At 73.5% G+C, this 115,343-nt stretch carries 42 protein-coding genes and 2 pseudogenes (1 of these 44 cut by a window edge); 28 read left to right on the top strand and 16 right to left on the bottom strand.

The window, feature by feature from the left end:
* From ACGFXC_RS17750 to ACGFXC_RS17720, 7 genes and pseudogenes are all read left to right on the top strand, one after another.
* Window positions 1-7,491: the end of a type I polyketide synthase gene (locus ACGFXC_RS17750; RefSeq protein WP_393713709.1), read on the top strand. 10,905 nt of this gene lie to the left of the window's left edge; the window shows 7,491 of its 18,396 coding nt (coding positions 10,906-18,396); its start codon lies off the left edge, out of view; it ends in the stop codon at window positions 7,489-7,491.
* 19 nt (window positions 7,492-7,510) lie between these two features.
* The gene (locus ACGFXC_RS17745) at window positions 7,511-21,838 is read left to right on the top strand and encodes a type I polyketide synthase (protein ID WP_393713707.1); all 14,328 of its coding nucleotides are present in this window, start codon (window positions 7,511-7,513) and stop codon (window positions 21,836-21,838) included.
* Window positions 21,823-31,272 (top strand): annotated as a pseudogene (locus tag ACGFXC_RS17740) (SDR family NAD(P)-dependent oxidoreductase); the annotation flags it as partial. The gene ACGFXC_RS17745 and the pseudogene ACGFXC_RS17740, both read left to right, overlap by 16 nt.
* Window positions 31,246-32,820, top strand: a pseudogene (locus ACGFXC_RS17735) (SDR family oxidoreductase); the annotation flags it as partial. The pseudogenes ACGFXC_RS17740 and ACGFXC_RS17735, both read left to right, overlap by 27 nt.
* Window positions 32,821-32,844: 24 nt before the next feature.
* Window positions 32,845-33,612, top strand: coding sequence for a phosphopantetheine-binding protein (locus tag ACGFXC_RS17730; RefSeq protein ID WP_393713820.1), 768 nt, complete (start codon window positions 32,845-32,847; stop codon window positions 33,610-33,612).
* Window positions 33,613-33,758: 146 nt separating this feature from the next.
* On the top strand, window positions 33,759-47,777 hold the full coding sequence (locus ACGFXC_RS17725; RefSeq protein ID WP_393713705.1) for a type I polyketide synthase: 14,019 nt from the start codon (window positions 33,759-33,761) through the stop codon (window positions 47,775-47,777).
* A gap of 46 nt (window positions 47,778-47,823) precedes the next feature.
* Window positions 47,824-58,686, top strand: a complete 10,863-nt coding sequence (locus ACGFXC_RS17720) for a type I polyketide synthase (RefSeq protein ID WP_393713703.1) — start codon at window positions 47,824-47,826, stop codon at window positions 58,684-58,686.
* A gap of 153 nt (window positions 58,687-58,839) precedes the next feature.
* Here ACGFXC_RS17720 and ACGFXC_RS17715 read toward each other — a convergent pair whose 3' ends face one another.
* From ACGFXC_RS17715 to ACGFXC_RS17705, 3 genes are all read right to left on the bottom strand, one after another.
* Window positions 58,840-60,054, bottom strand: a complete 1,215-nt coding sequence (locus tag ACGFXC_RS17715; protein ID WP_393713701.1) for a cytochrome P450 — start codon at window positions 60,052-60,054, stop codon at window positions 58,840-58,842.
* Window positions 60,055-60,197: 143 nt separating this feature from the next.
* The gene (locus tag ACGFXC_RS17710) at window positions 60,198-65,837 is read right to left on the bottom strand and encodes a type I polyketide synthase (protein WP_393713699.1); all 5,640 of its coding nucleotides are present in this window, start codon (window positions 65,835-65,837) and stop codon (window positions 60,198-60,200) included.
* 45 nt (window positions 65,838-65,882) lie between these two features.
* Entirely contained in the window at window positions 65,883-77,699 is an 11,817-nt protein-coding gene (locus ACGFXC_RS17705; RefSeq protein ID WP_393713697.1) for an SDR family NAD(P)-dependent oxidoreductase, read from the bottom strand.
* Window positions 77,700-77,945: 246 nt separating this feature from the next.
* Here ACGFXC_RS17705 and ACGFXC_RS17700 point away from each other — a divergent pair, with 246 nt between their 5' ends.
* The 12 genes from ACGFXC_RS17700 to ACGFXC_RS17645 all read left to right on the top strand — a co-directional run bounded on the left by ACGFXC_RS17700 (window position 77,946) and on the right by ACGFXC_RS17645 (window position 88,615).
* Window positions 77,946-78,455: a hypothetical protein gene (locus ACGFXC_RS17700; protein ID WP_393713695.1), complete on the top strand. Its 510-nt coding sequence runs from the start codon at window positions 77,946-77,948 to the stop codon at window positions 78,453-78,455.
* Between the two features lie 123 nt (window positions 78,456-78,578).
* Window positions 78,579-79,931 (top strand): crotonyl-CoA carboxylase/reductase, encoded by a 1,353-nt coding sequence (gene ccrA / locus ACGFXC_RS17695; protein ID WP_393713693.1) that lies wholly within the window; start codon window positions 78,579-78,581, stop codon window positions 79,929-79,931.
* Window positions 79,932-80,243: 312 nt separating this feature from the next.
* Window positions 80,244-80,657, top strand: coding sequence for a hypothetical protein (locus ACGFXC_RS17690; protein WP_393713691.1), 414 nt, complete (start codon window positions 80,244-80,246; stop codon window positions 80,655-80,657).
* Between the two features lie 231 nt (window positions 80,658-80,888).
* A complete protein-coding gene (atpB, locus tag ACGFXC_RS17685) occupies window positions 80,889-81,698 on the top strand; it encodes a F0F1 ATP synthase subunit A (protein ID WP_393713689.1) in 810 nt (269 codons plus the stop codon).
* Between the two features lie 66 nt (window positions 81,699-81,764).
* Window positions 81,765-82,013, top strand: coding sequence for a F0F1 ATP synthase subunit C (locus tag ACGFXC_RS17680; RefSeq protein WP_351762174.1), 249 nt, complete (start codon window positions 81,765-81,767; stop codon window positions 82,011-82,013).
* Between the two features lie 41 nt (window positions 82,014-82,054).
* Complete coding sequence (locus ACGFXC_RS17675) at window positions 82,055-82,600, top strand: F0F1 ATP synthase subunit B (RefSeq protein ID WP_351822349.1); 546 nt, start codon at window positions 82,055-82,057, stop codon at window positions 82,598-82,600.
* Window positions 82,597-83,412, top strand: a complete 816-nt coding sequence (locus ACGFXC_RS17670; RefSeq protein WP_393713687.1) for a F0F1 ATP synthase subunit delta — start codon at window positions 82,597-82,599, stop codon at window positions 83,410-83,412. The genes ACGFXC_RS17675 and ACGFXC_RS17670 overlap by 4 nt, the downstream gene beginning before the upstream one ends.
* Window positions 83,413-83,540: 128 nt before the next feature.
* A complete protein-coding gene (gene atpA, locus ACGFXC_RS17665) occupies window positions 83,541-85,136 on the top strand; it encodes a F0F1 ATP synthase subunit alpha (protein WP_393713686.1) in 1,596 nt (531 codons plus the stop codon).
* A gap of 20 nt (window positions 85,137-85,156) precedes the next feature.
* The gene (locus ACGFXC_RS17660; RefSeq protein WP_393713684.1) at window positions 85,157-86,080 is read left to right on the top strand and encodes a F0F1 ATP synthase subunit gamma; all 924 of its coding nucleotides are present in this window, start codon (window positions 85,157-85,159) and stop codon (window positions 86,078-86,080) included.
* Window positions 86,080-87,522, top strand: coding sequence for a F0F1 ATP synthase subunit beta (gene atpD / locus ACGFXC_RS17655; protein ID WP_393713682.1), 1,443 nt, complete (start codon window positions 86,080-86,082; stop codon window positions 87,520-87,522). Before ACGFXC_RS17660 ends, atpD begins: the two co-directional genes overlap by 1 nt.
* A 141-nt stretch (window positions 87,523-87,663) precedes the next feature.
* Complete coding sequence (locus ACGFXC_RS17650; protein ID WP_351822360.1) at window positions 87,664-88,038, top strand: F0F1 ATP synthase subunit epsilon; 375 nt, start codon at window positions 87,664-87,666, stop codon at window positions 88,036-88,038.
* A 130-nt stretch (window positions 88,039-88,168) separates the two neighbouring features.
* Window positions 88,169-88,615 (top strand): DUF2550 domain-containing protein, encoded by a 447-nt coding sequence (locus ACGFXC_RS17645; RefSeq protein WP_393713680.1) that lies wholly within the window; start codon window positions 88,169-88,171, stop codon window positions 88,613-88,615.
* Between the two features lie 86 nt (window positions 88,616-88,701).
* Here the strand turns inward: ACGFXC_RS17645 and ACGFXC_RS17640 are convergent, their stop codons facing one another.
* The 3 genes from ACGFXC_RS17640 to ACGFXC_RS17630 form a co-directional block, all read right to left on the bottom strand.
* A complete protein-coding gene (locus ACGFXC_RS17640) occupies window positions 88,702-90,609 on the bottom strand; it encodes a glycosyl hydrolase family 18 protein (protein WP_393713678.1) in 1,908 nt (635 codons plus the stop codon).
* Between the two features lie 136 nt (window positions 90,610-90,745).
* The gene (locus ACGFXC_RS17635; protein ID WP_393713676.1) at window positions 90,746-91,411 is read right to left on the bottom strand and encodes a response regulator; all 666 of its coding nucleotides are present in this window, start codon (window positions 91,409-91,411) and stop codon (window positions 90,746-90,748) included.
* Window positions 91,408-92,598 (bottom strand): sensor histidine kinase, encoded by a 1,191-nt coding sequence (locus tag ACGFXC_RS17630; RefSeq protein ID WP_393713674.1) that lies wholly within the window; start codon window positions 92,596-92,598, stop codon window positions 91,408-91,410. The genes ACGFXC_RS17635 and ACGFXC_RS17630 overlap by 4 nt, the downstream gene beginning before the upstream one ends.
* A gap of 175 nt (window positions 92,599-92,773) precedes the next feature.
* Between ACGFXC_RS17630 and ACGFXC_RS17625 the strand changes: the two genes are divergently transcribed.
* Window positions 92,774-93,358: a hypothetical protein gene (locus ACGFXC_RS17625; protein ID WP_393713672.1), complete on the top strand. Its 585-nt coding sequence runs from the start codon at window positions 92,774-92,776 to the stop codon at window positions 93,356-93,358.
* On the opposite strand, the gene ACGFXC_RS17620 is transcribed toward ACGFXC_RS17625, so the two are convergent.
* Window positions 93,355-93,927 carry a cob(I)yrinic acid a,c-diamide adenosyltransferase gene (locus ACGFXC_RS17620; protein ID WP_393713670.1) on the bottom strand — a complete coding sequence of 191 codons (573 nt, stop codon included), beginning with the start codon at window positions 93,925-93,927 and terminating at the stop codon, window positions 93,355-93,357. The two genes, ACGFXC_RS17625 and ACGFXC_RS17620, sit on opposite strands and share 4 nt — an antisense overlap.
* Window positions 93,928-94,107: 180 nt before the next feature.
* Here ACGFXC_RS17620 and ACGFXC_RS17615 point away from each other — a divergent pair, with 180 nt between their 5' ends.
* From ACGFXC_RS17615 to ACGFXC_RS17600, 4 genes are all read left to right on the top strand, one after another.
* Window positions 94,108-94,956, top strand: a complete 849-nt coding sequence (locus ACGFXC_RS17615; protein WP_393713668.1) for a 3-hydroxyacyl-CoA dehydrogenase family protein — start codon at window positions 94,108-94,110, stop codon at window positions 94,954-94,956.
* A 158-nt stretch (window positions 94,957-95,114) separates the two neighbouring features.
* Window positions 95,115-95,438: an STAS domain-containing protein gene (locus ACGFXC_RS17610; RefSeq protein WP_125603340.1), complete on the top strand. Its 324-nt coding sequence runs from the start codon at window positions 95,115-95,117 to the stop codon at window positions 95,436-95,438.
* A 107-nt stretch (window positions 95,439-95,545) separates the two neighbouring features.
* Window positions 95,546-96,187: a LysE family translocator gene (locus tag ACGFXC_RS17605; RefSeq protein WP_393713666.1), complete on the top strand. Its 642-nt coding sequence runs from the start codon at window positions 95,546-95,548 to the stop codon at window positions 96,185-96,187.
* Between the two features lie 192 nt (window positions 96,188-96,379).
* Complete coding sequence (locus ACGFXC_RS17600) at window positions 96,380-99,307, top strand: ATP-binding protein (RefSeq protein ID WP_393713664.1); 2,928 nt, start codon at window positions 96,380-96,382, stop codon at window positions 99,305-99,307.
* 118 nt (window positions 99,308-99,425) lie between these two features.
* Here ACGFXC_RS17600 and nucS read toward each other — a convergent pair whose 3' ends face one another.
* A complete protein-coding gene (nucS, locus tag ACGFXC_RS17595; RefSeq protein WP_393713662.1) occupies window positions 99,426-100,097 on the bottom strand; it encodes an endonuclease NucS in 672 nt (223 codons plus the stop codon).
* Between the two features lie 221 nt (window positions 100,098-100,318).
* On the opposite strand from nucS, the gene ACGFXC_RS17590 reads away from it, so the two are divergent.
* Window positions 100,319-100,711, top strand: a complete 393-nt coding sequence (locus tag ACGFXC_RS17590; RefSeq protein ID WP_393713660.1) for an SCO5389 family protein — start codon at window positions 100,319-100,321, stop codon at window positions 100,709-100,711.
* 117 nt (window positions 100,712-100,828) lie between these two features.
* On the opposite strand, the gene ACGFXC_RS17585 is transcribed toward ACGFXC_RS17590, so the two are convergent.
* Window positions 100,829-101,860: an LLM class flavin-dependent oxidoreductase gene (locus ACGFXC_RS17585; protein ID WP_393713658.1), complete on the bottom strand. Its 1,032-nt coding sequence runs from the start codon at window positions 101,858-101,860 to the stop codon at window positions 100,829-100,831.
* Window positions 101,861-102,105: 245 nt separating this feature from the next.
* Between ACGFXC_RS17585 and ACGFXC_RS17580 the strand changes: the two genes are divergently transcribed.
* A complete protein-coding gene (locus ACGFXC_RS17580; protein ID WP_393713656.1) occupies window positions 102,106-102,432 on the top strand; it encodes an ATP/GTP-binding protein in 327 nt (108 codons plus the stop codon).
* Between the two features lie 25 nt (window positions 102,433-102,457).
* On the opposite strand, the gene ACGFXC_RS17575 is transcribed toward ACGFXC_RS17580, so the two are convergent.
* The 7 genes from ACGFXC_RS17575 to mce all read right to left on the bottom strand — a co-directional run bounded on the left by ACGFXC_RS17575 (window position 102,458) and on the right by mce (window position 112,891).
* On the bottom strand, window positions 102,458-103,336 hold the full coding sequence (locus ACGFXC_RS17575; protein ID WP_393713654.1) for an ABC transporter permease: 879 nt from the start codon (window positions 103,334-103,336) through the stop codon (window positions 102,458-102,460).
* Window positions 103,333-104,454 carry an ABC transporter ATP-binding protein gene (locus tag ACGFXC_RS17570; RefSeq protein ID WP_393713652.1) on the bottom strand — a complete coding sequence of 374 codons (1,122 nt, stop codon included), beginning with the start codon at window positions 104,452-104,454 and terminating at the stop codon, window positions 103,333-103,335. The genes ACGFXC_RS17575 and ACGFXC_RS17570 overlap by 4 nt, the downstream gene beginning before the upstream one ends.
* Before the next feature lie 171 nt (window positions 104,455-104,625).
* Window positions 104,626-105,405: an ABC transporter permease subunit gene (locus ACGFXC_RS17565; RefSeq protein ID WP_393713819.1), complete on the bottom strand. Its 780-nt coding sequence runs from the start codon at window positions 105,403-105,405 to the stop codon at window positions 104,626-104,628.
* A 2-nt stretch (window positions 105,406-105,407) separates the two neighbouring features.
* Window positions 105,408-106,403 carry an ATP-binding cassette domain-containing protein gene (locus ACGFXC_RS17560; RefSeq protein ID WP_393713650.1) on the bottom strand — a complete coding sequence of 332 codons (996 nt, stop codon included), beginning with the start codon at window positions 106,401-106,403 and terminating at the stop codon, window positions 105,408-105,410.
* A gap of 88 nt (window positions 106,404-106,491) precedes the next feature.
* On the bottom strand, window positions 106,492-107,430 hold the full coding sequence (locus ACGFXC_RS17555; protein WP_393713648.1) for a cellulose-binding protein: 939 nt from the start codon (window positions 107,428-107,430) through the stop codon (window positions 106,492-106,494).
* A gap of 195 nt (window positions 107,431-107,625) precedes the next feature.
* The gene (gene scy / locus ACGFXC_RS17550) at window positions 107,626-112,281 is read right to left on the bottom strand and encodes a polarized growth protein Scy (RefSeq protein ID WP_393713646.1); all 4,656 of its coding nucleotides are present in this window, start codon (window positions 112,279-112,281) and stop codon (window positions 107,626-107,628) included.
* 181 nt (window positions 112,282-112,462) lie between these two features.
* Window positions 112,463-112,891, bottom strand: a complete 429-nt coding sequence (gene mce, locus ACGFXC_RS17545; protein WP_385002531.1) for a methylmalonyl-CoA epimerase — start codon at window positions 112,889-112,891, stop codon at window positions 112,463-112,465.
* 135 nt (window positions 112,892-113,026) lie between these two features.
* Between mce and ACGFXC_RS17540 the strand changes: the two genes are divergently transcribed.
* Window positions 113,027-114,229, top strand: a complete 1,203-nt coding sequence (locus ACGFXC_RS17540) for an acetyl-CoA C-acetyltransferase (protein ID WP_393713644.1) — start codon at window positions 113,027-113,029, stop codon at window positions 114,227-114,229.
* Window positions 114,230-114,238: 9 nt separating this feature from the next.
* Entirely contained in the window at window positions 114,239-115,201 is a 963-nt protein-coding gene (meaB, locus tag ACGFXC_RS17535; protein WP_393713642.1) for a methylmalonyl Co-A mutase-associated GTPase MeaB, read from the top strand.
* The last annotated feature ends 142 nt before the right edge of the window (window positions 115,202-115,343 follow it).

Raw genomic sequence — 115,343 nt, 5'->3', positions numbered from 1 at the left:
GGCACCGGCGCCCTGGGCGCCCGGGTCGCCCGCTGGCTGGCCCGCGAGGGCGCCGGACACCTCCTGCTGACCAGCAGGCGGGGGATGGCCGCCGACGGTGCGGACGCTCTCGTGGCGGAGCTGCGCGAGCTGGGGGCCGGCGTCACGGTCGCCGCCTGCGACGTCGCCGAACGCGACCGGCTGGCCGAAGCACTGGCCCGCGTGCCGGACGGGTTCCCCGTCACCGCCGTGGTGCACACCGCGGGCGTCAGCCGGGTCGCCGCGCTGGCGGACACCACCGTCGCCCAATGGGCGGACGTCGTGGCCGCCAAGGCCGACGGCGCCCGTCACCTGGACGAGCTGCTGGCCGGCCACGACCTCGACGCCTTCGTGCTGTTCTCCTCCGGCGCCGCCGTCTGGGGCAGCGCCGGACAGGCCGCGTACGCGGCCGCCAACGCCTACGCCGACGCGCTCGCGGCCGACCGCCGCAGGCGCGGCCTCGTCGCCACCTCGGTGGCCTGGGGCAGCTGGGCCGGCGGCGGCATGGTCGACGACGGCCTGGCGCGGGAACTGGCCCGCGGCGGGGTGCGCTCGATGGACCCGGACCGGGCGATCGGCGCGCTCCAGCAGGCGCTCGACCACGACGAAACCGCCCTGACCGTGACCGACATGGACTGGGAGCGCTTCACCGAGACGTTCACCGCGGCCCGGCGGCGGCCCCTGCTCGACGACATCCCGGAGGCGGCCCGTGCCGTCGCCGCCGCACCGCCGGCCGACGGGACCCCGTCCCCGCTCGCCGGGCGGCTCGCGGCCCTGACCGCCACGGAGCGCGACCGCGTCCTGCTGGACCTCGTGCGGACCTCCGCGGGGCTGGCCCTGGGACACGCGGGCGCCGAGGCCGTCGCACCGTCGAAGCCCTTCAAGGACCTCGGCTTCGACTCGCTCACCGCCGTCGACCTGCGCAACCGGCTCGCCACGGCCACCGGGGTCCGACTGCCCGCCACCCTCGTCTTCGACCACCCCACCCCGCTCGCGGCCGCGGCCGAACTGCGGACCCTGCTGCTGGGCGAGGACCGCCCCGCCGGGGAGGTGTCCGCGGCGTCCGCCGCCGCTCCCGAGGGCGACCCCGTGGTGATCGTCGGGATGGCCTGCCGGTTCCCCGGCGGGGCGGACTCGCCCGAAGGCCTGTGGAACCTGGTCGCGGCCGGCAAGGACGGGATCGGAGACTTCCCCACCGACCGCAACTGGGACGTCCCCGCCGACGCGGCGTTCTCCCAGACCGGCGGCTTCCTCCCGGACGCCGCCCGGTTCGACGCGGCCTTCTTCGGGATCTCCCCCCGCGAGGCCCTCGCCATGGACCCCCAGCAGCGCCTGCTGCTGGAGACCTCCTGGGAGGCCCTGGAGCGGACCGGCGTGGACGCCCTGTCCCTGCGCGGCAGCCGCACCGGCGTCTTCGTCGGCGCGGGATCGCACGACTACGGCACCCTGCTCACCTCCATGGAGGGCGGACAGGACTACGCGCTGACCGGGGCCGTCGGCAGCGTGCTCTCCGGCCGGATCGCCTACACGCTGGGCCTGGAGGGCCCGGCCCTGACCGTGGACACGGCCTGCTCCTCCTCGCTGGTGGCCCTCCACCTCGCGGCGCAGTCCCTGCGCAACGGCGAGTGCGAGCTGGCCCTCGCCGGCGGCGTGGCCGTCATGGCCACCCCCCACGCCTTCGACGCGTTCGCCCGGCAGGGCGGACTCGCCCCGGACGGACGCTGCAAGGCCTTCGCGGCCGGTGCCGACGGCACCGGCTGGGGCGAGGGCGTCGGCGTCCTGGTCCTGGCGCGCCTCTCCGAGGCACGCCGCCGCGGCCACGAGGTGCTGGCGGTCGTCCGCGGCTCGGCGGTCAACTCCGACGGCGCCTCCAACGGCCTCAGCGCGCCCAACGGACCCTCGCAGCAGCGGGTGATCCGGCAGGCGCTGGCCGACGCGGACGTCTCCGTCACCGACGTGGACCTGGTGGAGGCGCACGGCACGGGCACCTCGCTGGGCGACCCGATCGAGGCGCAGGCGCTGCTCGCGACCTACGGCCAGGGCCGGCCCGAGGGCCGCCCGCTCTACCTCGGCTCGGTGAAGTCGAACATCGGTCACACCCAGGCCGCCGCGGGCGTGGCCGGCGTGATCAAGTCGGTGCTGGCGCTGCGGCACGGCATGCTGCCGACCACGCTGCACGTGGACGAGCCGACCCCCGAGGTCGACTGGTCGTCGGGCGCGGTGGAGCTGCTGACCGAGGGCCGGGACTGGCCGCGTACGGACGGCCCCCGACGGGCCGGCGTGTCGGCGTTCGGCATCAGCGGCACCAACGCGCACGTGATCCTGGAACAGGCGCCCGCCACCGCGCCGGACCCCCGGCCCGAGCAGGCGCCGCAGCCCTCCGGCCCGGTGCCGTGGACCGTCTCGGCCCGCTCCGCGGACGCGCTGGAGGCCCAGGCCCGGCAGCTGGCCGCGTACGTCGGCGCCGGCGGCCCGCCGGTCGGCGACATCGGCTTCTCCCTGGCGGCGACGCGGGCGCGCCTGGAGCACCGTGCGGTCGTGACGGCCGGGGACCGCGACGGCTTCGCGGCCGCCCTGACGGCGCTCGCCGAGGGCACCTTGGCCCCGGGCGTGGTGCGGGGCGTCGCCGCCGAGGGCGGGACGGCGTTCCTCTTCTCCGGGCAGGGCTCCCAGCGCGAGGGGATGGGCCGGGAGCTGTACGAGGCCTTCCCGGTGTTCGCCTCGGCCTTCGACGAGGTCTGCGCACAGCTTGACCTGCTGCTGGACCGGCCGGTGAAGGAGGTCGTGTTCACCGACGGCGCCGCACTGGCCGAGACCGTCCACACCCAGGCCGGGCTGTTCGCCCTGGAGGTCGCCCTGTCCGCACTCGTGCGCTCCTGGGGCGTGCGGCCGGACGTCCTGCTCGGACACTCGATCGGCGAGCTCACCGCGGCCTACGTGGCCGGGGTGTGGAGCCTGCCGGACGCCTGCCGGATCGTCGCCGCGCGGGGCCGCCTGATGCAGGCGCTGCCCAGGGGCGGCGCGATGCTGGCGGTGCGGGCGGCCGAGGACGAGCTGCCCCGACTGCCGCAGGGCGTATCGGTCGCCGCGGTCAACGGCCCCCGCTCGGTGGTGCTGTCCGGCGACGAGGAGCCGGTGGCCGCCCTGGCCCGCACCTTCGCCGAAGAGGGACGGCGCACCAAGCGCCTGACGGTCAGCCACGCCTTCCACTCGGCACGGATGGAGCCGATGCTCGCCGAGTTCGGCGAGGTGCTGGCCTCGGTGGAGTTCCGCGCGCCGGCCGTCCCCGTCGTGTCGAACCTGACGGGTGCGGTCGCGGGCGCCGAACTGACCACCCCCGGCTACTGGGTCCGGCACGTCCGCGAGGCCGTCCGCTTCGCCGACGGCGTCGCGGCCGCACGCGACGCCGGTACCGGGACGTTCCTGGAACTCGGCCCGGGCGGCGCGCTGACCGCCATGGCGCAGGAGGTCCTCGACGAGGCGGACAGGAGCGCCGCCGTGTGCGTCCCCGTGCTCCGGGCCGACCGGCCCGAGGCCGCCTCGTTCCTGCACGCCCTGGCCACGGTGTCGGTGCACGGCACCGACGTGGACTGGACGTCCGCGTACACCGGATCCGGCGCGCGCACCGTGGACCTGCCGACCTACGCCTTCCAGGGCAGGCACTTCTGGCCGCTGCCCGACCCGCCCGCCGCAGACCTGACGGCGGCCGGTCTGGCCGAGGCCGGCCACCCGCTGCTGACGGCCTGGCTCCCCGCGCCGCAGGGCGACGGGGTGCTGGCCACCGGCCGCCTGTCCCTGCACACGCACCCCTGGCTGGGCGAGCACACCGTACTGGGCACCGTCCTGGTTCCGGGCACCGCCTTCGTCGACCTCGCCTGCTGGGCGGGCGAGCGCGTCGGCAGCGGCGAGCTGCGGGAACTGACGCTGGCCGCGCCGCTGGCGCTGGCCGAGAACGCGGCCGTACGGCTGCGGCTCGTCCTGGAGGCGCCCGACGCCGCCGGCTGCCGCCCGGTCGCCGTGTACACCCAGCCGGACACCGAGGAGGACGGCGTCTGGACGCGGCACGCCGAGGGCCTGCTCGCCCCGGCCGACCCCGCGTTCACCCCGCCCGGCGGCCTCGACGTCTGGCCGCCGGCCGGCGCCGAGCCCGTCGATCTGGCCGGCTTCTACGACGGACTCGTCGAGGCCGGTTTCGACTACGGCCCGCTCTTCCAGGGTCTGCACGGCACGTGGCGGCGCGGCGACGAGGTCTTCGCCGAGGTGCGCCTGCCGGGCGACGGCGGCGACGCCCGCGGCTTCGGCGTCCACCCGGCCCTGCTGGACGCGGCCCTGCACGCGCTGGGGCCGGCCGCCCGGGCCGGGGACGAGCCGGGTTCGGCCCGCCTGCCCTTCTCCTGGGGCGGGGTACGGGTCCACGCGGTCGGCGCCGACCTGCTGCGGGTCCGGCTGCTCCGCGCCGAGGACGGCACCATCACGCTCCACGCCGCCGACGCGGACGGCCACCCGGTCGTCTCCATCGACTCGCTGGTCATGCGGCCCGTCTCCCCGGAGCGGCTGCGGGGCGCGGGGGCGGCACCCCAGGGGGGCGACGCCCTGTTCGCGACGGGCTGGGTACCCCTGGAAGGCCCCCTCACCGCGCCGGAAACGTCCGGCTGCGTCCTGCTCGGCGAACCGCTGGACGGCCCCTGGCGCCATCACCCCGACCTCGCGGCCCTCGCCGCGGCGCTCGCGGACGGCACGCAGGAGCCCGGCCCGGTGCTGGTGCGCTGCCCGCAGGAGAGCACGGACGGAGCCGACGCCGCGGGCGCGGCACACCGCGCCGCCGAGTGGGCCCTCGACCTGCTCCAGCGCTGGCTGTCCGACGACCGGCTGGCCGACAGCCCCCTCGTGATCGCCACCGGCCACGCGGCCGCCGTACCGGCGGCGCCGGCGCCCGTCCGGCTCGCCCACGCGACGGTGTCCGGCCTGGTCCGCTCGGCCCAGACGGAGAACCCCGACCGCATCTTCCTCATCGACTTCGACGACGCCCTGCCGGATCCGGCACACGTCGCCGAGGCGGTGCACCGGGACGAGCCCGAGGTGGCCGTACGGCAGGGGAGGCTCTACGCCCGCCGGCTGACACGTCCCGCCACGGGAACGTCCCTGCCGGTGCCCACCGGCCCCTGGCGGCTGGACAGCACCGGGCGCGGCACGCTGGACAACCTGGCCCTGGTGCCCTGCGACGAGGCCGGGGCCCCGCTCGCCGAGGGCATGGTGCGCATCGCGGTCCGTGCGGCGGGCGTGAACTTCCGGGACGTGCTGATCGCCCTGGACATGTACCCGGGCCGGGCGGAACTCGGTACGGAATGCGCCGGCGTGGTCCTGGAGACGGGGCCCGGCGTGAGCGGCCTGGTGCCGGGCGACCGTGTGATGGGCATGGTCCCCGGGGCCTTCGGACCCACCGCGGTCGCCGACCAACGGGTCCTCGTGCGGATGCCCGGGGGATGGTCCTTCGCATCCGCGGCCGCGACCCCGGTCGCCTTCCTGACCGCCTACTACGGCCTGGTCGACCTGGCCGGGCTGGGCGCCGGCGAGTCCGTGCTCGTCCACGCCGCCGCCGGCGGCGTGGGCATGGCGGCCGTGCAGCTGGCCCGGCACCTGGGCGCCGAGGTGTTCGGCACCGCCGGCGAACCCAAGTGGGAGACCCTGCTCGCCAACGGGCTGGACCGCGCGCACATCGCCTCCTCGCGGACGCTGGACTTCGCCGACAGCTTCCGCTCGGCGACCGGCGGCGCCGGTGTGGACGTCGTACTGAACGCGCTCGCGGGCGAGTTCATCGACGCCTCCCTCGGACTGATGCCGCGCGGCGGCCGCTTCGTGGAGATGGGCAAGACCGATCCGCGCGACCCCGGCCGGATCGCCGACGATCACCCGGGCGTCCGCTACCGGGCCTTCGACCTCGGTGACGCCGGCCCGGACCGCATCGGCGAGATCCTCACCCACCTCGCCGGACTCTTCGACCGCGGAGAGCTCGTACCGCTTCCGGTCACCACCTGGGACGTGCGCGACGCGCAGGACGCCTTCCGGGCACTGAGCCAGGCCGCCATCACCGGCAAGGCGGTACTGACCCTCCCCACCGTCTTCTTCGAGGCGGGCGAGACCGTCCTGATCACCGGTGGCACCGGCACCCTCGGCACCCTGCTGGCCCGGCACCTCGTCGCGGAGCACGGCCTGCGCCACGTGACGCTGGCCGGACGGGGCGGCACGGACACTCCCGCCGTGGAGCGGCTGCGCACCGAACTCGCCGCACTGGGCGCCGGGGTACGGGTCGCGGCCTGCGACGCGGGCGACGAGGAGGCCCTCGGCCGGCTCCTGGACTCGATCACCGCGGAGCACTCCCTGGCCGGTGTCGTGCACGCCGCGGGCGTCACCGACGACGGGGTCGTCTCCGCACTGGACCCGCGGCGGCTGAACGCCGTACTGCACCCGAAGGTGGACGGCGCCTGGAACCTGCACCGTCTCACCGAGCCCCTGGCACCCCGGATGTTCGCCCTGTTCTCGTCTGCGTCGGCCACGCTCGGTGCGGCGGGCCAGGGCAACTACGCGGCCGCCAACGCGTTCCTGGACGCGCTGGCCGAGTACCGGCACGCGCGGGGCCTGCCGGCCACGAGCCTGGCCTGGGGTCTGTGGGGCGTGGCCAGCGGCATGACCGGACGCCTCGACGAGCGCGACCTCCAGCGCATGAGCCGCTCCGGCGTCGCCCCGCTCGGCAGCGAGGAGGGCCTGGCCCTGTTCGACAGCGGCGTGCTCGGCGGGGTCCCGGCCGTCGTCCCCGTCAAGCTCGACCTGGCCGCCCTGCGGGCCCAGCACGCCGACCGGCCCCTGCCGGCCGTGCTGCGCGAACTCGTACGGGTAAGGCGCTCGGCGGCCACCGGCACGGTCACGCGCGTGGTGGGCGGGGCCGCCCCCGCGTCACTGACGGAGAAGCTCGCCCCGCTGTCCCCGGCGGAGCGGCACCGGCTCGTCCTGGACCTGGTGCGCGAGCACACCGCGGCCGTACTGGGCCACGGCTCCGCCGACGAGATCGACTCCGACCAGGCGTTCAAGGCCCTCGGATTCGACTCGCTCACGGCGGTCGAACTCCGCAACCACCTGCGGACGGCCACCTCCCTGACCGTCCCGGCGACCCTGGTGTTCGACCACCCGACACCGGCCGCGCTCACGGAGCACCTGCTCGAACTCGCCGCACCGCCGCGCCACGACCCGGTGCTCCAGGTCATGGGCGAGCTCGAACGCCTCGAAGCGGGCATCGAGGCGATCGGCACCGGCGAAGGCGCCCACGAGGAGGTGGCGGCACGCCTGCGCCGCATCCTGCGCACGCTCGAGGCCGGGTCCGCACCGGCCGCCGCCGACAGCGGGGACTCCTCCCTCGAAACGGCCACCGCGGCAGAAGTGCTCGCGTTCATCGACAGCGAATTCGGCGATCTCGCCTAAGACCATGGAGCTGATCCCAGTGGCGACTGACGACAAGATCGTCGACTATCTCAAGCGGGTCACCGCCGACCTGAAGCGGACCCGGCAGCGCGTGCGGGAACTCGAAGCGGGGGCGTCGGAGCCCATCGCCATCGTCTCGATGGCGTGCCGCTTCCCCGGCGGGATCGCCTCCCCCGAGGAGCTGTGGGAGTTCGTCCGCGCCGGCGGCGACGCGATCGGGGCGTTCCCCGCCGACCGCGGCTGGCGCACCGACCACCTGCGGGGCGACTTCCGCCTGGCGGGCGGCTTCCTCACCGGCGCCGGTGACTTCGACGCCGGGCTGTTCGGCATCTCGCCCCGCGAGGCCCTGGCGATGGACCCGCAGCAGCGGCTGCTGCTGGAGACCGCCTGGGAAGCCCTGGAACGGGCCGGTGTCGACCCCACCTCCAGGCGGGGCACCGAGGGCGGCGTCTTCATCGGCATGGCCGACCAGAAGTACGGCCCGCGCGACAGCGAACTCCTGGACGAGGTCAAGGGGCTCGTCCTGACCGGGACGACCAGCAGCGTCGCCTCCGGCCGCATCTCCTACTCGCTCGGCCTGCAAGGGCCCGCGATCACCATCGACACCGCGTGTTCCTCCTCGCTGGTCGCCCTGCACCTCGCGGTCCGGGCCCTGCGCGCGGGGGAGTGCTCCTTCGCCCTGGTCGGCGCCGCCGCCGTGATGGCCGAGCCCAACCTGTTCGCGGAGATGGCCGAACAGGGCGGCATGGCGGGCGACGGCCGCTGCAAGGCGTTCGCCGCCGCCGCGGACGGCACCGGCTGGGGCGAGGGCGTCGGCATGCTCCTGCTGCAGCCGCTGTCCACCGCGCGCGAGCAGGGCCTGCCCGTCCTGGCGACGATCCGCGGCACCGCCGTCAACCAGGACGGTGCCTCCAACGGCCTGGCCGCACCCAACGGCCCCGCCCAGCGCCGGGTCATCCGCAAGGCGCTCGCGGACGCCCAGCTCAGCGTCGGCCAGGTCGACGCGGTCGAGGCGCACGGCACCGGCACCCGGCTCGGCGACCCCATCGAGGCCCAGGCGCTGCTGGCCACCTACGGCCAGGACCGGGCCGGCGACGAGCCGTTGTGGCTCGGCTCCGTCAAGTCCAACATCGGTCACACCCAGGCCGCCGCCGGCCTCGCCGGTGTGATCAAGATGGTGGAGGCCATGCGGCACGGGGTGCTGCCGCGCACCCTGCACGTGGACGAACCGACCGCGCAGGCCGACTGGCGGGCGGGCGCCGTGCGGCTGCTCACCGACGAACAGGCCTGGCCGCGGACCGGCCGGCCGCGCCGCTCCGCCGTCTCCTCCTTCGGCATCAGCGGCACCAACGCCCACGTCGTCCTCGAACACGAGACGACGGCCGGGGCGCCCGGCCCGGACACCGGCGCCCCGGCCGACGCCTCACCCGCCGCCCCCCTCCCGTGGCTGGTGTCGGCGGCCGACGCCGACGGCCTGCGGGCCCAGGCGCGGCGCCTGCGGCGCCACGCCCGGGAGGACGGTCCGCTGCGGCCCCTGGACATCGCGCATTCCCTGGCCACCTCCCGCGCCCAGCTCACCCACCGCGCCGTCGTCCTCGGCACCGGCCACGAGGAGCTGCTCGCCGGACTGGCCGCGCTCGGTGCCGGCGACGCGCACCCCCGCGTCGTCAGGGGCCGCACCGCGCCGGCCGGCCCGGTCGCCTTCCTCTTCACCGGACAGGGCTCACAGCGCGTCGGCGTCGGACGCGAGCTGTACGACACGTTCCCGGTGTTCGCGCAGGCCTTCGACGAGGTGCGCACCCTGCTCGACCCGCAGCTGGCGTACCCCCTCGCCGACATCCTCGACGGGCGCGTCGAGGACGGCCTGCCCCTGATGCAGCAGACCGGGTACGCCCTCGCCGCGGTCTTCGCCCTGGAGGTCGCGCTGTTCCGGCTCGTCGAACACGCGGGGGTCACCCCCGACTTCGTCCTCGGCCACTCCACGGGCGAACTCGCCGCCGCCCACTGCGCCGGAGTGCTCTCGCTCCAGGACGCCTGCACCCTGGTCGCCGCCCGCGGACGCCTCGTGCAGACCCTGCGCACCGACGGCGCGATGGTCGCCCTGGAGATGTCCGAGGAGGACCTGACCGCCCTCATCGCGGAAGCCGGGGTCGGTGACCGGGTGACCCTCGCGGCGGTCAACGGGCCGCGCGCGGTCGTGCTGTCCGGAGACGCCGAGCCCGTGGAACGGGTGCGGGCCCTCAGTGCCGGACGCGGCCACCAGACCCGCAAGCTGCCGATCAGCCACGCCGCGCACTCCGTCCACATGGAACCGATGCTGGAGCGGCTGCGCGAGGTCGCCGAAGGCCTGGAACACCAGCGTCCCGGCATCCCGCTGGTCTCCAACCTGACGGGCGCGCCCTTCTCCCCGGAGGAGATGAGCTGGCCCGAGTACTGGGTCCGGCAGATCCGCGAGACGGTGCGCTTCCAGGACGGGGTCCGCTGGCTCGGGGCCCAGGGCGTCACCGCCTGCCTGGAACTGGGTCCCGGCGGCGCGCTCACCGCGATGGCCCGTGACTGCCTCCAGGCCGCGGGCCGCGAGATGGCGCTGGTGCCCGCCCTCCAGCACCAGCGGTCCGAGCCCGAAACGTTCCTGACCGCGCTGGCGGAACTGCACGTGCACGGCGTGGGAGTGGACTGGGGCACCGTGCTGACCGCCCGCGGCGCCGCCCGCCCGGCCCGGCTGCCCACGTACGCCTTCCAGCACGAGCGCTACTGGCTGCCCGCCACCCCGGCCGCACCGCGCGCCGCCGAACCGGCCGACGAGGCCGGCCGGCTGCGGTACGGCGTCGGCTGGGCGCCGCACACCGGCTTCGACGCCGGCGCGACGCCGCACGCCCCCTGGCTGGTCGTCGCCCCCGAAGGGGCGGACGGCTCCCGGGTCGCCGAAGCCCTCGGCGAGCCGACGCCGCTGCTGACCTACCGCACGGGCGAGGACACCGCGGCCCTCGCCGAGCGGCTGCGCGCGGCCCTGCCCGGGGGCGGTTCCCCCGGGGGCGTGCTCGCGCTGCCCGCACGGCCGGACACCTCGGCCCTGGAAGCCGCCGTGACACTGCGGCGCGCCATGGCCGAAGCCGGGCTGGACGCTCCGCTGTGGTCGGCCACCCGTGCCGCCGTCAGCGTCGGCACCGAGGCCGTGCCCGGTGCGGCCCAGGCCCCGCTGTGGGGGCTCGGCCGGCTCCCGCACGCCGACGGCGGCGTCGTCGACCTGCCGGCGGACCTGGACGCCCGCTCCCTCCGCCTCCTCGCGGCCGTGCTGGCATCGCCCGGCGACGCCGACGAACTGGCCGTACGCCCCTCGGGGGTGTTCGCCAGGAAGCTGCGGCCCGCGCAGCCGCCCCGGCACCACCGCGAGCGGCACCCCGCCGGAACCGTCCTGGTCACCGGCGACCTGGCCGGAGTGACGCCGCAGCTGCTGGAGACGCTCTCCGAGGGGGGCGAGCACCGCGTCGTGCTGGCGCACCGTCCCGGCGCGCCGCTCCCCGCCGCGCACGAGGACCACCCGTACACGCCCGTCGAGTGGGACCCCACCACCGGTGCGGACCCCCTGACTCCGCTCGGCGTCACCACGGTGGTGCACCTCAGCGGCATCGACCCGGCCGGCCCGTCCACCGTCGACGGCCTCGACCCGGCCGCGCTGGTCCGCGCCGTCGAGGACCGCCTGATCACGGTGACGCGCCTGGAAGAGCTGTTCCGGGACGCCGACCTGGACGCCTTCGTCCTGCTGTCCACCGTCGCCGGTACCTGGGGCGGCACCGAGGACGTCGTGCACACCATCGCCCACGCCGCCCTGGAGTCGCTGGCCGAGCGCCGGGCGCTCGACGGCCGGCCCGCCACCTGCGTCGGCTGGGGCCCGTGGCGGACAGCCGGTGCCGGTGAAACCCCGGCCGTGCCCGGGCTGCTGCCCATGCCCCCCCGGCTGGCGCTGACGGCCCTGGCGCACGCCCTGGACGCGGACGAGGCGGTCTGCGCGGTCGCCGACGTGGACTGGGCCCTGTTCCATCCCGTCCTGACCGGCCGGGGCCCCCGTCCGCTGGTCTCGGACCTCCCCGCGGTCCGGGCCCTGCCCGCGCCCACCACCGCCGGGGCGCCCTCCGCGACCGCCGCCGGCCGCGATCACGACCTGCTGGAGCTGGTGCGCGCCCATGCGGCGGCCGTTCTCGGCCACTCCTGCGGCGACGCCGTCGACCCGCTGCGCCCGTTCCGCGACCTGGGCTTCGAGTCCCTGGCCGCCGTACGGTTCCGGGACGGCATCGCCGCCGAGACCGGGCTGCGGCTGTCCGCCACCCTGGTCTTCGACCACCCCACCCCCGCGGCGGTCGCCGCGTACCTGCGGGCCGAACTCTCCGGCGTACGGCAGGACGAGGAGGAGGTCGCGGCGGTCGCCCGCCACGACGACGACCCCGTGGTCATCGTCGGCATGGCCTGCCGCTACCCCGGGGGCGTGAAGGACCCCGAGGACCTGTGGGACCTCGTCCACTCCGGCCGCGACGGCGTCGGCGACTTCCCCGCCGACCGCGGCTGGGACCTGTCCGCACTGCGCCGCTCCGACCTGTCCATGAAGGGCGGGTTCCTGCCCGACGCCGCGGACTTCGACGCCTCCTTCTTCGGAATATCGCCGCGCGAGGCGCTGGCGATGGACCCCCAGCAGCGCCTGCTGCTGGAGGTCTCCTGGGAGGCGCTGGAGGGCGCGGGCATCGACCCCGCCGCCCTGCGCGGCACCCGGACCGGCGTGTTCGCCGGCGCCGCCGGCTCGGACTACGGCCAGGTGCTGGCCGGAGCCCCCGAGGCGGACGGCTACCTCATGACCGGCACCGCGGCCAGCGTCGTGTCCGGCCGCGTCGCCTACACCCTCGGTCTGCACGGCCCGGCGGTCACCGTCGACACCGCCTGCTCCTCCTCGCTGGTGGCCCTGCACATGGCCGTCGGCGCCCTGCACAAGGGGGAGTGCGACCTCGCCCTCGCCACCGGCGTGTCGGTCATCTCCACCCCGGGCGCGTTCGTGGACTTCGGCCGGCAGAGCGGCCTGGCCGCGGACGGCCGCTGCAAGGCCTTCGCCGCCGCGGCCGACGGCACCAACTGGGCCGAGGGCGTGGGCGTCCTGCTCGTGGAGCGCCTCTCCGACGCCCGCCGCAACGGACACCGCGTCCTCGCCACCGTCCGCGGCAGCGCCATCAACTCCGACGGCGCCTCCAACGGCCTCGCCGCCCCCAGCGGACCGGCCCAGCAGCGGGTGATCCGCCAGGCGCTCGCCGCGGCCGGCCTGTCCGCCGCGGACGTCGACGCCGTGGAAGCCCACGGCACCGGCACCACCCTCGGCGACCCCATCGAGGCGCAGGCCCTGCTGGCCACCTACGGCCGGGACCGCGAGGACGGCCACCCGCTGTGGCTCGGCTCGCTGAAGTCCAACATCGGGCACAGCGGAGCCGCCGCCGGCGTCGGCGGCGTGATCAAGATGGTGCAGGCGCTGCGCCGCGGCGTACTGCCGCGGACGCTGCACGTCGACGAGCCCACCCCCGAGGTGGACTGGTCGGCCGGCGCCGTGGAACTGCTCACCGAGAACCGCGACTGGCCGGACACCGGACGCCTCCGCCGGGCGGGCGTCTCCTCCTTCGGCGTCAGCGGCACCAACGCGCACGTCATCCTGGAGCAGGGACCGCGGGACGCGGACACCGTGACCGCCCCCGCCCCGGCGGGCCCGGGCGCCACCCCCTGGCTGCTGTCCGCCCGTACGCCGGAGGCACTGCGCACCCGGGCCGCGCTGCTGGCCGAGCGGCTGGCCGACCGGGAGGCACCGGTCGGCGCCGTCGGACACGCGCTGCTCACCTCCCGCTCCGGCTTCGAGCACCGCGCCGTGGTCCTCGGCGACGGGTACGAGGAGCTCGCCGCCGGACTGCGGGCGACCGCCGCCGGCGAACCCGCCGACGGCACGGTCACCGGCACGGCCCGCCCCGCCGGCCGCGGCCCCGTCTTCGTCTTCCCGGGGCAGGGCGGACAGTGGCCCGGCATGGCCGCCGAACTCCTCGACACGGCGCCGGCCTTCGCCGCCCGCTGGGCCGAGTGCGAGCGTGCGCTCACCCCGTACACCGGCTTCTCCATCACCGAGACCGTGCGCTCCGGTGCGGCGCTCGACGGGGTCGAGGCCGTCCAGCCCGTGCTGTTCGCCGTGATGGTCTCGCTGGCCGAGCTGTGGCGCTCCCACGGAGTGGTGCCGGCCGCCGTGATCGGCCACTCCCAGGGCGAGATCGCCGCCGCCTGCGTGGCCGGGGCCCTCTCCCTGGACGACGCGGCCCGCGTCGTCGCCCTGCGCGCCAAGGCGCTGTGCGCCCTCGCCGGGCACGGCGGCATGGTGTCGGTCGCCGTCCCGCGCACCGAGATCGAGCAGTGGCTGCCGCGCTGGGAGGGACGCGTGTCCCTCGCGGCCGTCAACGGTCCCTCCGCCATGGTCGTCTCCGGCGAGCCGGAGGCCCTTGAGGAACTGATGGCGCACGCCCGGTCCCAGGACGTACGCGTCCGGCGCATCGACGTGGACTACGCCTCCCACTCGGCGCAGGTGGAGCGCATCGAGGACGAGATCATGGCCGCTCTCGGCCCGGTCCGTCCCGGCGCCGCACCCGTTCCGTTCTTCTCCACCGTCACCGCCCAGTGGCAGGACACCATCGGACTCGACGCCGGCTACTGGTACCGCAACCTGCGCGAGCCGGTGCTGCTGGAGCCGGCCGTCACCGCGCTGGCCGAGCAGGGCCACCACGTGTTCGTGGAGGTCAGCCCGCATCCGGTGCTCGGCGGAGCGCTCGCCGAGACCGCCGAACTGGCGGGCGTCGAACCGGTGGTCACCGGTACGCTGCGCCGCGGCGAGGGCGGCCTGACGCGGATGCGCACCGCCCTGGCCGAACTGTGGACCACCGGTGCGTCCGTCGACTGGGCGCCCGCCTTCGACGGCCACGGCGGCACCCCGGTGGAGCTCCCCACCTACCCCTTCCAGCGCACCCGCTACTGGCCCGCGCCCCGGGCGGCCGCCCAGGACCCGCAGGACGAGCGGTTCTGGCAGGCCGTCGAGGCCCAGGACCTGCCCGCGCTCGCCGGCACCCTCGGGCTGGCCGACGCACAGCCGCTGCGCGAGCTCGTTCCCGCGCTGTCCGCCTGGCGGCAGGGCCGCAAGGAACGGTCCCTGATCGAATCCTGGCGCTACCGCATCGAATGGAAGCGGCTGCCCGACGCGCAGGTCTCCACCCTGCCCGGCACCTGGCTCCTGGTCGTACCGGCCGGCGCCGGTGACGACCCGGTCGTCACCGACACCGTCCGCGCCCTGCGCGAGCGGGCCGGCGGACTCCTCGTCCTCGCCGTGGACGCCGGATCCGACGAGAACGCACTGGCCGCCGCGATCCGCGGCGTGCTCGGCGACGCCACCCCGGCCGGAGTCGTCTCCCTCACGGGCACGGACACCTCGCCGCACCCGCTGGAAGCCGTCGTCCCCGCGGGCCTGGCCCTCAGCCTGGCCCTGCTGCGCGCGCTCGCCACCCTCGGCGTCCGGGCCCCGCTGTGGTACCTGACCAACGGGGCCGTCGCCACCGCCGACGACGCCGGACCGGCCCGCCCGGAGCAGGCCGGACTCTGGGCCCTGGGCCGGGTCGCCGCACTGGAAGCCCCGCACACCTGGGGCGGTGTCGTCGACCTCCCCGACAGCGTCGACGAGCGGACGGCCGACCGACTGGTGGCCGTCCTCACCGGGACCGACGGGGAGGACCAGGTCGCGCTGCGCCCCTCGGGCACCCACGGCCGCAGGATCGTCCGGGCCGTCCCCGCCCCCGCCGCCCCCGGCACGGGCTGGAAGCCGCACGGCACCGTCCTGGTGACCGGCGGCACCGGAGCCCTCGGCGGACGGGTCGCCCGCTGGCTGGCCCGCGAGGGCGCCGAGCACATCGTCCTCACCAGCCGCAGCGGCGCCCGCGCGCCCGGCGCCGACGACCTGGCCGCCGAACTGACCGCGGCCGGCACCAGGGTCACCCTGATCTCCTGTGACCTCGTGGACCCCGGGCAGGTGGCCGAGATGGTCGCCCGGGTCCAGCGCGACGGCGACCGCATCGGCGCCGTGGTGCACACGGCGGGCGGCGGCGGCCTCGGCCCGCTGGCCGGGGCGGGGGTCGAAGACCTCGCCGACGCGCTGGCCGCCAAGGTCACGGGCATCGCCCACCTGGAAGCCGCGCTCGACCCCGGACAACTCGACGCGGTCGTCTACTTCTCGTCCATCAGCGCCTCCTGGGGCGCCGGCGGCCACGGCGTCTACGCCGCGGCGAACGGCGTGCTCGACGCACGCGCCGAAGCGCGCCGTGCGGCCGGGGTACCCACCCTGTCCGTCGCGTGGGCCCCGTGGGCCGGCGGCGGAATGGCCGACGACCCGGTGTTCGAGACGCTCTCCCGCAAGGGCCTGCCCCTCATCGACCCCGACCTGGCGGTCGCCGGACTCGCCGGGCTGCTCGCCGAGGGCGCGTCGTCCGTGCTGCTGGTCGACGTCGACTGGGCGCGGTTCGTACCGCAGTTCACCTTCGAACGCCGCAGCCGGCTGCTGGACGAGCTGCCCGAGGCCCGGCCCGAACCGGCCGCCGGGGAAGAGGCCCCCGACGACGCGGGCACCCCGCTCGCCCGGCGGCTGGCCGCACTCACCGGCCCGCAGCGCACCGCCGCCCTGCGCGACGTGGTGCGCGAGCACGCCGCCGCGGTCCTCGGCCACGACGACGCACGGGCCGTCGACCCGGCCCGCGCGCTCAAGGAGCTCGGCTTCGACTCGCTGACCGCGGTCGAGCTGCGCAACCGGCTGAGCACCGTCACCGGGCTGAAGCTGCCCGCCACCCTGGTCTTCGACCACCCCAACGCCATCGCGCTGGCCGCCTTCCTGGACCGGCGGACGGGCGGCGGCACCGCCGCCCGGGGCGTCCCCGACACCACCGTGGTGCGGGTCGACCAGGACGATCCGATCGCCATCGTCTCGACGGCCTGCCGCTACCCCGGCGGGATCGCCTCCGCCGAGGACCTGTGGCGGGCCGTGCGCGACGGGGCCGACCTGATCACCCCGTTCCCCACCGACCGCGGATGGCCCCTGGACCGGCTCATGGACCCCGACCCCGACACGGCCGGCGCCAGCTACGTCGACCACGGCGGGTTCCTGCACACCGCGGGCGACTTCGACCCCGGCTTCTTCGGGATCTCCCCGCGCGAGGCACAGGCGATGGACCCGCAGCACCGGCTCCTCCTGGAGTCGTCCTGGGAGGCCCTGGAGCGCGCCGGCATCGATCCCAAGTCGCTGCAGGGCAGCCGTACGGGCGTGTACGTGGGCATGACCGACCAGGCCTACGGCACCCGGCTGCGCGGATCCACCGACGGCATGGAGGGTTTCCTCGTCAGCGCCTCGGCCAACGTCGGCTCGGGCCGGATCTCCTACTCCCTCGGATTCGAGGGACCCGCCCTCACCGTCGACACGGCGTGCTCCTCCTCCCTGGTCGCGCTGCACCTGGCCGCGCAGGCGCTGCGCAACGGCGAGTGCGACCTGGCGGTGGCGGGCGGCGCCACCGTGATGCCCGACCCGACCTCGTTCGTCGCGTTCAGCAGGCAGCGCGGCCTGGCCGCCAACGGCCGCTGCAAGCCGTTCGCCGCGGCGGCCGACGGGTTCTCCCTCGGTGAGGGCGCGGGCGTGCTCCTCGTGGAGCGGCTCTCCGACGCCCGCCGCAACGGCCACCCCGTACTGGCGGTCATCCGCGGCTCCGCGGTCAACCAGGACGGTGCCTCCAACGGCCTGACCGCGCCCAACGGACCCGCCCAGGAGCGGGTCATCCGCCAGGCGCTGGTCAACGCCGGCCTGCCGTCCTCGGCGGTCGACGCGATCGAGGCCCACGGCACCGGCACCACCCTCGGTGACCCCATCGAGGCCCAGGCCCTGCTGGCCACCTACGGTCAGGACCGGCCCGCGGACCGGCCGCTCTACCTCGGCTCGGTGAAGTCCAACATCGGCCACAGCCAGGCCGCCGCCGGTGTGGCCGGCGTCATCAAGATGGTCGAGGCGATGCGGCACGGAGTGCTCCCGCGCAGCCTGCACGTGGACGCCCCCAGCCCGCACGTGGACTGGACGGCGGGAGCGGTGGAACTGCTCGCCGAGGCCCGGGACTGGCCCGAGACCGGCGAACCGCGCCGGGCGGGCGTCTCCGCCTTCGGGATCAGCGGTACCAACGCCCACGTGATCCTGGAGCAGGCACCGGACGGCGACGCCGCCACCGGGGCCGGGGGCGGCCCGCGGACCACGGAGCCGGGCACGCCCGTCCCCGTCGTCCTCTCCGCCCGGACCCGCGAGGCCCTCGGCGGCCAGGCCACCCGCCTGGCCGGCCGGCTCGGCGGGGAACCGGCCGCCGTCACCGACATCGCCTACTCGCTGGCCACGACCCGAACCGTCCTGGACCACGCGGCCGTCATCGTCGCCGCCGACGCGGAGGAACTGCGCGGCGCCCTCGCCGACCTCTCCCGCGGGGCGGCCGAGGAACGCGCCGACGGCGGACTCGCCTTCCTGTTCACCGGACAGGGAGCCCAGCGCGCCGGCATGGGCCGCGAACTGTACGAGGCCTTCCCCCACTTCGCCGAAGCCTTCGACGAGGTGTGCGCCGAACTGGACCGGCACCTGCCGCGCCCGCTGCGCACGGTCGTGTTCGCGGAGCCCGGCTCACCCGAGTCCGCGCTGCTCGACCAGACCCTCTACACCCAGACGGCCCTGTTCGCCGTCGAAACCGCCCTGTTCCGGCTGCTGACGCACTGGGGCGTACGGCCCGACGCGCTGCTCGGCCACTCCATCGGCGAACTCGTCGCCGCGCACGCGGCCGGCGTCTGGTCGACCGCCGACGCGGCCCGGGTGGTCACCGCCCGCGCCCGGCTGATGCAGGCCCTGCCCGAGGGAGGGGCGATGCTGTCCGTCGCCGCCGCCGAGGACGAGGTGTCCGCACTGCTCGGCGCGTCCGCGGAACTGTCCGTCGCCGCCGTCAACGGCCCCGCCTCCGTCGTGCTCTCCGGCACCGGGGCCGCCGTCACCGAGGCGGACGCCCGCCTCGCCGCGGCGGGACTGCGCACCAAGCGGCTCGCCGTGAGCCACGCCTTCCACTCGCCGCTGATGGAGCCGATGCTCGCCGCGTACGAGCGGGAACTGGCGCAGGTCACCTTCGGGGAGCCCGCCCTGCCCGTCGTCTCCAACCTCACCGGCCGCACCGCCACCGCCGCGGAACTGCGAGACCCCGCCTACTGGGTGCGCCAGGTCCGGCACGCGGTCCGCTTCGCCGACGGGGTGCGCACGCTCCTCGACGAGGGCGTGACCACCTTCCTGGAACTGGGCCCCGACGGCGTCCTGACCGCCATGGCCCAGGAGACGGCGGCCGCGGCCGCGGCCGGCATCGCCACCCAGCGCAGGGAGCGGGACCAGGTGCGTACCCTGCTCACCGCGCTCGGCCGGACGCACGTCCGCACCGGACGGGTGGACTGGGCCGCCTTCTTCGAGGGCACGGGCGCCCGCCGGGTGGAACTGCCCACCTACGCCTTCCAGCACCGGCGCCACTGGCTCGACGCCCCGGCCGGCGGAGCCGACGCTCTGGCCGGCGCCGGGCTGGCCGGAACCGGGCACCCGCTGCTCACCGCGGCCGCGCCGCTGCCCCAGACGGGCGGGTTCCTCTTCAGCGGAGCCCTGCCCCGCGACACCGCCGCGCGGACCCTGCCCGCCGGCGACGTCCTGGACCTGGTGCTGTGGGCGGGCGGCCGGCTCGGCAACGACCGGATCGCCGGTCTCGACCTGAGCACCGCCGTCGCCCGGCCGGGCGCCCCGCTGCAGCTCGCCGTGGCCGGCCCCGACGAGGACGGCAACCGGGCCTTCACCCTGCACACCGGGCCCGCCGACGGCACGCAGGAACAGTGGGACCGCCTCGCCACCGGTGTGCTCGGCGGCGGGCCGGCCCCGACCGCATCCGATCCCGGGCAGTGGCCGCCGGCCGACGCCGAGCCGGACGCCCTGGACGCCGTGTGGCGCCGCGAGGGCGAACTGTTCGCCGAACTGGTGCTCACCGACGAGGAGGCGGCCGACGCCGACCGCTTCGGGCTGCACCCGGCGCTGCTGGCCGCCCTGACCGGCCTCGTCACCGAACTGGCCGGGGAACCGGTTCACTTCGACGGCGTGTCCCGGTACGCCACCGGAGCCACCGCGCTCCGCGCCCGGCTGACCCGGACCGCCGCCGACGCCGTCTGCGTCCGGCTCACCGACCCCGAGGGCGAGCCCGTCCTCACCGTCGACCGCGTCACCGTCAGGGAGGGCAGCGCCGCGAAGGCGGCCCCGGCAGGGACCCCGGACACGGACTCGCTCTACCGGCTCACCTGGACGCCCGCCCCGCAGACGGACACCGGACGGGCCACCCCCGTCTGGGCGGTGGTGGGCGACGACCCGCACGCCCTGGCGAAGGCCCTCGCCAACACGCAGGGCGCAGAGGTGCAGGCCCACCCGGACCTCGCGGCGCTCGCCGCGGCCGCCGACCACGGCGCCGGCCCCGACCTGGTCGTCCTCACCGTCGGCACGGCCCCCGGCGACCTGCTGGAGTCCGTCCGGCACACCACCCACCGCACGCTGGCCCTGGCCGCGGACCTCCTCGCGGACGCCCGGCTGACCGGAGCCCGCACCGTCTTCGTCACCCGGCAGGCCGTGGCCGCCGGCGACGGCGCTCCGGTGGACCCGGCCCAGGCGGCCGCCCGGGGCCTGCTGCTCTCGGCCCAGGCCGAACACCCGGAGCGGTTCGTGCTCGCCGACCTGGGCGACCGGGACGACGACGCCGACCTGCTCGCCGCCGCGGTGGCGCACGCGACGGCCGCGGCCGAACCGCAGCTCGCGATCCGCGGCGGGGAGGTGCTCGTACCCCGGCTCGCCCCGGTCACCGCAGAGCGGCCGGACGCCCCCGGCGCACCGCAGGACGGCCACGGCACGGTCCTGGTCACCGGCGCGACCGGCGGCATCGGCACCGAGATCGTGCGGCACCTGGCCGCCGAGCACGGCGTACGCCGGCTCCTGCTGCTCAGCAGGAAGGGGCCGCAGGACCCGCGAGCCGCCGAACTGGGCCGGACGCTCGCCGAGTCGGGCGCCGAGGCGACCTTCGCCGCGTGCGACACGGCGGACCGCGCGGCCCTGGCCGCCGTACTCGCGGACGTTCCGGCGGAACACCCCGTCACCGCGGTCGTGCACATCGCCGGAGTCGTCGACGACGGCGTCCTGACCACGCTGACGCCCGAGCGGGTGGACACCGTGCTGAGGCCCAAGGCCGACGCCGCGCACCACCTGCACGAGCTGACCGCCGGCCTGGACCTGTCCCGCTTCGTGCTCTTCTCCTCCGGCGTCGGCACCCTCGGCGGCGCCGGCCAGGCCAACTACGCGGCGGCCAACGCGTTCCTGGACGCGCTCGCCCACCGCCGCCGGGAGGCCGGCCTGCCGGCCACCTCGCTGGCGTGGGGACTGTGGGAGACCACCTCCGGCATGTCGGCCGGCCTGTCCGACGGCGACCGGCGCCGCATGGCGCAGGCGGGCGTCCTGGCCTTCAGCCCCCGGCAGGGACTCGCCCTGTTCGACCGGGCCTGGGACTCCGGGGCGGCCACCCTGGTGCCGATGCGCCTGGACCCGGCGGTCCTGCGGAAGAAGGCGGCGGACGGATCCCTTCCGGCCCCGTTCCGCGCCCTCGTCCGCACCCCGCTGCGCCGGGCCTCCGCGGGCGCGGCCGCCGCACCCGCGCAGACCCTCGCCCAGCAGCTCGCCGGACAGTCCGAGAGCGGCCGCCGGAGCATGCTGCTGGAGCTGATCCAGCGGCAGGTCGCGAGCGTCCTGGACTACGGGTCCGACGTGGTCCTCGACCCCAGGCGTCCCTTCCGGGAGCTCGGCTTCGACTCCCTGACCGCCGTGGAACTGCGCAACGGGCTGATCGCGGCCACCGGCGTCCAGCTCTCGGCCGCGCTCGTCTTCGACTACCCGACCGCGAACGCGCTCGCCGAGCACCTCCAGCACAAGATCCTGCGGTCCGTCGCCGGGGCCCCGCTGCCGGTACTGACCCAGCTCGACCACCTCGAGGCCGCGCTCGCGGCCTCCTCCCCGGACAACGCGACCCGCGAACAGGTGGCCGCCCGGCTGCGCGGCCTGGCCGCCGCCTGGAACGACCGCGAGGACGAAACGTCCGGGGCGGACATCACCAGCAAGCTCGATTCCGCGACGGATGAAGAGCTCTTCGACTTCATCAACGCGGAATTCGGAAAGGACTGAGCCGGATGAACAACGAGCAGCAGCTCCGTGACTACCTCAAGAGGGTCAGCTCGGAATTGCACCGCACCCGGCAGCGGCTGGCCGACGCCGAGGCGCGCGGCAGCGAGCCCATCGCGATCGTCGGAATGGCCTGCCGCTACCCCGGCGGGGTCAGTTCTCCCGACGACCTGTGGCGGCTGGTGACGGAGGAGACCGATGCGATCGGCCCGTTCCCCACGGACCGCGGCTGGGACCTGGACGGCCTCTACCACCCCGACCCCGACCACCCGGGCACCTGCCACGTCCGCGAGGGCGGCTTCGTCCAGGACATCGCCGGCTTCGACGCCGCCTTCTTCGGGATCTCCCCGCGCGAGGCCCAGGCGATGGACCCCCAGCAGCGTCTGCTGCTGGAGACGTCCTGGGAGGCCCTGGAGCGGGCCGGTTTCGACATCCACGCGCTGCGCGGCAGCCGTACGGGCGTCTTCGCCGGACTCAACCAGCAGGACTACGGCTCCCTGCTGGCCGCCTCCCCGGACGGAATGGACACCTACGGTTCCACCGGCACCTCCAACAGCGTCCTGTCCGGCCGCATCTCCTACGTACTGGGCCTGGAGGGCCCGGCGGTCACCGTGGACACGGCCTGCTCCTCCTCGCTGGTCACCCTGCACCTGGCCGCGCAGGCGCTGCGCAACGGCGAGTGCGACCTCGCCCTGGCCGGCGGCGCCACGACGCTCTCCACCTCCGCGGTCCACATCGCCCTGTCCCAGCAGCGGGCGCTGGCCCCCGACGGCCGCTCCAAGGCCTTCTCGGCCGCGGCCGACGGCGCCGGCTGGAGCGAGGGCGTCGGCGTCCTCGCGGTGGAGCGGCTCTCCGACGCCCTGCGCGACGGACACCCGGTACTCGCGGTGCTGCGCGGCTCCGCCGTCAACCAGGACGGCGCCTCCAACGGCCTGACCGCCCCGCACGGCCCCTCCCAGCAGCGCGTCATCCGCCAGGCGCTGGCCGACGCGGGCGTCTCGCCCGCCGAGGTGGACGTCGTCGAGGCGCACGGGACCGGCACCAGCCTCGGCGACCCGATCGAGGCGGACGCGCTGCTGTCCACCTACGGTCAGGCCAGGACCGCCGACCGGCCGCTGTGGCTGGGCTCGCTCAAGTCGAACATCGGGCACAGCGGCGCCGCCGCGGGCGTCGGCGGCGTCATCAAGATGGTGCAGGCGCTGCGGCACGGCCTGCTGCCCAAGACCCTGCACGTGGACGCGCCCACGCCGAACGTCGACTGGTCCGCGGGTGCCGTCGAGCTCCTCACCGAGGCGCGGCCGTGGCCCGTGTCCGACGCCCCGCGCCGGGCGGCCGTCTCCTCCTTCGGGATCAGCGGCACCAACGCCCACGTCATCCTCGAAGAGGCGCCCGAGCCGGCGGCCGAAGCCGTCACCCCGGACGGCACGGCGCCCACCGGCGCGCTGCCCCTGCTGCCGTGGCTGCTCTCCGCCCGCGGCGAGGCCGCCCTGCGCGCGCAGGCCCGCACCCTGCACGCCCACCTGCTGGCCGATCCGGAGCCCTCCGACGCCGACGTCGCGTACACGCTGGCCACCACCCGCACGGGCCTGGAGCACCGGGCCGCCGTCCTCGCCGCCGACCGGGACGGTCTCCTGGAGGCCCTGGACGCGCTCGCCGAGGACCGGCCCGCCGAAGGGGTCCTGCACGGCTCCCCGGTCGACGGCAAGACCGTGTTCGTCTTCCCCGGCCAGGGTTCCCAGTGGATCGGCATGGGCCGCGAACTCCTCGACGCCTCACCCGTGTTCGCCGAGAAGGCGGCCGAGTGCGCCGCGGCCATCGAGGAGTTCGTGGACTGGAAGGTCCTCGACGTCCTGCGCGGCGAACCCGCCGCGGCCTCCCTGGACCGCATCGAGGTCGTCCAGCCGGTGCTGTTCACCGTCATGGTGTCGCTCGCGGCGCTGTGGCGCTCCTACGGCGTCGAGCCCGACGCCGTGGTCGGCAGCTCGCAGGGCGAGATCGCCGCCGCGCACGTCGCCGGAGGCCTGACCCTCCCGGACGCCGCCCGGCTGATCGCCCTGCGCAGCCGCCTGCTGGCCGAGACCCTGGTCGGCAAGGGCGCGGTGGCGTCGGTGGCCCTCTCCGTCGACGAGGTGAACGCCCGGCTGGCCCGCTGGGACGGCAGGCTGTCCGTCTCCGGCGTCAACGGCCCGCGCATGGTCGCCGTCGCCGGCGACGACGACGCCCTGAACGAGTTCGTCGCCGAATGCGCCGCGGCCCGGATCCGCGCGAGGATCGTCGCGGCCACCGTGCCGACGCACTGCGCGCTGGTCGACCCGCTGCGCGAACGCCTGCTCGAACTGCTGGCCTTCGTCCGACCGCGAACCGGCGACGTCCCCCTCTACTCGACCGTCACCGGCGCGCTGCTCGACACCGCCGCCATGGACGCGGAGTACTGGTACGCGAACACCCGCGAGCCGGTCCTCTTCGAACCCGTCGTCCGCACCCTCCTCGCCGAGGGGCACAGCGCCTTCATCGAATCCAGCGCCCACCCGGTGCTGGCCCTGGGCATCGAGCAGATCGTCGACGCCTCCGCCGCGGCGGGCGTGACCGTGGAGACCCTGCGCCGCGACCAGGGCGGACTCGGCCGGATGCTGACCTCGCTCGCCGCCGCCCACCTCGGCGGCGTCCGCGTGGACTGGCGGGCCGTGTTCGCCGCGACCGGCGCCCGGAGCGTGGAACTGCCCACCTACGCCTTCCAGCGCACCCGCTACTGGACCGAGGTCACCGACCCCGCCGGAGACGTCGGCTCCGTCGGCCTCTCGCCGGTCCGCCACCCGCTGCTCGGCGCCCTCGTGCGGATGGCCGACGGTGACGGCGTCGTGCTGACCGGACGGCTCTCGCTGCGCGCCCAGCCCTGGCTCGCCGGACACGGCGTGTCCGACCGGGTGATCTTCCCCGGCACCGGGTTCGTGGAGCTGGCCGTACTCGCGGGCGACCAGGCCGGCTGCGGCCGGGTCGAGGAACTGACCCTGCACACCCCGCTCGTGGTGCCGTCCACGGGCGCGATGGTGGTCCAGGCCCACGTCGAGTCCGCAGACGAGAGCGGCGCACGCGTCGTCAGCGTGTACTCCCGCCCCGAGGACGCCCTGGCCGACGTCGTCTGGACGCGCCACGCCTCGGGCCTGCTCGTCACGGAGACCGCCACCCCGGCCGGGACCGACGCCCTCACCGGCAGCTGGCCGCCCGAGGGCGCCCGGCCCGTCGACATCACCGGCATGTACGACCGCATGGCCGAGGCCGGCTACCAGTACGGGCCCGAGTTCCGCGGCCTGACCCAGGTCTGGCACCTCGACGGCGAGGTGTACGCCGAGGTCGCCCTGCCCGCCGACCAGCGCACCCAGGCCGAACGGTTCGGTCTCCACCCGGCCCTCTTCGACGCGGCCCTGCACGCCATGTTCACCTGGGACGGCAACGACGGCGGGGGAGTCGGCATGCCGTTCTCCTGGACTGGCGTCCAGCTCCACGCGACCGGCTGCTCGCGACTGCGCGTACGCCTCGCCCGCCGCGGCGAGGACCAGTTCACCCTCCTGCTCGCGGACGAGACCGGAGAGCCCGTCGCCTCCGTCGACTCCCTGGTCGTACGCCGGATGACCGAAGCCGCCCTGCGTTCCGTCCGCTCCGACGTGCTGTACCGGCTCGACTGGAGGAACGTTCCTTCCGTCTCTTCCGAGGACGGCGCACCGCGCTGCGCGGTCCTCGGAACGGACCCCCTGGGGATCGCCGCCGCGCTGCCCGGCACGCCGGTCCTCGCCGGGATCCAGGAGGTCCTCGCACACCTCGACGGCCAGGGCCCGGACACCGTGCTGTGGCCGGTCCGCGGCGACGGCGGCCACGAGGACGTCGGCGCACCGGTGGTGGAGGCACTCGCCCTCCTGCAGGCCTGGATCGCCGACGCACGCCTCGACGGCACCCGCCTCGTCGTCGTGACCAGCGGCGCCGTCGCCACCACGGCCGACGAGGGCGTGGACGACCTCGCCGCCGCCGGGGTCTGGGGGCTGCTGCGCTCGGCGCAGAACGAACACCCCGGACGCTTCGGCGTCATCGACCTCGACACGGCCCCGGAGTCCCGTGCCCGGCTCGGCGCCGCCCTCGCCACCCGCGAGGAGCAGCTCGCCGTCCGTGACGGTGCGGTACGCACCCCCAGCCTGTCCCGCTGGGACCCGGGCACCAGCGTCCTGCCCCCGACCGGCGCGCCGGCCTGGCGCATCGAGAGCACGCGGCCCGGCACCATCGAGGGCCTGGAAGCCGTCCCCCACCCGCAGGCGCTCGAACCGCTCGGGCCGCGGCAGGTGCGGATCGGGGTACGGGCCGCCGGCATCAACTTCAAGGACGTGGTGGTCGCCCTCGACCTGGTCCCGGGCCTGACCGGACTGGGCGGCGAAGTGGCCGGCGTGATCACCGCCACGGGCACCGACGTCACCCACCACCAGGTCGGCGACCGGGTGTTCGGCCTGTCCACCGAGGTGTTCGGCCCCGTGACCGTCGCCGACGAGCGCACCGTGCACCGGATGCCCGCGGGCTTCTCCTTCGAGGAGGCCGCCTCCGTCGCCGTCACCTACATGACCGCCTACTACGGGCTCGTCGACCTCGGCGGACTGGCGCCGGGGCAGTCCGTCCTGATCCACGCCGCCGCCGGCGGCGTCGGCAGCGCCGCGATCCAGCTGGCCCGGCACCTCGGCGCCGAGGTCTACGCCACGGCGAGCCCCGGCAAGTGGCGGACCCTGCGCGACCAGGGCCTGGACACCGCCCACCTCGCCAACTCCCGCACCCTCGACTTCGAGCAGTGGTTCATGGAGTCCACCGGGGGCCGCGGCATGGACGTGGTCCTGGACTGCCTGGCCGGCGAGTTCGTCGACGCGGGCCTGCGCCTGCTGCCGCGCGGCGGCCGCTTCCTGGAGATGGGCAAGACCGACAAGCGCGACCCGGCGCAGGTCGCCGAAACCCACCCGGGCGTCGCCTACCAGGCGTACGACCTGCCCGAGGCCGGGCTGGAGCGCATCCACGAGATGCTGGAGACCCTCGTCGCCCTGTTCGAGAGCGGCACCCTGCTGCCCCCGAAGCTCAACCTGTGGGACATCCGCAACATCCGGACCGCCTTCCGGGCCCTGAGCCAGGCCACCCTCGTCGGCAAGGCCGTCCTCACCCTTCCCGGTGCGCCCTGGCCCACCGAAGGCACCGTCCTGATCACCGGCGGCACCGGCACGCTCGGCGGGCTGCTCGCCCGGCACCTGGTCACCGAGCACGGTGTCACCAGCCTGCTGCTGACCAGCCGGCGCGGCCCGGACGCCCCCGGCGCCCGGGAACTCGCCGGGGAACTGACCGCGGCCGGCGCCCGGGTGACCCTCGCCGCCTGCGACGTCGCCGACCGGGACGCACTCGCCGCGCTGCTCGCCGCCATCCCCGCCGACCGCCCGCTGGCCGCCGTCCTGCACACGGCCGCCGCCCTGGACGACGGCCTCGTCGAGTCCCTGACCCCCGAGCGGACCGCCGCCGTGCTGCGGCCCAAGGTGACCGGAGCGCTCAACCTCCACGAACTGACCCGGGACCTCGGCCTCAGCGCCTTCGTGCTGTTCTCCTCGATGGCGGGCACCATGGGCGCCCCCGGCCAGGGCAACTACGCCGCCGCCAACGTGATCCTCGACGCGCTGGCCGCCCACCGAAAGGCCCAGGGCCTGCCGGGACTCTCCCTCGCCTGGGGCTTCTGGCAGCAGCGCAGCGAGATGTCCGGCCACCTCGACGAGCGCGACATGGAACGCATGAGCCGCGGCGGCGTCGTGCCCATGACCTCCGAGGAGGGCCTGGCGGCCTTCGACATCGCCTGCCGCACCGACCTGGCCCAGCTGGCACCCATCAAGCTGAACCCGGCCGCGCTCGCCGGAACCACCGGCCGGGTGCCCCCCGTCATGCGGGCCCTGGTGCCCACCCCGGCCCGCCGGGCCGGCCGCCGCTCCGCCGGGACCGAGGACGGATCGCTGCGCGAGAGGCTGGCCCCGCTCACCGGCACCGAGCGCACCAGGATCCTCCTCCAGCTGGTCCGGTCGCACGTCGCGACCGTCCTGGGCCACGCCGACGCCGACACCGTCGGCTCGAGCACGCAGTTCCGCGAGCTCGGCTTCGACTCGCTGACCGCCGTCGAGTTCCGCAACCGGCTGACCAACGTCGTCGGCTTCCGGCTCCCCGTCACGGTGGTCTTCGACCACCCCACCCCCGCCGAACTCGCCGACTACATCGCCGGGGAACTCCTCGGCGACCTCGCCGGGGCCCCGGACCCGGCGCCCGCCGCCGCACCCCGCACGCCGGCCCCGGCCCGCACGGACGACGAACCCCTCGTGATCGTCGGCATGGCCTGCCGCTACCCCGGCGGAGTCGCCTCGCCCGACCAGCTGTGGGACCTCGTCCGCGACGAGCGGGACGCCATCGCCGGCTTCCCGGCCGACCGCGGCTGGACCACCGGGGCGCCCGCCGACGGCTCCGTCCCGCAGCAGGGCGGATTCCTGGAGCGCGTCGCGGAATTCGACGCCGCCCTCTTCGGTATCTCCCCGCGCGAGGCGCTGACCATGGACCCGCAGCAGCGCCTGCTGCTGGAAACGTCCTGGGAGGCACTGGAGCGCGCCGGAATCGCCCCCGACACGCTGCGCGGCAGCCGTACCGGCGTCTTCGTCGGCGCGGCCTCCTCCGGCTACACCAGCCTCTTCCGGCGCGGCTCGCAGGCACTCGCCGGATACGGCGTGACCGGCACGGCCACCAGCGTGGTCTCCGGCCGGGTGTCCTACGTCCTGGGCCTGGAGGGTCCGGCGATCACCGTCGACACCGCCTGCTCCTCCTCCCTGGTCGCCCTGCACACCGCCGCGCAGTCGCTGCGCGACGGCGACTGCGACCTGGCCCTGGCCGGCGGCGTCGCCGTGATGACCAGCCCGTTCCTCTTCGACGACTTCGCCAAGCAGGGCGGACTGTCACCCGACGGCCGCTGCAAGGCCTTCGCCGACGGGGCCGACGGCACCGGCTGGGCCGAAGGCGTCGGCATGGTCCTCGTCGAGCGGCTCTCCGACGCACGCCGCAACGGCCACCCCGTCCTCGCGGTGCTCCGCGGCTCCGCCGTCAACCAGGACGGCGCCTCCAACGGCCTGACCGCCCCCAGCGGCCCCTCCCAGCAGCGGGTCATCCGGCTCGCCCTGGAGCGCGCCGGACTCACCGCCGCGGACGTCGACGCGGTCGAGGCACACGGCACCGGCACCACCCTGGGCGACCCGATCGAGGCGCAGGCCATCCTCGCCACCTACGGCCGGGAACGCCCCGGCGACCAGCCGCTGCTGCTCGGCTCGCTGAAGTCCAACATCGGGCACAGCCAGGCCGCCTCCGGCATCGGCGGCATCATCAAGACGGTGCAGGCACTGCGCCACGGCGTGCTGCCCAAGACCCTCCACGTCGACGAACCGAGCACGAACGTCGACTGGACCACGGGCGCCGTGGAGCTGCTGACCGAGGCCCGACCGTGGCCGGAGACCGGCCGCCCCCGCCGGGCCGGCGTCTCCTCCTTCGGCGTCAGCGGCACCAACGCCCACGTCATCCTCGAACAGGCCGTCGAGCCCGGGAGCGCCGCGCCCACCGCACCGCTGCCGGTCACCCCGCTGCTGCTGTCGGCGCACGACGGGGACGCCCTGCGCGCCCAGGCCGGCCGGCTGGTCACCTGGCTCCGGGACCGGCACGAGGTACCCGCCACCGACGTCGCCCACTCCCTGGCGACCCGCCGCGCCGGCCTCGAATTCCGGGCGGCCGTCGTGAGCGCCGACCGCGAGGAGGCCCTGTCCGCGCTCGCCGCCTTCGCGGCCGGCGACACCCCGCGGGAGCTGCTGCGCGGCACGGCCGGCGAAGGCGCCCTCGCCGTCCTGTTCCCGGGCCAGGGGTCCCAGCGGCCGGGCATGGGACAGGAGCTGTACGCGGCCTTCCCCGCGTTCGCCCGCGCCTTCGACGAGGTATGCGCACACGTCGACCCGCTGCTCGGCAGGCCGCTGCGCGAGACCGTGTTCGGCGGCGGCCGGGACGAACTCGACCGGACCGCCGTCACCCAGCCCGCGCTCTTCGCCCTCGAAGTGGCCCTGTTCCGGCTCCTGGAGTCCTGGGGCGTGGTCCCCGACTACCTCCTCGGCCACTCCGTCGGCGAGATCAGCGCCGCCCACGTGGCGGGCGTCCTGGACCTCGCGGACGCGTCCCGGCTCGTCACCGCCCGGGGCCGCCTCATGCAGGCGCTCCCCGCGGGCGGCGCGATGCTCGCGGTGCAGGCGCAGGAACACGAGGCCGCCGCGGCCCTCACCGCGGTCCTGGGCGACCGGGCGCACACCGTGGACATCGCCGCCGTCAACGGCCCCCGCTCGGTCGTGCTCTCCGGCACCGCCGAAGGCATCGAGGCGCTCACCGCGCACTTCGCCGCCGCGGGCCGCCGGATCCGCGCCCTCAGCGTCAGCCACGCCTTCCACTCGCCGCTCATGGAGCCGATGCTCGACGCGTTCGCCGAGCTGGTCGACGGGCTGACCTTCGCCCCGCCGCGGATCCCCGTCGTCTCCAACCTCACCGGAGCCGTCCTCGGCGCCGACGAGATCGCGGACCCCCGCTACTGGGTGCGGCACGCCCGGCACACCGTCCGCTTCGCCGACGGCATCACCGCCCTCGCCGGCGCGGGCGTCACCGGGCTCCTGGAGCTCGGGCCCGACGCCACCCTCACCACGATGGCGCAGGACTGCCCCGGCCTCCCCGAAGAGGGAGTGCGCACCTCGCTGCTGCGCCGCGACCGGCCCGAGCCGCAGGCGCTCCTGACGGCCCTGGCCGCGGCCCACGTGAACGGCGTCACCATCGACTGGAACGCCGTCTTCGAGGGGACCGGAGCCCGCGCCGCGGACCTGCCGACGTACGCCTTCCAGCGGACGGCCTACTGGCCCTCCGAGTCCGCCGCCGAACGCGGCGACGTGTCCTCGGCCGGCCTGGAGAGCGTCGGGCACCCGCTGCTCGGCGCCATGGTCAGCCAGGCCTCCGGCGGCGACGTCCTGTTCACCGGGGAGATCTCCCTGGCCGGCCAGCCCTGGCTGGCCGACCACCGGATCCTGGACGCCGCCCTGTTCCCCGGCACGGGCTTCCTCGAACTCGCCCTCTGGGCAGGCGAGCGGCTCGATGCCGGCCACGTCGGGGAACTCGTCGTGCACAGTCCCCTGATCCTGCCCGAACACGGCGCCGTCACCGTCCAGGTCGCCGTCGGCGAAACCACCGACGCGGGACACCGTCCCGTCACCGTCTACTCCCGTCCCTCCGCCGGCACGGCATGGACCAGGCACGCGGAAGGACACCTCGCCGCCGCCGCGGGGACCCGGGAAACGCAAGGGCTCCCGGTCTGGCCGCCCCAGGGGGCCCAGCCGCTCGACCTGACCGGCTTCTACCCCGCGCTCGCCGCCTCGGGGACCTCCTACGGCCCCGTCTTCCAGGGCCTGACCGCCGCCTGGCGGCTGGACGGCGACGTCTACGCCGAGGTCACCCTGCCCCCGCAGGCGGCCGACGACGCCCAGGCGTTCGGAGCGCACCCCGCACTCCTCGACGCGGCCCTGCACACCCTCGCGTTCCTGCCCTCCGCACAGGACTCCGACGGCCCCTTCCTGCCGTTCTCCTGGCGCGAGGTGTCCGCCCACCACCGGGGGACCGGAAGCTGCCGGGTCAGGCTCACGGCGGGTGAGGGCGCCGGCGAGGTGGCGGCGAGCCTGTGGACCGGCGACGGCACCCCGTTGGCGACCGTCGGCGGACTCAGCCTCCGAACGGTCTCCCGCAGCCAGCTGGGCACCGCCGCCACGTCCTGCCTCTACCGGGCGGACTGGACCGCCGCCCCGGCCGCGGAACCGGCCGGCGCTCCCGCCCTGTACTGGGCCGTCGTGGGACAGGAGCCGGCCGACGCCGACCACTACCCGGACCTCGCCTCCCTGCGGCAGGCCCTCGCCGACGGCGCGCCGGTACCGGACAACGTCCTGATCACCTGCGCCTCCCCGGCCGCGGATCCGGACGCCGCCGCGGCCCGGACCGCCGTCCACACGGCACTCGACCTCGTCCGCACCTGGACCGAGGAGGAGCTGTTCGACAAGTCCACCCTGGTGCTGTGCACCCGCGGCGCGGTCGAGGCGCGGCCCGGCGAAGGAATCCGCGACCTCGCCCACAGCCCGGTGTGGGGCCTGGCGCGCAGCGCCCAGCTGGAGCACCCCGGCCGGCTGTTCCTGGTCGACCTCGACGCCGACAGCCCCCTCCCGGACCTCACCCAGGCGCAGACCCTGACCAGGGCCGACACCACCGAGGCGGCCCAGTTCGCGGTCCGCGACGGCAAGGTCCTCGTCCCGCGGGTGGTCCGGCACACCGTGGACACCGCGCTCCGCGCCGAGCGGTGGCCGGCCGACGGCACCACCCTGATCACCGGTGCCACCGGCATGATCGGCTCCCTGCTGGCCGGGCACCTCGTCCGCGAACACGGCGTACGCCACCTCGTGCTCACCTCCCGCAGCGGCCTGGCCGCGCCGGGAGCGGCCGACCTCCAGCGCGAACTGGCGCGGGAGGGCGCCGACGTACGGGTGGTCGCCTGCGACGCCGCCGACCGGGACGCCCTGGCGACCGTGCTCGGCACGATCCCGGCGAGCGCACCCCTGGTAGGGGTGGTGCACGCGGCCGGAGTCGTGGACGACGGCCTGCTCGGCTCGCTCACCGGCGACCAGGTGGACCGGGTCCTGACCCCCAAGGTCGACGCCGCGGTGAACCTGCACGACCTCACCGCCTCCTTCGACCTGCGCGGCTTCGCGGTCTGCTCCTCCCTCGCGGGCGCGCTGGGCGGTGGCGGACAGGCCGCCTACGCCGCGGCCAACGCCTACCTCGACGCCCTGTGCCGCCGGCGGCGGGCCGACGGCCTGCCCGCGCTCGCACTGGCCTGGGGACCCTGGGAGAGCAGCGGCGGCATGACCGCCCAGCTCGAAGAGGCCGACCTGCGGCGCATCGCCCGGGCGGGCATGACCCCGCTCACCGCGGCCGAGGGCACGGAACTGTTCGACGCGGCGCACGCCGCGGCGGAACCGGTCCTGCTGCCGTTCCACTTCGAGCCCGCCGCCCTCTCGCCGGCCGACCGGGCCGCCCTGCCGGAGGCGCTCCGGGCACTGGTCCCGCAGCCCCGCCGGACCCCGGGGGTGCCCGCGGCCGGACCCTCGGCGCTGCGCGACCGCCTCGGCCGACTCGCCCAGGACGACCGCGTCGCCGCCCTGGAGACCCTCGTACGGACCGAGGTGGCCTCCGTCATCGCCCTGCCCTCGGCGGACGCGGTGCCGGTCACCAAGGCGTTCAAGAGCCTCGGCTTCGACTCCCTCATGGCGGTCGACCTCCGCAACCGGCTCACGGCGACCACCGGCGTACGGCTCTCCGCGACCCTCGTCTTCGACCACCCCAACACGAGGGCGCTCGCCGCACACCTGCTGTCCGGCCTGGACCTCGAAGCCGTCACCGAGGCCGACCCGGCCCTGCTCGCCCTCAAGGGGCTGGAGGGCGCCGTGCGCGCCCTGAAGCCCGGGGACGGCGACAGGGCGGCCATGGCGACCCGGCTGCGGGTCCTCCTGTCGACGCTGGAGGGAAACACCGCGGACGAGGACGAGGACGAGGACGGCGAGGTCGACCTCGACTCGGTGAGCGCCGCGGAGCTCGTCTCCCTCCTCGACGACGAGTTCGGTCTCTCGTGACGGACTGAGGCCCAGGGGTCAAGGACCACGAGCACCCCAGGAAATAGGGGTGCTCGTGGTCCTTGTCTGGGGCCGGGGTGCGCCCCCCACGCCCATAGCCTGAAAAAAGCCGTGCCCGGCGCGTTGACGCAACATTCAAGTGGGAGTTGAACATGGACAGTTCCATCACGGAGGTCGTCGACGCGCTGCGGGCCTCGCTGCTGGAGAACGAGCGCCTCCGGCAGCAGAACCAGCGGCTCACGACGGCCTCCTCGGAACCACTCGCGATCGTCGGCATCGGCTGCCGCTACCCCGGAGGCGTCCACGACGTCGAGGGCCTCTGGCAGCTGATCACCGACGGCCGCGACGCCATGACCGGCTTCCCCGCCGACCGCGGCTGGGAACGCTGGGACGTACCCACCGCCCGCACCGGTGCCTTCCTGCACGACGCGGGCGATTTCGACCCCGACTTCTTCCGGATCTCGCCCCGCGAGGCCAAGGCCATGGACCCGCAGCAGCGGCTGCTGCTGGAGACCTCGTGGGAGGCACTGGAGCGGGCCGGGATCGACCCCGCCTCGCTCAAGGGCAGCCGCACCGGAGTCTTCGTCGGCGGAGCCCCCCAGGAATACGGCGCCCTGGTGATGAACTCCGCCGAGGGCGCGGGCGGCTACGCGCTGACCGGCGCTCCGGGCAGTGTGCTGTCCGGCCGGATCTCGTACGCCCTGGGCCTTGAGGGCCCCGCCGTCACCGTGGACACGGCCTGCTCCTCCTCGCTGGTGGCCCTGCACCTCGCCATCAAGTCCCTGCGCACCGGCGAGTGCGACCTGGCACTGGCCGGCGGCGTACTGGTGCTGGTCACCCCCTCGATCTTCGCCGAGTTCGCGGCCACCGGCGGCTCCGCCGGCGACGGCCGGTGCAAGGCGTTCTCCGCGGACGCCGACGGCACCGGCTGGGGCGAAGGCGCCGGTGTCCTCGCCATCCAGCGCCTCTCGGACGCCCGCCGGGACGGCAACCCGGTCCTCGCGGTCATCCGGGGATCGGCGGCGAACCAGGACGGTGCGTCGAACGGTCTGAGCGCTCCGAACGGTCCCTCGCAGCAGCGGGTGATCCGGCAGGCCCTGGCCAACGCCGGTCTGTCTCCGGCCGACGTGGACATGGTGGAGGCGCACGGTACGGGCACGACGCTCGGCGACCCCATCGAGGCCGAAGCCCTGCTGGCCACCTACGGCCAGGACCGCCCCGCCGACCGGCCCCTGTGGCTGGGAACGCTGAAGTCCAACATCGGGCACACCCAGGCAGCCGCCGGCGTCTCCGGCGTGATCAAGGCCGTGCTGGCCCTCCAGCACGGCGTCCTTCCCCAGACCCTGCACGTCCAGGAGCCGACGCCCGAGGTCGACTGGTCCTCGGGCGCGGTGGAGCTGCTCACCGAGGCCCGGCCCTGGCCGGAGACGGGCCGTCCGCGTCGTGCGGGTGTGTCGTCGTTCGGCATCAGCGGTACCAACGCGCACGTCATCCTGGAGCAGGCGCCCGAGGACGAGCCGGCCGAGCCGGCCGCCGACGCGGGCCGTCCCGCGCTCGGCGGGCCCGTACCGTGGGTGGTCTCCGGCCGGAACGCGGCCGCCCTGCGGGACCAGGCCGCACGGCTCGCCGCACACCTCGCCCGGACCCCCGGCCTCGACCCCACCGACGTGGGCCTGTCGCTTGCCGGTACGCGCTCGGCCTTCGAACACCGGGCCGTCGTGCTGGGCGGTGACCCGGACACGCTCGTCGCCGGCCTGCGGTCGGTCGCTGACGGCGCCGAGGGCACCGGCGTGGTGTCCGGCCGCACCAGCACCGGCGGTGCGGTGTTCGTGTTCCCCGGCCAGGGTTCGCAATGGGTCGGCATGGCCGCCGAACTGGCCGACGCCTCACCGGCCTTCCGGGCCCGGCTGACCGAGTGCGAAGCGGCGCTGAGCCCCCTCGTGGACTGGTCGCTGCTCGCTGTACTGCGCCAGGAACCCGGCGCTCCGTCCTTCGACCGGGTGGATGTGGTCCAGCCGGTGCTGTGGGCGGTGATGGTGTCGCTGGCGGCGGTGTGGCGTTCCTTCGGTGTGGAGCCGGCCGCGGTGATCGGCCACTCCCAGGGCGAGGTGGCGGCGGCGTGCGTGGCGGGTGGTCTGTCCTTGGAGGACGGTGCCCGGATCGTCGTCGTACGGTCCCGTCTGGTGCTGGAGAAGCTGTCGGGCAAGGGCGGCATGGTGTCGGTGTCGCTGCCGGTGGCGGAGGCCGAGGAGCGGATCGCCGCGTTCGACGGCCGTATCGGTGTCGCCGCCGTCAACGGTCCGGCTTCGGTGGTGGTCTCCGGTGAGCCCGACGCCCTGGACGAACTGCTCGCCTCCTGCGAGGCGGAGGGGGTCCGGGCGCGTCGTATCGCGGTGGACTACGCCTCGCATTCCGCGCAGGTGGACGCCCTCAACGAAGACCTCCTGCGTGAGCTGGCGGGCATCCGGCCGCAGTCTTCGTCGGTTGCGTTCTACTCGACGGTGTCGGGTGAGCGGATGGATACGGCTGGTCTGGATGCCGGGTATTGGGTGCGGAACCTGCGGGAGCGGGTGCAGTTCGAGCCGGTCACCCGCCTGCTGGCCGAGAAGGGCAATTCCCTCTTCATCGAAGCGAGTCCGCACCCGGTCCTGACGATGGCGGTGGCGCAGACCGGTGACGCCGTGGAGCGTGCGCTGGTGACGGTGGGTTCGCTGCGTCGTGAGGAGGGTGGCGCGGAGCGCTTCCTGACCTCGCTGGCCGAGGCCTATGTGGCCGGTGCTCCGGTGGACTGGAAGCAGTTGTTCCCCTCGGGCAACCGGGTGCCCCTGCCGACCTACGCGTTCCAGCACCAGCGCTACTGGATCGACGACGCGGTGATCCCCGGCCAGGGAACGGCCGTCGATCCCGTCGACGCCGCGTTCTGGGGTGCGGTGGAGCGTGCGGATGCGGCCGGTGTCGCCGAGCTGGTCGACGGTGGTGCGGTCGGGGCGTGGGAGCCGGTGGTTCCGGCGCTGTCGGCGTGGCGCAGGGGCCGTCGTGAGCGTTCCGTTCTGGATACGTGGCGGTACCGCACGGTGTGGCGTTCGGTGACGGTGCCCTCGTCCGGCCGTCTGTCGGGTGCGTGGCTGCTGGTGACGCCCGGTGGTGCGGCTCCGGTGGGGGAGGTCCGGGGCGCTCTGGTGGCGGCTGGCGCTGAGGTCACGGTCCTGGAGACCGGGGCCGGTCTCGACCGCGCGGCCCTGGCCGTGCGGCTCGCGGAGACCCCGGACGTGCAGGGTGTCGTCTCGCTCCTGGGCTGGGATGAGGAGGCTGGTGCGGAGCGCACCGTTGCTCTGGTGCAGGCGCACGTGGACACCACCGCGGTCGCCCCCCTGTGGGTGCTGACGCGGGGGGCCGCTTCCGTGGGTGCGGACGATGTGGTCCGGCCGATGCAGACGCAGCTGTGGGCGCTCGGCCAGGTGGCCGGTCTGGAGCAGCCGGGTGTGTGGGGTGGCCTGGTCGATGTTCCTGCTGTGTGGGATGAGCGGGTGGCTGCGGGGTTTGTGGGTGTGCTGGCTGCTGGTGGGGGTGAGGATCAGGTCGCGGTGCGGTCGTCGGGTGCGTATGCCCGTCGTCTGGTCCGTGCGCCCCTGGGCGGGAGTTCGGTTCCTGTGCGGGAGTGGAGTCCGCGGGGGACGGTGCTGGTCACGGGTGGTACGGGTGGGATCGGTGCGCATCTGGCGCGTTGGCTGGCGAAGGACGGTGCGGAGCACCTCGTGCTGTTGAGCCGTCGTGGTGAGGCGGCCGGGGGTGCGGCGGAGCTTGCTGCCGAGCTGCGGGGTCTGGGTGCCGGGGTGTCGGTCGTGGCGTGTGACGTCACGGACCGCGATGCTCTCGCCGAGGTGATCAAGGCGGTCCCGGCGGAACACCCCCTGACCGCCGTCTTCCACACCGCGGGCATATCCGGCTACGCCGAACTGGCCCTGGCCACCCCCGAACACTTCGCGGAGATCCTCTCCGCCCGGCTCCACGGTGCGCGGAACCTGGACGAGATCACCGCCGAACTGGGTGTGGAGCTGGACGCGTTCGTCGTGTTCTCCTCCGGTGCCGCCGTCTGGGGCAGCGCGAGCAACGGCGCCAACGCGGCCGCCGGAGCGTTCCTGGACGGGCTCGCCCGTGAGCGCCGGGCCCGCGGTCTGACCGCGACCTCCGTCTCCTGGGGTGGCTGGCAGGGCACCGCGATGGCCGAAGGTGACACCGCCGAGCAGCTCCTGCGCCGTGGGGTGCGGCTGCTCGACCCCGCCCAGGCGACCCTGGCCCTGCGTCAGGCCCTGGAGCAGGACGAAACCTCGCTGACCGTCACGGACATGGATTGGGAGCTGTTCACCCCCGGCTACACCATGGCCCGCCGGCGCCCGCTCATCGAGGACATCCCCGAGGTCGGCCTGGCCCTGGACAAGACCGCGGCGGGCGGGGACGTCCTGGACCCGACGGGCGTCGGCCTGCGGGAAACCCTCGCCGGGACGGCCGAACCCGAACGGGGGGCCCTGCTGCTGGAACTGGTGCGCGGCGAAGCCGCCCAGGTGCTGTCGCACGGCTCCACCGCCGAGATCACCGCGGGCCGGCCCTTCCGGGACCTCGGCTTCGACTCGCTGACGGCGATGGACCTGCGCAACCGGCTGAACCGGGCCACCGGCCTGCGGCTGCCCGCCACCCTCGTCTTCGACTACCCCACCCCGAACCAGCTCGCCACCCACCTGCACGCCGAACTGACCGGCGGCCCGGCCGCCGTCGGCGCCGTGGTGCCCGCCGGACGTGCCGCCGACGACGAGCCGCTCGCCATCGTGGGCATGGCCTGCCGCTACCCCGGAGGCGTGCGCGGGGCGGGTGACCTGTGGCAGCTGGTCGTCGAGAACCGCGACGAACTCACCGAGTTCCCCACCGACCGCGGCTGGGAGCGCTGGGGCGCACCGACGGTCGGCCGCGCCGGGTTCCTGCACGAGGCGGGCGAGTTCGACGCCGGGTTCTTCGGCATCTCGCCGCGTGAGGCGGCCGCGATGGACCCGCAGCAGCGACTGCTGCTGGAGACCTCCTGGGAGGCCGTGGAGCACGCCGGGATCGACCCCTGGTCGCTGCGCAACAGCGCGACCGGCGTCTTCGTCGGCGGCGGACCGCAGGACTACCCCACCGTCCTGATGAACTCGGCCGAAGCCGACAGCGGCTACGGCATGACCGGCGCCCTCGGCAGCGTCATGTCCGGCCGCGTCTCGTACGTACTCGGCCTTGAGGGCCCCGCCGTCACGGTCGACACGGCCTGCTCCTCCTCGCTGGTCGCCCTGCACCTCGCCGCACAGTCCCTGCGCAACGGCGAGTGCGACATGGCCCTGGCGGGCGGCGTGACGATCATGGCCACGCCGGGTGCGTTCGCCGAGTTCGACACCCTCGGCGGCATGGCCGGCGACGGCCGGTGCAAGGCGTTCTCCTCGGACGCGGACGGCACCGGCTGGGGCGAAGGCGTCGGCATGATCGTGGTCGAGCGTCTCTCGGACGCGCGCCGCAACGGTCACGAGGTCCTGGCCGTTCTCCGAGGCAGTGCGATCAACCAGGACGGTGCGTCGAACGGTCTGAGCGCTCCGAACGGTCCGTCGCAGCAGCGGGTGATCCGGCAGGCTCTGGCCAACGCGGGTCTGTCTGCGGCGGACGTGGACATGGTGGAGGCGCACGGTACGGGTACGACGCTGGGTGACCCGATCGAGGCGCAGGCGCTGCTGGCCACCTACGGTCAGGACCGCCCGGCCGATCAGCCCCTGTGGCTGGGCTCCGTCAAGTCCAACTTCGGTCACACGGGTGCGGCCGCGGGTGTGGCCGGCGTGATCAAGTCCGTGCTCGCCCTGCGCGAAGGACTCCTGCCCAAGACCCTCCACGTTCAGGAGCCGACGCCCGAGGTCGACTGGTCCGCCGGCGCCGTGGAACTCCTGACCGAGAACCGCGCCTGGCCGGAGACGGGCCGTCCGCGTCGTGCGGGCGTGTCGTCGTTCGGCATCAGCGGTACCAACGCGCACGTCATCCTGGAGCAGGCGCCCGAGGCCGAGCCGGCCGAGCCGGCCGAGCCGGCCGCCGACGCGGGCCGTCCCGCGCTCGGCGGGCCCGTACCGTGGGTGGTCTCCGGCCGGAACGCGGCCGCCCTGCGGGACCAGGCCGCACGACTGGCCGCGCACCTCTCCCAGAACCCCGGCACGACGCCCCTCGACATCGGGCACGCCCTGACCACCACCCGCTCGGCCTTCGACGAGCGCGCGGTGGTGGTGGGCAGCACCACCGACGAACTCCTGCACGGACTGCGCTCCATCGCCGACGGAACCAACGCTCCGACCGTGGTGTCCGGCCGTGCCTCGGCCAGTTCGGCCAGTGGTGTGGTGTTCGTGTTCCCGGGTCAGGGTTCGCAGTGGGTCGGTATGGGCCGTGAGCTGTGGGATGCGTCGCCGGTGTTCGCGGAGTCGATGGTGGCGTGTGAGCGTGCTCTGTCGCCGTTGGTGGACTGGTCGTTGCGGGATGTGGTGTTCCGTGAGGCGGATGATCCGTTGTGGGGCCGGGTGGATGTGGTCCAGCCGGTGTTGTGGGCGGTGATGGTGTCGCTGGCGGCGGTGTGGCGTTCCTTCGGTGTGGAGCCGGCCGCGGTGATCGGCCACTCGCAGGGCGAGGTGGCGGCGGCGTGCGTGGCGGGCGGTCTGTCCCTGGAGGACGGTGCCCGGGTGGCGGCGGTGCGCTCGCGTCTGGTGCTGGAGAAACTGTCGGGCAAGGGCGGCATGGTGTCCGTGTCCTTGCCGGTGACCGACGTCGAGGAGCGGATCGCCGCGTTCGAGGGCCGTATCGGTGTCGCCGCCGTCAACGGCCCCGCCTCGGTGGTGGTTTCCGGTGAGCCCGAGGCCTTGGACGTGCTGCTCGCCTCGTGTGAGGCGGAGGGGGTCCGGGCGCGTCGTATCGCGGTGGACTATGCCTCGCATTCCGCGCAGGTGGATGTCCTGAACGAAGACCTCCTGCGTGAGCTGGCGGACATTCGGCCGACGTCTTCGTCGGTTGCGTTCTACTCGACGGTGTCGGGTGAGCGGATGGATACGGCTGGTCTGGATGCCGGGTATTGGGTGCGGAACCTGCGGGAGCGGGTGCAGTTCGAGCCGGTGACGCGTCTGCTGGTGGAGAAGGGCCACGCGTTCTTCGTCGAGTCGAGTCCGCATCCGGTGTTGACGATGGCGGTGGCACAGACCGGTGACGCCGTGGAGCGTGTGCTGGTGACGGTGGGTTCGCTGCGTCGTGAGGAGGGCGGCGCGGAGCGCTTCCTGACCTCGCTGGCCGAGGCGTACGTGGCCGGCGCGCCCGTCGACTGGAAGCAGTTGTTCCCCTCGGGCAGCCGGGTGTCCCTGCCGACCTACGCGTTCCAGCACCAGCGCTACTGGCTGGAAGACGCCGTGGCACCGTCCGCGGACGGTGCGGTCGACCCCGTCGACGCAGCGTTCTGGGGTGCGGTCGAACGCGCGGACGTCGCAGGCATCGCCGAACTCGTCGCCGGTGCTGACGCGGACTCCTGGGCTCCGGTCCTTTCCGCCCTGTCTTCGTGGCGCAAGGGCCGCCAGGAGCAGTCGACGCTCGACTCGTGGCGGTACCGCACGGTCTGGCGTTCGGTGACGGTGCCCTCGTCCGGTCGCCTGTCGGGTGCGTGGCTGGTGGTGTCTGCGGGTGGTGCGGCTCCGGTGGAGGAGGTCCGGGACGCTCTGGCGGCGGCCGGTGCGCAGGTCACGGTCCTGGAGACCGAGGCCGGCCTCGACCGTGCCGCGCTGGCCGCCCGGCTCGCCGAGACCCCGGACGTGGCAGGACTCGTCTCCCTCCTGGGTTGGGACGAGGAGGTGGGTACGTCTGCCACGGTGACGTGGGTGCAGGCTGTCGCGGCTGCCGGGCTGGAGGCGCCTCTGTGGGTGCTGACGCGGGGTGCCGCTGCCGTGGGTGCGGATGATGTGGTCCGGCCGGCGCAGACGCAGCTGTGGGCGCTGGGCCAGATCGTCGGTCTGGAGCAGCCGGGTGTGTGGGGTGGCCTCGTCGATGTTCCTCCCGTATGGGACGAGCGGGTGGCTGCCGGGTTTACGGGTGTGCTGGCTGCTGGTGGGGGTGAGGATCAGGTCGCGGTGCGCTCCTCGGGTGCGTATGCCCGTCGTCTGGTCCGTGCGCCTCTCGGTGCGAGTCCGGTTCCGGTGCGGGAGTGGAGTCCGCGGGGGACGGTGCTGGTCACGGGTGGTACGGGTGGTATTGGTGCGCATCTGGCGCGTTGGCTGGCGAAGGATGGTGCGGAGCACCTCGTGCTGTTGAGCCGTCGTGGTGAGGCGGCCGGGGGTGCGGCGGAGCTTGCTGCTGAGCTGCGGGGTCTGGGTGCCGGGGTGTCGGTCGTGGCGTGTGACGTCACGGACCGCGATGCTCTCGCCGAGGTGATCAAGGCCGTCCCGGCGGAACACCCCCTGACCGCCGTCTTCCACACCGCGGGAGTGGCCAGCTACGGAACCGTCGGGCAGCTGGAACTCGCCGAACTGGAAACACAGATGGCGGCCAAGACCCTCGGTGGGCGCCACCTGGACGACCTGACGACCGAACTCGGCATCGAGCTCGACGCGTTCGTCCTGTTCTCTTCCGGTGCCGCCGTCTGGGGCAGCGCCGGCAACGGCGGGTACGCGGCCTCCAACGCTTACCTGGACGGGCTCGCCCGCCAGCGCCGGGCCCGCGGTCTCACCGCGACCTCCGTCTCCTGGGGAGGCTGGAAGGCCACCGGCATGGCCACCGACGGCACCGCCGAGCAACTTTCCCGACGCGGCGTCCGGGCGATGGACCCCGCCCTCGCCATCGAGGCGCTGCGTCAGGCCATCGAGCAGGACGAGACCGCACTGACCGTCACGGACATGGACTGGGAACGCTTCACCCCCGGCTACACCATGGCCCGCCGGCGCCCGCTCATCGAGGACATCCCCGAGGTGGCCCGCGTGCTGAGCGAGGACTCCGCCGCACCCTCCTCCGACGACACGGTCGGCTCGGCCCTGCGCGCGGAACTGGCCGGACTCAGCGGGAGCGAACAGCTCTCCGTCCTCCTTGACCTGGTGCGCCGCGAGGTCGCCCGGATCCTGGCTCACTCCTCCACGGCGGAGATCACCGCGGAGAAGCCGTTCAAGGACCTCGGCTTCGACTCGCTGACCGCCATGGAGCTGCGCAACCTCCTGACCGCGGCCACGGGCCTCAAGCTCCCGGCGACCCTCGTCTTCGACTACCCCAACCCGCAGCAGCTGGCGGCCCACCTCGTGGCCGAACTGCTCGGCGCCGGAACGGACCTCGCGTCCTCGCCGGCCACGGTGCGCGCGGTCACGACGGACGAACCCCTCGCGATCGTGGGCATGGCCTGCCGTTACGCGGGCGGGGTCGCCTCGCCGGAAGACCTGTGGCGGGTGGTCGTCGAACAGCGCGAGGGCATGTCCGAGTTCCCGTCCTACCGAGGCTGGGACCGCTGGAACATCAGCAGTGTCCGCCCCTCCGGATTCCTGCACGAGGCGGGCGACTTCGACGCCGGGTTCTTCGGGATATCGCCGCGTGAGGCGACCGCGATGGACCCGCAGCAGCGACTGCTGCTGGAGACCTCCTGGGAAGCCATCGAGCGGACCGGAATCGATCCGCAGTCCCTGCGGGGCTCCGACACGGGTGTCTTCGTCGGCGGCACGGCGGTCGAGTACGGCGCCCTGCTGATGAACTCCCCGGCCAGCCAGGGATACGCCGTCACCGGCTCCTCCGGCAGCGTGATGTCCGGCCGCGTCTCGTACGTCCTCGGTCTTGAGGGCCCCGCCGTCAGTGTGGACACCGCCTGCTCCTCCTCGCTGGTCGCCCTGCACCTCGCGGCGCAGTCGCTGCGTACGGGGGAGTGCGATCTGGCGCTGACCGGCGGCGTCGGACTGATGGCGACGCCGGGCGCGTTCGCCGAGTTCGACACCCTCGGCGGCATGTCCGTGGACGGGCGCACCAAGGCCTTCGCGGCCGCCGCCGATGGCATCGGCTGGGGCGAGGGCGTCGGCATGATCGTGCTGGAGCGCCTCTCCGACGCGCGCCGCAACGGCCATGAAGTCCTCGCGGTCATCCAGGGCAGTGCGATCAACCAGGACGGTGCGTCGAACGGTCTGAGCGCTCCGAACGGTCCGTCGCAGCAGCGGGTGATCCGGCAGGCCCTGGCCAACGCGGGTCTGTCTGCGGCGGACGTGGACATGGTGGAGGCGCACGGTACGGGTACGACGCTGGGTGACCCGATCGAGGCGCAGGCGCTGCTGGCCACCTACGGTCAGGACCGCCCCGCCGATCAGCCCCTGTGGCTGGGCTCCGTCAAGACCAACATCGGTCACACGGGTGCGGCGGCGGGTGTGGCCGGCGTGATCAAGTCCGTGCTCGCCCTGCGCGAAGGGCTGCTGCCCAAGACCCTCAACGTGGACGAGCCCACCCCGAAGGTGGACTGGGCTTCGGGTGCGGTGGAGCTGCTCACCGAAGAACGCCCGTGGCCGGAGCTGGGCCGTCCGCGCCGTGCGGGTGTGTCGTCGTTCGGTGTGAGTGGTACGAACGCGCACGTCATCCTGGAGCAGGCGCCCGAGGACACGCCGGACGCACTGGACGCACCGGCCGCCGTCGAGCCCCCCGCGCTACCCGCCCTCGTGTCGCCGATCGTGCCCTGGGTGTTCTCGGGCCGCTCGTCCGCGGCACTGCGGGGCCAGGCCGCACGCCTGGCCGCCCTGGCCGAGCGGGAGCCGGACCTCGCCGTCACCGATGTGGCGCACGCCCTGGTGACGACCCGAGCCCGCCTGGAGCACCGGGCCGTGGTGCTCGGCGGTTCGCTGTCGGACCTCGCCGACGGCCTGCACGCGGTCACCGCCGGAGAGTCCAGCACCCGCGTGACGTCGGGCGCGGCGACGGCCGGGGACCGGGTGGTGTTCGTGTTCCCGGGTCAGGGTTCGCAGTGGGTCGGTATGGGCCGTGAGCTGTGGGATGCGTCGCCGGTGTTCGCGGAGTCGATGGTGGCGTGTGAGCGTGCTCTGTCGCCGTTGGTGGACTGGTCGCTGCGGGACGTGGTGTTCCGTGAGGCGGACGATCCGTTGTGGGGCCGGGTGGATGTGGTCCAGCCGGTGTTGTGGGCGGTGATGGTGTCACTGGCGGCGGTGTGGCGTTCCTTCGGTGTGGAGCCGGCCGCGGTGATCGGCCACTCGCAGGGCGAGGTGGCGGCGGCGTGCGTGGCGGGCGGTCTGTCCCTGGAGGACGGTGCCCGGGTGGCGGCGGTGCGCTCGCGTCTGGTGCTGGAGAAACTGTCGGGCAAGGGCGGCATGGTGTCCGTGTCGCTGCCGGTGACCGACGTCGAGGAGCGGATCGCCGGGTTCGAGGGCCGTATCGGTGTCGCCGCGGTCAACGGCCCCGCCTCGGTGGTGGTTTCCGGTGAGCCCGAGGCCTTGGACGTGCTGCTCGCCTCGTGTGAGGCGGAGGGGGTCCGGGCGCGTCGTATCGCGGTGGACTACGCCTCCCACTCCGCGCAGGTGGATGTCCTGAACGAAGACCTCCTGCGTGAGCTGGCGGACATTCGGCCGCAGTCTTCGTCGGTTGCGTTCTACTCGACGGTGTCGGGTGAGCGGATGGATACGGCTGGTCTGGATGCCGGGTATTGGGTGCGGAACCTGCGGGAACGGGTGCAGTTCGAGCCGGTGACGCGTCTGCTGGTGGAGAAGGGCCACGCGTTCTTCGTCGAGTCGAGTCCGCATCCGGTGTTGACGATGGCGGTGGCACAGACCGGTGACGCCGTGGAGCGTGTGCTGGTGACGGTGGGTTCGCTGCGTCGTGAGGAGGGCGGCGCGGAGCGCTTCCTGACCTCGCTGGCCGAGGCGTACGTGGCCGGCGCGCCCGTCGACTGGAAGCAGTTGTTCCCCTCGGGCAGCCGGGTGTCCCTGCCGACCTACGCGTTCCAGCACCAGCGCTACTGGCTGGAGGGCGTGACGATTGGCGCCCAGGTCGTGGAAACGGCTGACACTGCGGAATCCGAGTTCTGGAACGCCGTGGAACGCCAGGACCTGGCCGGCCTCACGGCCGTCCTGGACGGCGCGGGAGCCGTCGGGGTGGACCCGGCGGCGGGTGCCGATGCCTGGCTGCCCGTTCTGTCCGCCTGGCGCAAGGGCCGTCGCGAGCAGTCGGTGCTGGACTCGTGGCGCTACCGCACCGAATGGCGTGCGACGGGCCTCCCCTCGGAACCCCGCCTGTCGGGTGTGTGGCTGCTGGTGACGCCCGGTGGTGCGGCTCCGGTGGAGGAGGTCCGGGACGCTCTGGTGGCGGCTGGCGCTGAGGTCACGGTCCTGGAGGTCGAGGCCGGTCTCGACCGCGCGGCCCTGGCCGCGCGGCTTGCGGAGACCCCGGACGTGCAGGGTGTCGTCTCGCTCCTGGGCTGGGATGAGGAGGCTGGTGCGGAGCGCACCGTGGCTCTGGTGCAGGCGCACGTGGACACCACGGCGGTCGCCCCTCTGTGGGTGCTGACGCGGGGGGCCGCTTCCGTCGGATCGGCCGATCCGGTCAGCCCCGTACAGACGCAGCTGTGGGCGCTGGGTCAGGTGGCCGGTCTGGAGCAGCCGGGTGTGTGGGGTGGCCTGGTCGATGTTCCTGCTGTGTGGGATGAGCGGGTGGCTGCGGGGTTTGTGGGTGTGCTGGCTGCTGGTGGGGGTGAGGATCAGGTCGCGGTGCGGTCGTCGGGTGCGTATGCCCGTCGTCTGGTCCGTGCGCCCCTGGGCGGGAGTCCGGTTCCGGTGCGGGAGTGGAGTCCGCGGGGCACCGTACTCGTCACCGGTGGTACGGGTGGGATTGGTGCGCATCTGGCGCGTTGGCTGGCGAAGGACGGTGCGGAGCACCTCGTGCTGTTGAGCCGTCGTGGTGAGGCGGCCGGGGGTGCGGCGGAGCTTGCTGCTGAGCTGCGGGGTCTGGGTGCCGGGGTGTCGGTCGTGGCGTGTGACGTCACGGACCGCGATGCTCTCGCCGAGGTGATCAAGGCCGTCCCGGCCGAACACCCCCTGACCGCCGTCTTCCACACCGCCGGTATCGCCGGACACGGCCCGCTGGACGAACTCGAAACAGCCGGCCTGGCCGGCCAGCTGTCGGCCAGGACGCGCGGTGCGCGGAACCTGGACGAGATCACCGCCGAACTGGGTGTGGAGCTGGACGCGTTCGTCGTGTTCTCCTCCGGTGCCGCCGTCTGGGGCAGCGCGAGCAACGGCGCCAACGCGGCCGCCGGAGCGTTCCTGGACGGGCTCGCCCGTGAGCGCCGGGCCCGCGGTCTGACCGCGACCTCCGTCTCCTGGGGTGGCTGGCAGGGCACCGCGATGGCCCGGGACGGGAACGCCGAGCAGCTCCTGCGCCGTGGGGTGCGGCTGCTCGACCCCGCCCAGGCGACCCTGGCCCTGCGTCAGGCCCTGGAGCAGGACGAAACCTCGCTGACCGTCACGGACATGGACTGGGAACGCTTCACCCCCGGCTACACCATGGCCCGCCGGCGCCCGCTCATCGAGGACATCCCAGAAGTGGGCCGTGTCCTGGGCGACGCCGGAGACACGGCGCAGACGCCGGAGGACGCGACGGCCGGGGCCGACCTGCAGGCCCGGCTGGCCGGCCTGACCGACGGTGAACAGCACGCGCAGCTGCTGTCCCTGGTGCGTGGTGAGGCGGCCCAGGTGCTGGCCCACGCCTCGACGGCCGACATCACTCCGAACCGGCCCTTCCAAGAGCTGGGCTTCGACTCGCTGACGGCGATGGACCTGCGCAACCGGCTGAACCGGGCCACCGGCCTGCGGCTGCCCGCCACCCTCGTCTTCGACCACCCGAACCCGCAGCGGCTCACCAGCCACCTCCTGGCCGAACTCGCCAAGGGCGGAGAGGCCGCCCTCTCCGATGTCCTCGACATCAGGCGGGAGCTGGCGAGGATCGGCCAAGCGCTGGACAGCGTCGCACCGGACCCCCAGGCCCGTGAGGACATCGCCGATCACCTGCGGGATCTCATGGCCAAGCTCGGCTCCACCGAGAGGGACTCCACCACCGATCTCGAAGCCGCCACGGACGACGAGATCTTCGACTTCATCGACCGCGACCTGGGCGTGTCTTGAGCACGCAGCCGCCGGGCCTTCAATTGCTTCAGAGTGGGGTTTCACGATGACCGAGGACAAACTCCGTACCTATTTGCGTCGGGTCACGGCTGAGCTGCAGCAGACTCGTCAGCAGCTCCAGGACAGCCAGGACCGCGCCCGCGAGCCGCTGGCCGTCGTCGGAATGGCCTGCCGACTGCCCGGCGGAGTCGATTCGCCGGAACAGCTGTGGCACATGGTCGTCAACGGCGTGGACGCGGTGGGAGGGTTCCCGGACGACCGGGGCTGGGACCTCTCCTCGCTCTTCGACAGTGACCCCGATCGCCCGGGAACGACCTACACCCGGGAAGGTGCGTTCCTGCACGGCGCGGGTGACTTCGACGCCGGGTTCTTCGGTATCTCCCCGCGTGAGGCACTGACCATGGACCCCCAGCAGCGGCTGCTGCTGGAGACCTCGTGGGAGGCGCTGGAGCGGGCCGGGATCGACCCGGTGTCGCTGCGCGGCAGCCGCACCGGTGTCTTCGTCGGCGGTACGGCCATCGAGCACACCGTCAAGCTGATGAACTCGCCGACCGACCAGGGATACGCGATCACCGGCGGTTCGGCGAGCATCATGTCGGGCCGCGTCTCGTACGTGCTCGGCCTCGAAGGCCCCGCCGTCACGGTGGACACGGCCTGCTCCTCCTCGCTGGTCGCCCTGCACTCCGCGGCACAGTCGCTGCGTCAGGGCGACTGTTCCCTCGCGCTCGCCGCCGGCGTCGCCGTGATGGCGACCTCCTCGGCGTTCGTCACCTTCGCCCGGCAGCGCGGGCTGGCAGCGGACGGCCGCTGCAAGGCCTTCTCCGACGAGGCGGACGGCATCGGCTGGGGTGAGGGCGCCGCGGTCGTCCTGCTCGAACGGCTCTCGGACGCGCGCCGCAACGGTCACCCCGTCCTCGCGGTCATCCGCGGTTCGGCGGTCAACCAGGACGGTGCGTCGAACGGTCTGAGCGCCCCGAACGGTCCCTCGCAGCAGCGGGTGATCCGGCAGGCGGTCGCCAATGCCGGACTGACCCTCGCCGACGTGGACATGGTGGAGGCGCACGGTACGGGCACGTCGCTCGGCGACCCGATCGAGGCGCAGGCCCTGCTGGCCACCTACGGGCAGGACCGGCACGACGGGCGTCCGCTCTGGCTCGGCTCGCTCAAGTCCAACATCGCGCACACGCAGGCCGTCTCGGGTGTGGCAGGTGTCATCAAGAGCGTGCTCGCACTCCAGCACGGGGTACTGCCCAGGACCCTGCACGCCGAGAACCCGAGCACCCAGATCGACTGGACCGAAGGCGAGGTGGAGCTCCTCACCGCCACGCAGGACTGGCCGGAGACGGGCCGTCCGCGTCGTGCGGGTGTGTCGTCGTTCGGCATCAGCGGTACCAACGCGCACGTCATCCTGGAGCAGGCCCCCGAGGCCGAGCCGGCGGAAGCGCAGCCGGTGGACGAGGTCGCCCCGGCCCTGTCCACGGCGCCGGCCGTGCTCCCGTGGCTGATCTCGGGCAACAGCGAGGCCGCTCTGCGCGATCAGGCGGCGCGCCTGCGGGAACACCTGCGCGCCAAGGACGGCTTCGACGCCGCGGACGTCGGTTTCTCCCTGCTGAGTTCGAGGTCTCGGCTCGCCCACCGTGCCGTGCTCTTCGCGGAGGCCGGCGGCACGCTGCCGGAAGGACTGGAGGCGCTGGCCGAGGGCCGCGACCTGCCGGGCCTCGTCCGGGGAACCGGAGACACCGGCAGTGGTGTGGTGTTCGTGTTCCCGGGTCAGGGTTCGCAGTGGGTCGGTATGGGCCGTGAGCTGTGGGATGCGTCGCCGGTGTTCGCGGAGTCGATGGTGGCGTGTGAGCGTGCTCTGTCGCCGTTGGTGGACTGGTCGTTGCGGGATGTGGTGTTCCGTGAGGCGGATGATCCGTTGTGGGGCCGGGTGGATGTGGTCCAGCCGGTGTTGTGGGCGGTGATGGTGTCGCTGGCGGCGGTGTGGCGTTCCTTCGGTGTGGAGCCGGCCGCGGTGATCGGCCACTCGCAGGGCGAGGTGGCGGCGGCGTGTGTGGCGGGTGGTCTGTCCTTGGAGGACGGTGCCCGGGTGGCGGCGGTGCGCTCGCGTCTGGTGCTGGAGAAGCTGTCGGGCAAGGGCGGCATGGTGTCCGTGTCGCTGCCGGTGACCGACGTCGAGGAGCGGATCGCCGGGTTCGAGGGCCGTATCGGTGTCGCCGCGGTCAACGGTCCGGCTTCGGTGGTGGTCTCCGGTGAGCCCGACGCCCTGGACGAGCTCCTCTCCTCCTGCGAGGCGGAGGGGGTCCGGGCGCGTCGTATCGCGGTGGACTACGCCTCCCACTCCGCGCAGGTGGATGTCCTGAACGAGGATTTGCTGCGTGAGCTGGCGGACATTCGGCCGCAGTCTTCGTCGGTTGCGTTCTACTCGACGGTGTCGGGTGAGCGGATGGATACGGCTGGTCTGGATGCCGGGTATTGGGTGCGGAACCTGCGGGAGCGGGTGCAGTTCGAGCCGGTCACCCGCCTGCTGGCCGAACAGGAATACGGCGTTTTCGTCGAGTCGAGCCCCCACCCGGTGTTGACCATGGCGATCCAGGAGACGCAGGAGAGCGTGCTGGGGGCCGGGGCTGCCATCGGTTCGCTGCGCCGTGAGGACGGCGGTGCGCAGCGCTTCCTGACCTCGCTGGCCGAGGCCTACGTGGCCGGCGCCCAGGTGGACTGGAAGCAGCTGTTCACCGGTACCGGGGCGGGTCGGGTCGACCTCCCCACCTATGCCTTCCAGCACCAGCGCTACTGGATCGCGGACGTCGTGGCACCGGCGGCGCAAGCCGCCGTCGATCCCGTCGACGCCGCGTTCTGGGGTGCGGTGGAGCGTGCGGATGCGGCCGGTGTCGCCGAGCTGGTCGACGGTGGTGCGGTCGGTGCGTGGGAGCCGGTGGTGCCGGCGCTGTCGGCGTGGCGCAGGGGCCGTCGTGAGCGTTCCGTTCTGGATTCGTGGCGCTACCGCACGGTGTGGCGTTCGGTGACGGTGCCCTCGTCCGGCCGTCTGTCGGGTGCGTGGCTGGTGGTGTCTGCGGGTGGTGCGGCTCCGGTGGGGGAGGTCCGGGACGCTCTGGTGGCGGCCGGCGCTGAGGTCACGGTCCTGGAGACCGAGGCCGTCCTCGACCGTGCCGCGCTGGCCGCCCGGCTCGCCGAGACCCCCGATGCACAGGGTGTCGTCTCCCTCCTGGGCTGGGACGAGCGGTCCGCTCTGGCCGCGACACTTGCCCTGCTCCAGGGCCTGGCCGATGCCTCCGTGACGGGCCGGCTCTGGGTGCTGACGCGGGGTGCCGCTTCCGTCGGATCGGCCGATCCGGTCAGTCCCGTACAGACGCAGCTGTGGGCGCTCGGCCAGGTGGCCGGTCTGGAGCAGCCGGGTGTGTGGGGTGGCCTGGTCGATGTTCCTTCCGTATGGGACGAGCGGGTCGCTGCCGGGTTTGTGGGTGTGCTGGCTGCTGGTGGGGGTGAGGATCAGGTCGCGGTGCGCTCCTCGGGTGCGTATGCCCGTCGTCTGGTCCGTGCGCCTCTCGGTGCGAGTTCGGTTCCGGTGCGGGAGTGGAGTCCGCGGGGGACGGTGCTGGTCACGGGTGGTACGGGTGGGATTGGTGCGCATCTGGCGCGTTGGCTGGCGAAGGAGGGTGCGGAGCACCTCGTGCTGTTGAGCCGTCGTGGTGAGGCGGCCGGGGGTGCGGCGGAGCTTGCTGCCGAGCTTCGGGGTCTGGGTGCCGGGGTGTCGGTCGTGGCGTGTGACGTCACCGACCGCGAGGCTCTCGCCGAGGTGATCAAGGCGGTCCCGGCCGAACACCCCCTGACCGCCGTCTTCCACACCGCGGGCATATCCGGCTACGCCGAACTGGCCCTGGCCACCCCCGAACACTTCGACGGAATCTTCTCCGCCAAGGTCGAGGGCGCACGTCACCTCGACTCACTGACCGCGGACCTGCCCCTGGACGCGTTCGTCCTGTTCTCCTCCGGCGCCGCCGTCTGGGGCAGCGCGGGGACGGGCGCCTACGCCGCCGCCAACGCCTACCTGGACGGTCTGGCCTGGGACCGCCGCAGCCGCGGTCTGACCGCGACCTCCGTCTCCTGGGGCGGCTGGCAGGACACCGGCATGGCCGTCGACGGCACCGCCGAGCAGCTGTCGCGGCGCGGCGTCGGACAGATGGATCCGGCCCTCGCCATCGAGGCGCTGCGTCAGGCCATCGAGCAGGACGAGACCGCACTGACCGTCACGGACATGGACTGGGAACGCTTCACCCCCGGCTACACCATGGCCCGCCGGCGCCCGCTCATCGAGGACATCCCCGAGGTGGCCCGCGTGCTGAGCGAGGACTCCGCCGCACCCTTCGAGGACGAGTCCTCCGGCTCCGCACTGCGCGAGGCCCTCGCCGGACTCACCGTTCCCGAGCAGCACGACCGCCTGCTGGAACTCGTACGCACCGAAGCCGCGGCCGTACTGACGCACCAGACCACGGACGAGATCACGGCACACCGGCCCTTCCGGGACCTCGGCTTCGACTCGCTGACCGCCATGGAGCTGCGCAACCGGCTCAACGCGGCGACCGGACTGCGGTTCCCCGCCACCATCGTCTTCGACTACCCGACCCCGCAGCGCATCGCCGGCCACCTGCACGAGCAGCTCTTCGACGGCAGTGCCGCGGCCGCCGCCCCGTCGGCCCCGCGCACGGCGGACGACGATCCGATCGTGATCGTCGGCATGGCCTGCCGGTTCCCCGGCGGGGTGCGCGGCCCGGAGGACCTGTGGCAGCTCCTCGTCGAGAACCGCGACGAGATGACGGACTTCCCGGCCGACCGGGGCTGGCAGGCGCTCGCCATGAACGAGTTCATCGCGGAATCGGGCTCGGCACGCCAGGGCGCCTTCCTGGCCGGGGCCGCCGACTTCGACGCGGCGTTCTTCGACATCTCGCCCCGTGAGGCCCTGTCGATGGACCCGCAGCAGCGGCTGCTGCTGGAGATCTCCTGGGAGACGCTGGAGCGCGCCGGCTACGACCCGTCCGCGCTGCGCGGCAGCCGTACCGGTGTGTTCGTGGGCGGTACCCCGCAGGAGTACACGACCGTGCTGATGAGCTCGACCGAGGCCGCCGGCGGCTACGCCCTCACCGGCGCCTCGGGCAGCGTGATGTCGGGCCGCGTCGCCTACGCCCTCGGCCTCGAAGGACCGGCCGTGACGGTGGACACCGCCTGCTCGTCCTCGCTGGTGACCCTGCACCTGGCCGCCCAGGCACTGCGCAACGGCGAGTGCGACCTCGCACTCGCGGGCGGCGTGACCGTGATGGCCACGCCCGGCGCCTTCGTGGAGTTCTCCCGGCAGGGCGGCCTCGCGGGTGACGGCCGGGCGAAGGCCTTCGCGGCGGCCGCGGACGGCACCGGATGGGGCGAGGGCGTCGGCATGCTGGCCGTCCAGCGCCTCTCGGACGCCGTGCGCGACGGCCGTCCCGTGCTGGCCGTACTGCGTGGCTCCGCCGTGAACTCCGACGGCGCCTCCAACGGTCTGACCGCCCCGAACGGCCCCTCGCAGCAGCGCGTGATCCGACAGGCGCTGGCGTCCGCCGGTCTCGGCACGGCGGACGTCGACATGCTGGAGGCGCACGGCACCGGCACGGCCCTCGGCGACCCCATCGAGGCGCAGGCGCTGCTGGCCACCTACGGGCAGGACCGGCACGACGGGCGTCCGCTGTGGCTCGGCTCCGTGAAGTCGAACATCGGCCACACCCAGTACGCCGCCGGCGTGGCCGGCGTCATCAAGTCCGTGCTGGCGATGCAGCACGGCGTGCTGCCCAAGACACTGCACGTGGACGAGCCCACCCCCCAGGTGGACTGGTCCGGGGGCATGGTGGAGCTGCTGACCGGGAACCGCGAGTGGCCGCAGACGGGCCGCCCGCGCCGGGCAGGCGTCTCCGCCTTCGGCATCAGCGGCACCAACGCGCACATCATCCTGGAGCAGGCGCCCGAGGACACCGGCACCGCGGCGCGGGAGCCCGTGGCGGGTGCCGCGGGCTCCGGAGGAGACGCCCCGGTGGTGCCGTGGGTGATCTCGGCCCGCTCCGAGGACGGTCTGCGGGACCAGGCCCGGCGGCTGGCCGGCCACCTGCGGGAGCAGGACGTCCGCCCGCTGGACGTGGGCTTCTCGCTGGCGGCCACCCGGGCGTCGCTCGAACACCGCGCGGTGCTCGTCGGCGCGGACCGGGACGAGCTCCTGGAGCGTCTGGCGGCGCTGGCCGGGGGCGGTTCCCCCGCCGGTGCGGCACGGGGCGTCGCCGGTGACGGCAAGACGGCCTTCCTGTTCACCGGTCAGGGCGCGCAGCGCCAGGGCATGGGCCGGGAGCTGTACGACGCCCACCCGGTCTTCGCCGAGGCCTTCGACGCCGTCTGCGCCCAGCTGGACACCCTGCTGGACCAGCCGGTCAAGGACGTCGTGTTCGCCGACGGCGCCGCGCTCTCGCGGACCGTGTTCACCCAGGCGGGACTGTTCGCCTTCGAGGTGGCACTGTACGAGCTGGTCAGCTCCTGGGGCGTGCGGGCCGACGTCCTGCTGGGCCACTCCATCGGTGAGCTGGCCGCGGCGTACGTGGCCGGCGTGTGGTCGCTGCCCGACGCGTGCCGGATCGTGGCGGCCCGCGGCAAGCTGATGCAGGCCCTGCCGTCCGGCGGAGCGATGCTGGCCGTGCAGGCCGCCTGCGACGAACTCCCCGAGCTGCCCGAGGGGGTGTCCGTGGCGGCGGTGAACGGCCCGCGCTCGGTGGTCCTCTCCGGCGACGAGGAGCCGGTGCGCGCGCTGGCCGCGGCCTTCCGTGAACAGGGCCGCCGTACCAAGGAGCTGACGGTCAGCCACGCGTTCCACTCGGCGCGCATGGAGCCGATGCTCACCGCGTTCGGCGAGGTCCTGGCCGCGGCGGAGTTCCACGCCCCGCGCATCCCGCTCGTCTCGAACCTGACCGGTGAGATCGCGGGCGAAGAGCTGACCACCCCGGACTACTGGGTCCGGCACGTCCGCGGCACGGTCCGCTTCGCCGACGGCGTCGCGACCGCGATGAGCCGCGGGGCCGACACCTTCCTGGAACTGGGCCCGGGCGGGGAGCTGACCGCCATGGCCGAGGAGAGCCTCGACCACCACGGCCACCCGGGAACCCGCGCGACGTGCGTGCCCGCCCTGCGCCGCGACCAGCCCGAGACCGCCTCCCTGGCCCTGGCCCTGGGACGGATCCACGCCGCCGGCACCCCCGTCGACTGGAAGGCCCTGTTCGCCGGGACCGGAGCGCGCACGGTCGGCCTGCCCACGTACGCCTTCCAGCACAAGCGCTACTGGCTGGACTCCATGTCGGCCACCGGCGGGGATCCCGCCTCCATCGGGCTGACCGCCACCGGGCACCCGCTGCTCGGCGCCGGGGTCGCGCTGCCGGAGTCCGACGGCTTCCTGTTCACCGGCCGGCTCTCCCTGGCCGCCCAGCCCTGGATCGGCCACCACGCCATGCTGGGCACGGCCCTGCTGCCGGGTACCGCCTTCGTGGAACTCGCCCTGCGTGCCGGCAGCCAGGTCGGCTGCGAGCTGATCGACGAACTCACCCTGGAAGCCCCGCTGGTGCTGGGCGAGCAGGGCGGCCGCGCCCTCCAGGTCCTCGTCGGCGGACTCGACGGGTCCGGCCGGCGCCCGGTCAGCCTGTACTCCCGGGCGGACGGTGACGGCGACGACGAGCAGTGGACCCGGCACGCCTCCGGTCTGCTGGCCGACGGCGGCGCGCCCGAGGCGGCCCCGGAGCCGGTGACCGCGTGGCCCCCGGCCGGCGCGACGGAGATCCCCGTCGAGGACTTCTACCCGGACCTGGCCGAGGCCGGATTCGCCTACGGGCCGGTGTTCCAGGGCTTGCGGGCGCTGTGGGACAAGGACGGCGAGCTGTTCGCCGAGGTCCGGCTGCCCGAGGAGGCCGACGGCGAGGACAGCGGGTACGGGGTGCACCCGGCCCTGCTGGACGCGGCGCTCCAGCCGCTCGCGCTCGGCATCCTCGGCGCCACCGCGGACCGCGAGCCCATCAAGGGGGGCATGCCCTTCGCCTGGAGCGGAGTACGGCTGCACGCCACCCACGCGTCGGTCGTACGGGTCCACCTCGCGCCGGCGGGCCGCTCCGAGGTGTCGGTGCTGGTGACCGACGACTCCGGGCTCCCGGTCGCGACGGTCGACTCGCTGACGATGCGCGATCCCGCACTGGAGCAGTTCATCGGCTCCGGCTCCGCGCCGCGCCAGGACTCGCTGTTCACCCTGGCGTGGACCCCGGTGGCGCTGGGCTCGCGCGAGGTCTCCGGCGAGTGGGCGATGCTCGGCTTCGACCCGCTGTCGCTGCGGCCGCGCCTCATCGAAGCGGGTCTGTCCGGTACGCCGTACCTCGACCCGCAGTCCCTCCTCGACACCGTGGAATCGGGCACTCCCGCCCCGGCCGTCGTGGCGATGACCTGCTTCGGCGGTGACCAGGGAGGTGTCCTCGCGGCCACCCACCACGCGGCGCACCGCGCGCTGGAGACCGTCCAGCACTGGCTGTCCGACGACCGGCTCGCGGGTTCGAAGCTGCTGCTGCTGACCCGCGGGGCCGTCCCGGTCCTCGACACGGACCGGACCACGGACATCGGCGGCGCGGCCGTCTGGGGCCTCGTGCGAACGGCACAGTCGGAGCACCCGGACAGGATCGTCCTGATCGACCTGGACGACGACGCCGCCTCCTACCGCGCACTGCCGGCGGCGCTCGCCACCGGTGAACCGCAGCTCGCCCTGCGTGCGGGCGCCGCGAGCGCGCCCAGGCTGGCCAGGAACACGGTGGCGCCCGAGGGCGCCGGGGCCTTCGGGCCCGAGGGCACGGTCCTGATCACGGGCGGCACCGGCGCACTGGGCGCCGTGGTCGCACGGCACCTGGTGGCCGAACACGGCGTACGGCACCTGGTGCTGGCCAGCCGCAGCGGCGCCGACGCGCCGGGCGCGGCGGACCTGGTCGCCGAACTGGGCGCACTGGGCGCCCAGGCGCGGGTGGCCGCCTGCGACGTCGCGGACCGGACCGCACTGGAAGCCCTGCTGGCCGGCGTACCGGCCGGGCAGCCCCTGACCGGGGTCGTCCACACCGCGGGTGTGCTCGACGACGCGACGATCGAGTCGCTGACCCCGGAGCGCGTCGACACCGTCCTGCGGGCCAAGGCGGACGCCGCCTGGCACCTGCACGAGCTCACCCGGGACGCGGAACTGCGGGCGTTCGTGCTCTTCTCCTCCGCCGCCGGCCTGCTCGGCAGCCAGGGGCAGGGCAACTACGCGGCCGCGAACTCCTTCCTGGACGCCCTCGCCGCGCAACGCCACGAGGCCGGCCTGGCCGGTACCTCGCTCGCGTGGGGCTGGTGGGAGCAGCCCGGCGGCATGGGCGCCGAGCTCGGGCGGGCCGAACGCGCCCGGATGGCCCGCGGAGGCGTCACCGCCTTCACGGCCGAGACGGGCATGGCGGCCTTCGACGCCGCACTCGCCGTCACCGGCGAGGCCGTCCTGGTCCCGATGCGCCTGAACACCACGGTCGCCCGGCCCACCGGTGAACAGCAGGTGCCCCCGCTCCTGCGCGGGCTGGTGCGCGCTCCGCAGCGGCGGGCCGCCCGCTCCGACACGCGGGCCACCTCCCGGCTGCACGAGCAGCTGGCCGGAGCGGCCGAGGCCGACCGGCTCTCCGTACTGGCCGGACTGGTCCGTTCCGAGGTCGCACACGTACTGGGCCACTCCGGCGCGGAGGCGATCGAGGACGGCCAGGGCTTCGCCGAGCTGGGCTTCGACTCGCTGACGTCCGTGGAGCTGCGGAACCGGCTCAACGAGCTCACCGGACTGCGCCTGGCGTCCACCGTGGTCTTCGACCACCCCACGCCGGCCGCCCTCGCCGCCGAACTGAGCGAGCAGCTCAAGGGCTCCGTCGCACCGGCCGCCGCGCCGGCCGCGCCGGTCGCGGCGGCGCAGCAGCCGGAACAGGCCGAGGCCGCCGCGGACACCAGCGGGATCGCCGTGATCAACGGTGTCGAAGCGATGTACCGGCGGGCCGTCGAGATCGGGCGCCTGGACATCGGGCACAGCGTGCTGCGCAACTCGGTCGACCTGCGCGAGAACTTCTCGGACCCGGCCGACGTGCGCAAGGGGCCGGATCTCGTGCGGCTCGGTGCGGGCGAGGCCTTCCCGAAGATCATCGGCTTCCCCTCGCAGTCGGTCTGGGCCAGCAACCAGGAACTGGTGTCACTGGCCGAGCCGCTGCGCGGCATCCGCGACGTGTGGTCGCTGATGCTGCCGGGCTTCGTGACGGGCGAGCCGGTCGCGGACAGCGTCGACGCCGCCGCCGCGTACGCGGTACGGCGCATCGAGGAGCTGACGGACGGCACTCCGTTCGTCCTCACCGGGCGTTCGTCCGGCGGCCGGGTGGCGCACGAGGTGACCGCGCGGCTGGAGGAGCGGGGCATCCACCCGCAGGGGCTGGTCCTGATCGACAGCTACCTGGCCGGCTACGACCAGACCTCCTACATCGTTCCCGTGATGGAGGGCAAGGCGCTGGAGCTGGAGAAGGACTTCGGCCGGATGACCGGAAACCGTCTCACCGCGATGTCCGCCTACTTCGCACTGTTCGAGCACTGGCAGCCGAGGGAGATCAAGACCCCGACGCTCCTCGTCCGGGCCTCGGAGTGCTTCGGCGTCGAGCCGGGCGAGGTCGGCCCGCCGCCGGAGAAGTGGCAGGCCGTGTGGCCGCTGGAGCACGACGCCATCGACGTGCCGGGCAACCACTACACGATGCTGGAGGGCAACGGTGACGTGACGGCCGCCGCCATCCACGCGTGGCTGCTCAAGCAGAGGTAACCACGGGGTGGTTCCAGGGGCCGCGTTCCGTCCGGAACGCGGCCCCTTCGCGTTCCACCGCGCCCCCGCTCCGCGTACGGGCCCGCGCACAACGGCGTCGGCCCCCCGGACCAGTTCAGGTCCGGGGGGCCGACGCCGTGCGGGATCGGAGTACTACCAGGTGAGGGGCAGCGACTCCAGGCCGCGGACGATCGAGGCCGGCTTGAGCCGCAGCTCCGACTCCGGGACCCCGAGCGCGAGGTCCGGGAAGCGGGCCAGCAGGGCGGACAGCGCCTCCTGCAGCTCGATGCGGGCCAGCTGCGCACCCAGGCAGTGGTGGATGCCGGCGCCGAACGCGAGGTGCGGGTTGGGCTGACGGGAGAGGTTCAGCTGCTCGCCGTCCTCGAACAGCTCGGGGTCACGGTTTCCGGTCGCCACGGCGGGCATCACCACGACACCGGCCGGAAGCGTCCGGCCGTCGCTCAGCTCGACCGGGGCGGTGGTGAGGCGCGGGATGATCCCGCCGGTCGTGGTGAGCGGCACGAACCGCAGCAGCTCCTCAACGGCCTGCGGGACGGCCTCGGGGTTGGCCCGCAGCTTCGCCAGCTCGTCCGGGTTGTGCAGCAGCGTCAGGACGAACATGCCGATCTGGTTGGCCGTGGTCTCGTGGCCGGCGCTGAGGATGCCGATGGACAGGGCGACGATCTCGCGCGTGGTGAGCGTCTCGTCGTCCTCGCTGATGCGGATCAGGTCGCTCATCAGGTCGTCGGCGGGCTTCTCGCGCTTGGCCGTGACCAGTTCGGTGAAGTAGTTCACCAGGGCCACCGTGGCGGCCTCCTTCTCGACGACCTGCTGCCAGTCACCGAGCAGGGCGTTCGACCAGGCGTGGAAGGTGTCCTGGTCCTGCGCCGGTACGCCGAGGAGTTCGCAGATCACGCGCACCGGGAGCGGCAGCGCGAAGTTCTTGACCAGGTCGGCCGGCTGGGGCTTGGTCTGCATCTCGTCGAGGTACTCGGCGACGAGCTGCGCGACGCGCGGACGCATCAGCTCCATGCGGCGGGCGGTGAAGGCACGGGACACCAGCTTGCGCAGCCGGGTGTGCTCCGGGGCGTCCATGCCGACGAGGGACTCGTTCATCAGCTTGCCGGTCTCGGTCTCCGACATCGCGGCGGCCGCGGCGGCCATGACCTTGCTGCTGAACCGGGGGTCGACGAGGACCTTGCGGATGTCGGCGTGCTTGGTCACCAGCCAGCCGCCCATGCCGTCCGGGAACTTCACCTCCACCACGGAGTCTCCGTCGCGGATCTCCGCCAGCTCGGTCGGCAGGTCACCGATGAAGGACGGGTCCGGGAAGGGGAACGGGACGGGCTCGGCGGTCGATTCGCTCATGGAAGGAACTCCGGTTTCCTGTGGGTTCGGGCTGGAACGGTTCAGAGACCGCGAGAAAGGAAGGGCAAGGGGAAAGGGGAGGCGGCGCCTTCCGCAGGCTATGAGCCGCCAACCCCTAAAGTCCGCCCCTTACATCGCCCCGATTACGCCCCGTGCGCGGAGGGCGACGCGTTGTCCGCGGAGCTGGTGGTCCTGGCCATCGCGAGCAGCGCCGCCACGTCCATGGACTTGATCTCGGCACTGCGGTCGGCGGGCTCCTGCTTGTCCTCGCCCCGGTCCGCGGTCAGTTCGAGCAACGAGGCGAGCAGACCCGTCTCGCGCAGCCGCGCCAACGGGATGGAGGCCAGCGCGCGGCGGACCTCCGCCTCCTCGCCGTCCCTCTCCTGCCCGGCCGCCGGTGCGCCGTCCGGGACCAGCTTGCCCAGCAGCAGCGGCACGAGCGCGTCCAGCGTCGGATAGTCGAAGACCAGGCTCACCGGAAGGCGCAGACCGGTCGCCGCGTTCAGCCGGTTGCGCAGTTCCACCGCGGTCAGCGAGGTGAAGCCGAGGTCGCGGAACGGCCGGTCCGCCTCGATCTGGTCCGGGGAGCCGTGCCCGAGCACCGCGGCGATCCGCCCGCGCACGAGCGCGGACAGGGTCTCCTGGCGCTCGACCGGCATCATCTGTGCCAGGCGGCGGCGCAGCTGGGTGCCCGCGTCCTGCGTCTCCGTGCCGGCGGTGCGGCGCGACGAGGTGCGGAACAGGCCCCGCAGGACCGGCGGGAGCGTCCCGGCGGAGGCCTGGGCGCGCAGCGCGGCGCCGTCGAGGCGGGCCGGGAACAGGACGGGTTGGGCGGAGCGCCAGCCGAGGTCGAACAGGGCCAGGCCCTCGTCGGAGGGCAGCGCCCGGACCCCGCGCATCGGCGTGCCGGCCGAGGCGGCTTCGGTGAGACCGCCGCCCATGCCGCGCTCGGTCGCCCACAAGCCCCAGGCCAGCGAGGACGCGGCGAGACCGCGGGCCCGCCGGTGCTGGGCGAGGGAGTCCAGGAAGGTGTTGGCCGCCGCGTAGTTGCCCTGCCCGGTGCCGCCGAGGGTGCCCGCTATCGACGAGAACAGCACGAAGGCCGACAGGTCCATGCCCTCGGTCAACTCGTGCAGGTGGACGGCGGCGTCCACCTTCGCCCGGAAGACGCGGTCGATCATGCCGGGGTCGAGCGCGGCCAGCAGGCCGTTCTCCGCGGTTCCCGCGCAGTGCACCACCGCGGCCAGCGGCCGTTCGGCGGGGACCGCGGCGAGCACGGCCGCCAGCGCGTCGCGGTCTCCCGCGTCGCAGGCCGTCAGCGTGACCGTCGCCCCGTGCTTCTCCAACTGCCGGACGAGCTCGGTGGCGCCCTCCGCTTCCGGGCCCCGGCGGCTGAGCAGCAGCAGGTTGCGTACGCCGTGCCGTTCGGCGAGGTGGGTGGCGACCAGGTTGCCGAGGCCACCGGTCGCGCCGGTCACCAGCACGGTGCCCGCCGGGTCGAGGTCGCCGAGCGCGGTACCGGGCGGCGCCGCCGTCGCTTCGGCGGCGGCCGCCGGTGCCCGGTCGAGCCGGGGGACCAGCGCCGTTCCCGAGCGCAGGGCGATCTCGGCCTCGCCCGTCGCGAGCGCGGCCGGCAGGGCCCGCCACGACTCGGGCAGACCGTCGGTGTCCAGCAGGACGAACCGGCCGGGGTTCTCCGACTGCACCGAGCGCACCAGGCCCCACAGCGGGGCGGAGCCGAGCCCGGTCGTCCGGTCCTGCGCCGAGGTGCCCACCGCGTGCCGGGTGGCCACCACCAGCGTGACCGGGGCGAGCCGTTCGTCGAGGTCCTCCGCGATCCAGGCGCGGGCCGTGTCCAGGACCTGCTGGGCGCGGTCCCTGGTGGCGGCGAGGAGGCCGGCACCGGCGGGCTCTTCGGCGGCCGTCAGGTCGAGTACGGCGAACCCCGGTACGGGGCCGCCCCCGGCCACGGCCGCGGCCAGCGCGGCGACATCGGCGTGCACCTGGGGTGCGGTGTCCGATCCCGTCCAGCGCGGCCGGCCGGCCGGGGCGGCACCGAGCACGGACCAAGGGGCGGCGTCCGCCTCCGGGAGCGCGAGCGGCGTCCAGGCCAGGGACAGGAGCGAGGGGTGCGCGGCGGACCGGCCGGCGGCCGGCTGCGTCACGTCGACCGGCCTCAGCATCAGCGAACCGACCGTGACGACCGGTGCTCCGGTGCCGTCGACGGCGTGCAGGGAGACGGCGTTCGCCCCGGCGGGGGAGAGGGTCACCCGCAGCGTGGTCGCGCCGCCGGCGTGCAGCGACACCTCGTTCCAGGCGAACGGGCGCAACGGCTGTCCGCCGGTGTCCAGGAGTCCGCCGAGCCCCACCGCGTGCAGCGCCGCGTCCAGCAGCGCGGGGTGCAGCAGGTACTCGGACGCCTGCTCGTGGAGTTCCAGGGGGAGCCGCACCTCGGCGAACACCTCCCGGTCGCGCGACCAGGCCGCGCGCAGGCCGTGGAAGGCGGGCCCGTAGGCGAACGGACTGTCCGGCGACCGCTCGTACAGGCCGTCGAGTCCGATCGGCTCGGCACCCGCGGGCGGCCAGGCGGCCGGCTCCGCGTCCGCGGCGGTGGAGGCCGGGCACAGCACGCCCGAACCGTGCCGGGTCCAGCCGGACGTCGCGATGTCGTCGTCCGTCCGGGCGAAGAACCCGATCTCGCGCCGGCCCGTACCGTCGGGGGCGCTCACGGTGAGCTGGAGGTCGAGGGCGCCGCGCTCGGGGAGCAGGAGCGCGGCCTCCATGGTCAGTTCCTCGATCCGCGGGCATGCGACGAGGTCACCCGCGACCACCGCCAGCTCGACGAACGCCGTCCCCGGCAGCGGCACCGCGCCCATGACGCGGTGGTCGGCCAGCCACGGGTGGTCCCGCAGCGAGATGCGGCCCGTCAGGACGAGCCCGTCGGTCTCGGCGGGTTCGACGACCGCGCCGAGCAGCGGGTGCCCCGGGTTCGCGAGGCCCGCCGCGGTCACGTCACCGGACCCGGAGGCGGCGAGGCGGAGCCAGTAGCGCTGCCGCTGGAAGGCGTACGTGGGAAGGTCCACGCGGTGCGCGCCGGTACCGGCGAACGCCCGGGTCCAGTCGACGGGCGCGCCGGCGACGTGGGCCTCGGCGAGCGAGTTCAGCAGGCGGCCGGTGCCGCCGTCGTCCCGCCGGAGCGAGCCGGAGGTGTGGGCGGTGACCGCGGCGCTGTCGATGGTCTCCTGGACCGCCATGGTCAGTACGGGGTGCGGGCTGATCTCCAGCAGGGTCCGGTGTCCCTCGGCGAGCGCGGCGCGCACCGCTCCCTCGAAGGCCACGGTCTCGCGCATGTTGCGCAGCCAGTAGCGGGCGTCCAGGCCCGAGGTGTCCAGCTGTTCGCCGCTCACCGTGGAGTGGAAGGCGACGGGTGAGGACGTCGGCCGGATGTCCGCCAGCTCACGCAGGAGGTCTTCGTCGAGGGCGTCCACCTGCGCGGAGTGGGAGGCATAGTCCACCGCGATACGACGCGCCCGGACCCCCTCCGCCTCACACGAGGCGAGGAGCTCGTCCAGGGCGTCGGGCTCACCGGAAACCACCACCGAGGCGGGGCCGTTGACGGCGGCGACACCGATACGGCCCTCGAACGCGGCGATCCGCTCCTCGGCCTCCGCCACCGGCAGCGACACCGACACCATGCCGCCCTTGCCCGACAGCTTCTCCAGCACCAGACGCGAGCGCACCGCCGCCACCCGGGCACCGTCCTCCAAGGACAGACCACCCGCCACACACGCCGCCGCCACCTCGCCCTGCGAGTGGCCGATCACCGCGGCCGGCTCCACACCGAAGGAACGCCACACCGCCGCCAGCGACACCATCACCGCCCACAACACCGGCTGGACCACATCCACCCGGCCCCACAACGGATCATCCGCCTCACGGAACACCACATCCCGCAGCGACCAGTCCACCAGCGGCGACAGAGCACGCTCACACGCCACCATCGACTCCGCGAACACCGGCGACGCATCCCACAGCTCACGGCCCATACCGACCCACTGGGAACCCTGACCCGGGAACACGAACACCACACCACTGGCCGAGGCACGGCCGGACACCACACCGGCGCCGTCCCCGCCCTCCGCGACCGCGCGCAGGCCCGCGACGAGCGCCTCCCGGTCACCGCCCAGCACCACGGCCCGGTGTTCGAACGCCGAACGCGTACCCGCCAGCGACAGACCCACATCCGCGGGGCTCGTCTCCGGATGCTCCGCGAGATGCTCCAGGAGCCGCCCGGCCTGCGCGCGCAGCGCGGCCTCGCTCCGGCCGGAGACCACCCACGGCGTCGAAGGCAGTGCGGCCACCGGGCCGGACTCCTCCACCGCGTCCTCCCGATCCGTCTGCGGAGCCTGCTCCAGGATCACGTGCGCGTTGGTGCCGCTCACCCCGAAGGAGGAGACGGCGGCGCGCCGCGGACGGCCCCGGTCCGGCCAGGCACGGCTCTCCGTGAGCAACCGCACCGCACCCCCGGACCAGTCGACGTGCGGGGTCGGCTCGGACACGTGCAGGGTCTTCGGCATGACGCCGTGCCGCAGCGCCATGACCGTCTTGATGACACCGCTGACCCCGGCCGCGTACTGGGTGTGGCCGATGTTGGACTTGACGGACCCCAGCCACAGCGGCTCGTCCGCCGGGCGGTCCTGACCGTAGGTGGCCAGCAGCGCCCGGGCCTCGATCGGGTCGCCCAGCGTCGTACCCGTACCGTGCGCCTCCACCATGTCCACCTCGGCGGTGGACAGTCCCGCGCCGTCGAGCGTCCGCAGGATGAGGCGGCGCTGGGCCGGACCGCTGGGCGCGGTCAGACCGTTGCTGGCGCCGTCCTGGTTGATTCCGGTCCCCCGCAGCACCGCCAGCACCCGGTGCCCGTCGCGCCGCGCGTCGGAGAGCCGCTGCAGGACGACGACACCGACGCCCTCGCCCCAGCCGGTGCCGTCCGCGTCCGCGGAGAACGCCTTGCACCGGCCGTTCGAGGCCAGTCCGCCCTGACGGGAGAACTCGGGGAAGGCACCCGGGGTGGACAGGACGGAGACGCCGCCGGCCAGGGCCAGCGAGATCTCGCCCTTGCGCAGGGCCTGCACCGCCAGGTGCATGGAGACCAGGGAGGAGGAGCAGGCCGTGTCGATGGTGACCGCCGGTCCCTCCAGTCCGAGTACGTAGGCCACCCGGCCGGACAGGACGCTGCTGGAGGTGCCCGTCAGCATGTAGCCGTCGGAGGCCATCGACGAGGCGCCCAGCAGACCGGCGAAGTCACCGCCGGTGCCGCCGAAGAACACGCCGGTGGCGCTGCCGCGCAGGGTCCGGGGGTCCACCCCGGCGCGTTCCAGCGCTTCCCACGAGGTCTCCAGCAGCAGCCGCTGCTGGGGGTCCGTGGCGGTGGCCTCGACCGGGGAGATCCCGAAGAAGCCGGCGTCGAAGTCGCCCGCCCCGTGGAGGAAGCCCCCCTCCAGGGTGGTCGAGGCACCGGACTCCCCGGCGTCGGTGCGGTACAGCCGCTCCAGGTCCCAGCCGCGGTCATCGGGGAAGCCCGACACCGCGTCCGTTCCCCCGGACACCAGCTCCCACAGCGCCTCGGGGCTCTCCGCCCCGCCCGGGTAGCGGCAGGCCATGCCGACGATCGCGATCGGCTCGCGGGCCTTGTCCTCGACCTCGCGCAGCCGTTGCTGAAGTCCGCGCGCCTCGGCGACGGCCCGCTTGAGGTAGTCGCGGAACTTGTCCTCGTCGGACATGGTCAGTGCTCCTTGGTGGTGTGTTCCCGGTCGGCCAGGGACGGGTCAGAGCCCGAAGCCCTGGTCGATCGCGTCGAAGAGGTCGTCGGTGGAGGCGGCGTCGAGATCGTCGAGGCCGTGGGCCGCGGCGGGCTCGGCGTCCCCGGCGCTCCACTTGGACAGCAGCCCGCGCAGCCTTCGCGTGACCCGGTCGAGGTCGCCGTCGTCCGCCGCTATCGCGCAGAGGGCGGCTTCCAGCGCGTCCACGTCGGACAGTGCCGCCTCGACGTCGGAGATCCCCGTGGGGGCGAGCTCGGCGAGCAGGTGGCCGGCCAGCGCGTCGGGCGTCGGGTGCTCGAAGACGAGCGTGGCCGGCAGCCGCAGACCGGTGGCCGTGCCGAGCCGGTTGCGGAACTCCACGGCGGTCAGCGAGTCGAAGCCGACCTCGTTGAACGACCGGTCCGGGGCGACGGCTTCCGCCGAGGCGTGTCCCAGAACGGTCGCCGCGTTCGCGCGGACGAGGTCCAGCAGCCGGCGGTGGCGTTCGGCGGCCGGCAGCGCGGCCAGCCGGGTCGACAGCTCCGCGCCGTCGTTGCCCGCCCGCACCACCCGGCGGGACGTGCTCCGCACCAGTCCGCGGAACAGGTGGGGCACCCGCTCCGGATCCCCCTTCAGTGCCGCAGGGGTCAGCCGGGTGATCACCTGCAGCGGTACGTCGGCCCCGAGGGCGGCGTCGAAGAGGGCGAGCCCCTCCGCGTCCTCCAGCGGACGCATGCCCGCCCGGGACATGCGCTCCACTTCCTCGTCGCCGAGGTGGCCGGTCATGCCGCTGCGTTGGGCCCAGAATCCCCAGGCGAGGGAGGTTGCGGGGTGTCCGTGGGCGCGGCGGTGGTGGGCGAGGGCGTCGAGGTAGGTGTTGGCGGCGGCGTAGTTGGCTTGTCCTGCGGTGCCGAGTTGTCCGGCGGCGGAGGAGTAGAGGACGAAGGTGGTGACGGGGTGGTGGAGGGTGTGGTGGTGGAGGTTGGCGGCTCCGTTGATTTTGGGTTGGAGGACGTGGTGGAGCTGGTGGTCGGTGAGGGTGGTGGTGGTGGCGTCGTCGAGGGTGCCTGCGGTGTGGATGACGGTGGTGAGGGGGTGTGTGGTGGGGATGGTGTTGAGGAGTTGGGTGAGTTGGTGGGGGTCGGTGATGTCGCAGGCGGTGATGGTGACGTGGGCGCCGGTTTGGGTGAGGCGTTCGTGGAGTTCGGTGGCGCCGGGGGCGTGGGGTCCTTGGCGGCTGGTGAGGAGGAGTCGGGTGACTCCGTGTGTGGTGATGAGGTGGTGGGCGAGGAGTGCGCCGAGGGTGCCGGTGCCGCCGGTGATCAGCGCGGTCCCGTCCCGGTCGATCCCCTGCGGGACCGTCAGGACGGCCTTGCCCACCAGCTTCGCCTGGCTCAGGTCGCGCATCGCGTCACGGGCCCGGCGCACGTCGTACGTGGTGATGGGCGGGGGCACCAGCGCACCGGCCCGGTACAGGTCCATCACCGCGACCAGCATCTCCTGGATGCGGTCCGCTCCCGCCTCCATCAGGTCGTACGCCTGGTAGGCGACGCCCGGGTAGGCCGCGGCGACCTCCCCGGGATCCCGCTTGTCGGTCTTGCCCATCTCCAGGAAGCGGCCCCCGCGCGGCAGCAGCCGCAGGCCCGCGTCCACGAACTCACCCGCCAGGCAGTCCAGGACCACGTCCACCCCGCAGCCGCCGCTGGTCTCCATGAACCCCTGCTCGAAGTCCAGGGTCCGGGAGTTGGCGATGTGCGGCCCGTCCAGGCCGTGATCGCGCAGGGTCTGCCACTTGCCGGGGCTCGCCGTGCCGTACACCTCCGCACCCAGGTACCGGGCCAGCTGCACCGCGGCGATGCCGACACCGCCGGCCGCCGCGTGCACCAGTACCGACTCGCCCTGCCGCACGCCCGCCAGGTCCACCAGACCGTAGTAGGCGGTGAGATGCGTGATCGGGATCGTGGCGGCCCGCTCGTAGGACCATCCGTCGGGCATCGGGGTCAGGAACCGGTGGTCGCACACGGCGACCGGCCCGAACGAGTCCGAGCACAGGCCCAGCACCCGGTCGCCGACGGCGAGGCCGGTCACTTCGGAGCCGGTCTCCAGCACGACACCGGCGACATCGCCGCCGATGCCCTTCTGGGTGGTGACCACGCCGAGCGCGACCACGACGTCCCGGAAGTTCATGCCGACCGCGTGCACCGCGATGCGGACCTGTCCGGGACCGAGCGGGTCGAGCACCTCGGGGCAGGGGACCAGCACCAGGTTCTCGATGGTGCCGCTGCCGGTGCTCTCCAGGCGCCACGGCGCCCCTCCCGGCGGCGGCAGCAGCGCCGGGTGCGAGCGCGCCCGCGCCAGCCGCGGCACCGTGACCGTGCCGCCGCGGACGGCCGAGCGGGGCTCCGCCGCCTGCAGCGCGGCCGCGAACGCGTCCCGGGACTCCGCCCGGCCGTCCAGGTCGACGAGGGCGAAACGGTCCGGGTTCTCGGTCTGCGCCGAGGTCACCAGACCCCAGCTCGTCGCGTGCGGCAGATCGGTGACGTCCTCGGCGTCGCCCGCGGCGACCGCCCCCGACGTCACGAACACCAGGCGGGACGTGGCGAACCGGTCGTCCGCCAGCCAGCCGCGGAGCCGCTCCAGGGTCTCCTGCGCGGCAGCGTGGGCCGCGGCCACCGGATCGCCGGACCCCTCGGGAGCCAGGCAGGTGACCACGGTGGCGGGCACAGCACCCTCCGCGGCGAGCGCGGCCAGGTCCGGCAGGACCCGTTCCGCACCGTCCGCCAGCCCGAACGGGTCCTCGCCGAGCAGCGCGTACGGGACCGCGGCGCCGCCCCGCGCCCCGGAGGGCGACGCCGTCCAGTCGAGGTGGAGCAGCGCCTCCTCCAGCGCCCCGCCCGACGGCTGACCGATGGCGGCCGGCCGGGTCACGAGCGAGCGCACCACGACGACGGGCCTGCCCGTGTCGTCGCTGAGCAGCAGCGAGAGCCGGTCACCGGACGGCGTGAGCCGCACCCGGGCCGCGGTGGCCCCGGTCGCGTACAGGTGCACACCGGTCCAGGCGAACGGCAGCTTCACGCCGGCCTCCTGGTCGCCGGCCACCGCCATGGCGTGCAGCGCGGCGTCCAGCAGTGCCGGGTGGACGCCGTACCGGCCGGCCTCCTCCCGCTCCGTCCCGGGCAGCCGGATCTCGGCGAACAGCTCGCCGTCCCGGCGCCACACCGCTTCCAGGCCCCGGAACGCCGGGCCGTAGTGGTAGCCGCCCTCCGCGAGTTCGTCGTAGACGCCGTCGAGCGCGACGGCCTCCGCCCCGGCCGGCGGCCAGGCCGCCTCCGGCGCGGGCTCCTCGGGCGCCTCCCGGCCCAGGCTTCCGGTCGCGTGCAGGGTCCAGTCCCCGGCGCCGGTACGGGAGTGCACGGTGACCGTGCAGCCGTCCGCCTCCGCGTCCGGAGTCGCGCGGACCTGCACCGTGACGTCCTCGTCGGGGCCGGTGCCCAGCAGGAGCGGGGCCTGCAGGGTGAGTTCCTCCAGGTACGGGTGGCCCAGGTGGTCGCCGGCCCGGACCGCCAGGTCCACGAAGGCCGTGCCGGGCAGCAGCACCGTGCCGGACACGGCGTGGTCGAGGAGCCACGGGTGCGTACGGCCGGACAGCAGGCCGGTGAGGACGACGCCCTCACCGCCCGCCATGACCACGGCCGCGCCCAGCAGCGGATGGTCCGCCGGCTCCAGACCGGTCGCCGTCAGGTCTCCGGCCCCGCGCCGCCCCTCCAGCCAGAACCGCCGCCGCCGGAAGGCGTACGTCGGCAGCTCCACCTGCCGGGCGGCGCCGGCGAACACCGGCGCCCAGTCGACGTCGACGCCCAGCACGCCGGCCTCGGCCACCGAGGTGAGCATGCGGCGCAGACCGCCGTCGTCGCGGCGCAGCGAGCCCACGGCCGCCGCGGCGGCGCCGGCGGCGTCGATGCTGTCCTGGACGGACGGCACCAGCACCGGGTGCGGGCTGATCTCCGCGAACACGCCGTAGCCCCGCGCCAGCGCCGCCCGGGTCGCCGCCTCGAACTCCACGGTGTGGCGCAGGTTCCGGTACCAGTACCCGGCGTCCAGCTCCGCGGTGTCCAGCACGTCTCCGGTGAGGGTGGAGAAGAACGGAACGGACGACGAGCGCGGCGCGATGCCCTTCAGCTCGGCGGCGAGGTCGGCTTCGATCTCCTCCACCTGAGCCGTGTGCGAGGCGTAGTCCACCGGGATGCGGCGGGCCCGGACGCCGTCCTCGGCGCAGCGGGCGAGCAGCTCGTCGAGCGCGCCGGGTTCACCGGCGACCACCGTGCTGACCGGTCCGTTGACCGACGCCACCGAAAGGGCGCCCGGCCGGTCCGCGATCAGGTCCCGGGCCGCCGCGGAGGGCAGCGCGACCGACACCATGCCGCCCCGTCCGGCCAGTGCGGAGCCGATCGCCCTGGCCCGCAGGGCCACGATCCGCGCCCCGTCGCCGAGGTCCAGTGCCCCGCAGACGCACGCGGCGGCGATCTCCCCCTGGGAGTGGCCGATCACGGCAGCGGGCTCCACACCGAGGGAACGCCACACCTCCGCCAGCGAGACCATCACGGCCCACAGCGCGGGCTGTACGACGTCGACCCGGTCCCAGGGCGCAGCGCCCGGCTCCTGCCGCAGCACGGCGAGCAGCGACCAGTCGACGTACGGGCCGAGCGCCTCCTCGCACTCCCGCACGCGGGCCCGGAAGACGGGCGAGGAGTCCAGCAGCCCGGCCGCCATCCCCGCCCACTGCGCACCCTGTCCGGGGAAGACGAACACCACGCGGTCGTCACCGAGTACCGAACCCTCGGCCACGCCCGGCGGCAGCGCCGCGTCCGGATCGCCGACCCGGCCGGCCAGCCCGGCCGCACCGGCCAGCAGCGCCTCCCGGTCGGGGCCCAGGACCACCGCACGGTGGGGGAGCGCCGCCCGGCCGGTCAGCGTCAGGCCCACGTCCGCCGCCGACAGCTCCGGATGCGCCTCCAGGTGCGCCACCAGCTGCTCGGCCTGCGCGTACAGTGCCGCCCGGTCGTGCCCGGAGATCACCCACGGAACCATGCCGGGGGCCGCGGGCGCGGCCGGCACCGGCTCGGGGGCCGGCGGCTGCTCGATGATGACGTGCGCGTTGGTGCCGCTGATCCCGAAGGAGGACACCCCGGCCCGGCGCGGAGCGCCGTCCCGCGGCCACTCCCGCGCCTCGGTCAGCAGCTCCACCCCGCCGGAGGTCCAGTCGATCTGCGCACTGGGCCGGTCCACGTGCAGGGTCTTCGGCATGACGCCGTGCCGCATCGCCATGACCATCTTGATGATGCCCGCCGCGCCCGCCGCGGCCTGGGTGTGCCCCATGTTGGACTTGACCGAGCCCAGCCACAGCGGCTCGTCCGCCGGGCGGTCCCGGCCGTAGGTGGCCAGCAGGGCCTGCGCCTCGATGGGGTCACCGAGGGTGGTGCCGGTGCCGTGCGCCTCGACGACGTCGACGTCGCCCGGGCCGAGGCCCGCGTTGGCCAGGGCCTCTTCGATCACGCGCTGCTGGGCGGGCCCGTTCGGCGCGGTCAGACCGTTGGACGCACCGTCCTGGTTGACGGCGGTGCCCCGCACGACGGCCAGTACGGGATGCCCGTTGCGGCGGGCGTCGGAGAGCCGCTCGACCAGCAGGAGGCCGGCGCCCTCGCCCCAGCCGGTGCCGTCGGCGCCGTCGGAGAAGGAACGGCACCGCCCGTCGGGGGACAGGCCGCCCTGCCGCGACAGCTCCACGAACACGGCCGGGGTCGACATCACCGTCACGCCGCCGGCCAGCGCCAGGTCGCACTCACCGCTGCGCAGCGCCTGCGCGGCCAGGTGCAGGGCCACGAGGGAGGAGGAGCAGGCGGTGTCGATGGTGAGGGCGGGCCCTTCCAGCCCCAGGGTGAAGGCGATCCGCCCCGAGGCGACGGAGCCGGCCGAACCGGTCCCTATGAACCCCTCCGCCTCCTCGGGCAGTTCGGCCCGGTCGCTGGCGTAGTCGTGGTACATCATGCCGGTGAACACACCGGTCCGGCTGCCGCGCACGGCGTGCGGATCGATGCCCGCGCGCTCCAGCGCTTCCCAGGCGGTTTCCAGCAGCAGCCGCTGCTGGGGGTCCATGGCCAGGGCCTCGCGCGGCGAGATGCCGAAGAACTCCGGGTCGAAGTCGGCCGCGTCGTAGAGGAACCCGCCCTGGCGCACGTACGAGGTGCCCGGGCGGGCCAGCTCGGGGTCGTACAGCCGCTCCACGTCCCAGCCGCGGTCCTCGGGCATGGCGCCGATCGCGTCCCGGCCGGAGAGCACCAGCTCCCACAGTTCCTCGGGCGAGGACACCCCACCGGGATACCGGCAGGCCATGCCCACGATCGCGATCGGCTCGTCCGGCCCGGTGGCGGGTACGGCCGACCGCGCGGCGGGCCGGGGGCGCGCCCCGCCCGTCAGCTCGCCGAGCAGGAAGTCCACCACGGCGGAGGGCGTGGGGTGGTCGAAGACCAGCGTGGCGGGCAGCCGCAGGCCGGTCGCGCCGCCCACGCCGTTGCGCAGCTCGATCGCCGCCAGCGAGTCGAAGCCCAGCTCGCGGAACGTCCGCTTCGCGTCCAGCCCCTCGGAGGTCGCGTAGCCCAGAGCGGCCGCCGCGTGCGTCCGCACGAGGTCCAGCAGCCTGCGCGCCTGCTCGGCCGGTGCCAGCGCCGCCAGCTCGGCCGCGAAGGCCGGGCTCCCGGCGGTCCCCGGGGCGGCCGCCGCGCGGCGGACCGGTGCGCGCACCAGGCCTCGCAGCAGCGGCGGCAGGGTGCCCGCACCGGCCTGGGTCCGCAGTGCCGCGAGGTCCAGGGGCATCGGCACGCAGACCGGCTCGTCCAGCGCGACCGCCGCGTCGAACAGTGCCAGGCCCTGCTCCTCGGAGATGGGCAGCACTCCGGCGCCGGACAGGCGGCGCATCACCGCTTCTTCGTCGCCGAGGTGGCCGGTCATGCCGCTGCGTTGGGCCCAGAATCCCCAGGCGAGGGAGGTTGCGGGGTGTCCGTGGGCGCGGCGGTGGTGGGCGAGGGCGTCGAGGTAGGTGTTGGCGGCGGCGTAGTTGGCTTGTCCTGCGGTGCCGAGTTGTCCGGCGGCGGAGGAGTAGAGGACGAAGGTGGTGACGGGGTGGTGGAGGGTGTGGTGGTGGAGGTTGGCGGCTCCGTTGATTTTGGGTTGGAGGACGTGGTGGAGCTGGTGGTCGGTGAGGGTGGTGGTGGTGGCGTCGTCGAGGGTGCCTGCGGTGTGGATGACGGTGGTGAGGGGGTGTGTGGTGGGGATGGTGTTGAGGAGTTGGGTGAGTTGGTGGGGGTCGGTGATGTCGCAGGCGGTGATGGTGACGTGGGCGCCGGTTTGGGTGAGGCGTTCGTGGAGTTCGGTGGCGCCGGGGGCGTGGGGTCCTTGGCGGCTGGTGAGGAGGAGTCGGGTGACTCCGTGTGTGGTGATGAGGTGGTGGGCGAGGAGTGCGCCGAGGGTGCCGGTGCCGCCGGTGATCAGCGCGGTCCCGTCCCGGTCGATCCCCCGTGCCGTCGCGTGGGCCGCCCGGGCCCTGGCCAGCCGCGGCGCGGTGACCGCCCCGCCCCGCAGGGCGATCCGCGGCTCGTCCGCCGCGACCGCGGACCGCAGCGCGTCGAGCGATTCGGGCGTGCCGTCGAGGTCGGCCAGCACGATCCGGCCCGGATGCTCCGTCACCGCCGAACCCAGCAGACCCCAGGCGGCCGCCTGCGCCGGATCCGGAGCCTCTCCCGGCGCCACCGCCATCGCACGGGTGGTGACGGCCACCAGCCTTGAGGCCGCGAAGCGTTCGTCGCCCAGCCAGGACCGCACCACCTCCAGGGCCCGCCGGGCGCTGTCGTGCGCAGCCTGCGGGTCGGACCCGTCGGACCCGTCGGGGCCGTCGGACCCGTCCGCCGGGCCCGCCGCCTCGACGACGACGAAGTCGGGCACCGGGGCGCCCGCGTCCACCGCGGCGCCGAGCGCCGCCAGATCGCCGTGCGCCTCGGCACCGGACAGCCCCGCGAGCCGGCCCGGTCCGAGCACGGCCCATCGGCCGGCCGGCCCGCCCGCGCCCACGGAGGCCCAGGACGGAACGAACACGGCGTCCGCCGTGCCGCCCGGCTCGGCGACCCGCCCGGCGGCCCGCACCACCAGGCGGTCCACCGTCGCCACGGGCCGCCCGTCCGCATCGGCGAAGAGCAGCGCCAGCGTCTCGGGCCCGGTCGGCGTCAGCCGTACGCGCAGGAACGACGCCCCGGCCGCGTGGAGCGTCACCCCGCGCCACTCGAAGGGCAGCCGGCCCCGCTGCTCCCGGCCGAACTCGCCCGGAACGAAAGCGGCCGCGTGCAGAGCGGCGTCCGCGAGCGCGGGGTGCAGGCCGAAGGCATCGGCGTCCCCGGCGATCTCCTCGGGCAGCCGCACCTCGGCGTAGACCTGGTCGCCCCGCCGCCACACCGTGCCGAGCCCCCGGAAGGCCGGGCCGTAGTGGAACCCGGCCTCGGCGAAGTCCTCGTAGAAGCCGTCGACGTCCAGTTCCTCGGCACCGGCGGGCGGCCATGCCGCCAGATCGTCCCCGGGCTCCGCGCGGGCGGCGCTCAGACGGCCGCCGGCGTGCCGGACCCAGACGTCCTCCGCCGACCCCTCCGCCTGCGCGTGCACGCTGAACTCGCGGTCCCCGGAAGCGTCCGGAGTCCCCAGCGCGACCTGTACGCGTACGCCGCCGCTCGACGGCAGGACGAGGGGGAGCTCCAGCGTCAGGTCCGCGACGGACTCCAGCCCGATGCGGGCGCCCGCCCACAGGGCCAGTTCGGCGACGGCGGTACCCGGAAGCACCACCGCGTCACCGAGCGCATGCCCCGCCAGCCAGGGGTGGGTGTCCGTGGAGAGCCGGCCGGTGAACAGCAGGCCGCCCCCCGTCGCCGGCACCACCGTGGCACCGAGCAGGGGATGACCGGCCGGGGCCAGGCCCGCCGCGGTCACGTCCCCGGCAAGGGGCAGGGTCTGCACCCAGTACCGCGCGTGCTGGAACGCGTACGTCGGCAGGCCCGTGCCACGCACGTCCCGTCCGGCGAAGAACGCCGGCCAGTCCACCGGCAGCCCGGCGCAGTGAGCGCGGGCCAGCAGGGTGGTGAGCGTCCTGACCTCGGGCCGCTCCCGGCGCAGGGCGGGCGCGACGACGCAGTCCTCGCCGCCCCGGGCCGCCAGGGTCTCGTTCACCATGGAGGTGAGGGCGCCGTCGGCGCCGAGCTCCAGGAAGACGCTCACGCCGTCGTCGGCCAGGGCGCCCACGACGTCCCGGAACCGGACCGGTGCGCGCACCTGCCGGGCCCAGTAGCCCGGATCGGCCCAGTCCTCGGCGGCGAGGACGGTACCGGTCACGCTGGAGACGACGGGGATGGCCGCGGGCCCGAAGGCCAGGCCCCGCGCCACCCGGCGCAGCTCCTCGACGACCGGTTCCATCAGGGGCGAATGGAACGCGTGGCTCACCGGCAGGCGCCGGGTCCTGCGGCCGAGCGCGGCGAAGTGCGCCGCGATCCCGGTGACCACGTCCTCGGCGCCGGACACCACGACCGACTCCGGTCCGTTGACCGCGGCGATGCCCGCCGAGGCCTCGTGCCCGGCGAGCAGCGGCAGCACCTCGTCCTCGGTCGCCGCCACGGAGACCATCGCCCCGCCCTCCGGCAGCTCCTGCATCAGCCGGCCGCGTGCGGCCACCAGCGCACAGGCGTCCGCCAGCGGCAGCATGCCCGAGACGTGCGCGGCGGTCAGCTCGCCGACCGAATGCCCGGAGAGCAGCCGGGGCCGTACGCCCCACGCCTCCAGCAGCCGGAACAACGCCACCCCGAGCGCGAAGGTCGCCGCCTGGGTGTACGACGTCTGGTCGAGCAGCCGGGCGTCCTCGGTGTCCGGACCGGCCGTCAGCACCGCGAGCAGCGGGCGGTCCAGATGCGGGTCCAGTTCGGCGCAGACCGCCTCCAACGCGCGGGCGTAGACCGGGAACGTCTCGTACAGCTCCCGTCCCATGCCGGGACGCTGAGCGCCCTGCCCGGTGAAGAGGAACGCGCCGCGCACCTCGCCCGCGACCGCCCGCACGGCACCTGCCGAGGGGGTGCCGTCGGCCAGTGCCGCCAGCTCGCGCAGCAGTTCCCCGCGGTCCCCGGCGACCAGTACGGCGCGGTGCTCGAAGGCGGTGCGCTTCGTCGCGAGTGCGCACGCCAGGTCGCCGAGCGGGGTGTCCGGGTGGTCGAGCAGGTGGGCGCGCAGCCGGGCGGCCTGAGCGGGCAGCGCCGCGGGAGCGGCGGCCGACAGCAGTACCGCAGTCGCCGGGAGCGCGGCGGGCGCCGGGGAGCCGGGCGCCCGTGCCGCCTGCGCCGCGTCCGGTCCGGCGTCGGCCCCGGCGGCGGCGAGATCGGCCGGCGCCGGCTCCTCCACGATGACGTGCACGTTCGTACCGCTGATCCCGAACGAGGACACGCCGGCCCGCCGGGGGCGGCCGGTCCGCGGCCAGGGCCGGTTCCCGGTCAGCAGCCGCACCGCGCCCGCGGACCAGTCGACCTCGGGCGACGGGCCGTCCACGTGCAGGGTGCGGGGCAGCTCCTCGTGCCGCATCGCCATGACCATCTTGATGATGCCCGCCGCGCCCGCGGCGGCCTGGGTGTGACCGAGGTTCGACTTGACGGAGCCCAGCCACAGGGGCCGGTCGGCGGGGCGGTCCTGGCCGTAGGTGGCCAGCAGGGCCTGGGCCTCGATCGGGTCGCCGAGCGTGGTGCCGGTGCCGTGCGCCTCCACCACGTCGACGTCGGCACTGCCGAGCCGCGCCGAGGCCAGCGCCTGCTGGATCACGCGCTGCTGCGACGGCCCGTTGGGCGAGGTGAGACCGTTGGAGGCGCCGTCCTGGTTGACCGCGCTGCCGCGGACGACCGCGAGCACGTCGTGCCCCTTGCGCCGGGCGTCCGAGAGCCTCTCGACCACGAGCAGCGCGGCACCCTCGCCCCAGCCGACGCCGTCGGCCGCGGCCGCGAAGGACTTGCACCGGCCGCTGGGCGACAGACCGCGCTGCCGGGAGTTCTCCACGAAGGTGGCGGGCGTGGACATGACGGTGGCCCCGCCCGCGAGCGCCATCTCGCACTCTCCGTCACGCAGTGCCTGAACGGCCAGGTGCAGTGCCACCAGCGAGGACGAGCACGCGGTGTCGAGGGTGACGGCCGGTCCCTCCAGCCCGAGGAAGTACGAGATCCGGCCCGACGCCACACTGGCGGCCATGCCCGTGCTCAGGTAGCCCTCGACCTCGTCGGGCAGCGTGCCCGGACCCGAGGCGTAGTCGTGGTACATGAGACCGGTGAAGACGCCGGTGCGCGAGCCGGCCAGGGACCGCGGGTCCACGCCCGCGTTCTCCAGCGCCTCCCACGCCGTCTCCAGCAGCAGCCGCTGCTGCGGGTCCATCGCCAGGGCCTCGCGCGGCGCGATGCCGAAGAACCCGGCGTCGAAGTCGGCTGCCCCGGAGAGGAACCCGCCCTCGGTCGTGTACGAGGTGCCCGGGTGGTCGGGGTCCGGGTGGTAGAGGGCGTCGAGGTCCCAGCCGCGGTCCTGCGGCATGGCACCGATCGCGTCCCCGCCCCGACGCACGAAATCCCACAGCTCGTCGGGCGACCCGATATCGCCGGGCAGCCTGCAGGCCATTCCGACAATGGCTATGGGCTCGGCGTCACCGGCCTCAAGTTTCTTGATGCGTCGATGGGCCTGCCGGAGGTCGGCCGCCATCTTCTTGAGGTAATCAACCAGCTGCGCTTCGTTCGTCACCTGTGAACCCGCCTGAGAGATTGGCAAACCTCGCCCTTCGGGGGGAAGTTACGGACGCTCCGCCCCTAGCCGCGTCCCCTCAGCCACCCCAGAACACCGTTCCCCGGCGCCCCGCGCACAGCGCCCCCCGAAGTGCGTCGGCGGCTACGGGCCCGGGGCCGACGCTAGGGGTTGCCGTTAGGGGGGACGTGCTGTCTAGCATCCGGGCGATTTCATTTTTCGGCAGAACTGGAGCGCATCGCCGCCATGGCTATTTCTGAGTCGGAAACCGAAACTCCGGCGGAGCAGCAATTCTCCAAGCCCGCGGGCCCCGAAAAGCTCCGCGATCTGGAATTCCTCCTGGGCGACTTCCGCGTCGAGTGGACCAACTTCACCGCCGACCCGGCCACCACCGGCGTCGCCACCTGGAACACGGAGTCGACCTTCGGCGGGCACGCGTACGAGATGACGCAGCGCGTGGACGAGCACGACGTCAACGGCCGCTTCATCGTCCAGTGGGTCGAGTCGGAGTCCGTGTTCTCCGGCTACTACTACGACGACTGGGCCAACCGCACCCTGCTGACCTCCGAGGGCTGGAAGGACGGCTTCCTCTCCTTCACCGGCACCTGCGTGGGATTCGGCAAGACGTTCCTGCTCAAGGAGCAGTACGAGGTCGTCGACGCCGGCCACTACGTCAAGCGCGGATTCGTCAAGTTCGAGGAGGGCGACGGAGCGGACTGGATTCCGGCCGACGAGATCCACGCGCACCGGGTCTGACCCCCCAGGCCGTCGGCCCGGCGCGGCCGGCGGCACCCGACGCAGGACTCCGCCGGTCCTGACCGGTACGGCCGGCGGGTGCGCGACCGCACCCCGGTCAGTGACATCTCGGAAAGGTTGAACATGCCCACGCTGTCCGAAGCCCTCCTCGCGGGTGCGTCCCCGCAGGAACTGGAGCGCGCCGCGCTGCCGCAGGAGTACACCGCCGCATACATCCGGGCCGAGGACGCCGCCATGTTCGAGGGGGTCGGCGACAAGGACGTCCGCAAGTCGCTCCACGTGGGGCAGGTGCCCCTCCCGGAGCTGGCTCCCGACGAGGTGCTGGTCGCGGTCATGGCGAGCGCCGTCAACTACAACACGGTGTGGTCGGCCATGTTCGAGCCGATTCCCACCTTCCGCTTCCTGAAGCAGTTCGCCGCCCAGGGTGGCTGGGCCGAGCGGCACGACCTGCCCCACCACGTGGTCGGCTCCGACGGCTCCGGGGTGATCGTCCGCAAGGGCTCCGGGGTGCGCCGCTGGCAGACCGGCGACCACGTGGTGATGAGCTGCGTCCAGGTCGACGACCAGGAACCGGCCACCCACGGCGACGGGATGCTGGGCGCCGAGCAGCGCATCTGGGGTTTCGAGACGAACTTCGGCGGACTGGCCCACTACGCGGTGGTCCGCGCGAGCCAGCTCGTTCCCAAGCCCGCCCACCTCAGCTGGGAGGAGTCCGCGTGCAGCTCCCTGTGCGCGGGTACCGCCTACCGCATGCTCGTCGGTGACCGGGGCGCCCGCTTCAAGCAGGGGGACGTCGTCCTGATCTGGGGCGCCGCCGGCGGGCTCGGCGCGTACGCCACCCAGTTCGTCAGGAACGGCGGCGGCATCCCCGTCGGCGTCGTCAGCTCGCCCGAGAAGGCGGAGGCGGCCCGCAGGCTCGGTTGTGAGCTGGTCGTGGACCGGTCGGAGATCGGGCTGGACGACAGCGTCGCCGATGACCCCGCAAAGGTGATCGAGGTCGGCAAGAGGCTCGGACGAATCATTCGCACGAAGGTCGGTGAGGATCCGCACGTCGTCTTCGAGCACGTGGGCCGCGCGACGTTCGGAGTCTCCCTCTTCGTGGTGCGCCGCGGCGGCACCGTGGTCACCTGCGGCTCCAGCTCCGGATACCAGCACACCTACGACAACCGCTACCTGTGGATGAAGCTGAAGCGCGTCATCGGCAGCCACGCGGCGAACCTCCAGGAGCAGTGGGAGTCCAACCGGCTCATCTCCATGGGCCGCATCATGCCGACCCTGTCCGCCGTCCATCCGCTGGCCGACATCGGCGAGGCCGCGCGCTCGGTGCAGGCCAACCGGCACATCGGCAAGGTCGGCGTGCTGTGCCAGGCGACCGGGCCCGGCCAGGGCGTCACCGATCCCGGACTGCGGGCCGCGATCGGCGAGGAACGGCTGAACCCGCTGCGCGACCTCAAGAAGGTCAGCCCGGCCGACTGACACGGCTGGAAGGGCCAGTTGGGGACAGGACCCGTCCGGGACCGGTGGATACTGGTCTCGGACGGGTCCTCGTCGTGCGCCGGCCCCACCCACGCTCAGGTGAGCGGGCGTTGACCCATCCGTGTGACGAGCGGCATAATAATTGAGTAAAGTCTGCATCAAATACTTTGTGATACCGTTCGCAAGCGCCCGGGTGAGAGCGTGAAGACCGTTGTGCGACCGTCTTCCCAGTACGCCAGTTCACTCCCGGGTCACCACCGTCCACTGACGGTAACCAGAACCCACCCACACCTCGCCGGAGGAGCTGCCCCCATGCAGTCCAACGACGCCCGAACTCTCCTGTACTGCGTCGTTCCCACCACCGTCGTCGGCGGTGTCGGGATCGCGGTCAGCGCCGCCCTCGCGGGTGGCAAGGGCGCGCTGGGTGCCGCCTTCGGCGCGGCGCTCGTCCTCGTGTTCATGGGAGGAGGGCTGGTCGCCCTCCAGCGGACCGCGCGCTCCCTGCCCCATCTCTTCCAGATGATGGGTCTCCTGCTCTACACGACGCAGATCCTTGTACTGATGATCGTGCTGAGCATCGTCAAGCGCGTCGCGGTCTTCGACACCAAGTGCACCGCCTTCACGTTGCTCGCAGCCACTCTGGTCTGGATGGGGGCGCAGGTCCGGGCGCACATGAAGTCGAAAATCCTTTATGTGGAGCCAGAAGGGGCCCGGACGTCCTCGTAACGTGTAGGCCGGGTGTAAAGAGGCTTCCGCTCGTTTGCTATCGTCTCGCCACAGCTGCGGCAGGGTTTGCGCGGGCGGCGGTAGACAGCGGCTGATGAGGGTTGTCAGCGCTTGAAGCCCAACCGCCGCACATAAGTATCCGCCAGTCCAGTCCAGTGCCGTTCCGCGGTCGCAGGCCGCGCCGACACAATGAGGTTGCCGTACCCATGCGCCAAGTAGAAGGAGCTCGCGGTGAGTGACGCCACGACGCTCGCCTTCGAGATCGATTGTCACATCTTCGAAGGGTGCGGCTTCCCGACCCCCGGCCTGCACTCCTTCCTGTTCAAGCCGATGTTCACGGTCGGCGGTATTGAGTTCAACAAGCCGATACTGCTGGCTCTGCTGAGCACGGTCATCGTCGTGGGGTTCTTCTGGGCGGCATTCAACAAGCCGAAGTTGATCCCCGGCAAGCTGCAGATGGTCGGCGAGGCGGGTTACGACTTCGTCCGCCGCGGAGTGGTCTACGAGACGCTCGGCAAGCGTGAGGGCGAGAAGTACGTCCCCCTCATGGTCTCGCTGTTCTTCTTCATCTGGATCATGAACATCTGGTCCATCATTCCGCTGGCCCAGTTCCCGGTCACGTCGGTCATCGCCTTCCCGGCCGGTCTCGCCGCCATCGTGTACGTGCTGTGGGTGAGCCTCACCTTCAAGCGCCACGGTTTCGTCGGCGGAATCAAGAACATCACCGCCTACGACAAGTCGCTGGGCCCGGTGTTCCCGGTGGTCATGCTGTTCGAGTTCCTCTCGAACATGCTGATCCGGCCGTTCACCCACGCGGTCCGTCTCTTCGCGAACATGTTCGCGGGTCACGTGCTGCTGCTGATCTTCACCATCGCGAGCTGGTACCTGCTCAACGGCATCGGTATCGCCTACGCCGGCGTCTCGTTCGTGATGGTCCTCGTGATGACGATCTTCGAGTTGTTCATCCAGGCACTGCAGGCGTATGTCTTCGTCCTGCTTTCGTGCAGCTACATCCAGGGTGCTCTCGCCGAGCACCACTGACGGTCGGACCCCTATACATCCGGTGGCCAACCCCCACCGGCACGTGAAACAGAAGGAAGAAACGGCATGTCTGCTCTCGAGACCCTCGCTGCGGTCAACCTCCAGGGCAACCTCGGAGCGATCGGCTACGGCCTCGCCGCGATCGGCCCCGGCGTCGGCGTCGGCATCATCTTCGGTAACGGTACCCAGGCCCTGGCCCGCCAGCCCGAGGCCGCCGGTCTGATCCGCCAGAACCAGATCCTCGGCTTCGTCCTCTGTGAGGCGCTCGCCCTGATCGGTCTCGTCATGGGCTTCGTCTACCCGGTCCCTTCCTGATCGCTCTCGACTGAGAAACATTTACGACGGAAGGCACTGATGTGATCGCCCTGGTACCGCTGGCAGCTGAGGAGATTCAGAATCCCCTCATCCCGCCGATCCCCGAGCTCGTCATCGGTCTGCTCGCCTTCGTCATCGTCTTCGGCGTCCTCGCGAAGAAGCTCCTCCCGAACATCAACAAGGTTCTGGAAGAGCGTCGCGAAGCCATCGAAGGTGGCATGGAGAAGGCAGAAGAGGCCCGGACCGAGGCCCAGAGCGTGCTGGAGCAGTACAGGGCCCAGCTCGCCGAAGCCCGGCACGAGGCCGCGCGCCTGCGCCAGGACGCGCTTGAGCAGGGCACTGCGCTCAAGGAAGAACTGCGCGCAGAGGGCCAGCGGCAGCGTGAGGAGATCATTGCTGCCGGCCACGCTCAGATCGCGGCCGACCGCAAGGCCGCCGCTCAGGCGCTGCGTCAGGACGTGGGCAAGCTCGCCACCGACCTGGCCGGAAAGCTCGTCGGCGAGTCCCTCGAGGACCACGCCCGGCAGAGCCGCACGATCGACCGCTTCCTCGGCGAGCTCGAGGAGAAGGCCGAGGCGGCCCGATGAACGGAGCGAGCCGCGAGGCGCTGGCCTCCTCGCGCGAGCGTCTCGACGCGCTGATGGACAACACGTCCGTCGACGCGGCGAAGCTCGCCGGTGAGCTGGCAGCCGTCACCGCGCTGCTCGACCGTGAGGTCTCGCTGCGTCGGGTCATCACGGACCCGGCGCAGTCCGGCGAGGCCAAGGCCGAGCTCGTCGGCCGGCTGCTGTCCGGACAGGTCGGCGGGGAAGTCCTCGACCTCGTGTCCGGCATGGCCCGGTCCCGCTGGTCGCAGTCCCGCGACCTGGTGGACGCGCTGGAGGAGCTGGCGGTCACCGCCGACCTCACGGCGGCCCAGCAGGCCGGCGGTCTGGACGACGTCGAGGACGAGGTGTTCCGCTTCGGCAGGATCGTCTCGTCCAGCACCGAGCTGCGGTCCGCGCTGACCGACCGCGCGGCGACCGCCTCCGCCAAGAGCCAGCTGCTGCGCAGCCTGCTCGGCGGCAAGGCGAACGCCGTCACCGAGCGCCTGGTGACCCGTCTCGTCACGCACTCGCGTGGACGTAGCCTGGAAGCGGGACTCGACTCCCTTTCCAAGCTCGCCGCCGAGCGCCGTGACCGCATGGTCGCCACCGTGACCAGCGCGGTGCCGCTCAGCGACGTCCAGAAGCAGCGCCTCGGCGCGGTGCTGGCCAAGCTGTACGGCCGCCAGATGCACCTGAACCTCGACGTGGACCCCGAGGTCCTCGGCGGGATCTCGGTGCGCGTCGGCGACGAGGTCATCGACGGCACCATCGCGGACCGCGTCGCCGAGGCGTCGCGCCGCATGGCCCGCTGACCAGCACCAACAGAACAAAGCATTCCTAGCGGCCCGGTTGGGCCGTGCAGAACTTGCAGAAGATTCCTGGGGGTCGCCCCCAGACCCCTAAGAAGCTTCAGGCCCAACAAGGAGAGCAGGGAACCCAGATGGCGGAGCTCACGATCCGGCCGGAGGAGATCCGGGACGCACTGGAGAACTTTGTCCAGTCGTACCAGCCGGACGCGGCCTCGCGCGAGGAGGTCGGAACGGTCAGCGTTGCCGGCGACGGCATCGCGAAGGTGGAGGGCCTGCCCTCCGCCATGGCGAACGAGCTGCTGAAGTTCGAAGACGGCACCCTCGGTCTCGCCCTCAACCTCGAGGAGCGCGAGATCGGTGCGGTCGTCCTCGGCGAGTTCAGCGGTATCGAAGAGGGCCAGCCGGTGCAGCGCACCGGTGAGGTGCTTTCCGTCGGCGTGGGCGAGGGTTACCTCGGCCGCGTCGTCGACCCGCTCGGCAACCCGATCGACGGTCTCGGCGAGATCGCGACCGAAGGCCGTCGCGCCCTCGAACTGCAGGCCCCGGGCGTCATGATCCGCAAGTCGGTTCACGAGCCCATGCAGACCGGCTACAAGGCCATCGACGCCATGGTGCCCGTCGGCCGTGGCCAGCGTCAGCTGATCATCGGTGACCGTCAGACCGGCAAGACCGCTCTTGCCGTCGACACGATCATCAACCAGCGCGACAACTGGCGCTCGGGCGACGTGAACAAGCAGGTTCGCTGCATCTACGTCGCCATCGGCCAGAAGGGCTCGACCATCGCGTCCGTTCGCGGCGCCCTGGAAGACGCCGGCGCGCTCGAGTACACGACGATCGTCGCCGCCCCGGCGTCCGACCCGGCCGGCTTCAAGTACCTGGCGCCGTACACCGGTTCCGCCATCGGCCAGCACTGGATGTACGCCGGCAAGCACGTCCTGATCATCTTCGACGACCTGTCGAAGCAGGCCGACGCCTACCGCGCCGTGTCGCTGCTGCTGCGCCGCCCGCCGGGCCGCGAGGCCTACCCGGGTGACGTCTTCTACCTGCACTCCCGTCTGCTGGAGCGCTGCGCGAAGCTCTCCGACGACATGGGTGCCGGTTCGATGACCGGTCTGCCGATCGTCGAGACCAAGGCGAACGACGTGTCGGCGTTCATCCCGACCAACGTCATCTCCATCACCGACGGCCAGTGCTTCCTGGAGTCCGACCTGTTCAACGCGGGCCAGCGCCCGGCGCTGAACGTCGGCATCTCGGTCTCCCGCGTCGGTGGCTCCGCCCAGCACAAGGCCATGAAGCAGGTGTCGGGCCGTCTGCGCCTGGACCTCGCCCAGTACCGCGAGCTGGAGGCGTTCGCCGCCTTCGGTTCCGACCTGGACGCCGCTTCCAAGGCCTCGCTGGAGCGCGGCAAGCGCCTGGTCGAGCTGCTGAAGCAGGGCCAGTACCAGCCGATGCCCGTCGAGGAGCAGGTCGTCTCCGTCTGGGCCGGCACCACCGGCAAGATGGACGACGTCCCGGTCAACGACATCCGTCGCTTCGAGTCGGAGCTGCTGGAGCACCTGCGCCGCGAGCGCAAGGACCTCCTCACCTCCATCGCCGACGGCGGCAAGATGTCGGACGACACCCTGACGTCGATCGCCGACGCCATCGCCGCCTTCAAGCAGCAGTTCGAGACCTCGGACGGCAAGCTCCTGGGCGAGGACGCGCCGGCCGTCAACGTCTCCAAGTGACGACGGAAGGGACCTGACTCATGGGAGCGCAGCTCCGGGTCTACAAGCGTCGCATCCGTGCCGTCACGGCGACCAAGAAGATCACCAAGGCGATGGAGATGATCGCCGCCTCGCGCATCGTCAAGGCGCAGCGCAAGGTGGCGGCATCGATGCCGTACGCGACCGAGCTCACCCGTGCGGTGACCGCGGTGGCGACCGGCTCGAACACCAAGCACGCCCTGACGACCGAGGTCGAGCAGCCCACCCGGGCCGCGGTCCTGCTCATCACGAGCGACCGCGGTCTGGCGGGCGGCTACTCCTCGAACGCCATCAAGCAGGCGGAGCGGCTCACCGAGCGGCTGCGCGGCGAGGGCAAGGACGTCGACACGTACATCGTCGGCCGTAAGGGTGTGGCCTACTACGGCTTCCGCGAGCGCAAGGTCGCGGATTCGTGGACCGGCTTCACCGACAGCCCGGCTTACGCCGACGCCAAGCGCGTCGCGGGACCTCTGATCGAGGCCATCGAGCTGGACACGGCCGAGGGCGGCGTCGACGAGCTGCACATCATCTACACGGAATTCGTGTCGATGATGACGCAGAACGCCGTCGACGGCCGGATGCTGCCGCTCAGCCTCGAAGAGGCCGAGGGGGAGACCGGTACCGGTACGAAGGGCGAGATCCGTCCGCTGTTCGACTTCGAGCCGTCGGCGGAGGACGTCCTCGACGCCCTGCTGCCGCGCTACGTCGAGAGCCGCATCTACAACGCACTGCTGCAGTCGGCCGCTTCCGAGCACGCCGCCCGCCGCCGCGCGATGAAGTCGGCCACCGACAACGCCGGGGATCTCATCAAGAGCCTCTCCCGGCTTGCCAACGCGGCCCGCCAGGCCGAAATCACCCAGGAAATCAGCGAGATCGTCGGTGGCGCGAGCGCCATGGCTGACGCGACCGCGGGGAGTGACAAGTAATGACGACCACTGCTCAGACGGCCGCCGCCACGGGCCGCGTCGCCCGGGTCATCGGCCCGGTCGTCGACGTGGAGTTCCCCGTCGACGCCATGCCGGAGATCTACAACGCCCTCAAGGTCCAGGTCGCCGACCCGGCCCAGGACGGTGCGCTGAAGACCCTGACCCTCGAGGTCGCGCAGCACCTCGGTGACGGCCTCGTCCGCACCATCTCGATGCAGCCGACCGACGGCCTGGTCCGCCAGGCCCCGGTGACCGACACGGGCGAGGGCATCACCGTCCCCGTCGGTGACTTCACCAAGGGCAAGGTCTTCAACACCCTCGGTGAGGTGCTGAACTACCCGGAGGAGAACGCCAACGTCACCGAGCGCTGGCCGATCCACCGCAAGGCGCCCCGCTTCGACGAGCTCGAGTCGAAGACCGAGATGTTCGAGACCGGCGTCAAGGTCATCGACCTCCTCACCCCGTACGTCAAGGGTGGAAAGATCGGTCTGTTCGGTGGTGCCGGTGTCGGCAAGACCGTTCTGATCCAGGAAATGATCTACCGCGTCGCCAACAACCACGACGGTGTGTCGGTCTTCGCGGGCGTCGGTGAGCGTACCCGTGAGGGCAACGACCTCATCGAGGAAATGGCCGACTCGGGCGTCATCGACAAGACGGCGCTCGTCTTCGGCCAGATGGACGAGCCCCCGGGCACCCGTCTGCGCGTCGCCCTGGCCGGTCTGACCATGGCGGAGTACTTCCGCGATGTGCAGAAGCAGGACGTGCTGTTCTTCATCGACAACATCTTCCGTTACACCCAGGCCGGTTCGGAGGTGTCGACCCTCCTCGGTCGCATGCCGTCCGCCGTGGGTTACCAGCCGAACCTGGCTGACGAGATGGGTCTGCTGCAGGAGCGCATCACCTCGACCCGCGGTCACTCGATCACCTCGATGCAGGCGATCTACGTCCCCGCGGACGACCTGACCGACCCGGCGCCGGCCACCACCTTCGCCCACCTCGACGCGACGACGGTTCTTTCCCGTCCGATCTCCGAGAAGGGCATCTACCCGGCCGTGGACCCGCTGGACTCGACGTCCCGCATCCTCGACCCGCGGTACATCGCGGCGGACCACTACGCCACGGCGATGCGCGTCAAGGGGATCCTGCAGAAGTACAAGGACCTCCAGGACATCATCGCGATCCTCGGTATCGACGAGCTGGGCGAGGAGGACAAGCTCGTTGTCCACCGTGCCCGTCGCGTCGAGCGCTTCCTGTCGCAGAACACCCACGTGGCGAAGCAGTTCACCGGCGTGGACGGTTCGGACGTTCCGCTCGAGGAGTCGATCGTCGCCTTCAACGCGATCTGCGACGGCGACTACGACCACTTCCCCGAGCAGGCGTTCTTCCTGTGCGGTGGCATCGAGGACCTGAAGGCCAACGCCAAGGAGCTGGGCGTCTCCTGACCGGACGCGCTCCCCCGCGGAGCGCTCCCGGTCCGCAGATCCACGGAGAGGGGCGGGGTGTGTCCCGTCCCTCTCCCCACGCCCATTAGAATTTGACCCAACACCCGGCCGAACAGCCGGGTGGTGACCCGAGGAGCCACCTTGGCTGCTGAGCTGCACGTCGAGCTGGTCGCGGCGGACCGCAATGTCTGGTCCGGCGAGGCCACCCTTGTTGTCGCCCGCACCACGTCCGGCGACATCGGCGTCATGCCCGGTCACCAGCCGCTTCTCGGTGTGCTGGAATCGGGCCCGGTGACCATCCGCACGGGCGACGGCAACACCGTCGTCGCCGCGGTGCACGGCGGATTCATCTCGTTCGCGGACAACAAGCTGTCCCTGCTGGCCGAGATCGCCGAGCTCGCGGACGAGATCGATGTCCTGCGGGCGGAGCGGGCACTGGAGCGCGCGAAGTCGGAGGCCGACGCGGCCGCCGAGCGTCGCGCCGATGTCCGGCTGCGCGCGGTGACGGGGCACTGAGCTCCGTACCGAAGAGTGTGACACCTCAGCCGCGGTCCGTTCTGGAATTTTCCAGACCGGGTCGCGGCTGAGGCGATGCGGATCCGTTTTTTGTTCTGCGTGATTTCGATGAGCGAGGAGGTCGGTGAAGATGCTCCTCGCTCTGCTTGTGAGCGGCCTGGTCGTAGCCCTGGTGGTGATCGGGCTGTTTGTGTTCGGCCTGCGCCGCAGACTCATCCAGCGTTCCGGCGGGACCTTCGACTGCAGCCTGCGCTGGGCCGTGTCCGAGGAGCCGGACGTCTCCGGCAAGGGCTGGGTCTACGGGGTCGCCCGCTACAGCGGTGACCGGATCGAGTGGTTCCGGGTGTTCTCGTACTCCCCGCGCCCGCGCCGGCTGCTGGAGCGCTCCTCGATCGAGGTGCTGTCCCGCCGCGCGCCCGAGGGCGAGGAGGAGCTGGCCCTGCTGTCCGACGCCATCGTGCTCGGCTGTTCCCACCGCGGGACGCGCCTGGAACTGGCGATGAGCGAGGACGCGCTGACGGGTTTCCTGGCCTGGCTGGAGGCGGCGCCTCCCGGCCAGCGGGTGAACGTGGCGTAGGGAGCGCGGACGCGACAAAGAAGCCGGGGAGACGGGGGCGGACCCGTCTCCCCGGCTTCGTCATGTCACCGGACGGTGCGTGGGGATCACTGCAGTCCGGTGTGGATCGCGCTCGCGAGTTCGCCGTTCGCGGTGTCGCCGCTGAACTCCCAGAAGAAGGCGCCCTTGAGGCCCTGCTGCTTGGCCCAGGTCATCTTCCCGGCGATGGTGGCGGGGGTGTCGTAGCTCCACCAGTTGCTGCCGCACTTGGCGTAGGCCGTGCCGGCGACGGTGCCGGTGGTCGGGCAGCTGGTCTTGAGGACCTTGTAGTCCTCGATGCCCTGCTCGTAGGTGCCCGGCGCGGGGCCGGTGGCGGTGCCGCCGGGGGCGTCCTGGGTGACTCCGGTCCAGCCGCGGCCGTAGAAGCCGATGCCGAGGTTGAGCTTGGAGCCGGCGATGCCCTTGCCCTTGAGCTTGGTGATGGCGGCCTCGGAGTTGAAGCCGGCGATCGGGATGCCGGAGTAGGAGGTCAGCGGGGAGTGCGGGGCGGTCGGGCCCTTGGCGTCCCAGGCCCCGAAGAAGTCGTACGTCATGACGTTGTAGAAGTCGACGTACTGGGCGGCGCCCGCGTAGTCGGCGAGGTCGAGCTTGCCGCCGTTGGAGCCGTCCGCGGAGATCGCGGCGGTCACCAGGCTGGAGCCGCCGAACTTGGTGCGCAGGGCCGACATCAGGTTCTTGAAGGAGGCGGCGCCGCTGGTGTCGCAGGACAGCCCGCAGGCGTTCGGGTACTCCCAGTCGATGTCGATCCCGTCGAAGACGTCCGCCCAGCGGGGGTCCTCGACCAGGTCGTAGCAGGACTGGGCGAAGGCGGCCGGGTTCTGGGCGGCCTGGCCGAAGCCGCCGGACCAGGTCCAGCCGCCGAAGGAGTAGATGACCTTGATGTTCGGGTACTTGGCCTTCAGCTTGCGCAGCTGGTTGAAGTTGCCGCGCAGGGGCTGGTCCCAGGTGTCGGCGACGCCGTCGACGCTCTGGTCGGCGGTGTAGGCCTTGTCGTAGTCGGCGTAGGAGTCACCGATGGTGCACTTGCCGTTCTGGACGTTGCCGAAGGCGTAGTTGATGTGGGTGATCTTGGCCGCCGAGCCGGAGGTGACCAGGTTCTTCACGTGGTAGTTGCGCTGGTAGACGCCCCAGTCGGTGAAGTAGCCGAGCTTCACCTTGGCGCCCGGATCGCCGGGGTCGCCCGGATCGGTGCCGCCGCCGCCCGGTGTGGTCACCGAGACGGAGCCGGAGGAGGGGCCGGTCTGGTCCGCGCTGTCGCGGGCGGTGACCGCGTAGGAGTACGTGGTGCCCTTGGTCAGGCCGGAGTCGGCGAAGGTGGTGCCGGTGACCGTGGCGATCTTGCTGCCGCCGCGGTAGACGTCGTAGTTCTTGACGCCCTTGTCGTCGGTGGCCGCCGACCAGGACAGGGTGAGCGCGGTCTCGGTGACGCCGGTCGCGGTGGGGGTGCCGGGGGCCGAGGGCGGGTTGTCGGTGGGGGTGGTGCCGCCCTCGCAGGAGCCGCCGTTGACCTTGCAGCCGGCGGGGGCGCCGGGGCCCGCGCCGTTGAAGCCGAAGCTGGCGGTGGCGCCGGGGGCGAGGGTGCCGTTCCAGCCGAGGTTCTTGGCCGTCCAGTGCGTGCCCGCGCTGGTGACGGTGGCGTCCCAGGCGGAGGTGACCGAGGTGCCGGAGGGGTAGTCCCACTCCACGGTCCAGCTGCTGAGGGTGGTGGTGCCGGTGTTCTTCACCGTCCACTTGCCCTCGAAGCCGGAGCCCCAGTCGGAGACCTTGGTGAAGGTGGCGGTCGCGGACGCGGCGGCCTGCGCGGGCCCCGCCAGGCCGACGAGGCCGGCGACGGGCAGGGCGAGGGCGGCCACCGTGGCGGCGAGCCTGCGCAAGAGTCGGGTGCGTCGTGGGGGTGCTGTGCTCAAGGGTGCTCCTCCGTAGGTCCGGAGCGGCCGTGGGGCCGACTGCTCCATGGGGGTGGGACCTGCGCCGCCCGTGAGCACGCGGTGCCGGAGCCCCGTGAAGGGCTTTTGACATGGCACGCTCACCACAGTGTTGCGGTGAGATTAGAAAGGTCTGGACCAAGCGTCAAGAGGTCCAGACCTCATCTCAAGCGCCCGGCTGGATCCCCAACTCCTGTGCCAGTACGGCTGCTTGGACCCGACTGCGCAGCCCCAGCTTGCCCAGCAACCGGCTGACGTGGGTCTTCACCGTCGCCTCCGCCATCTCCAGCCGCCCCGCGATCTCCGCGTTCGACAACCCCTCGCCCAGCGCCCCGAACACCTCCCGCTCGCGCCGCGTCAGCGACTCCACCGCCGCCGCCTTCGCCGGGGCCACGGGAGCGCGCACCGCCCGGGGGGCCGCGAACTCCGCGATCAGCCGCCGGGTCACCGCCGGGGCGATCATCCCCTCGCCCCGCGCCACCGTCCGCACCCCCGCGATCAGCTCCGCCGCGTCCGCGTCCTTGAGGAGGAAGCCCGAGGCGCCCGCCCGCAACGCCCCGAAGACGTACTCGTCCAGGTCGAAGGTGGTCAGCACGAGGACGTCGGCCAGCCCCTCGCCGACGACCTGGCGGGTGGCCGACACCCCGTCCAGGCGCGGCATCTGTACGTCCATGAGGACCAGATCCGGCCGCAGCTCGCGCGCCAGGCGCACCGCCTCCTCGCCGTCGGCCGCCTCGCCCACCACCTCGACGTCCCCCGCGCTGCGCAGGATCAGCACGAGACCGGCCCGTACGGCGCTCTGGTCCTCGGCCACCACGACCCTGATGGTCATTCCCGTACCGCCCTCTCCTCGGCGGGCAGGGACGCCCGCACCTGCCAGACGGTCCCGGCGGGGCCCGCCGTGAACGTGCCGTCGAGCAGTTCCGTCCGCTCTCGCATGCCGATCAGCCCCGCCCCGGAGCCGGGTGCGCGGGGGCCGGGCCGGTCACCGTGGGGGGAGTCCACGCCCACCGTGAGCCGGCCGTCGCCGCGCCCGCGGGCCAGTCGCACCGAAACCGTGCCGGGGGCCGCGTGCTTGAGCGCGTTGGTCAGCGACTCCTGCACGATCCGGTACGCGGCCAGTTCGACCGGCGCGGGCAGCGGCGGCCCCTCCTCCCGTTCGTCCAGGAGGACGAAGTCCAGCCCGCTGGCCGCCCCGTTCGTCCGGGCCTGCGCGACCAGGGCCTCCAGCCCGCCCAGCGAGGGCACGGCCACCGGCTCCCGCCCGGCCCCCGCCTCGCGCAGCAGACCGATCAGCCGGCGCATTTCGGCCAGTCCCTGGACGCTGTTCTCCCGGATCACCCCGAGTGCCTCCCGGCTGGTGGCGGAGGAGTCGATGGACAGCGCGGCGGTCGAGTGGATGGCGATGGCCGACAGGTGGTTGGCCACCATGTCGTGCAGCTCGCGGGCCATCCGGGCGCGCTCGGCCGCCACCGCCTGCGTACGGTCCATCTCGGCCAGCAGCGCCGTCTGCTCGGCGCGCAGCCGGGCGGCCTCCGCGGCCTCGCGGTGGTTGCGCAGGGTGGCGCCCGTCAGCGCGGGGGCGAAGCTGACGACGCCGGTGACCACACCGATCAGCAGGGCCTGCGGAGTGCGCAGCCAGGCCAGGGCGGCGATGGTGGCGACGAGGGTGATCAGGCCGGTGCTGACCGGCAGCCGGCGGGCCATGGCGGGCTTGCCGTAGACCACGGCCGCGTACATCAGGTCGGTGAAGATCACGACGGTGGCGATGCTGCCCACCGTGAACTGGTCCGCGATCAGCCCGGCGGTGCCGACGGCCAGCGTCAGGCGGGGCATCGTGCGGCGCACCAGCTCCAGCGAGCCGAGCACCCCCAGCGGGACCAGCACCGCCCAGACGGGCAGGAAGTGCCGGGAGTTGTTGCTGTGGACCCCCAGCGACCACAGGAGCAGGCCGGCGAGCACGCTGGCCACCGCGAGCAGGACGTCGTCGCGGTGCGGGGGAGGGATCTTCGGGAGCACGCCCCCATCCAACAGGGTCCGCGCGGCCGGGGCCTCGGCGCGGGGGCGGAGGCCCCGCTACACCGAAGGATGCAGCCGGCTCTCGTCATCGGCGACGACGCGGCGGCGTCCGGCGGCCGACACCCTGGAAGGGAACGCCGACCCCCACCCCCCCCGCCGGAACGGAGCGTGTGCCGTGCTCGTCACCCTCGTCATCGTCTGCGAGGCCGGCTTCTGGGTGCTGCTGGCCCTCGGGCTCGGCCTGCGCTACCTCGCCCGCAAGCCCCGCCTGGGAGCCGCCGTCCTGTGCTGCGAGCCGCTGCTGGAGCTGACCCTGCTGGCCGTCTCCGTCGCGGACCTGAAGAACGGCGGGGAGCCCGGCTGGGCGCACGGCCTCGCCGCCCTCTACATCGGCTACACGGTCGGCTACGGCCACTACACCGTGAAGTGGCTCGACCGGCACGCCGCCCACCGGTTCGGCACCGGCCCGAAGCCGCCCGGCACGCTCTACGGCAGGGCCCGCACGGTCCACGAGGGGAAGCTGTGGCTGCGGACCCTGGCCGGGGCGGCCGTCGCGCTCGCCCTGCTCCAGGCCGCCATCGGGTACGTCGGCGGCGCCGCCGACACCTCCGCCCTGCAGTCCTGGCAGGCCGTCGCCCTGCGGATCCTCGTCATCCACGGGCTGATCGCCGCGACGTACGCGATCTGGCCCCGCAAGGCCCCGGCCGCCGCCCCCGGGGCATCAGCCGCCGCGGACCGCGAACCGGCGGAGCGGTCCTAGCGCTCGCCGCCGGGGACCCACAGGACGTCCCCGGCCTCCTTGTTGGCCGTGCGCGCCAGGATGAAGAGGAGGTCGGAGAGGCGGTTGAGGTAGGTGGCCGTCAGCGGGTTCATGACCTCGCCGTGCACCTCCAGCGCCGCCCACGTCGAGCGCTCGGCGCGCCGCACCACGGTGCAGGCCTGGTGCAGCAGGGCGGCGCCGGGGGTGCCGCCCGGGAGGATGAAGCTGCGCAGCTTCTCCAGGTCCTCGTTGAAGGCGTCGCAGTCCGCCTCCAGCTTGTCGATGTAGAACTGCTCGACGCGCAGCGGCGGGTACTGCGGGTCGGCCACGACCGGCGTGCAGAGGTCGGCGCCCACGTCGAAGAGGTCATTCTGCACGCGGACCAGCACCTTCACGACCTCCTGCGGCAGTGAGCCCAGCGCGACGGCCGCCCCGATCGCGGCGTTCGCCTCGTTGGCGTCCGCGTACGCGGAGATGCGCAGGTCCGTCTTGTGGGTACGGCTCATGTCGCCCAGGGCGGTCGTGCCCTGGTCGCCGGTACGGGTGTAGATACGCGTCAGGTTCACCATGACGCCAGGGTAGTGCGGGCCAACTGCGGTGGGCCCGCGCACTGCTGACCCGTCCCGGTGTGATGTCCGTCATCTGAGACGTGACGCGTGTTACTTCGCGGTCACAGCATCCCCCGTGCGCGCTAGTCTCCGCCGGAGGGGCCGTGAGACTGGGGCCGTACGCGAAACGAGGGGTGTGCAGTGGCTGGGAAGCTCGCCGTCATCGGTGCTGGACTGATGGGTTCCGGGATCGCTCAGGTCTCCGCGCAGGCCGGCTGGGACGTCGTCCTGCGGGACGTCACGGACGCCGCGCTGACCCGGGGCACGGACGGGATCAAGGCCTCGTACGACCGCTTCGTCGCCAAGGGCAAGCTCACCGCCGAGGACGCGGAGGCGGCCCTCGCCCGGATCACCACGACCACCGACCTCGACGCGGTCGCCGATGTGGACATCGTCGTCGAGGCGGTCTTCGAGAAGCTCGAAGTCAAGCACGAGATCTTCCGCACCCTGGACGACCTGGTGCGCGAGGACGCGGTGCTCGCCTCCAACACCTCCGCCATCCCGATCACCAAGATCGCGGCCGTGACGAAGCGTCCGGAGCGGGTCGTCGGCGCCCACTTCTTCTCGCCCGTCCCGATGATGCAGCTCTGCGAGCTGGTGCGCGGCTACAAGACGAGCGACGAGACGCTCGCCACCACCCGCGCGTTCGCCGAGTCCGTCGGCAAGACCTGCATCGTCGTCAACCGCGACGTCGCCGGTTTCGTGACGACCCGTCTGATCTCCGCGCTGGTCGTCGAGGCCGCGAAGCTCTACGAATCGGGCGTGGCCTCCGCCGAGGACATCGACATCGCCTGCAAGCTGGGCTTCGGACACGCGATGGGGCCGCTGGCCACCGCCGACCTCACCGGCGTCGACATCCTGCTGCACGCCACCGGCAACATCTACACCGAGTCCCAGGACGAGAAGTTCGCGCCGCCGGAGCTCATGCGCCGCATGGTCGACGCGGGTGACATCGGCCGCAAGAGCGGTCAGGGCTTCTACAAGCACTGAGCACGACCGTTCGAATCTCCGCACCCCTACCGGGTGAATTAGGTATCGGTTCGCTCACGGTCGGCAACTTCCCCGCCCGCGGGGCAGTCAGTTGCAGTGAGAGTTGCCGATCACGGAACAGTCGGACCGCACGCACGCAGTACAGCCGGGGAGCACACATGCACATCAGGGGCGACCACGCCGAACTCGCGGTCGGGGGTCGCCTCGACGTGCGCAGCGCGGCGGACGCCCGAACGGTCCTGCACACCGCCCTCGACGACGGCCACGGCGACCTCGTGCTCGACCTGACCGGCCTCGACTCCTGGGACGCGACCGGGCTCGGCGTCATCATGGGCGCCCACCGGCGGGCCGGCCGCACCGGCCGCCGGCTGGTCCTGCGCGGGGTACCGGACCGGATGCAGCGGCTGCTCGTGGCCACCCGGCTGCACCGGATCCTCGCGATCGAGGGCGGACTGGAAGCGGAGTCCCTGCCCCGGGTGTGAGCCCGCGCCGGGAAGCGGGCCGGGCCGGGGCGGGGAAGCGGGCCGGGGGAGCGGGCCGGGCGAAAAGGGGCTGGCGGGCGGGGCCGGGCGTCGGCTTTCATGGCCCCATGGTGTCCACCGACCGACTGCTCGCCTTCGCGGCCATGTCCTCCCTGCTGATCGTCATCCCCGGCCCGAGCGTGCTGTTCGTGATCGGCCGCGCCCTCGCGCAGGGCCGCCGCGCCGCGCTGACCACGGTGGCCGGCAACACGCTCGGGGGGTACGTGCTCGTCGTCGCCGTGGCGCTCGGCGTCGGGGCCGTCGTCGAGCGCTCCGTCCTCGTCTTCACCACGCTGAAGCTGCTGGGCGCCGCCTACCTCGTGTACCTGGGCGTCAAGGCGTTCCGGCAGCGCGGATCCCTGCGCGAGGCCTTCGCCGGGGACGCCCCGGCCGCGCACGGCGGCCTGCGGACCCTCGCGGAGGGCTTCGCGGTGGGCGTCGCCAACCCCAAGACCATCGTCTTCTTCGCGGCCGTCCTGCCCCAGTTCGTGGACCGCGCCGCGGGCCACGTCACGCTCCAGATGCTGGAGCTCGGCCTCGTCTTCAACGTCATCGCCATCGTCTCCGACAGCGCCTGGGGTCTGGTCGCGGCCACCACCCGCGGCTGGTTCGCCGGATCGCCGCGCCGGCTGTCCATGGTCGGCGGCACCGGCGGCCTCGCCATGATCGGCCTCGGCGTCACCGTCGCCGTCACCGGCCGCAAGGACTGACCGCGGAACGTCACGGGCGTATCCGGAGGAAACGTAACGGTCCGGTGCTGAAGGCACCCCTGCGGTTCCCGCGGGACCGGCCACGGTCTAGGGTTCGGGCGGAAACCGGACCAGTAGCGACAGCGGCGTGAGCGAAGGCCGGGCGCAATGACGGCGGCGACGGTGCGCGCGACGCGATCGGGGGACTTGGTCATGGACCGTACGGACGGTACGCAGGGGCAGCCCGACCCGGGGGAGAAGCCGGTGGACCGGCCCACGGGCGGGCGTTCCGGGCCCTCCCGGCCCTCCGGCCCGTCCTGGCCGCCCGTGACGTCCGCCCTCGCGGCGCGGTCCGCCGCCGGGGCGCAGCCCGCGCCCGCGCCCGCCCGGATCGTGACCCTGACCAGCGGCGACTTCACCCTGACCGTCAACCCCGTCGACGGCAGCGAGATCGAGAACCTGCGCCCCGGAGCCGCCCCGGCCGGGGCCGGCCGTCCCGCCAGGCGCGACGCCGCCGCCCGCGCCGACCGGGACGCCGCCGCGCGGCCCCCCGTACTGCCCGGACCGCCGCTGCCCGTGCGGCCCTCGGCGGAACGTGCCGAGGAGCGGGACAGGATCGTCCGGCTGCTGGGACGCGGCCGCTCCGTACGCCTGACCGGAACCGCCGGATCCGGCCGCACCACCCTGCTCGACGCCGTCGCCGCGGCCTGCTCCGGACTCGCCCCCGACGGTGTCGTCCGGCTCGGCGGCCACGGCGTCCAGCAGCCGGCCGAACTGCTGCACTCCCTGTACGCCGCCGTGTACGAGGCCCCCGGCCGCCGTCCCGACCGTACCGAACTCCTCGCGCGGACCGCCGAGATCGGCGCGATCGTCCTCCTCGACGACCTGGAGCTGGGCGGCGCCGCCCTCGACGAACTGCTGCGCGCCACCCCCGAGTGCGCCTACCTGCTCGCCGCGGCGCCCGACGCCAAGTCCCCCTCCGACGACGCCCACCTGGAAGAGGTCTTCCTCGACGGGCTCGGCAAGGCCGACTGCCTGCTCCTGCTGGAAGCGGGCGCGGGCCGGCCGCTGACCGAGGAGGAGACCGCCTGGGCCGGCGATCTGCGGTTCGCCTCGGAGGGGTTGCCGCTGCGCTTCGTCCAGGCCGGAGCCCTGCTGCGGCAGCGCGACGAACTCAACCGGAGCACCACCGAGGACGAGGACGAGGAACCCGGCGTCTTCGAGGAGCGCCCCCGCGACGCCGCCCCCGTACCGCTGCCCACCCTCGCCGAGGGCGCGGCCCCCGCGGAACTGCTGGCCTCCCGGGCCAGCGAGTCGGCCCGCGCCGCCCTGCGGATCGCCTGCGCGCTGGGCGGGGAACTCCCGCACCACGCGCACCTGCCCGCGCTGGTCGGGGACACCCACGCCGACACCGCCGTCGCGGAACTGCTGGGCTGCGGGCTGATCACACCCGTCGGCCCCCGGTACCGGCTCGCGGAGGGGGTCGCGCGGCAGCTGGAGGAGGCCGGGTACGGGGACACCGCCGCCGAGGAGGCGCGGACCGCCGCCCGGCACTACGCCTGGTGGACCGGGCACGCCTCGGTGACCCCGGAGCGGGTCGCGGCCGAGGCCGACGCGGTGCTGGCCGCGCTGGCCGGGGCCGATGTGGTGGCCGCCGTGCTCCTGGCCCGTACGGCGGCACCGGCCTTCGCGGCCTCCCTGCACTGGGAGGCCTGGGAGCGGGTGCTGCGCGCGGGGGCCGAGGCCGCCCGCAAGGCGGGGGAGGTCGCGGAACAGGCCTACTTCCACCACGAGCTGGGCGTCCTCGCGCTGTGCGAGGGGCGTCTGGAGCGGGCCCGGGCCGAACTGGAGGCCTCCATAGGCCTGCGCGGGGCGCTCGCCGACAAGCGGGGGACGGTCGCGGGGCGGCGGGCGCTGGCGCTCGTCACCGACCGGGAGGCGCTGGGCGTGGAGGCCTCGCCGCCGCTGCGGTTGGCTCCGCCGGCCCTGGGCGGCCCGCCGGCGCCGGGCGGCTCGGCCTGCCTGGCAGGCTCGACCGCCCCGGGAGCGGCGCCGGTCCGTGGCGGAGCCGCCGCCCCGGGAGGCCCTGCGGCCCTTGGAGGGGCGTCGGGCCGGGGAGGGGCTGCCGCCCCGGGAGGGCCTGCGGCCCTCGGAGGTGCGCCGGGCCTCGGAGGGGCTGCGGCCCTTGGAGGGCCTGCGGGCCTTGGAGGGGCTTCGGGCCTCGGAGGTGCGCCGGGCCTCGGAGGGGCTGCGGGCCTTGGAGGGGCTTCGGGCCTCGCAGGTGCGTCGGGCCCGGGAGGGGCTGCCGCTCCGGGAGGGGGCCGGGGAGGTACGTCGGGTCGTGGCGGGGCGCCGGGTCCGTCCGCCGCCGTGACCGCGCCGCTGTCGCCGATCACCCCCGTCCCCGCGCTCCCGCCGGTGTCCGTCGTGAAGCCGGAGCCGGCCGCCCTGCCCGCCCTGCCCGCGGGCTCGGAGGCCGTCACCCGGGTGACTCCCGTGATCGGCGGGACCGGCCCGGTCCCGCCGGCGCTGTCCCAGGCGTTCGAGGACGCCTTCCCCCAGACGCCCCAGGCCAGCCAGGCCTCCCGGGCCCCGCGCCCCGAGCCGCTGCCCGGCCGCCCGGCGGCCGGCCCGGCCGGGCGCCGCAAGACGGTGCTGCTGGCCGCCGCCGGTGCCCTCACCGTGGTGGCGCTCGGCACGGTGGTCGGCCTGGCGCTGGCCTCGGGGGACGAGCAGCAGCCGGCGGCCCCCGCCGTGTCCTCGACCCCGGACGCACCGGCGGTGGTTCCGCCGCAGGTGCCGGGGAACAACGGGGACGACGCCGCCCCGCAGCCGGCCGCCTCCGGCCCGTCCGCACCGCCGACGGGCAAGGAGCAGCCCGGGCAGCGGACCCCGCCGGCCCGCACCACCGGCCCCTCGCGGCCCCCGGCGACCGACCCCGGCCCGAAGCCCACCACGAAGCCGCCGACCGCGCCGGTGACCCCGCAGCCGCCGACCACGACGCCGCCGGTCCATCCGCCGACCGACCCGCCCGTGACCGACCCCCCGCCGGTGACCGGCCCGCCGACGCCCCCGGCCACCTCGACGTCCGCCCAGTCCCCGACGGCGGCGCAGCCCCCGTCCGCCTCGGCGAGCGCCTGAGCGCTCCGCCCCGCCCCGGCCCGGTACGACGACGGCCCCCCGAGCCGGTGGCTCGGGGGGCCGTGCACGTCATGGGGCCCACCGGGGGGCGGGCGGGGCGAACGGAGCGCGGAAAGGATCAGAACAGGCGGAGTTTGTCGTCCTCGATGCCACGGAGCCCGTTGTAGTCGAGGACCACGCAGTCCATGCCCCGGTCATTGGCCAGGACCCGCGCCTGCGGCTTGATCTCCTGCGCCGCGAACACGCCCCGTACCGGGGCCAGATGCGGGTCGCGGTTGAGGAGCTCCAGGTACCGGGTGAGCTGCTCGACGCCGTCGATCTCGCCGCGCCGCTTGATCTCCACCGCCACCGTCGCGCCCGACGCGTCCCGGCACAGGATGTCCACGGGCCCGATCGCCGTCATGTACTCGCGCCGGATCAGCGTGTAGCCCTCGCCCAGCGTGTCGATCCGGTCGGCCAGCAGCTCCTGGAGGTGCGCCTCGACACCGTCCTTGATGAGACCGGGGTCGGTGCCCAGCTCGTGGGAGGAGTCGTGGAGGACCTCCTCCATGGTGATGATGAGCTTCTCGCCCGCCTTGTTGACGACGGTCCAGACGCCCGCTTCGTCCCCGCTCCCCTCCTTGAGGGTGCACGGGGGCGACATCCAGTTGAGCGGTTTGTACGCCCGGTCGTCCGCGTGGATCGAGACACTGCCGTCGGCCTTCACGAGGATCAGACGGGGTGCCGAGGGCAGATGGGCGGTGAGCCGGCCCGCGTAGTCGACGGAGCAGCGGGCAATGACGAGACGCATGGTCGGCAACGCTACTCGACCGACGGGCCTCCACGCGATTCGCCCCTGAAAGCCCCGTTCGCCGATGGCGCGTTGTATGCGCATTCTCCTGGTGCGGCACCCGGTGGGCGCCTACCGTGGTGAGCGGGAGGTTGTCGAGCGTGCACGCTGCGTCGCCGTCCTCCTTCCCTGCCCGTAAGACTCCGGCAACCCAAATGCCCGGGGTCACGAGAGGAGAACCCATGTCGCTCGACGTCTCACCGGCCCTACTCGAACAGGCCGAGCGAGGCGAGGTCGACGAAGCAGCCTTCGTCGACTGCGTCCGGACCTCCCTGCCCTACGCATGGGAGATGATCAGCTCGTTGGTGGCCCAGCTGGAGGTTGAGGGCGGACAGTTCGCCGACAACCAGACGCCGCCGCCGGACGAGCAGGCCCGTGGGCAGCTGCTGCGCGCGCTCGCGAGTGACGCGATACGCGGTGCGCTGCAGCGGCACTTCGGGGTGCGCCTGGCATTCCAGAACTGTCACCGGCTGGCGGTGTTCCCGCTGGATTCCTCGGTGGACGACCGGCTGTCCAAGTTCACCTCGATCCGCGGCCAGCTGCTCAACCAGTCGCCGGAGCTCCGCGACTGCTAGCAGGACCCGTACTTCGCTGCCGCTCCGTGTCGCGGGAGGTGCGACTGACACCGGAGCGGCAGCCCTGGTCCCGACGGCCGCGCCCCGCCGCCCTGCCCGGCCGCTCGGCGCCGCCGCTCAGCCCAGCAGCGGCAGGACCTCCGCGCCGAGGCGCCGTACGTTCTCCTCCGTCGCGGCGAGGTCGCCCGAGCCCTCCGTCAACAGGGCGAAGCGCGTGATGCCGGTGCGCTCCGCGGTCGCCGCGAGACGGTCCGCCGCCAGTGCGGGGCTGCCGACCGGATGCAGTTCGCACAGCAGCTCCGTGTAGGCGACGGGGTCGCGCATCGCGCGCTGCCTGCCGTCCACCGTCACATGCGCGTCCAGTCCCTGCCGGAACCAGCCCGGCATCGCCTTCACCAGGGCCTCGCGCGCGTCCACGGTGCGGTCCGCCAGCTGGCAGACCCCGGCCGAGACGTGCCCGGCCCCCCGGACGGCCTCGGGGGAGTGGCCCGACTCCCGCGCGATGCGCCGCCACAGCGCGACCATCTCCGCCTTCTCCCCGTCCCCGCAGTGCATGCCCAGCAGCATCGGCAGCGCCCGCTCGGCGGCGAGCCGCACCGACGCCGGTGAGGTGCACGCGACGATCACTTCCGGTCCCGTCCCGTCGCCGTCCAGCGCCTCCGCCGGACGCGGTACGACGGCCACCTCCCGGAACCCGTAGCGTCCGCCGGCGTCGCCCACCCGGGGCTCGCTCAGCCAGCGCCGCAGGAGGTCGAGGTCCTCCGGGAAGTTCGACTCGTACGCCTCCAGGCCGCCCCCGAACACCTCCAGGTCCACCCAGGGCCCGCCGCGCCCCACCCCGAGGGTGAACCGTCCGCCGGAGGTGACGTGGAGCAGGGCCGCCTGCTCGCCGAGGGCCACCGGGTGGGTGCTCGGCAGCACGCTCACCGCCGTGCCCACCCGCAGCCGCCGGGTCCGCCCCAGCAGCAGCGCCGCCAGGGTCACCGCGGACGGGCAGACCCCGTACGGCACGAAATGGTGCTCGGCGAGCCAGACCGAGTCGAGCCCGGCCTCCTCCGCCACCTCGGCGGTCCGCACCGCCCGGTGCAGTGCCTCGCCCTGGCCCTGGCCCGGGAACTGGGCCGCCAGTACAAACGCTCCAACGCGCATCGCCCTTAGCCTCCTCGCGGCTGACGCGGCCTCCCCCAGGTGGACCGACTCGTTGATGGGATCAACGTCTGATGGCAACAACGTCTGACACGTGCCAAAGGCACGGCCTGACAGGAAAGTTATTGAGATTGTCGGGCCGGTCCTCTTCTGACCGCCGCCCTTCCTCCGCCACCCTGCGGGTACCCGGGCTCGCTGCGCGTAGTCTGGGAGAAAGTCACTGTCGGCCGCCCATTCGTGAGGTATACGTGTCACCGCGCCACAACCGCCCCAGGGGCGGCGAGACTCCGGAGGAACGACCCGGCACCGGCCTCGACCGGTACGGGCTGGAGCGGACCGAGGAGTACCAGGGCGAGGAGTGGAAGGTCCGGCACGTCGCGGGCGCCAGCGCGACGGGCAAGCGCTACCGCTGCCCGGGCTGTGACCAGGAGATCCCCTCGGGCACCCCGCACCTGGTGGCCTGGCCCGAATACGGCGGCGTGGACGACCGGCGGCACTGGCACAAGGCCTGCTGGAACGCGAAGGACCGCCGCACCACGAAGGTGCAGCGGTCCCGGAACGCGCCGAGGCACTGACGCCGCACACCGGCGCGGCGGCGGCTCAGACGTCGCGCCGGCGCACCACCACGTACGAGGCGGCGACGGCGGCCGCCGTCACCAGGACCAGCAGCACCAGCTGGGCCAGGTCGCTCGGGGTCGGGCTGCCGTCCATCCCGCTGTTGGGCACCCCGAAGAGCTGGACCAGCCCCATCGGGGCGTTGTAGCGGACGACCGCCAGGCCGACGGTCTCGCTGGCGGGCCAGGCCGTCATGATGGCCCCGAGGACGGGCGGCATGGTGACCACGCCGAGCATGACCGCGATCCCGCCGGCCGAGTGCCGTACGAGGGCCCCGACGGCCAGGGCGAGCACCCCCAGCAAGGTGACGTAGAAGCAGCCGCCCAGGGCGCCGGCCCACTCGCTCCAGCCGTGGTGACCGGCCGCGGAGCCGTTGTGCACGAGCGCGGCCGCGATGCCGACGACCGCCACCGAACCGAGGGTGACGCAGAAGGCGGCGGTCCCGAAGACGAGGTACTTCGCGGTGAGCACCCGCAGCCGCCCGGGGGAGGCCGTGAAGGTGCTCCGTATCAGTCCGGTGCCGTACTCGGAGGAGATCGTCAGCACCCCGAGCACCATCACCGCGATCTGGCCGATCATCAGCCCGAACAGCGCGGGAGCGGCGAAGGGGAGCACCTTGTAGTCCCGCGAGCTGGTCTGGGACACGGCGATCAGGCCGATGCCGACCACCAGGGCCACCAGTGAGCCGAGGGTCCACAGGGTGGAGCGCACCGAGGTCAGCTTCGTCCACTCCGAGGCCAGGGCGTGCCCCAGGTGGGGCCGTGGCGCGGGCAGCGGCGAGCTGTAGCCGCCCGGCTGCCGCGCACCCGTGGCGGGGTTCTCCGCCGGGTTCGCCGCCGGGGTCGCGCCGGGGGTGGTGGTCATCTGGGGTCCTCGGTGCTGTTCTTGGCGGAGCCGGCGAGATCGGCGGCGCTGCCGGGCATCAGGAAGGGGCGGCCGGACCCGGGCGGCGGGGGAGCGAAGAAGCTCGCCGCGGTGTCTTCGGGGACGACGGGGGCCTCGGCCTCCTCCTCCCACACGGGCAGGCTCAGCGGCTCGGGCTCCCACAGTTCGGCGCGGGGGTCGTCGGAGGAGCTGTACTCGACGGAGGACTGGGTCATCCGCATGTAGGCCTCCTCCAGCGAGGCCCGGTGCGGAGCCAGCTCCCACAGCCGTACGCCGGTCTCGTGCGCGATGTCGCTGATGCGGGGCAGCTCCAGCCCGGTCACCCGCAGTGCCCCGTCGGGTTCCTGGAGCACCCGGCCGCCCGCCCTGGTGAGCGCGGAGCCGAGCGTGACGCGGCCGTCGGGGCCGTTGCCTGCCGCGCGGACCCGGGCGAATCCGGCCGAATTGTGGGTGATGAAGTCCTGGGTGCTCATGTCGGAGAGCAGCCGGCCCCGGCCGATCACGATCAGGTGGTCGGCGGTCAGCGCCATCTCGCTCATCAGGTGTGAGGAGACGAACACGGTGCGTCCCTCGGCGGCGAGCTGGCGCATCAGGTTGCGGACCCAGCGGATGCCCTCGGGGTCGAGGCCGTTGACCGGCTCGTCGAAGAGCAGGACCTGCGGGTCGCCGAGCAGGGCGGTGGCGATGCCGAGCCGCTGGCCCATGCCGAGCGAGAAGCCCTTCGTACGCTGACGGGCGGCGTCCTGGAGCCCGACCACGCCCAGCACCTCGTCGACCCGCTTCTCGGGGATCCCGGAGAGCTGCGCGATGGACAGCAGGTGCGTGCGGGCCCGGCGGCCGCCGTGCACGGCCTTGGCGTCGAGCAGGGCCCCGACGTGCCGCTGGGCGTTCGCCAGCTCCCGGAAGGGGAGGCCGTTGATGGTGACCTCGCCGGAGGTGGGCCGGTCCAGCCCGACGATCATGCGCATGGTGGTGGACTTGCCGGAGCCGTTGGGCCCCAGGAAACCGGTGACGTGACCCGGCTTGACCTGGAAGGACAGCCCGTCGACGGCGGTCTTGGCGCCGAAGCGCTTGGTCAGGCCGACTGCCTCGATCATCGTGCTGCCCCTTGCCAGGCCCGGGCGGCTCTCGCCCGCGTAAGCCTTAAGAGGATATCGAGTCCCCCGCGGTTCCCACCCGGACCGGATCCCTGACCGGCCCCTGAGATCCGGCTCGGGGATCACCCGTAGTACTCCCGGCGTCCGTCGCGCGACGGACGCCGGGAGTACTCACGCGTCGCGCTTCCTGAGCACCAGGTACCCGCCGAGCAGGGCGGCCAGTACCCACAGGGCCATGAGCCCGAGCCCGCCCCAGGGCCCGTAGGGGGCGTCGGAACCGCCCGCGGACGCCGGAACGGTCTGCATGATCGCCGAACCGGTCTGGCTGGGCAGGTACTGGGCGATCTTGCGCGTGCTGTCGACCACGCTGAGCACGAGGGGGAGGATCAGGATGAAGGTCACCAGGACCGCGATCGAGGCGGCCGTGTTGCGCAGCATCATCGAGACGCCGATGGAGAACAGGGCGAGCAGGGCCATGTAGAGGCCGACGCCGATCACCGCGCGCAGCACGTTCTCCCCGCCCAGCCCGGTGCTGTGGTCGCCGAGGACGGCCTGTCCGAGGAAGAAGGACACGAAGCCGGTGGCCAGGCCCGCCAGCAGGGCCAGCGCGGTCGCCGCGGTGATCTTTCCGAGCAGCAGCCGGCCGCGCCGGGGCACGGCCGCGAGGGAGGTGCGGATCATGCCGGTGCTGTACTCGCTGCCGACGACCAGCGCGCCGAAGACGAGGATCGCGAGCTGCCCGAGGAGCATCCCGGAGAAGCTCATCTGGGTGGCGTCGAAGGTGACCTGCTGGTCCTTGGGGAGGTCGTCGAAGGTCGCGTTGACCGCGGCGCAGATCCCGGTGCCCGCGGCGGCGGTGATCAGCAGCGCGGTGGCCAGGGTCCAGCTGGTGGAGGCGACCGTGCGGATCTTGGTCCACTCCGAGCGCAGGACGGCGGGGAAGGAGGACATGGTCACTCGCCGCCCTTGCGCGTCGCGTCGAACCCGGCACCCCAGGCCGGGGCTCCGGCCGGCCCGCCGGGGGCCGCCCCGGGCGCACCCGGCGCGTGGGCGTGGTACTCGACGGAGTCGGCCGTCATGCGCATGAACGCTTCCTCCAGTGAAGCCCGTTGCGGGCTGAGTTCGTGCAGCACGATCCGGTGCTCGGCGGCCAGTTCGCCGAGCCGCGCCGCCTCCACGCCGTCGATCTCCAGCGTGCCGGTGGCCGGGACGCTGATGGCGTCGATCCCGGCCTCGTGCAGGACGTCCCTCAGCCGTTCCTGCTGCGGCGAGCGCAGCCGTACGTAGCTGCGCGCGTTCTGCTGGATGAAATCGGCCATCGGGAGGTCCGCCAGCAGCTTCCCCTGCCCGATGACGATCAAATGGTCTGCGGTCAGGGCCATTTCGCTCATCAGGTGGGAGGAGACGAAGATCGTCCTTCCTTCCGAGGCCAGGCCCTTCATCAGATTGCGGATCCAGAGAATTCCCTCCGGGTCCAGACCATTGACCGGTTCGTCGAACATCAGGATTTCCGGATCACCCAGCAGGGCGGAGGCGATTCCCAGCCGCTGCCCCATACCGAGCGAAAATCCTTTCGACTTCTTGCGCGAGACGGCGGTCAGGCCGACCAGGTCCAGGACCTCGGTGACGCGCTGCTGCGGGATCCGGTTCGACTGGGCCAGGCACAAGAGGTTGTTGTACGCGCTGCGGCCGCCGTGCATCGCCTTCGCGTCGAGCAGCGCCCCGATGTACTTCAGCGGCTCCGGCAGGTCCCGGTAGCGCTTCCCGTCGATCCGGACCGTGCCGCTGGTCGGGTTGTCGAGGTCGAGCATCATGCGCATGGTCGTGGACTTGCCCGCCCCGTTGGGGCCGAGGAAGCCGGTGACCACCCCCGGTCTGACCTGGAAGCTGAGGTTGTCCACGGCGGTCTTGGCACCGAAACGTTTGGTGAGTCCCTCGAGCTCGATCATGCGGCCACGCTAGAACGCCGAAGGGCCGTACGCCACCTCAAAGAGGTGACGTACGGCCCAACGTCGGCAGTTGTGCCGCCGCCCGGTGTCAGCGGCTCTGCTGGGCCGGCACGCCCCGGGTCACCGGCTCGTCGTCGACGATCGGGTTGGCGGCCGCCACGGCCGCGCCGGTCAGCGTCGCCAGCATCTCGCGGACGTTGGTCAGCTGCGCGTTGATCGAGTCGCGGCGGTTGGTGAGCGCCGCCAGCTCGCGCTCGGACTCGCTGCGGATGCGGTCGGCCTTGGCGTTGGCGTCGGCGACGATGTCCTCGGCCTGGCGCTGCGCGGTCTCCACCGTCTGGCGGGCGCGGCGCTCGGCGTCCGTACGGAGCTTCTCCGCCTCCAGGCGCAGCTGCTCGGCGCGGTGCTCGATCTCCGCGAGGCGCTTCTCCGCCTTCTGCTGACGCGAGGCCAGGTCGCGCTCCGACTGCTCGCGCCGCTTGGCCAGGTTGGTCTCGAAGTCCGCGGCGGCCTGGGCGGCCTTGGCGCGGGTCTCCTCGAAGAGCGCGTCGGCCTCCTCGCGCTTGGAGGCCGCGTCCTTCTGGGCCTCGGCGCGCAGGGTGGAGGCGTCGCCCTTGGCCTTCTCGACGATGCGGACGCCCTCGTCCTCCGACTTCGACTTGCGGTCCGCCGCGAACGACTCGGCGTCGTTGCGCACCTGCTGGGCGGCCGACTCCGCCAGCTCACGGTGCTGCTCGGCGGCGCGACGGGCCTCCTCACGGAGGTCCTTCGCCTCCTCCTCGGCCAGCCGGAGGATCTTCTCGACCCGGGCGCCGAGGCCGGCGTACGACGGCTCGGCGTCGCTCACCTGGGCCTGGGCGTTCTGCGTTTCGAGGTGCAGCTCCTCGATCCGCTTTTCCAGAGAGTTGATGCGTCCAAGGGCGCTGTCGCGGTCGGAGACCAGCTTGGTAATGCGGTCGTCCACCTGACCGCGGTCGTAACCACGCCGCACGAGCTCGAAGCCGAAGGGGGAGGAAGTGTCGCTCATGGGGTTCCTGTCGAATGAGACCGATGAGGTGCTACGTGAGGTGTTAAGGGGAATCCTAGGCGCCAGGGCGGCGTGTCATCGAGTCAATCCGGGTTTGCCCTGGACAATGACACCCCTTTTGAGTGGCAAGGCGGCAGAATGCTTGTCACTCCTTCGCCTGAACCTCCTTCAGAAGCACACATCTCAGCGTTCTGACTAGCCCTCTGACGTCTTACCACCCGATCGAGTGGAACCCGCTGTCGCGCCGGCCTTCACGCCCCCCGCGCCCTGGCCGCCCACCGCGGGCTTCGCGCCACCCGAAGGTGCCTCGAATGATTCCAACGCCTCAAGAACGTCCTGGACACGGGAAATCTCCGCCTGAATGTCCTCGCGCCTGCGCACCAGGACCTCCAGCTCACGACGGCCCTCGTCGACCAGCCGCTCCGCCTCGGCCCGCGCCTCGGAGAGCGCCTTCTCGGCCTGCCGCGACAGCTCCGCCTTCTTCTGCTCGGCCTCCTTGAGCAGCGCCTCCGCCTTGCGCACCGCGGCGATGCGGACCTTGCTCGCCTCGCTGCTCGCGTCCGACACCAGCTCCTTGGCCTTCGCCTCGGCCTCGACGCTCTGCTCGGTCGCCGCGCGCACCAGCTTGTCCACGCGCTCGCCGGCCGACTTCATCTGCTCCGCCGACTCCCGGCGGGCCCGCTCGTGAAGCTCCTCGACCTCGGACTCGACCCGCGCGCGCAGCTCCTCCGCCCGCTCCCTTATGGCGGCGGCGTCCGTCCGCGCCCCGACCAGCAGCTCGTCGGCGTCCGTACGGGCCTTCTCCACCGTGGAGTTGCCCTCGACGGTCGCCTCCGAGGTGATCCGCGCGGCCTCCTTGCGCGCCGCGTCGACCATCGCGTCGGCCTGCTCCTCGGCGGCCGTGGTCGCAGCCAGGGCCTGCCGGCCCGCGTCCGAGGTCAGCTTCTCGGCCTCCGCCGACGCCTCCGTGATGAGCCGGTCGACCTGCTCCGCCGCCTCGCTGCGGCGCTTGTTGGCCGCCTCGCGCGCCTCGTCCAGCAGCCGCTCCGACTCCGTACGGGCCTCGGCGCGGGTGCGCTCCGCGTCGGTCGCCGCCTCCGCCTTGACCCGCTCCGCCTCGGAACGGGTGCGCGTCGCGTGCTCCTGGGCCGAGGACAGCGCCTCCGCCGCGTCGGCGCGCAGCCGTTCGGCCTCGTTCTGCGCCTCGCCGACCGTGCGCTCGTTGTCCTTGCGGGTCCGCTCGGTGAGCTTCTCCGCCTCCGACGTCGCCCCGGTGATGAGCCGGTCCGCCTGCTCGGCGGCCTCCGTGCGCAGCCGGCCGGCCTCCGCGCGCGCCTCGTCGAGGTTCTGCTCGGCGTCCCGTTCGGCGCCCGCCAGGGTCTCGTTCGCCGCGACCGTGACGCGCTCCGCCTCCGCGGTGGCCTCGCCGATGATCCGGCCGCCCTCCGCCCGGGCCTCGTCCAGGGCGCGGGCCGCGTCGGTGCGCAGCCGCTCGGCCTCCGCCGCGGCCTCGCCGACCGTCAGCTCGTTCGCCGCGCGGGTCTCCTCGACCAGCCGGTCGCCCTCGGTGCGCGACTCGACCAGGATCCGGGTGGAGTCCCGCTCCGCCGCGGCCAGCGTCTCCGCCGCCTGCGCCGTGAGCTTCTCCGCCTCGGCGGTGGCCTGCGTGACGAGCCGGTCCGCCTGCTCGGCGGCCTCGGCGCGCAGCCGGTTCGCCTCGGCGCGGGCCCCGTCCACGGTCTCGGCGGCCTCGGCGCGCAGCGCGTCGGCGGCCTCCCGCGCCTCGCCGACGGTGAGTTCATTGGCGGCGCGGATCTCCTCGGTGAGCCGCTCCGCCTCGGCGGTGGCCTCCGTGATGAGCCGGTCCGCCTGCTCGGCGGCCTCGCTGCGCAGCCGGTTCGCCTCGGCGCGGGCCTCGTCCAGCGTCGTGGCCGCCTCGGCACGGGTGGCCTCCGCCGCCCGCTCCGCCTCGGAGGTGAGCCGCTCGGCCTCCGCCCGGGCCTCGTCGACCGTGGCGGTGTTGGCCGTCAGGGTCTCCTCGGTGAGGCGCCGCGCCTGCGCGGTCGCCTCGTCGACGATCCGGCCGCCCTCGGCGCGCGAGGCCTCCAGTGACTCCGCCGCCTCGCCGCGGATCCGGTTCGCGTCGTCCCGGGCGTCCGCCCGGGTCCGCGACGCGTCGCGCTCGGACGCCGCCAGGGCGTCCGTCGCCTCCGTGCGCACCCGCTGGGCGTACTCCGCAGTGTCCGCCCGCAGCTGCTCGGCCTCGGTGATCGCGTCACCGACCGTGCGCTCCGCCAGGGCCTTCGCCGCGTCCGTCTCGACCCGGGCCTCGCTGCGCACCCGGGCCGCGTCCTCGGCCGCCCGCTCCCGCTCCGCGTGGGCGTCGGCGCGGACCCGGTCCGCCTCCTCCACCGCCTCGGAGCGCGTGCGCTCCGCCGCGTGCTCGGCCGCGCTGCGCAGCCCGGAGACCTCCTCCTCGGCCTGCTCGTGCAGCCCGGCCACCGAGTCGCGCACCTGCTGCGCGGTGGCCTCGGCCGCCGCGACCAGCTCCGAGGCGCGCCGCTCCGCCTCCTCGGTCAGCCAGACCGCCTCGGCGGTGGCCTCCTCGGAACGCTTGCGGGCCTGCGCCAGCAGTTCCTCGCTCTGCTCGCGGGCCTGCGCCCGCTCGTTGCCCGCGTCCGTCCGGGCCGCCGACAGGGTCTCCTCGGCCTCCCGGCGGCGCCGCGCGGCCTCCTCCTGGGCGGCGGCCAGCGCCTCCGCGGCCTCCGTCGCGACGCGCTCCGCGGCGGCCTTGGCCTCCGCGCGCAGCCGGTCGGCGGTCTCCTGGGCCTCGGTGCGCAGCCGCTCCGACTCCGTCTCCGCCTCGGCGCGCAGCCGTACGGACGCCTGCTCGGCCTCCGCGCGCACCCGGCCCGCGTCGTCCGCGGCCTCCGTGCGCAGCCGCTCGGCCTCCGCCTCCGACTGGGCCTGCAGGGCGCGGATGCGTTCCGCCGACTCCGCGCGCAGCCGGTCGTTCTCCTCGGAGGTCTCCTTGCGGACGGCCTCCGCCGCCGTGCGGGCGTCGCGCAGCGTCTGCTCGGCCGTCGTCAGCCGGCCTTCGGCGTCCGTGTGCAGGCGCACGAGCTCCTGCTCGGCCTCCGCCCGCTTCGCGGCCAGCGCCTGTTCGGTCTCCTCGCGCCGGGCCCGGGCCGCCGCGTCCGCCTCGGCGGCCACGGCCTCGGCCTGCTCCGCCGCCTCCGTGCGCAGCCGCTCGGCCTCCGCGCGGGTGCGCTCCAGGGTCTCCTCGGCCTGCCGGCGCAGGGTCGTCGCCCGCTCCACGGCCTCGCCGCGGACCCGCTCGCTCTCCGCTCCGGCTCCGGCGCGCAGCTCGTCCGCGTCCGCCTTGGCCTTGCCGAGCAGTTCCTCGGCGGTCCGGGCCGCCTCCTCGATCTGCTGGACCGCCTCGCGGCGGGCCTCCCCGCGGATCCGCTCGCCCTCGGCGACGGCCTCCGCGCGCAGCTGCTCGGCTTCGCCGCGCAGCCGCCGGGCCTCCTCCTGGAGTTCGACCGTACGGGCCCGGTACTCCTCGGTGTCGTCCTTCGCGGCGCCCTTGAGCTCGTCGGCCCGGGCCGCGGCCTGGGCGCGCAGCCGCTCCGCCTCGGACTCCGCCTCGTGGCGGATCCGCTCGGCCTCCTCGGAGGCGGCGCGGGTGGTGGCCCGGGCGTCCTCCGAGGCCTTGTTCAGTACGTCCTCGGCCGTCCGGGCCGCCTTCGCCAGCTGTGCCGCCGTGTCCTCGGCGGCGGCCGTACGGGCCTGCTCGCCGGCCTCCGTGCGCAGCCGCTCCGCCTCCGCACGGGCATCGGCCAGCGCCTGCTCGGCCTCGGCCTTGAGGACCTCGGTCTCCTTGGTGGCCTCGCCGACCAGCCGCGCGACCTGCTCCTTCGCGGTGCGGGTGCGCTGCTCGTTGACGGACTCCGCGGAGGCGAGCTGGCGCGCCGCGCTCTCCTTGGCGTCCGCGAGCAGGGCCTCGGCCTCCGCGCGGGCCGTGCGCAGCGCCCCGTCGGCCTCCTGGACCCGGGCCTCGGCCACCCGGCCGAGGTCCATCGTCTGCTGCCGGGTCTGCTCGGCCTCGGCGCTGGTGGTGCTGCGCAGCCGCTCGGCGTGCTCGGTGGCCTCCTGGGCCTGGGTGGAGGCGGCGGCCAGCAGCCGCTCGGCCTCCTTGCGGGCGCGCAGCAGCGTGGACTCGGCCTCGGTACGGGCGGTCTCCGCGTCGGCGGCGAGCCGCCGGCGGGCCTCCTCGACGGACCGGGCGGCCTCGGCGCGGGCGGCGTTCAGCGCCTGCTCGGCCTCGGCGCGGGACTCGTCCATGAGCCGGCGCGCCTGGGACTCGGTCCGCGCGCGCAGCTGTTCGGCCCAGGCGACGTTCTCGTTGACGTGCGCCTCGACCGTCTGGCGGCGCTCGTTGAGCTCCTGGTCCAGGCGCTGGCGGCGGTTGACGGCCTCGGAGTGCAGCTCGGCCTGGAGCCGGGCCTGGTGCTCGGCGTGTTCCTGGAGGATGCGCTGGGTCTGGGCCCGGGCGTCGCGCAGCTCGCGCTCGGCGTCCGAGCGCATCTGGTCCGCCTGGATCTGGGCGTTGCGGAGCAGCTGCTCCGCCTGGTAGCCCATGTCCGCGCCGTCGTAGGCGGGCCGGGACGCGAGATTGCGGCGTACCTCGTGGAGCTTGGCGCGCAGCACTTCGACCTGGTACCCCAGGTCTTCGGCGTGCTGGACGGCCTTCCCGCGCTCCTTCTTCAGCCGCTCCATCTCGGCTTCGAAGCGCGAGAGATGGTCGGCTTCAGCCTGTTGGCTCTCCTGGCTTTCGTAGCCCCGCACAGCGCGGTCCCATCCGTCCCCTGGTCGCAAGCTCACTCCCAAATGAGCATCGCTCGCCCGCTGAACGACGCCCCCGGGGAATGGTGTCAGATACCGGGGCAGGGGTTCGGGCCCCGACCCCGTCTCCGCACCGAAACCCCGGCCGAGCCAGTGCCACTCTACCGGCCGGGGAATGGGGGCATCAGTGATCAGGGTTGCTGGTGACCAGTTCGGTCAGGACTCCGTGGCAGTCCTTGGGGTGCAGGAAGGTGATCCGGGAGCCCATCGAGCCGGTCCGCGGCTCGTCGTAGAGGACCCGTACGCCCTTGCCGCGGATGGCTTCGGCGTCGCCGTCGACGTCCGCGGTGCCGAAGGCGATGTGGTGCACGCCCTCGCCGTTCTTGGCCAGCCACTTGCCCACCGCGGAGTCCTCGCGGGTGGGCTCCAGGAGCTGGAGGTAGGAGGCCCCGCCGTCCGAGGTCTCGTTGATCTTGAGCATGGCCTCGCGCACGCCCTGCTCCTCGTTGATCTCGGTGTGGAACACCTCGAACCCGTACGTGGCACGGTAGAACTCGACGGTCTTGTCGAGGTCGAAGCAGGCGATCCCGATGTGGTCGATTCTTGTCAGCATGGGACCAGTGCACCGCCGCGGAGGGTGGTTACGCAACGTGCCAGCGATCACACCGACTGCCGGGTGACTGCGCGGGTACTGCTCAGTACATTCAGGTAAACCCTCGTTCACTCCTCATCCAAGGGGCTGTGCCTCATGTCCGGAACGAACAACACCACTTCAGTGATCGTCGCCGGGGCCCGCACGCCCATGGGGCGACTGCTCGGCTCGCTGAAGTCCTTCTCGGGCGCCGACCTCGGCGGATTCGCCATCAAGTCCGCGCTGGAACGGGCCGGCATCACCGGCGACCAGGTCCAGTACGTGATCATGGGCCAGGTGCTGCAGGCCGGCGCGGGCCAGATCCCCGCCCGCCAGGCCGCGGTGAAGGCCGGCATCCCCATGAACGTGCCCGCGCTCACCATCAACAAGGTGTGCCTCTCGGGCCTGGACGCCATCGCGCTCGCCGACCAGCTCATCCGCGCCGGGGAGTTCGACATCGTGGTCGCGGGCGGCCAGGAGTCGATGACCAACGCCCCGCACCTGCTGCCGAAGTCGCGCGAGGGCTTCAAGTACGGCGCCATCGAGATGCTCGACGCGATGGCGTACGACGGCCTCACCGACGCCTTCGAGAACATCGCGATGGGCGAGTCCACCGAGAAGCACAACACCCGCCTCGGCATCGAGCGGGCCCCGCAGGACGCCTTCGCGGCCGCCTCCCACCAGCGCGCCGCCGCCGCGCAGAAGAACGGCGTCTTCGAGGCCGAGATCACCCCCGTGGAGATCCCGCAGCGCAAGGGCGACCCGGTGCTGTTCTCCGCCGACGAGGGCATCCGCGCCGAGACCACGGTGGAGTCCCTCGGCAAGCTGCGCCCCGCCTTCGCCAAGGACGGCACGATCACCGCCGGCACCTCCTCGCAGATCTCGGACGGCGCCGCCGCCGTGGTCGTGATGAGCAAGGCCAGGGCCGAGGAGCTGGGCCTGGACTGGATCGCCGAGATCGGCGCCCACGGGAACGTGGCCGGCCCGGACAACTCGCTCCAGTCGCAGCCCTCCAACGCGATCCTGCACGCCCTGGAGAAGGACGGCCTGGAGGTCTCCGACCTGGACCTCATCGAGATCAACGAGGCCTTCGCGGCGGTCGCCGTGCAGTCAATGAAGGACCTCGGGGTGACCCCGGAAAAGGTGAACGTCAACGGCGGCGCCATTGCCCTGGGGCACCCGATCGGCATGTCCGGCGCCCGCGTCGTGCTGCACCTGGCCCTGGAGCTGAAGCGCCGTGGCGGCGGGGTCGGCGCGGCCGCGCTGTGCGGCGGCGGCGGTCAGGGCGACGCCCTCGTGATCCGCGTCCCGAAGGCGTAGGCGGCCCGGATGACGACGGTGGACGTCCCCACGCTGGTGGCGCAGGCCCGCGAGGGCCGGCCGCGGGCCGTGGCCCGGCTGATCTCACTGGTCGAGGGGGCGTCCCCGCACCTGCGCGAGGTGATGGCGGCCCTGGCCCCGCTGACCGGCGGCGCGTACGTGGTCGGCCTGACCGGTTCGCCCGGGGTCGGCAAGTCGACCTCGACCTCGGCCCTCGTCTCGGCCTACCGCAAGGCCGGCAAGCGGGTCGGAGTGCTCGCGGTGGACCCGTCCTCGCCCTTCTCGGGCGGGGCGCTGCTCGGTGACCGGGTCCGCATGTCGGACCACGCCTCCGACCCGGGGGTCTACATCCGTTCCATGGCCACGCGGGGGCACCTGGGCGGTCTCGCCTGGGCGGCGCCGCAGGCGATCCGGGTGCTGGACGCGGCCGGCTGCGACGTGATCCTCGTCGAGACGGTGGGCGTCGGGCAGTCCGAGGTGGAGATCGCCTCGCAGGCGGACACCTCGGTGGTGCTGCTGGCCCCCGGCATGGGCGACGGGATCCAGGCCGCCAAGGCCGGGATCCTGGAGATCGGCGACCTGTACGTGGTGAACAAGGCCGACCGGGACGGCGCGGACGCGACCGCGCGGGAGCTCAACCACATGCTGGGGCTCGGCGAATCCCGCGGCCCGGGCGACTGGCGGCCGCCGATCGTGAAGACGGTCGCGGCCCGCGGCCAGGGCATCGACGAGCTCGTCGAGGCGCTGGAGAAGCACCGGGCGTGGATGGAGGAACACGGGGTCCTGGACGGGCGCCGGGCGGCCCGGGCCGCCCGGGAGGTCGAGACCATCGCGATCACCACCCTGCGCGGCCGGCTCGCCGACCTGCGCGGGGACGCCCGGCTCGACGCGCTGGCGGTGCGCGTCGCCGCGGGCGAGCTGGACCCGTACACGGCCGCCGACGCGCTGCTGGACGGCCTGACGGAGGGCTGAGCGCGGGCGGGGGGGGGGGCCCCCCGGGGGGGCGCCCCCCCCCCCCCCCCGCGCCGCCCCCGCGGGGGGGGGGGGCGCGGGCGGGGGGGGGGGGGGGGCGCGGGGGCCCCCGGCGGGGGCCGCGCGGGGGGGGCGGGGGTGT

This window comes from Streptomyces sp. NPDC048507, assembly GCF_043199995.1.
Classification (GTDB): Bacteria; Actinomycetota; Actinomycetes; order Streptomycetales; family Streptomycetaceae; genus Streptomyces.
This window is presented reverse-complemented; position numbering and strand designations above follow the sequence as displayed.

What these genes read in the sequence shown, in the direction of transcription:
- ACGFXC_RS17730 (WP_393713820.1), top strand. Translation starts at nt 32,845, where the DNA reads ATGACCGCCCAGCTCGAAGAGGCCGACCTGCGGCGCATCGCCCGGGCG.
- ACGFXC_RS17720 (WP_393713703.1), top strand. Translation starts at nt 47,824, where the DNA reads ATGACCGAGGACAAACTCCGTACCTATTTGCGTCGGGTCACGGCTGAG.
- ACGFXC_RS17715 (WP_393713701.1), bottom strand. Translation starts at nt 60,054, where the DNA reads ATGAGCGAATCGACCGCCGAGCCCGTCCCGTTCCCCTTCCCGGACCCG.
- ACGFXC_RS17710 (WP_393713699.1), bottom strand. Translation starts at nt 65,837, where the DNA reads ATGTCCGACGAGGACAAGTTCCGCGACTACCTCAAGCGGGCCGTCGCC.
- ACGFXC_RS17700 (WP_393713695.1), top strand. Translation starts at nt 77,946, where the DNA reads ATGGCTATTTCTGAGTCGGAAACCGAAACTCCGGCGGAGCAGCAATTC.
- ccrA (WP_393713693.1), top strand. Translation starts at nt 78,579, where the DNA reads ATGCCCACGCTGTCCGAAGCCCTCCTCGCGGGTGCGTCCCCGCAGGAA.
- ACGFXC_RS17690 (WP_393713691.1), top strand. Translation starts at nt 80,244, where the DNA reads ATGCAGTCCAACGACGCCCGAACTCTCCTGTACTGCGTCGTTCCCACC.
- ACGFXC_RS17680 (WP_351762174.1), top strand. Translation starts at nt 81,765, where the DNA reads ATGTCTGCTCTCGAGACCCTCGCTGCGGTCAACCTCCAGGGCAACCTC.
- ACGFXC_RS17670 (WP_393713687.1), top strand. Translation starts at nt 82,597, where the DNA reads ATGAACGGAGCGAGCCGCGAGGCGCTGGCCTCCTCGCGCGAGCGTCTC.
- atpA (WP_393713686.1), top strand. Translation starts at nt 83,541, where the DNA reads ATGGCGGAGCTCACGATCCGGCCGGAGGAGATCCGGGACGCACTGGAG.
- ACGFXC_RS17660 (WP_393713684.1), top strand. Translation starts at nt 85,157, where the DNA reads ATGGGAGCGCAGCTCCGGGTCTACAAGCGTCGCATCCGTGCCGTCACG.
- atpD (WP_393713682.1), top strand. Translation starts at nt 86,080, where the DNA reads ATGACGACCACTGCTCAGACGGCCGCCGCCACGGGCCGCGTCGCCCGG.
- ACGFXC_RS17645 (WP_393713680.1), top strand. Translation starts at nt 88,169, where the DNA reads ATGCTCCTCGCTCTGCTTGTGAGCGGCCTGGTCGTAGCCCTGGTGGTG.
- ACGFXC_RS17640 (WP_393713678.1), bottom strand. Translation starts at nt 90,609, where the DNA reads ATGGAGCAGTCGGCCCCACGGCCGCTCCGGACCTACGGAGGAGCACCC.
- ACGFXC_RS17635 (WP_393713676.1), bottom strand. Translation starts at nt 91,411, where the DNA reads ATGACCATCAGGGTCGTGGTGGCCGAGGACCAGAGCGCCGTACGGGCC.
- ACGFXC_RS17620 (WP_393713670.1), bottom strand. Translation starts at nt 93,927, where the DNA reads ATGGTGAACCTGACGCGTATCTACACCCGTACCGGCGACCAGGGCACG.
- ACGFXC_RS17610 (WP_125603340.1), top strand. Translation starts at nt 95,115, where the DNA reads ATGCACATCAGGGGCGACCACGCCGAACTCGCGGTCGGGGGTCGCCTC.
- ACGFXC_RS17605 (WP_393713666.1), top strand. Translation starts at nt 95,546, where the DNA reads ATGGTGTCCACCGACCGACTGCTCGCCTTCGCGGCCATGTCCTCCCTG.
- ACGFXC_RS17600 (WP_393713664.1), top strand. Translation starts at nt 96,380, where the DNA reads ATGGACCGTACGGACGGTACGCAGGGGCAGCCCGACCCGGGGGAGAAG.
- nucS (WP_393713662.1), bottom strand. Translation starts at nt 100,097, where the DNA reads ATGCGTCTCGTCATTGCCCGCTGCTCCGTCGACTACGCGGGCCGGCTC.
- ACGFXC_RS17590 (WP_393713660.1), top strand. Translation starts at nt 100,319, where the DNA reads ATGTCGCTCGACGTCTCACCGGCCCTACTCGAACAGGCCGAGCGAGGC.
- ACGFXC_RS17585 (WP_393713658.1), bottom strand. Translation starts at nt 101,860, where the DNA reads ATGCGCGTTGGAGCGTTTGTACTGGCGGCCCAGTTCCCGGGCCAGGGC.
- ACGFXC_RS17575 (WP_393713654.1), bottom strand. Translation starts at nt 103,336, where the DNA reads ATGACCACCACCCCCGGCGCGACCCCGGCGGCGAACCCGGCGGAGAAC.
- ACGFXC_RS17570 (WP_393713652.1), bottom strand. Translation starts at nt 104,454, where the DNA reads ATGATCGAGGCAGTCGGCCTGACCAAGCGCTTCGGCGCCAAGACCGCC.
- ACGFXC_RS17565 (WP_393713819.1), bottom strand. Translation starts at nt 105,405, where the DNA reads ATGTCCTCCTTCCCCGCCGTCCTGCGCTCGGAGTGGACCAAGATCCGC.
- ACGFXC_RS17560 (WP_393713650.1), bottom strand. Translation starts at nt 106,403, where the DNA reads ATGATCGAGCTCGAGGGACTCACCAAACGTTTCGGTGCCAAGACCGCC.
- ACGFXC_RS17555 (WP_393713648.1), bottom strand. Translation starts at nt 107,430, where the DNA reads ATGAGCGACACTTCCTCCCCCTTCGGCTTCGAGCTCGTGCGGCGTGGT.
- mce (WP_385002531.1), bottom strand. Translation starts at nt 112,891, where the DNA reads ATGCTGACAAGAATCGACCACATCGGGATCGCCTGCTTCGACCTCGAC.
- ACGFXC_RS17540 (WP_393713644.1), top strand. Translation starts at nt 113,027, where the DNA reads ATGTCCGGAACGAACAACACCACTTCAGTGATCGTCGCCGGGGCCCGC.
- meaB (WP_393713642.1), top strand. Translation starts at nt 114,239, where the DNA reads ATGACGACGGTGGACGTCCCCACGCTGGTGGCGCAGGCCCGCGAGGGC.